Below are 115,343 nucleotides of genomic sequence, written 5' to 3'. Positions count from 1 at the left end.
GGGCCGACGATCACGTCGACGTGGTCCTCGTTGATCAGCTTGCGAATGTTGCGCACGGCGTTGCCGGGGTCGGAGGCGTCGTCGAGGAAGATGTAATCGGCTTTCTGGCCCGCGATCGTCTGCGGCCACATCAGCATCGCGTTCTTGCTCGTGATGCCGATCACGGCGGCCGGACCGGTGCTCGACAGATCGATGCCGACTTTCAGGTCGGCGTGCGCGGCGCTGGCGACGAGCAGCGCGCCGATGGCGGCCGTGAGGGCGCGCCGCGTGTTTCGTACCTTATTGTTATGCGACTTCATCAGAAGGTCTCCGTGGCGAGAAGCGGTTCGGATGCGTTTCAAAGTTCGTAGATTTCGTGTTCACCCTTCAGCGCCTGCTCGATCAGCTTGCGGTTCAGGCTCGGCGAGAGCAGCTCGACGAGCGTGTACACGTAGCTGCGCAGATACGCGCCCTGTTTCAGCGCGACGCGCGTCACGTTGCTGCCGAACAGATGGCCGACCGGCATCGCGCGCAAATGGCGGTCGCGCTCGCCGTTGAACGCGATGTCGGCCATGATGCCGACGCCGAGGCCCAGTTCGACGTAGGTCTTGATGACGTCCGCATCGATCGCCTCGAGCACGATGTCCGGGTGCAGGCCGCGCAGGCGGAACGCCTCGTTGATCTTGGTGCGGCCGGCGAACGCATTGTCGTAGGTGATCAGCGGGTACAGGGTCAGGTCGTCCAGCGACAGCAGCTTGCGCTCGAGCAGCGGATGGTCCGGCTGCATCACCGCAACGTGGTGCCACTGAAAGCAGGGCAGCGACACCAGATCCTTGTAGGTGGAGATCGCTTCGGTCGCGATCGCGAGGTCGGCCTGGTCGTGCAGCACCATTTCGGCGACCTGGGTCGGACTGCCTTGCAGAATCGAAAGGTGGACCTTCGGGAAGCGCTTCTTGAACTCGGCGATCGCGCCCGGCAGCGAGTAGCGCGCCTGCGTGTGGGTCGCGGCGATCGTCAGGTTGCCCTGATCCTGCGCCGCGTAGTCTTTGCCGACCCGCTTCAGGCTTTCCACTTCCTGCAGGATTTTTTCGATCGATTGCAATATGATGCGGCCCGGCTCGGTCAGCGAGCGCACGCGCTTGCCGTGGCGGGTGAAGATTTCGACGCCGAGTTCGTCCTCCAGCTCGATGATCGCCTTCGAGACACCAGGCTGGCTTGTATACAGTGCCTTGGCGGCTTCGGTGAGGTTGAAATTCTGACGCACAGCCTCGCGGACGAAGCGAAATTGGTGCAGGTTCATATATAACCTCGCCGCATATAAAAAGAATTTTTTAGTCGTTTGAAATATAAGGCGAGTTTATTACGATCTGTCCATCTTTTTCAATATGGATATCTGTATTTGTTATAAGCAAATGAGCGATGGGTCTAAACGCTCGCTTGCCATAGCTGACAAACACGGATACTCGAGCCGCGGCGCAAACCGGGACGCCGGACCGCCGCGAGTCACGCGAAGTTTCGAATAATTGGGGCCCCCGAATGTACCAATACGATCAGTACGACCAGACCATCGTCGATGAACGGGTCGCGCAATACGCCGATCAGGTTCGCCGCCGCTTGTCGGGCGAATTGAGCGAAGAGGAATTCCGTCCGCTGCGTCTGCAGAACGGCCTGTACTACCAGCGCCACGCATACATGCACCGCATCGCGATTCCGTACGGCAACCTGCGCAGTGACCAGATGCGCGTGCTCGCGCAGATCGCGCGCGAACACGACCGCGGCTACGGCCATTTCTCGACCCGCTCGAACATCCAGTACAACTGGATCAAGCTCGAGGAAACGCCGGAAATCCTGCGCAAGCTCGCCGCCGTGCAGATGCACGGCATTCAGACCTCGGGCAACTGCATCCGCAACATCACGGCAGACCAATTCGCCGGCGTCGCACCCGACGAAGTGGTCGATCCGCGCCCGTGGGCCGAGATCCTGCGTCAATGGTCGACGTTCCATCCTGAATTCGCTTGGCTGCCGCGCAAGTTCAAGATCGCCGTGTCGGGTTCGAAGGAAGATCGCGCGGCGGTGCAGATCCACGACATGGGCGTGTATCTGAGGAAGGACGCGCAGGGCGAACTGGTGGTCGACATTCTGGCGGGCGGCGGTCTGGGACGCACGCCGATCGTCGGCGCGATCATCCGCCGCGATCTGCCGTGGCAGCATCTGCTGACCTACTGCGAAGCCGTGCTGCGCGTGTACAACCGCTACGGCCGCCGCGACAACATGTACAAGGCGCGTATCAAGATCCTCGTGAAGGCGCTCTCGCCGGAGAAGTTCTCCGCGCAGGTCGAGGAAGAGTGGCAACACCTCAAGGACGGTCCGTCGACGCTGACGCAGGCCGAAGTGGATCGCGTGACGCAGTTTTTCGCGCCGCCCGCTTACGAGAAGCTGCCGGACACCGATACGTCGTTCGAAAAGCATCTGCTGGAAAATCGCGCGTTCGCGCGCTGGGTCGAGCGTAACGTGCGTCCGCACAAGGTCGCGGGCTATGCGTCGGTCACGCTGTCGCTGAAGCCGGCCACGGTCGCGCCGGGCGACGCGACCGACGTGCAGATGGACGCCGTCGCCGACTGGGCCGACGAATACTCGTTCGGCAAGATCCGCGTGTCGCACGAACAGAACCTGATTCTCGCCGACGTGAAGAAGCGCGACCTGTTCGCACTGTGGGAAAAGGCCAAAGCGCAAGGCTTCGCGACGCCGAACGTTGGTCTTCTGACCGACATCATCTCGTGCCCGGGCGGTGACTTCTGCTCGCTCGCGAATGCCAAGTCGATTCCGATCGCGCTCGCGATCCAGGAACGCTTCAACGATCTCGATTACGTGCACGACCTGGGCGACGTGTCGCTGAACATCTCGGGCTGCATCAACGCGTGCGGTCACCATCACGTCGGCAACATCGGCATTCTGGGCGTCGACAAGGACGGCTCCGAGTGGTACCAGGTGACGCTCGGCGGCGAGCAGGGCTCGGGCGCGACCGGCGCTCACCTTGGCCGCGTAATCGGCCCGTCGTTCTCAGCCGAGGAAATGCCGGACGTCATGACGAAAGTGATCGACACCTTCGTGGAAAACCGCCAGGAAGGCGAGCGTTTCATCGATACGTACAACCGCATCGGCATCACGCCGTTCAAGGAGCGCGTGTACGCCGCGCGTCAACCGGCTCACGCGTAACCGCGAAAGGATACTGAACAGATGGCTTCTATCATCAAGAACCGCGCGATCGTCAACGACGACTGGAGCGTCGTGCGCCCCGCGGAAGACGGCGCTTTGCCTGCGGTGAGCGAATTGCCGGCCGGCAAGGTGATCGTGCCGCTGGCGCTGTGGCAAGCCGGGCGCGATGCGCTCGTCGCTTCGCGTAGCGCCGCCGAGATCGGCGTGTGGCTCGCGCCGGATAGCGAACCGGCGGATATCGCCGGCGACTTCGACAAGCTCGCGTTGATCGCCGTGGACTTCCCGGTGTTCCGCGACGGCCGCGGCTACAGCATCGGCCGTTTGCTGCGCGAGCGCTATGGCTACAAGGGCGAGCTGCGCGCGATCGGCGATGTGCTGCGCGATCAGATCACCTTCATGTTCCGCTGCGGCTTCGACGCATACGCGCTGCGCGCGGACAAGGACATCAACGACGCGCTGAAGGCGTTCGACGAGTTCAGCGTGCAGTACCAGGGCGCCGTCGATAACCCGTCGCCGCTGTTTCGCCGCCGCGCGGCGCAGGCTGGCGCCGACAAGGCTGCGGCATGAGCACCGCGCAATCATTGAGCCGGGAGCTTGCGGCGAAGGTCGAGCGTCTCGATGCGCTGCTCGATTCGATCGCTGCGCGTCACGCGCGCGTGAAGCTCGCGAGCAGCCTCGCGGCCGAAGACATGCTGCTCACGCATGCGATCCTCTCGCGCGGCGTGAAGATCGGCATCTTTTCGCTGAACACGGGCCGTTTGCATGCTGAAACGCTCGGCATGCTCGATCGCGTGAAAGAGCGCTACGGCTATGACATCGAGCAGTTTCATCCGCAGCCGGCCGCGGTCGAGCAGTATGTGAGCGAGCACGGTCTGAACGCGTTCTATGAAAGCGTCGAGCTGCGCAAGCGCTGCTGCGAGATCCGCAAGGTCGAGCCGCTCAATCGCGCGCTCGCCGACGTCAGCGCCTGGGTGACGGGGCAACGTCGCGAGCAGTCGGTCACGCGTGCCGAGCTGCACGAGGAAGAGCACGACGGCGCGCGCGACATTGCCAAGTTCAACCCGCTCGCGGACTGGACCGAAGCCGAAGTCTGGGATTATCTCAAGACCTTCGACGTGCCGGTCAATCCGCTGCATGCGCGCGGTTATCCGAGCATCGGCTGCGAGCCGTGTACGCGTGCGATCCGTCCCGGCGAGGACAGCCGGGCAGGGCGCTGGTGGTGGGAGTCGCGCGATACGAAGGAGTGCGGCTTGCATATCACGGCGATCACCCCAATTGCGGTCGAGCACAACGAAAATGCGTCGGCGTGAGGGCCGGGCACCGAGTTCGCGGTTGACCGCCGCCGATACCGATCAGAACACTTCCGCCCGCGCGCCAGCAGTTGCCGGGCGAATCAACGAAGGACCCGATATGAGCACCACGCTCGATTCCGCTGTCAACGCTCCGCTGGCCAACACGGTCAACCGGATGGATCACCTCGATTGGCTCGAAGCCGAGTCGATTCACATCCTGCGCGAACTGGTCGCCGAATGCAGCAAGCCGGCGTTGCTGTTTTCGGGCGGCAAGGATTCCGTCGTGGTGCTCGCACTCGCACTGAAGGCGTTCGGCCTCGGCGCGAACCGCAAGACGCAGCTGCCGTTCCCGCTCGTGCATATCGACACCGGCCATAACTACGACGAAGTGATCGACTTCCGCGATCGTCGCGCGCAAGAGATCGGCGCGGAACTGGTGGTCGGGCATGTCGAGGATTCGATCAAGCGCGGCACGGTGCGTCTGCGTCGCGAGACGGATTCGCGCAATGCCGCGCAAGCGGTCACGCTGCTGGAGACGATCGAGCAATACGGCTACACGGCCATGATCGGCGGCGCGCGCCGCGACGAAGAAAAGGCTCGCGCGAAAGAGCGCATCTTTTCGTTCCGCGACGAGTTCGGCCAGTGGGACCCGAAGGCGCAGCGCCCGGAACTGTGGAGCCTCTATAACGCGCGTCTGCACAATGGCGAACACATGCGCGTGTTCCCGATCTCGAACTGGACCGAACTCGACGTGTGGCAGTACATCGCGCGTGAACAGCTCGAACTGCCGTCGATCTACTACGCGCACCAGCGCGAGATCGTGCGCCGCAACGGCCTGCTCGTGCCGGTCACGCCGCTCACGCCGATGCGCGAGGGCGAGACCAGCGAACACGCGCTCGTACGGTTCCGCACGGTCGGCGACATCAGCTGCACGTGCCCGGTCGAAAGCGACGCGGACGACATCGAGAAGATCATCGCCGAGACGGCCGTCACCGAAATCACGGAACGCGGTGCGACGCGGATGGACGATCAGGTGTCGGAAGCGGCGATGGAACAGCGCAAGAAGCAGGGTTATTTCTAAGCACACGGCGAGGCTAATGCAATCATGAGCAGTATTCATCAACCAGAAGACCTCGGCGTGCTGCGTTTCATCACCGCGGGCAGCGTCGACGACGGCAAGAGCACGCTGATCGGCCGCCTGCTGTACGACAGCAAGGCCGTGTTGAGCGATCAGCTCTCGGCGCTGTCGCGCGCGAAGAACAAGCGCACCGTCGGCGACGAAATCGATCTGTCGCTGCTGACCGACGGCCTCGAAGCCGAGCGCGAGCAAGGCATCACGATCGACGTCGCATACCGCTATTTCGCCACGGCCAAGCGCAAGTTCATCATCGCCGACACGCCCGGCCACGAACAGTACACGCGCAACATGGTGACCGGCGCGTCGACCGCGCATGCGGCGATCATTCTCGTCGACGCGACGCGCGTGACGTTCGACAACGGCGTCGCGCGACTGCTGCCGCAAACCAAGCGTCATAGCGCGATCGTCAAGCTGCTCGGTCTGCAGCATGTGATCGTCGCAATCAACAAGATGGACCTCGTCGAATACAGCGAAGCACGCTTCAACGAGATCCGCGACGCGTATGTCGCGCTCGCGCGCCACCTCGGCCTGCAGGACGTGCGCTTCGTACCGGTCTCGGCGCTGAAGGGCGACAACATCGTCACGGCCAGCGAGCGCATGCCGTGGTACGCGGGTCAGCCGCTGCTCGACGTGCTCGAAGCGCTGCCGGTCGATACCGCGAGCGGCGAGGCGCTGCGCTTCCCGGTGCAGTGGGTCGCGCGCCAGGACGGCAGCCAGGCCGACGATTTCCGCGGCTACATGGGCCGTGTGGAATCGGGCGAAGTGAAGCTCGGCGACACGATCGTCGTGCTGCCCGCCAATCGCGAGGCGACCGTCGCCGAGATCATCGCGCCGGTGGTCGGCGGCACCGCCCAGGTGGACCGCGCGTTCGCGGGCCAGACGGTGACGATCCGTCTCGCGGAAGACGTCGACGTGTCGCGTGGCGATACCTTCGTGCTGCGTGAAGCGGCGCCGCAGCCGGCGAAGAAGCTCGAAGCGGATCTGTGCTGGTTCGACGACACGCCGCTGTCGACGCAGCGCAAGTATCTGCTGAAGCAGACCACCAACACGGTGTTCGCGAAGATCGGCGCGATCAAGGAAGTGCTCGACGTGTATACGCTGTCGCAGGCGACCGATCGCAAGGAACTGGCGATGAACGACATCGGCCGTGTCGCGCTGACGTTGCAGAAGCCGCTCGTGTGCGACGCGTACGACGCGCATCAGGGCACCGGCGCGTTCGTGCTGATCGACGAGGCGACGAACCACACCGTCGCGGCCGGCATGATCCGGGCATTTTCCGCCTGAACAAGGCAACAGGTTGATGCAAATGGGTAAGGTCTATCTGATCGGCGCGGGACCGGGTGCTGCGGACCTGATTACGGTACGCGGCGCGCGGCTGCTCGGCGCCGCCGATGTCGTGCTGCACGACGCGCTGGTCGAGCCGGCGATGCTCGACTACGCGCCCGCGCGCGCGAAGCGCATTGCGGTCGGCAAGCGCTGCGGCCAGTTGTCGACCGCGCAGCAGTTCATCAACAAGCAGATCGTCGATGCGGCTTTGGAGCACGGCGTGGTCGTGCGTTTGAAGGGCGGCGATCCGATGCTGTTCGGCCGCGCCGACGAAGAGATGCGCGCGCTCGAAGCCGCTGGCATCGAGTATGAAGTCGTGCCGGGCATCACCGCCGCGCTGGCGAGCGCGGCCACGCTGAAGCGCTCGCTGACGCTGCGCGGCGTGTCGCGCAGCGTCGCGCTTGCGACGTTCAGCCGCGCGCCGGGCTCCGACGAGATCCGCGAACAGGTCAACGCCGATTCACTGGTGTTCTACATGGGCCGCGATAGCGGCGTCGAGATCGCGCGGCAACTGATCGATGCAGGCAAGCCCGCGAGCACGCCCGTTGCGATCGTCGAGGCTTGCAGCACGCCGCGCGAACGCATGCTGACGCTGACGCTCGACGAACTCGCGGCGGGCGCGGCGCAGCGCTGGGTCGATGCGTCGCAGCCGAGTCTGCTGATGATCGGTGAGGCGTTCGCGGCGCGGCAAGCCGAGGCTGAACGCCCGGCGAACGGGATGCGGGTCGCGGCCTGAGAGGCCTGAGAGCGGCGCACCCGGGCAAGGAAACGACAAAAATCAGACTTGCCGCAAGCAATACTGCGCGAGCGCATCCAGCACCGATTCATCTTCACCCGCCGCCACCGCGCAGCGCATCTCGACGCCGGGATGGGCTGCGCGGCATTGATCGATGATCTCCGGCAAATCCTTGCGGACATGTCCGCCTTGCCCGAAGAATACCGGCACCACGGTGATCGCATCGCAGCCCTGCGTGACGAGTTGCGCGACGGCCGTCGGCAGGTCGGGCTCCATCAGTTCGAGAAACGCGAGCGAGACCGCCTGAGCGTCGCCTGTCGCCGCGCGCGCGGCGCGCAGCTTGTCGGCGAGCCGCTCGAACGGCTCGCGCCAGCGCGCATCGCGAGCGCCGTGGCCAAATAGAATCAGTCCGTGCATAGCCATCGCGTCAGCTCCTGACGATGCGCCCACCGCCGCTTTAGTGCCGGTCGACCCACTTCAATCCGACGAGTCCCAGCACCAGGTACACGAGCCCCGGCGTCGCCGCCGTCAACGGCGCGGGCCACGTATTGAGCGTGCCGATATGCGAGAACAGCGTGTTGAACAGCTGGAAGCTCATGCCGAGCATGATGCCGCCGAACACCTTCATGCCGACCACGCCCGCGCGCGTATGCAGATACGCAAACGGCAGTGACAGCACCAGCATCACGAACACCGCGAACGGATAGAGCAACTTGCGCCACAGCGCGATTTCATAGCGCTGCGTGTCCTGATGGTTCTCGGTCAGATGCTGGATATAGCGGAACAGGTTGAACATCGACATCCGGTCGGGCGACACCAGCAGCACTGAAAGGATCTGCGGCGTCAGCTCGGAGCGCAGCGAGTACTCGGGCAGCGTGACCTGCTTCGCGCGGTACACGGGATTGAGCGCATCGGCCGGCGTGCCCGGAGCGGGGGGCACGTCGATCAGTTGCGTATCCGTCACGCCGGTCAGCAGCCAGTGGCCCGGCGGCTGATAGCGGCCGCTCTGCGCGATGCGCACGTTCGAGAGGCGGAACTTCGAATCGAACTCGTAGATGCGCACGTTGCTGATCGTCGCGTCGGGTCTCAGTTCGCCGACGTTGACGAAGCGCGTGACCTGCTCGCCATCGGCGCGCTCGGTGAGCGTGTCCTTGACCCACACGCCCGACTGGAAGTTGGTCGACACCGACGAGCCGAGCGCCTCGAGCCGTACGCGCTCGGACAGCTGATCCGTGTATGGGCCGACCACTTCGCCGATCAGATACGTGACGATCACGAGCGGGATGCCGATCTTCAGCAGCGAGCGCAGCGACTGGTTCGTCGCGAGGCCTGACACGCGGAAGATCGTGTATTCGGAGTTCGCCGCCATCTGTGCGAACACGTAGATCGCGCTGATCAGCGCCGCCACCGGAATGATTTCGTAGAAACGCGACGGCGTTTGCAGCGCGACGCGCAGCACCGCGTACTGGAACTTGTAGTTGCCGTGACCGACCGTGTTCAGCTCGTTGATCAGGTCGAAAAAGAAGAACAGACCTGAAAACGCAAACAGGATGAAAACGAACGTGAGATAAATCTGACGCGCGAAATATCTTTCATAAATGCGCATCGGTCAGGCTCCCTGCGAACGGCTGAACATGGCACGCGTAAATAGCGGCCGGTTGCGCACGCGCATCCAGAAGATGAACGCGACGATCCCGAGCACGATCACGTGCAGGATCACGAGCCCGACGCCGAACGACATCTTGCCCTGCTCGATCCATGACTGCACGACGTTCAGCAGATTCGAATAGGTGAGGTAGATCAGCACGGCCATCACGAGGTTGATGGTGCGGCCGCGCCGCGGATTCTGATGCGCGAGCGGAATCGCGAGCAGCATGAGGTTGATCGCGATCAGCGGAAGGCCGGCACGCCACGCGAATTCGGCGAGGTTCTCGTTGGTCGGATTGCGCAGCAGCGTGAGCGTCGGCAAGCCGGTGGTGGTCGGCGTATTGACGACCGGCTGGCTCTGGATCTTCACGCCGTAGCGCTCGAACTCCATGATCCGGAAATCGGGGTGGCCCGGCTCGCCGTCGTAGCGGCGGCCGTTTTCCAGCACGACGAAGCGGTCGCCGTTCTTGTGGGTCTCGACGTGGCCGTTCCTCGACACGACGACGTTGACCTTGCCGCCCTCGGTGCTCGTCACGAACACGTTCTCGACACGCCCCTGGTCGGGCGACATCTTCTCGATGAAGAACACGCGATGGGTGGTCGGCGATTCACGGAACTGCCCCGGCGCGAGCAGCGAGACTTCATCGCGCTGCTGGAAGCGCGCGCGGATCAGCTTGCTTTGCTGGTTCGACCACGGCCAGCCGACGAACACGAAGAACATGATCAGAATGATGATCGGCGTGGCGAAAATGCCGATCGGCTTGATGAATTGCGTAAGGCTCACGCCCGAGGACAGCCACACGACCATCTCGGAGTCCTTGTACCAGCGCGTGAGCACGAACAGGATCGACACGAACAGCGTCGCGACGAGCATGATGGCCAGATAGCCGATCACGGTGAGGCCGATCAGGACCAGCACGTCGCGCGGATCGACCTCACCCGACGCCGCGAAGCCGACGATGCGGATCATCATCGTCGTCAGCACGAGCGTGAGGAGAACCATGAACACGGCGCCAGCCGTGTACGCGAGTTCGCGCTGGAGGGAGCGTTCGAAGATCATTATTGATGACGAGAGGGGGCGCTCACGATGACGCGCGGGTTCGGTCCCGTCACGCCTCCGGTGCAGCCGCCGCGGGAAAAATAGCGGATAATTGCGGCTTTCATCCTAAGCCCAGATTTTATCCGAGGACAAGCGCGATGGACTTTAGCATAAAAGCCTGTGATTGGACCAAAGGCTCGACGAACGGTTTCCTGACGGGGAAATCCGATTGCATCGTGATTGGCGTGTTCGAGTCGCAAACGCTCTCGGGCGCCGCACTGGAGATCGACGGGGCCACCAAGGGCCTGCTCACGCGCGTCATCAAGGCAGGCGACATGGACGGCAAAGCCGGTACCACGCTGTTCCTGCATGAAGTCCAGGGCATCGGCGCATCCCGCGTGCTGCTGGTTGGCCTCGGCAAACAGGACGCTTTCAACCAGAAAGCTTACGGCGAGGCGGTCCGCGCCGCATGGCGCGCGCTGCTCGGCACGAAGGTCGTGCAGGTCACGTTCACGCTCGCACAGCTGCCGGTGCTCGAGCGCACGGCCGATTGGTGCGTACGCGCCGCGATCCTCGCGCTGCGCGAGCTGACGTACCGCTTCACGCAGATGAAGAGCAAGCCGGACAACACGCCGCGGGCGCTCAAGCGCGTCGTGTTCAGCGTCAACAGCGGCGACGAGAAGGCCGCCAAGCTCGCCGTGAAGCAGGGTGCCGCGCTTGCGAACGGCATGGACCTGACGCGCGAGCTCGGCAACCTGCCGAGCAACGTTTGCACGCCGACCTATCTCGCGAACACTGCGAAGAAGCTCGCGAAAGACTGGAAGCTGAAGGTCGAGGTGCTCGGCGAGAAGCAGTGCGAAGCGCTGAAGATGGGCTCGTTTCTGTCGGTCACCGCGGGCGCGGTCGAGCCGGCGCAGTTCATCGTCCTGCAGTACCAGGGCGGCGCCGCGAAGGCCGCGCCGGTCGTGCTGGTCGGCAAGGGCGTCACGTTCGACACGGGCGGCATCTCGCTGAAGCCGGGCGAGAGCATGGACGAGATGAAGTACGACATGTGCGGCGCGGGCTCGGTGCTCGGCACGTTGCGCGCGGTCGCCGAGATGGGCCTGAAGATCAACGTGGTCGGCATCATTCCGGCCGTCGAAAACATGCCGTCGGGCACGGCCACGAAGCCGGGCGACATCGTCACCAGCATGAAGGGGCTCACGATCGAAGTGCTGAACACCGACGCCGAGGGCCGCCTCATTCTGTGCGACGCTTTGACCTACGCCGAGCGCTTCAAGCCGGCCGCGGTGATCGACATCGCGACGCTGACGGGCGCCTGCATCATCGCGCTCGGCCACCACAACAGCGGCCTGTTCTCGAAGGACGACGCGCTCGCGGGCGAGCTGCTCGACGCGTCGCGTGAAGCGGCCGACCCGGCATGGCGTCTGCCGCTCGACGACGAATACCAGGACCAGCTGAAGTCGAACTTCGCGGACCTCGCGAACATCGGCGGACGTCCGGCGGGCAGCGTGACGGCCGCGTGCTTCCTGTCGCGCTTCACGGACTCGTACCCGTGGGCGCATCTCGACATTGCGGGTACCGCGTGGAAGAGCGGCGCGGCGAAGGGCGCGACCGGCCGTCCGGTGCCGCTGCTCACGCAGTTCCTGATCGATCGCGCCGGGCAATGACGCAGTGCAGTAAGCGTGCGCGCCGCGCGTGGCGCGCAGGGCGGAGCGGCCGATGACGAGAATCGACTTTCATTCGAACGTCGGCGATTCGCTGTTGTACGCATGCCGTCTCGCGCGCAAGGCGTATCTGGCGGGCCAGCCGCTCGTGGTGCTGGCCGAGCCCGCGCGTCTGCGCGCCTTCGACGAAATGCTGTGGACCTTCGCGCCGCTCGAGTTCGTGCCGCACTGCATGGCGGGCACGCCGCTTGCCGCCGACACGCCCGTCGTGCTGACCACGAATCTCGACGACGTGCCGCACCATCAGGTGTTGCTCAATCTCGGCGCGGCGGTGCCGGCGCAGTTCGCGCGCTTCGAGCGATTGCTCGAAGTAGTCGGTAACGCCCAGGAGGAACTCGCTGCGGGCCGCGAGCGCTATCGCTTCTACCGCGATCGCGGCTATGCTTTGAACAACTACAAGCAGGGCGGCTAGCTTCGTTGCGCGGCGCGTCGGGGCCGGCGACGGCCGACGTCGTTCGGGGAACGCCGCATGCAGACCGCCTGCTTTTGCTTCGACTCAAACACGGAGAGCGCACGTGTCCGATCCCCACGATGATTCAATTCCGGTCCTGAACGAGATCCTCGTGCCGGGCCGCGCGCGCGAGGCATCGGGCGATGCCACCGCGCCCGCCCGCCAGCCGGGCTCCGAGCCCGCAAGCGCAGGCGCGGCGCCGCGCGAGCCTGCGTTCCATACGGAGCCCGCGGTCGCGCCGCCGCCCGCTCACCAGACCGAACCGACCTTGACGCCTGAGCCGGTGCATGCGCCGCAGCCGCGGCCAACGCATGAACCTGCGCCGGCGGCCGAGCATGCGCCTGTCGCCCAGGCCGGGCTTTATCGGCCGCACGTGGCCGATCACACGCACGCGAGAAGGTACGCGCGTCCGCATCAGGGCATTCACGCGCGACATGCGCATGACGGCGTGCATGAGGAGATGGAAGTCTCGCCCGGCGTGTTCGATCGTATCGAGCCCTTCATTCCGCTCGAAGCCGGCGCGACCGTGCCGCCGGATCTCGCTCAGGAAGTCACGCACGAAGCCGCTCCCGCGCAGCCCGCACTCGATGCCGACGCGATCGCCCAACGTCTGCACGGACGCTTCCAGCGTTTTCTGACGGGCGAAGGGCGCGGCATCATCGAGGCGCGCTGCCGCGATGCAGTGCAGCAACACACGGGTCTGCTCGTGAGTCAGATCACGCGGGAAGTCGCGCAAACGCTCGAAGCCGAAATGACCGAGTGGGTGCGTGACGCGGTGGAAGAAGAGCTCGCGCGGCGCTCACGTTGATGACGCGAGTTGCCGGCCGCTATCGCGCGAGGCGCGGCCGTCATCGCCGACACAAGATGTTCGTTATTTGAGCGTCAACACCCAGGCCGCCAGCGTGGCCGCCTGATCGGGCGTGAGTTGGGTGTTCGCGGGCATCGGCACGGTGCCCCACACGCCGGTACCGCCTTCGAGAATCTTGCGCTTCAGATAGGTCGCGGCGCCGTCGCGCCCCGCATAGCGGGCAGCGACATCGTGCAGCGCGGGTCCCATGATCGGGCGGTTGACGGAGTGGCAGCTCATGCAGTTCTTCTGCTGGGCAAGCGCGAGGCCGGCTGCTTCGGCATGGGCTGCGGGACTGGCGACGCTCAATGCGGCGGCGAGCGCAACAATGGCTGCTACGGCTGCGTACGACATCGATTTCATTTTGGTCTCCGCCAGTGCAGATGCCCGGCTCGTGGTGCACGCATTATAAGAGCAAAGGGGCGCACGGTTTCCCGGGCGCCCCTTTGGCGTTTTTGCGCAGCGCAGAGGCGGGCTGGCCGCTGAGACCGAGATCAGCCCGTCACCGCTCCCCGGTTCGCCGGCTGGGCGAGCGTGAAATACTTCGCCATCACGCCGCGTGTGTAGCGCGGCTTCGGAGCCTGCCACGCGGCGCGGCGGCGCCGTAGCTCGGCATCGTCGACATTCAGTTGCAGCAGCAGCTGGTGCGCGTCGATCGTGATCGAATCGCCTTCCTGCACGAGCGCGATCGTGCCGCCGACGAACGCTTCCGGCGCGACGTGCCCGACCACCATGCCCCATGTGCCGCCCGAGAAGCGGCCGTCGGTGATGAGCCCGACCGATTCGCCGAGCCCCTTGCCGATGATCGCCGAGGTCGGCGCGAGCATCTCCGGCATGCCGGGGCCGCCCTTCGGGCCCAGGTAGCGCAGCACGACGACGTCGCCGGCGACGATCCTGTCGGCGAGGATCGCGTCGAGCGCGCTCTGCTCGTCGTCGAACACGCGCGCCGGACCCGTGATGACCGGGTTCTTCAGCCCCGTGATCTTGGCGACTGCGCCGTCTTCGGCGAGATTGCCCTTCAGGATCGCGAGATGGCCTTCGGCGTAGAGCGCCCGGTCGATGGGGAAGATCACCTGCTGATCGCCGCGGGGTTTGCTGGGCATGTCCTTCAGCTCCTCGGCGATCGTCCTGCCCGTGATCGTCATGCAATCGCCGTGCAGAAGCCCAGCGTCGAGCAGGATCTTCAGCACCTGCGGGATGCCGCCCGCCTTGTGCAGATCGGTTGCCACATACTGGCCCGACGGCTTCAGGTTGCAGATCACCGGCACCTTCTTGCGCATGCGCTCGAAGTCCTCGATCGTCCATTCGACCTCGGCCGCGTGTGCGATCGCCAGATAGTGCAGCACCGCGTTGGTCGAGCCGCCGGTCGCCATGATCAAGGCGACCGCGTTTTCGATCGACCGCTTCGTGATGATGTCGCGCGGCTTCAGATCCTTCTTGACCGCCTCGACGAGCACGCGCGCCGACTCCGCGGCCGAGTCGACCTTCTCCTCGTCGGGGTTCGCCATGGTCGACGAATACATGAGGGACATGCCGAGCGCCTCGAACGACGAGCTCATCGTGTTGGCGGTGTACATGCCGCCGCACGAACCGGTCGACGGACACGCGTTCTTCTCGATGCCCTCGAAATCTTCCTGCGACATGCGGCCGGCCGTGAATTCGCCGACCGCTTCGAACGACGACACGATCGTCAGATCGGTGCCCTTCCAGTTGCCGGGACGGATCGTGCCGCCGTACACGTAGATGCCCGGCACGTTCATGCGCGCGAGGCCGATCATGCCGCCTGGCATGTTTTTGTCGCAGCCGCCGATCACGACCACGCCGTCCATCCATTGGCCCTGCACGCAGGTCTCGATGCAGTCGGCGATCACTTCGCGCGACACGAGCGAGTACTTCATGCCCTCGGTGCCCATCGACATGCCGTCCGAGATCGTGGGAGTGCCAAAGGTCTGCGGGTTCGCGTCGGCGCGCCTGATCGCCGTGACGGCCGCGTCGGCGAGACGCTGCAGACCGGCGTTGCACGGCGTGATCGTCGAGTGGCCGTTGGCGACGCCGATCATCGGTTTGTCGAAATCTTCCTTCTGGTAGCCGAGCGCGTAGTACATCGAGCGATTCGGTGAACGCGCGATGCCTTGCGTGATGTTCTTCGAACGACGGTTGTAGGCCATGGGGAGCTCCCGGTCTGGCGGTTCTGACGGACGCGCGCCGTGGCTTTGCGCGCGCATTCGTTCAGTGTAGTTCCGTCGCGCTTCGCGAGAAGGCGGTTTTGCCCGGTGCGGGTCGTGTGTATTATTCGCCGCTGTTCAAGTCGTAAAATGTATTAATCATGCTGCCGACGATCCCCGACCTGCGCCAGTTGCGCTACTTCGTCACCGTCGCCGAGGAAAAGCACTTCGGGCGCGCGGCCGCGCGTCTGTCGATGACGCAGCCGCCGCTGTCGCAGGCCATTCGCGCGCTCGAGGAGACGCTTGGCGTCGAGCTGTTCGCGCGCACCAAGCGCTCGGTCGAGCTGACGGCGGTCGGCGCCGATTTGCTGCCCGAGGTGCAGAGGCTGCTCGCCGCCGCCGAAGGGCTGAAGCCGCTTGCGCAGAGCCTGGCGCGCGGCGAGGCGGGCGTGCTGTCGCTGGCCTTCGTGTCGACCGCGGATTACGGCCTGCTGCCGCCCCTGCTGCGTGATTTCGGCGCGCGGCATCCGCGCGTGCGGCTCGAACTGACCGAGGCGACCAGCGACGTGCAGATCGAGGAACTGGTGGCCGGTCGTATCGACGCGGGTCTCGTGATCGCGCCTGTGCCGCCGCGGCACGCGGCGCAACTGTCGTGGCTGCCGATCGCGCGCGAGCCGCTCGTGATCGCCATGTCGACGGAAATGGCTCAGCGGGTGCAGGCCGGCTTGAACGCCAGCGCCAACGGCAAGGGTAAAGGCACGGGCAAGGGCAAGCGCAGCGGCGACGAAAACGCTCACGCCGAGTGGCTCGACACCCCCGTCAGCCTGCGCGATCTCGCCGACGCGCCGCTCGTGGTATTCCCAAGACGTCTCGCGCCAGGCTTTTATGACATCATTATGGATTGCTACGGCGTCGCTGGCCTCGCGCCTCGGATCGGCCAGGAGGCGATCCAGATGCAGACCATCGTCAGTCTCGTGTCGGCCGGCATGGGCGTCGCACTGGTGCCGCAATCGTTACGCAACCTGCGCCGCACGGGTGTCGTGTACCGGCCGCTGTCGGAGTCGGTGCCCGCGATCGAGACCGGTCTCGTGTGGCGTACCGACGAAGTCACTCCGGTGCTGGCGGGCTTTATCGATATCGTGCGCGCGCATGCGGCGAGCGTCGCGTCGCGTGAGTAGATCGCGCTTCTGATTCCCTGTAAGAACTGCTTCCGAACTTGAACTGCCCATAATTACACGATGCTCATTCACCCCAATTTCGACCCCGTCGCCATTCATCTGGGGCCGCTCGCCGTGCGCTGGTATGGCCTGATGTACCTCGTGGCGTTCGTCGCGGCGATCGTCGTCGCCCGGCTGCGGCTGCGGCTGCCGTATGTCGCCGCGCAAGGCTGGACCGCGAAGGATATCGACGACATGCTGTTCTACGGCGTGCTGGGCACGATCCTCGGCGGACGGCTCGGCTACGTGCTGTTCTACAAGGCGAGTTTCTATTTCGCGCATCCGCTCGACATCTTCAAGGTGTGGGAGGGCGGCATGTCGTTTCACGGCGGCTTTCTCGGCGTGACGCTCGCGATGGTCCTGTTCGCGTATCAGCGCAAGCGCTCCTGGCTGCAAGTCACCGACTTCGTCGCGCCGATGGTCCCCACAGGCCTCGCGGCCGGGCGCCTCGGCAACTTCATCAACGGCGAGCTGTGGGGCCGCGTGACGGATCCGGCCGCGCCGTGGGCGATGCTGTTCCCGGGCGCCGCGCCCGACGACGCCGCATGGCTCGCCGCGCATCCGCAACTGGCCGCGCAATGGCATCTGAACGAAGTGTTCGCGCAATATCACATGCTGCCGCGGCATCCTTCGGAGCTGTATGAAATCGCGCTCGAAGGCGTGGCGCTGTTCTTCGTGATGATCTTCTTCTCGCGCAAGCCGAAGCCGCTCGGCGCGATTTCCGCGATGTTCCTGATCGGCTACGGCCTCGCGCGCTTCACGGTCGAATTCGCGCGCGAGCCGGACGATTTCCTCGGCCTGCTGGCGATGGGGCTATCAATGGGCCAGTGGCTGTCGCTGCCGATGATCCTCGCGGGCATCGGCCTGATGGTGTGGGCGTATCGCCGGGGCCGTCGCGAGCCGGCGCAGGCGATTGGCGCGAATTGAGCCACGCACGACCCGGTAGCGCAGCAAGCGCTGCATAAAAAAACGCCACGGCATCGAGGGATGCGGTGGCGTTTCCATTTGCGCTTGCGTATTACTTCATCTGCACCGACCCCGACACATTGATCGTCACGGTCGACGTGCCGCCTTCGAGTGGCAGCGGCGCGCCCTTGGCGTCGGCTCCCATCGCGCGCGCGCTCATCATCATCGGACGAGGCATCACGCCGCTGTGACTCACGTTGACCTCGCGAATCGAATAGCCGCTAAAGCCGAACGCCTGGGCGGACGACGCAGCCTGCTCGCGGAACGACCTGATCGCTTCGCCGCTGAGCCTTTGCTCCGCCGCGCGCTGCGCTTCAGGTGACAGCGAGAAGCGCACGTTGCCGACCTGCATGATCGATGCCATTTGCCCGGCGAGCTTCGATGCCGCCGCGAAGTCGCGCGATTGGAGCACGACTTCCGTACGGCCGCGCCACGCCGAGATGCGTCCGTCGCGGTCTGTTGACGGGAAGATCGCGAACGCGCCCGAGCGTGCCGTCACGCCGGCGACGCCGCGCGCTTTCTGCAACGCCGCATCGGCGCGTTCGTTCAGCGTCGACGTCAGGGACGACGGCTCGCTCGCTTCCTGCTCGTAGAACAGCGTGATTTCGACTTCGTCCTGCGGGACTTCCGCGCTCGCCTGCGCATTCAGCGACAGCACGCCCGAAGGCTGCTGCATCATGCTCTGCGCGCGAGCGAGAGGCGGGTTCAGTGCAAGTGCGGCAGGCGCGCCAAAGGCGAGCGCGAGTGCCAGGGCCCGTGCGGTTCTTTTCGTCATGGCTGGACTCCTTGTTTGAACAGATAGTGCACGTTCGACGCGAGCGCCGCGCGCCGACGCGAGGTTTGACGGATGCGCTGGCAATAGGGTTTGGATGCCGTCGAGCAGTTGATCGAGCAATCGGATTGCGGCAACCGATTAGGCGCGCAGGACGGAGGCTTGGTTCCCCAATTAGCGCCTTGCCGCCACACCGGAAATGATGAACTGCGCACGCTCGCAACATGTGCCGCGCCGTGCGTTCGCCGTTAAACCAGCTGTTTAGTGATGAAGCGCCATTCGGCTTCGGTCACCGGCGTGATCGATAGTCGGTTGCCTTTGGCGAGCACGCGCATATTCTGCAACTCGGCATGCTCACGCAATGCGGCAAGCGGAATCAGCGGAATCTTCTTTTTGAACACGACGTCGACGAGCACCCAGCGCGGCGTTTCCTGCGACGACTTCGCATCGTAGTACGGGCTCTTTTTATCGAACTGGGTGGGGTCCGGATAAGCGCTCGACGACACTTCCGCGATGCCCGCAATGCCGGGCTCCGGACAGCTCGAATGATAGAAGAGCACGCCGTCGCCGATCTGCATCACGTCGCGCATGAAGTTGCGGGCCTGATAGTTGCGTACGCCGGTCCACGGCAAGGTGCGATGCGGTGCGTTGGCGAGATCGTCGATGCTTGCCTCGTCCGGTTCGGACTTCATCAGCCAGTAGCGCATGAATCAGAGTGAGCGTGTGAGGTTGAACGAGGCACGGCGACGGCAGGCGCGTGCAGAAAAGCCCCTGAAAAAGGCACTCGAACGAAGAACGACCGACAAAGAAAAACGGCACCGAACCGAAGTCCGGTGCCGTTCCAGATAAGGTCCCCGCCTTAGCCGCTAGGCCGGCATCCTGAACCGAGGGTTCAGAATTGGTCGCAGTTAGCAACACTTCGGGTACATCAGACAGAGTGACGCGCACACCCGTGCTACAAATTTCCGCAACCGTGCACATGGCATTGGTTCAAGGAATATATGACCTTGGCGAACCAGGCAGGGAAGCAAACCACTAAAGCTACGACACACCAACCGTTGAACACGCGACCGGTCCGACACCGGCCTGCTACTGCTTACTGCAAGCTGTACTGTTGAATCACAGTACCTAGCTGTTCGTTCATTTGCTGCATTGTACGCCGGATTTCTTCAGCGGGAAATGCTTCTCCGTGTCGCACGCTGTTTTGCAGCTTGAGCAGTTCCGATGCCAGTGACAGCGCAGCCATCACTGCAATGCGATCGATGCCGCGCATGTTGCTGCTGCTGCGAATCTTCTTCATCTCGGCGTCGACGCGCGCGACCGCTTCGAGCAGTGCGCCTTCCGTTTCCGGTGAGCAGGCGAGACGGTAAGGTACGTCGAGGATCGAGACTTCGATCTGCTTGGTGGTCATGCGTTTTCTCCGTGGCGGCTCACGTCGCTGTCCGCTTCCTCGTGTTCGGGCTGCGCGGACTCGAGCAGATCGAGCTGGTTATCCGGTTCGCTGCTCGCGCGTGCGCGCGGCAATTTCTCGAGAATCGCATTGAGGCGCACTTGAGCATCGTCGATCTTGGCGGACAGCGCGTCGCGTTCCGCCTGCAGCGCATCGCGCTCTTCGCGCACTTGCGCGAGCTCCGCATGTGTGGCTTCGACTTCTGCACGCGTTTGGGCGAGTTGCTCTTCGAGCGCGAGCCGCGCTTCGTGGTGGCGCTGGCTGATCGCAATCAGCTTGCCGATATTCTGTGAGAGTGATTCGAGTTCGGTGAGCATGTGCTGCGTCCTCTAAAGACATCGCATTTTAGCGCGGAATATTACAGGTTCCGACGATTGTCTCGTTTCGAGACGTAACAGCATCGCTTCGTGCGCGTTCGCTCCATCTTATGTCGTCGACCATACGATGAAAAACCAGGCGTCCATCGGACAATAACCCGCATTCAACAGAACGGGTTGCGCGCCGATCGGGCTTTCTTGACGCCCCGCGAGGCCGCTCCTACACTTCCCGCACTCTGGTGCCCGCGACGCTTGTCGGTGCGGCAGTTGAACGGGAAGCTGGGCGCGCACGGTACCAACCGGATGCGCGAACCCGCGCTGCCCCTGCAACGGTAAGCGAGCGCAAGTGCTCATGCAGGTCGCTCCTGGTCGCAAGTTCGAAGTTCAACTTGCGAGTGTGCCACTGCGCGTCACGCGTGGGAAGGCGGGATCGACGTGTCGTAGCGCAGATACCGGCCCGACAACAGAGACGTCCCCCACGAAAACGTTAAACAAGGGGACGCCTCGTGACGCGTCGGCCTGCGAAGAAGCAGGCCGCGCACGTTATCCAAAGGAATGTCGTCCCATGCTGTCCCCCGTCGCGATCGAGACGCCGAGCCCGATGAACGCGAAACGCGCCGCGGCCATCTGGCTCGTGCTCGCGCTCGCCGCCATTGCGGTGCTCGGTGCGTCGCTCGTGCTCGGCAGCGTGCCGCTCGCGCCATCGCGCGTGCTGGGGGCGCTCGTGCCCGCGCACACGTTTGGCGGCGCGGGCAGCGACGATCTCGCCGGTCAGATCGTGCGTACGTTGCGTTTGCCGCGCGCGCTCGCGGGCTTCGCATGTGGCGCTTTGCTCGCGCTGGCCGGCGCGCTGTTGCAGGTGCTGCTGCGCAATCCGCTGGCCGAGCCGTATGTGCTTGGCGTGTCGGGCGGCGCGGCAAGCTTTGCGCTCGTCGCGATGATCGCGGGCGGCGCATGGTGGATCGTCGATGCGAGCGCGTTCGCGGGCGCGCTCATGTCGATCCTGCTGGTGCTCGGTCTTGCGCGTCGCGAACTGTGGCGCGGCGAGCCGCAGGACACGTCGCCGCGTTTGCTGTTGACGGGTGTGGTGATCGCGGCGGGGTGGGGCGCGTTGATCACGCTGCTGCTCAATCTCGCGCCCGACAGCCGTCTGCGCGGCATGCTGTTCTGGCTCACCGGCGACCTCAACGGCGGGGCACTGCCGTGGACCGCGCTGAGCGCGCTCGCGCTCGTATTGCTAGCGATCGTGCCGGCTGCGCCGCGTCTGAACGTGCTGCTGCGCGGCGACGCGGCCGCGCAGGCGTTGGGCGTCGCGGTGATGCCGCTGCGTTTGCGCGTGTATCTGGTCGCGTCGCTCGCTGCGGCCGCGGCGGTGACGACCGCGGGCACGATCGGCTTCGTCGGTCTCGTCGTGCCGCACATGCTACGGCTCGCGTTCGGCAACGATCAGCGCATGCTGCTGCCTGCGGCCGCGCTCGGCGGCGGTGTTGCGGTGATGGGCGCGGATCTGATCGCGCGCACCGTGATCGCACCTGCGCAATTGCCGGTCGGCGTGATTACGTCGCTGGTCGGCGTGCCGGTCTTTCTATGGATGCTGCTCAGGCGCCGCCGATGACTCGATCCCACGACAGCGCCACCTCTTCCGTGCTGAGCGCGCAACGCCTGACGTTGCGCGCCGGCGCGCGCACCTTGCTCGACACGTTCACGCACACGTTCTACGCGGGCGAAATCTGGTGCATCGCCGGGCCGAACGGCGCGGGCAAGACGACTCTGCTGTCGACGCTGGCGGGTTTGTTGCAGCCGGCTTCGGGCCATGTCGAACTCGACGGCGCGCGCGTGGCCGACTGGCAACCGCTACCGCTTGCAAGGCGCCGCGCGCTGATGCCGCAGGGCGCGGCCGACGCATTCAGCGCGAGCGTGCTCGACATCGTGCTGCTGAACTGCTTCCCGCATCTGGGAGGCTGGGGCTGGGAGCGTGACGAGGATCGCGCGGCCGCGCAAGCGGCGCTCGAACGACTCGGTCTCGCGGACTTCGCCGCGCGCGACGTGCTCTCGCTATCGGGGGGCGAGCGTCAGCGCGTCGCGCTCGCGGCCGTGCTGTGCCAGGACGCGCCGCTGCTGTTGCTCGACGAACCGTTGTCCCATCTCGACCTGCATCATCAGGTCGATTGCCTCGAAGCACTCACGGCATGGACGCGCGAACCGCGCCGCAGTGTGCTGTTCTCATGTCACGATCTGAACCTCGCGCGTCGCTTCGCAACGCACGCATTGCTGCTCGACGGCGCGGGCGGCGCGTATGCGGGTCCGGCGCGCGACGTGCTGACGCCCGAGTTGACGAGCCGCGCGTTCGGCTATCCGCTGGTCCTGATTCGCGACGGCGAGCACGAGGCGCTGATTCCAGCGCTGCGCCCGCCTCACAAATTACCTGCCGGTCATGACGCACAGTCAGGCTGATTATTGACTCCTATTTCCTGCTTCGTTCACTCCTATGACTCGTTTCCCACTCCCGGCCGGTTTGCCCAAGGTCGCCCCGCTCGATCAAACTCTGCGAGCCGAACTGCAACGGATCATCGATACGCGCACCAAACCGCCCGGCAGCCTCGGCCGGCTCGAAACGCTCGCGCGGCAGATGGGTTTGATCCAGCACACCACGCGTCCTACCGTACAGCGTCCCGCGATGATCGTTTTCGCGGGCGATCACGGCATCGCCGCCGAAGGCGTGAGCCCGTATCCGCAAGCCGTGACCGCGCAGATGGTCGCGAACTTCCTTGCAGGCGGCGCGGCGATCAACGCGCTGAGCCGCGTCGCGGGTCTCGAACTCGAAGTGGTCAACGCCGGCATCGCGACGCCACTGCCTTCGACGGACGGACTCGTCGACATTCCGCTCGGGCGCGGCACGCGCAACTTCGCGTACGAAGCCGCGATGACGCATGCCGAAGCGCTCGCCGCCATGCAGGCGGGCGCTGCGCGCGTGCGGCATCACGCGGCGCTCGGCACGAACGCGATCGGTTTTGGCGAGATGGGCATTGCGAACACGTCGGCGGCCGCGTGCCTGATGAGCCGCCTGTGCGGCGTGCCGATCGACGACTGCGTCGGCCGCGGCACCGGTCTCGACGACGCCGGGCTCGCGAGGAAGCGCAACGTGCTCGCGTCGGCGCTCGCACGCCATGCCGACGCACGCGAGCCGCTCGACGTACTCGCGACCTTCGGCGGGTTCGAGATCGCGATGATGGCGGGCGCTTTTCTGGCGGCCGCCGAGGCGCGCATGACGATCCTCGTCGATGGCTTCATCGCGACGTCCGCGCTGCTGGTCGCCGATGCGTTCTCGCCCGAGGTGCGCGAGTACTGCGTGTTCGCGCATGCATCGAACGAGGCGGGGCATCGGCGCATGCTCGATCATTTCGGTGCGCAGCCGCTGCTGTCGCTCGACATGCGGCTCGGCGAGGGTACGGGCGCCGCGCTCGCGGTGCCGCTGCTGCGCGCGGCGGCGGCTTTCGTCAACGAGATGGCGAGCTTCGATTCGGCGGGCGTCACGGATCGCGAAGCGTGATGCACATGAGCACGTGCATCGCGAGAACGCGAACCCCGGCCCGTATCGCCGTGAACACGCAGCCGCTCCGTCCATGAACCCGCTCGCCGAACTGCGCTATTTCTTCACTGCGCTCGGTTACTTCACGCGCGTGCCGGTGCCGCGCTGGGTCGGCTTCGAGCCGCATTATCTGAACGCGGCGGCGCGCTATTTTCCGCTCGTCGGCGTGTTGGTGGGCGGCTTCAGCGCGCTCGTCTATCTGATCGCGCTGCGCGTGTTTCCGCCGGGTGTCGCGGTGTTGCTGTCGATGAGCGCGTCGCTCGTCGTGACGGGCGCATTTCACGAGGACGGTCTTGCCGATTGCATCGATGCGTTCGGTGGCGCCTATTCGCGAGACGATGCGCTGCGCATCATGCACGACTCGCGCATCGGTGCCTTCGGCGCCATCGCGCTCATGGTCGCCCTGGCGATCAAGTGGCAAACGCTCGTGGCGTTGCCGCCGCTCTGCGCCGCAAGCCTGATGATTGCGGCGCATGGCGCGAGCCGCGCGTGCGCGATCAGCTACCTGGCCACGCTCGACTACGTGCGCGCGGCAGGCAAGGCGAGGCCCGTCGCGCAGCGTCTGAGCGGGCCGGCGCTGCTGTGCGCCGCGCTGTTCGGGCTGCCGTGGCTGCTGTGGCCCAACGGCCCCGGCGCGCCCGACTGGCGTTTCGCCGCAATCACGTGTGTCGTGCTATTGGCGCTGCGCTTCGCGATCGGCCGTTATCTCGTCAGACGCATCGGCGGCTATACCGGCGACTGTCTCGGCTTCGCGCAGCAGATCTTCGAATTGAGCATCTATCTGGTGGGGCTTGCATGGATATCGTCCTGATTCGACATCCCGCTGTCGCGCTCGATGCGGGTGTCTGTTACGGCCATAGTGATGTCGCGTTGGCGGAAAGCGCCGAGGTATCGTCGAACGCGTTGGCGGTGAAGTTCGCGAACTTGCAGGTGCCGGCGCCGCGTGTGCTGATCACCAGTCCGCTTACGCGCTGCGCCGCGCTCGCGGCCGAGATCGCGAACGACTTCGGCTGCGTGGTCAGCCACGACGAGCGTCTGAAGGAGATGGACTTCGGTGCCTGGGAAGCGCAGCGCTGGGATGCGATCGATCGCGCGTTGCTCGACGACTGGGCCGCCAATTTCGAGCATGCGCGCGCGCATGGCGGCGAGAGCGTCGCGCAATTCGTCGCGCGCGTGCGAGCGTGGTTCGATGCGTTCGCGCAGACGCGCGAGCTGTCGCCCGCCTACGTGGTCACGCACGCGGGCGTGATGCGCGCAATCGCGTCATGGGTGCTGGACGTGCCGCTCGCGCGTTGCCTGCAGTGGTCGCTCGATATGACGGGGATCGTCTGGTTGCGGCGTAACGACGAGACATTGCAGTGGTCACTCGTGCGATGGAATGCGTGACCCGCGAGATCATACGGACAACTGATGGTTTCCTCGCGCGCGAGACCCCTGGTGTTACTGCGCGGGCTGCTTTCTGCGCGAACGCGCGAGTTCGAGGTCTTCGCACAGTTGCCGTGCGCCTTGTGCGATGCGCGGCGCGGGGCGGTTGATCAGATCGCCGTCGATCGCGAACAGGTTGTCATTCGCGACGGCCGCGAGACCCGGCCACGCGCGCCACGCATCGAGTTGCGGCAGCGTGGTGTCGGGCCGCGTCGCGCCGGGCGCGGCGGTGACGATCGCCTCCGGATTCGCGGCGAGCACCGCTTCGGTCGAGACCGTCGGCACGAGCGGCAGCAGGCCCGCGAACACGTTGCGGCCGCCGCATAGCGCGATCACGTCGCTGATCATGTGCTGGCCGTTGAGCGTCATCAGCGGCCGGTCCCAGACCTGGTAAAACACGCTGACGGATGGACGATTCGCGTACCGCGCGCGCAGACGGGCGATGTCGTCGCGATAGGCGGCCGCCGCCGCGTCCGCGCTCGCCGACGTGCCGAGCAGCCGGCCGAGCCGCGTCAGCGACACGGCGACGTCGTCGAGACGGCGCGGCTCGCTGAAAAAGAGCGGCACGTGAAGCTCGCGCAAGCGATCGAGTTGGCGCTGCGCATTGCCATGCCGCCACACCACGATCAGATCGGGTTTCAGTGCAACGATGCGTTCGAGGTCGAGCGACTTGTTGTCGCCGACCCGCGGGAGCTGCTTCGCTTCGGGCGGATAGTCGCTGTACGAGACCGCGCCGACGAGCTTCGGGCCGCCGCCGGCCGCGTACAGCAATTCGGTCACGTGCGGCGCGAGGCTGATCACGCGTTGCGCGGGCGCGGCGAGCGTGACGGTTGCGCCGCTGTCGTCGGTGACGGCGATGGTGGCGAAGCCGCTCAGCGCATGCGCAGCGAGCGATGCGGCGCCGAACCAGTGGATGAAGCGGCGCGCGGGCGTGGCAAAGCGGTTCATCGGGCGAGGGCGGGTCGGGAAGCGTTGAGTGGACTGCGTGTAGAAGAACGCCGCGCTAGCGCGTGCGCGCGGCGTCGAGCGCGCGAACCGCCTCATGCAGCAGTTGTTCGAAGCGGACCCACTCGGCTTCGTCACCCGGCAGCCCGAAGCGTACGCTGGCTGAAGGCACATCGAGCGATGCCGGAAAGAGCCGGCTCCACACGCCGCGCTGCGCGAGCGCTTCGTGCAACGCGGCGGCGCGCGCGTCGTCGGTCCATGCGAACAGCGGCGTGCCGCATGTCGCAAAACCGTGCGCCTGCAATAGCGCGGCAAGCCGCGCGCTCTCGCCGATGAGCCTCGCACGCATCCGCGTTTGCCACGCGGCATCGGCGAGCGCGGCGCTCACTGCATGACGCGCGGGACCACTGACCGTCCACGCGCCCAACCTGTCGCGCAGCGCGGCGAGCAACGCCGGCGCGCCCAGCACGAAACCCGCGCGCACACCCGCAAGCCCGAAGAACTTGCCCGGCGAGCGCAACACGACGAGTCCGTCCAGCTGCGTATGCGGCGCCAGCGACGCGGCCCGCGCGGCCGGCAGCGTATCGGCGAACGCTTCGTCGACGAGCAGGGTGCCGCCGCGCTCACGCAGTTGCGCATGCCAGTGCAGCAGCCTGGCGGCGTCGATATGCGCGGCGGTCGGATTGTTGGGATTGACGATCGCGATGTGCGTGAGCGTGGCGGGCAGCGTGTCGAGTCGCACGTCGAGCGGCGCGACCTCGTGTCCGGCACGCGCGAACGCGGGCGCGTACTCACCGTAGGTAAGCGGTGCGATGCCGACCGTCGCGCGCGGCAGTAGCGCGGGCAGCGCGCGAATCGCCGCCTGGCTGCCGGCGACCGGCAGCACGTGCGCGGCGTCGGGCGCGCCGTAGTAGCGCGCGGCGCGTTCGGCGAATCCGTCGCCTTCATCGGGCAGGCGGCGCCAGACGTCGGCGGGGAGCGGCGGCACCGGATAGCCGTGCGGATTGATGCCGGTCGACAGATCGAGCCACTGCGCGTACGGAATGCCATAGCGTGTCGCCGCTTCGTGCAGGTTGCCGCCGTGCGCGATCGGTCCGCTTGCGGGGTTATCGCGCGCCGGTATGCGGTCGGTCATACGCTCCCCACGCACGTCGTTGCGCTCAGCCATGATGCGGCACGCTCAACAATGCCAGCACGATCAGCACGGCCAGCCAGAGAATCATCGTGCGTTCGACCAGCATCAACGCGGCGCCCACATGCCGCGCCTCGGCGGGATGCCCGAAGCCCAGTGTCGGCCGCTGCTCGAGCGAGCCGTGATACAGCGCCGGTCCGCCGATCAGCACGTTCAGGCTGCCGGCGCCGGCCGCCATCACCGGGCCCGCGTTCGGGCTGTCCCAGCTCGGCGCCTGCTCGCGCCAGCAGCGCCACGCGGTCAGGGTGTCGCCGAGCAGCGCATAGCTCGTGGCGGTCAGGCGGGCGGGAATCCAGTTCAGCAGGTCGTCGATGCGCGCGGCTGCCCAGCCGAAGCGCAGGTAGCGCGGCGTGCGATAACCCCACATCGCGTCGAGCGTGTTGGCGAGGCGAAAGCCTAGCGCGCCCGGTCCGCCTGCGAGCGCGAACCAGAACAGCGCGCCGAAGATCGCATCGTTGCCGTTTTCGAGGGCCGATTCGACCGCTGCGCGCGCGAGCGCGGCTTCATCGGACTGCGCGGTGTCGCGCGAGACGATCCGCGCGGTCAACTCACGCGCGGTGGCGAGATCGTGTTGGCCGAGTGCCCGCGCGATCGGCGCGATGTGATCGCGCAGGCTGCGCGCGCCGAGCGCGAACCACAGCAGCGCGGCGTGCAGCGCGCAGGCCGCGAAAAACGGCAGCACGGCGACGAGCCACCATGCGATCAACACCGGCGGCAACACCGCGAGCGCCCACGCGAACAGCCCTTTGAGCCGTAGACGCCGGTCGTGGTTGAAGCGCGCCTCGATGCGCGCGGCCCAGTTGCCGAAGCCAACGAGCGGATGCGCGCGGTTCGGCTCACCGAACCAGCGATCGACGGCGACGCCCGCGGTCGCGAGCGTAGCGATCAGCGGCATCGTCAGCGGCGGCATTACACGCGGCTCGCGCTTTTCAGCGCGAGGGGCAGACCCGCGACCATCAGCGTGGCCTCGCGGCTCAAAGCGGCGACGCGCTGGTTGAGGCGCCCGAGTTCGTCGACGTAAAGTCGCGTGGCTTCGCCGAGCGGCACGACGCCGAGGCCGATCTCGTTGCTGACGACGATGATCTTGCCGCGCGCGCCGGCGAGCGCCGCTTCGAGCGCCGCGGCCTGCGCGTGGTAGTGCGGCAGCGGCGGTGCCGCGCCCTCGGCGGGGCACAGCAGGTTCGCGAGCCACAGCGTCAGGCAGTCGATCAGCAGACACTGACCGGGCGCGTCGTGCCGCGCGAGCGCGCCCGCGAGATCGTCGTGCGCTTCGACAAGTCCCCAATGCGCGGGCCGCCGTTCGCGGTGATGCGCAATGCGCGCGTTGAATTCGGCGTCGTCGGTGAGGCGGGCGGTGGCGATGTAAGTGACGGGAAGGGCGCTGTCGCTGGCGAGCCGCTCGGCGTGCGCGCTCTTGCCCGAGCGGGCGCCGCCGAGGATGAAGGTGAGGTCGCGGGGAGTCATCGTGTGATTGTACCGGCGCGGTGGGATAATGCCGCTCGATTGCGCCGCCGCCAGGCGCGAGCCGCAAGTGCCGCGCACCCGGCTTTCAGATATCGCCGCTTTCTCCTATCCGAGCGCCTTGCCGTGACCCGAACACCGACTCTCCCCGACACCTTGCCCATGCCGCGCGGCACGCTGATGATCCAGGGCACCACGTCCGATGCGGGCAAGAGCACGCTGGTCGCGGGCCTGTGCCGTCTCGCGCGGCGCGCGGGCGCGCGGGTCGCGCCGTTCAAGCCGCAGAACATGGCATTGAACAGCGCGGTGACGGTCGACGGCGGCGAGATCGGCCGCGCCCAGGCATTGCAGGCGATAGCAGCGGGCATCGACGCCCACACCGATCTGAACCCGGTGCTGCTGAAGCCGACGAGCGATCGCGGCGCGCAGGTGATCATTCACGGCAAGGCGCGCATGAATCTCGACGCGCGCGCGTATCACGACTACAAACCCGTCGCGTTCGAGGCGGTGCTGGAGTCCTACGCGCGGCTGCGCGCGGCGTACGACACGATTTTCGTCGAAGGCGCGGGCAGTCCGGCCGAGATCAATCTGCGCGAGCGCGACATCGCGAACATGGGTTTCGCGGAGGCGGTCGATTGCCCGGTGGTGCTGGTCGCCGACATCGATCGCGGCGGTGTGTTCGCGCACCTGACGGGCACCCTCGCGTGCTTGTCCGACAGCGAGCAGGCGCGGGTGCGCGGCTTCATCATCAACCGCTTTCGCGGCGACCTCAGCCTGCTGCAGCCTGGGCTCGACTGGCTCGAAGCGAAGACCGGCAAGCCGGTGCTCGGCGTCGTGCCCTATCTGCATGGCCTGACACTCGACGCCGAGGACATGCTGCCGCCCGAACTGCGCTCGGCGGCGAGCGGCGCGGCCCGCCGTCTGCTGCGCGTGGTCGTGCCGGCGTTGCCGCACATCAGCAATCACACGGATTTCGACGCATTGCGCGCGCATCCGCAGGTCGATTTTCACTATGTGCGCGCGGGTACCCCGCCACCGGCCGCCGACCTGATCATTCTGCCGGGTTCGAAGAACGTGCCGGGCGACCTCGCCTTTCTGCGCGCGCAGGGCTGGGGCGACGTGCTCGCTCGGCATCTGCGCTACGGCGGCCGCGTGATTGGCATATGCGGCGGCATGCAGATGCTCGGGCGCGAGATTGCGGATCCACATGGCGTCGAGGGCGCGCCGGGCACCTTCGCGGGTTTCGGCTGGCTCGACTATGCGACGGTGCTCACGCGCGACAAGACGCTGAAGAACGTGACCGGGCGCCTCGCGCTGCCCGGCGCGCCGGACGTCGCCGGCTACGAGATCCACATGGGCGAGACGCGCGGGCCGGCACTGGACTCCCCGGCGCTGCGCCTCGACCGCGCCGGAGGGGGCGACGGGGGGGCGGACTGTGGGCGTCCCGATGGCGCGTTGTCCGCCGATGGCCAGATTCTCGCGACCTACGTGCATGGCCTGTTCGACACGCCGGCCGCCTGCGCGGCGCTGCTCGCTTGGGCGGGCTTGAGCGATGCCGAGGCGGTCGACTATCCGGCGTTGCGCGAGGCGTCGCTGGAGCGACTGGCCGATACGCTCGCCGCGCACGTCGATACAGGCAGGCTGTTCGCGGCGGTGGGGTGATGCTTTGCGGCGGTCTTGCTCATCGGGTTGGATGCCATTGCGCCGTGGGCGGTGCGCTTAGTACAACACCATCTGTGTGCAGCGGAACAGTGCAATGGTCTTGCCGTCCGGATCGGTGACCGTCGCATCCCAGACCTGCGTGCTGCGCCCGAGGTGCGCAGCCTTCGCGACCGCGCGTATCGTGCCCTCGGTCGCCGTGCCGAGGAAGTTGCTCTTCAGCTCGACCGTCGTGAAGTTGCGCGCGTTTTCCGGCAGATGTGCAATGCACGCATAGCCGCAGGCGGTGTCGGCGAGGCCGATGACGGTGGCCGCATGCAGGAAGCCGTTCGGCGCGAGCAGTTCCTCGCGCACGGTCAATTCGGCGGTTAGCATGCCTTGGTCCACGCTCAGCACGCGCAGGCCCAGCAGGTCCGGCAGCTTGCCCTTCTGGCGCTCCTGCAAGCGTTCGACGGTGTATTGCGGGCGCAGTTTGCTCATGTGATTCAGGTCCTTGTGGAAGAAAACGGCGGGTTGCAGCGGCCGATTCGAGATGCGGGGGCTTCGGCCGCGCTGAATTTGTCGATATTATCAACGGCTGGACCGGTGGGGGTACCTGGAACCCGACTTCGAACGACAGCGATTGAAGCCCCCCGCCGGCGCCGGTCACAGCGGATCGGCGGGAGCGAAGCAACAGCGCGGCAAACCGGCTGGCGGTGTCCAGCCTTCTTTCCGGGAGATTTCATGTCGGTAATCGTGGTGGCGAATCCGAAGGGCGGCGTGGGCAAGAGCACGCTATCGACCAATCTGGCGGGCTATTTCGCCGCGGCGGGCGAGTGGGTTGCGCTGGCCGACCTCGACAAGCAGCACTCCGCGCACGCGTGGCTCGAATTGCGGCCCGCCACGCTACCGCTCATCGAAACCTGGGAGGTCGATCCCGACACGCCGGGCAAGCCGCCGAGGGGGCTCGAGCACGCGGTCATCGACACGCCGGCCGGCCTGCACGGCAATCGCATGAGCATCGCGCTCGATCTCGCCGACAAGGTGATCGTGCCGCTGCAGCCGTCGATGTTCGATATTCTCGCGACCCAGGATTTTCTCGAGCGGCTCGCGAAGGAAAAGGCGGTGAGGAAGGGCGCGATCGAAATCGGCGTGGTCGGCATGCGCGTCGATGCGCGCACCCGCTCGGCCGAGCAGCTGCATCGCTTCGTCGAAGGGCTGAAGCTGCCGGTGCTCGGCTTTCTGCGCGACACGCAGAACTACGTGCAACTCGCGGCGCACGGCCTGACGCTGTGGGACGTCGCGAAAAGCCGGGTGGAAAAGGATCTCGAGCAGTGGCAGCCGATCGTCGAGTGGACGAACGGCGTGGCAGGCAAGAGCTGAGTCGGGGCAGGCTGCCCGCCGTCAATCAGGGGCCAGCGTAGCCGCGCTCAGCTCCAGGCCTGAGTGGGCACGTGGTCGCGGCTGCCCTTGATCTTGTTGTTTTCGTCGACGAACACGAGGTCCGGCTTCCAGCCCGCTTTCAGCTCCGCCTCGTCGACCATCGCGAACGCCGCGATGATGACCAGATCGCCAAGCTGCGCGCGCCGCGCGGCCGAGCCGTTCAGCGAAATCATCCCGCTGCCGCGCTCACCCTTGATCGCGTAGGTCGAGAAGCGCTCGCCGTTGTTGATGTTCCAGATGTCGATACGCTCGTTTTCAACGATGTTCGCTGCTTCGAGCAGGTCTTCGTCGATCGCGCACGAGCCCTCGTAGTGGAGCTCGCAGTGCGTGACCGCGACGCGGTGAATCTTCGACTTCAGCATGTTGCGTTGCATGACCAATCCTGTGTGACGACGTTGGCGCCGAAGGTCGCGGCGTCAGATTTCGAGGTTGTCGATGAGCCGGGTCGCGCCGAGCTTCGCGGCGGCCAGCACGACGAGCGGTGCGTTGGCGTCCTGCGGGGGCGGAGCGATCAGGTTCGAGCGCTTGCGGATCGCGATGTAATCGGGATTCCAGCCGCGCGCCGCGAGCGTCGCTTTGGCCGCCTGTTCGAGCTTCGCAAAGTCGCGCTCGCCCGCGAGCACCGCATCGCGCACCCGATTGAGCTCGGCGGCCAGCATCGGCGCCTCGGCGCGCTCGGCGTCCGAAAGGTACCGATTGCGCGAGCTGAGCGCGAGGCCGTCGGTGTCGCGCACGGTCTCGGCGGCGACGATGTCGGTCTGCAAGGCGAACTGGTGGCACATCTGGCGCACGATCATCAGCTGCTGGTAATCCTTCTTGCCGAACACCGCGACGCGCGGCTGCACGCACGACATCAGCTTCATCACCACGGTGCAGACGCCGTGGAAGAAACCCGGACGGAACTCGCCCTCGAGAATGTCGCCGAGATCATGCGGCGGATGCACCCGGTATTCCTGCGGCTCCGGATACATATCCTTTTCGGTCGGCGCAAACAGCACGTAGACGCCTTCCTTTTGCAGTTTCTCGATGTCGGCTTCGAGCGTGCGTGGATATTTGTCGAAATCCTCGTTCGGACCGAACTGCAGCCGGTTGACGAAGATGCTCGCCACGACCGGGTCGCCGTGCTGGCGCGCAAGGCGCATCAGCGACAGATGGCCCTCGTGCAGGTTGCCCATCGTCGGCACAAAGGCCGTGCGATTCTGGCCGCGCAACTGGTCGCGCAATTCATGGATCGAGCTGATGACTTTCATGATCGGACAGGGAATGGCTCGCGCGGCGCGCGATCCGGTTGGCGCAAGACCAGGCGGAATCGCGCGGGCCGCTGCCTCACCGGCAATGACGGGTTCGGAGCGCGGATTGTAGTGGATTTGCGCAGCGGGTGCACCGAAACGCGGCCGCGCTCCGGGGCGGCGCACCGCGCACTCGCCGCGGATCCAGCGTTGACGTCCGCCAGGTCTCGCTGTGACGGTTTGCCATGAGTTTCCCGCAGAGCGGCCGCCGCGCGGACCTCGCGCGACGCTCGCTCAGGCCGGCAGATACGCCAGCCGCACGTAAATTGGCGCGAACGGCTCCGCCTGCGTGATTTCGACGAGCGATTCACGGCACAGTTCGAGCATGGCGATGAAGTTCACGACCACGACCGGCACGCCGCGGCTCGTGTCGAACAGGTCGGAGAACTCGATGAAGCGCGCGTTCTGCAACTGCCGCAGGATCAGGCTCATGTGCTCGCGCACCGACAGCTCTTCGCGTGAAATCTTGTGGTGCTGGACCAGCTTTGCGCGCTTGATCACGTCGGCCCAGGCGGCGCGCAGGTCTTCACTGTTCACGTCCGGGAAACGCGGCGTGATGCTCTGCTCGATGTAGACCTCGGCACGCAGGAAGTCGCGTCCAAGCTGGGGCAGCTGGTCAATGCGTTGCGCGGCGAGCTTCATCTGCTCGTATTCGAGCAGACGGCGCACCAGTTCGGCGCGCGGGTCTTCGGCTTCCTCGCCGGTGTCGGCCTTCTTGACCGGCAGCAGCATGCGCGATTTGATCTCGATCAGCATCGCGGCCATCAGCAGGTACTCGGACGCGAGTTCGAGATTGGTCTTGCGCAGTTGCTCGACGTAACCGAGATATTGCTCGGTGACATCCGCCATCGGGATGTCGAGCACGTTGAAGTTCTGCTTGCGGATCAGATACAGCAGCAGGTCGAGCGGCCCCTCGAAGGTCTCGAGGAACACCTCGAGCGCGTCCGGCGGGATGTACAGGTCGTTCGGCAGCTTGAACAGCGGCTCGCCGTACAGACGCGCGAAAGCGACGCCGTCGACCGTGTCGGGCGTCGAATCGGTGGCGGGAGTGGCGAGCGCGGCGTCGGCGGGCGCCGGCGCTGGGCCGTGGACCGGGCCGTGTGCCTCGTCAGCGTGACTCATCGTCGGCGTGAGTGGGGCGCTCAGAAGTTCTGGTAGTACGAGTAAGGCGTCTGCTCCACGCGCGAGGCTTTCTGCTCGGCGCGCTCTTCCAGATCGATCGGCTGTTTGTCCCAGAGCAGCGCACGGCCTTTGCGTTGCTCGGCCTCCAGATGGGGCTTCTGTTGTTTGAGCTGGTTCAGGAACTGGGTGATGTCCGATTGATACATGGCTCGACGTCCGTGGTGGGTAGGGTGGCGGCTTCCGGTCTGGCCGCTGCGCGGCGCCGCAAGGAGCGCGCCGTCGCCCGCAATTTTACCGCATGCGCCCGCGCGCGGTCTAAAAACACCGTGGGTCGCCTTTTTTTGAAAGGAAGCGCGGGGCTCGGCCGGCGGGCACGAGAGGGGCCGGCGAGGGGCGCGTTGTGGTCAAATAACATGCCTCGATCGCTCAGCGCGGCCGGGCACGGGAATTCAACCACTGAGGCCGGAGGTCCTGTTTGGCAGGAGGTACGATCGACAGGCCGCGTGCATGGCGCGGCCAGACCGGCCAGGCGAGCGGGCGCGCGCGTGAGCGCGCGGCGCTCGCGCGGCGCTGGCTGCGCGTGTCCTTCGCCTTCGTCCTCGTTCTTCTGATGCTGCTGGCCGCGGGCGAGACCCATGCGGCGCGCACGCCGCCGAGCTACAAGGTCGAGGTGGTCGCCGAGCCGCGCTCGCTGCGCCGGCTGCTCGAACAGCACCTCGATATTTCCCGTTTCGCGGAGCGCCCCGACGTCACGGACGACCAGTTCTCGTTCCTGATCACCGCGACGCCGCAACAGGTGCGCGATCTCGCCGCGACACAGGGCTATTTCTCCCCGCTCGTCAGCACCGACGTGCGCACCGTCAGCGACGTGCGGCAGGTCACCGTGCGTGTCGAGCCAGGCCCGCAGACCAAAGTCACCTCGGTGGATCTGTCATTTCGCGGCGCGGTGCTGACCGAGGATTCGTCGCGCGAAGACGCCACGCGCTTCGCGTTTTCGCTGCACGAGGGCCAGCCGTTCTCCCAGGGCGCCTGGGACGACGCGAAGAACGCGTCGCTGCGCGAGCTGCAATCGCGCCGCTACCTCGCCGCGAAGATCTACCACTCCGAGGCGCTGATCGATCCGCGCACGCACACGGCGCAGTTGTCGGTGATCTATGACAGCGGGCCGACCTTCACGATGGGCGAACTCGACGTGCAGGGCACGAGGCGCTATCCGGAGCGCATCGTCCATAACGTCAATCCGATCAAGCCGGGCGACATCTACGACACGCGCACCGTCGCCGAGCTGCAGCGGCAACTGCAGAACACGCCGTACTTCGCGAGCGTCGCGATCGACCTCGACAACGACCCGGCCAAACCGCTCGACACGCCCGTGCACGTAAAAGTGTCGGAGTTTCCATATCACAGCTTCCGCGGCGGCGTCGGCTATTCGACCGATAACGGCGCGCTCGTGCATGGCGGCTACACCTATCTGAACACCTTCGGCGCGGCGTGGCCGTTCACCGTCGAGGGACGCGCCGACCAGACCCAGCAATATGGGCAAATCCAGCTGTCTATGCCGCCGGGCCTGCACGGGTGGACCAATAGCGCGCTCGTCTCGTACACGACCACCGACGTCTCCGACACGCGCATCTACAGCCTGCGCGGCGGCGTGCAGCGCTCGCGCACGTCCCAGTTCCTCGACTACGGTTACTCGCTGCTGTTCTATGACGACAAGCTCGACCAGAACGCGGCGCCGCCGACCCGCGCGCATGCGCTAGTGCCGGCATGGTCGTGGACGCGGCGCGACACCGACGACCCGCTGTTCCCGCGCCGCGGCAACCTGGTCCACGTCGAGGCGGGCTTCGCGGTCAAGGGGCTGCTCGCCAACCAGTCGTTCATCCGCGGCTATGCGCGCGGCCAGCAGTATTTTCCGATCGGCGTCGACGACATCGTGCTGATCCGCGCTGAGCTCGGCGGCGTATTCACGAGCGGCAGCTCGAGCGGGATTCCGGCGTCGCTGCTGTTCCGCGCGGGCGGCTCGAACTCGGTGCGCGGCTACAGCTTCCAGAGCATCGGTAACGACGTGGCCGGTTCGACCCTGCCGACCAAGTACCTGGTGACGAGCGCGGTCGAATATCAGCACTGGTTCTCGCGCAGTTGGGGCGCGGCGGCGTTCTTCGACATCGGCACCGCCACGGATACCTGGGGCGAAAAAGTGTTCTTTCCGGGCGTTGGCGTCGGCGCGCGCTGGCGCAGCCCGGTCGGCCCGGTCAATCTCGATCTCGCTTACGGGATTCGCAATAACAGCGTGCGGCCGTATATCACGCTCGGCATCGCGTTCTGACGTTCTGACAACATTTCGCTACCTCACTCGCCACCTTATTCGCCACCGCATTCACGCATGACCACCGACGTCACCGACCCGCCCCCCGCGCAACCAGCCGGCCCCACGCCGCCTGAGCCGCCGGACGGGCAGCCGCCGCCCGACACGCCGCCGCCGAAGCGGCGTTGGGGCTGGCTGCTGCTGAAAGCGGTCGCGGGTACGGTGATCACGCTGGTGCTGCTCGCGGCGCTCGCGCTCGGGCTGCTGTACGGCGCGCTGACGACCGAGCGCGGCACCGCGTATGCGTGGCACGCGGCGGTGAGGCTGCTCGGAGGGCGACTCGACGGCACGCTCGACGGCGGCACGCTCGCGCGCGGCGTGCAACTGAGCGACGTGCGCTGGCGCAGCCTCGACGGCAGCGGCACCGACATCCGAATCGACCGCGTCGCGGGCAGTTGGGCGCTCGCGCGCGACCCGTGGCGTTTCACGATCGACTATCTGCACGTCGGCACGATCGAGGCGCGAATCGGCGCGTCGTCGACGAGCAGCAATGAGCCACTGAAGCTGCCGCAGGATCTGCAACTGCCGATGCAGTTGGAGATCCGCGACGTGCAGGTCGAGCGGCTGCTGCTGCACCAGGGCGGGTCGACGACGGAGCTGTCGCGTTTCGCATTCCATGGACGCAGCGACGGGCGTCATCACGAGGCGGCCGTCGATCGGCTCGATACGCCGTTCGGGGCGCTGACGGCAGCGGTGAAACTCGATGGCGTGCGGCCGTTTCCGCTCACCGGCGAGGTTGGTTATTCGGGCAAGGTCAACGATGAGGCGGTGCAGGTGGCCGGCCACCTGAGCGGCACGCTCGAACAGCTGGTCGCCGAACTCGATGCGAGCGGCATGAAGCTGGCCGGTCACGCGCGAATCGAGGCGGCGCCGTTCGCCGCGATGCCGCTGCAACGCGCCACACTGACCTTCGACCACGTGAATCCGCAGGCTTTCGCGCCCGGTGCGCCGCTGGCCGATCTGGCCGTGCGCGCGGAGTTGCAGCCGGTGGAGCAGGGTGCGGCGGCGGCTCCCGGCGCGAGCAGCGCGGCCGAACCCTTCGCCGCCGGTCACCCGCACCACGGCCTCGGCGCCCACCACGAGCCGGCCCGCCCCGCCGCGGGCTTTGCCGTCGCGGGCCACATCTCGATCGTCAACGCGAAACCCGGCGCGATCGACCAGAAACTGCTGCCGCTGATCGACGCGAACGCCGACGTGCGTCTTGACGCTCACGCGCAGAGCATCTCGAACCTGAACGTGCGGCTCGTGCGCAACGCGACGCTCACCGGCGGCGGGACGCTGAGCGGCCGGCACGGGCAGCTCGATCTGTCGGTCGCGCGGCTCGACCTGAACGCGCTTCAGGCCAGCGTGCGGCCGACGCAACTGTCCGGCCCGATCGCGGTCCGCCTGAACGACGACATCCAGACCGTGACGCTCGATCTCGCCGACCCCGCCGCCGCGCTGCGCGCGCAAGGCAAGATCACCTTCGACCCGGCGCGCACCAGCTTCAATGACGTGCGCGTCACGTCGGGCCGCGGCCGCATCGATCTGTCGGGCGCGCTGAAGCACGACGCGAACTCGACCTACAACCTGAAGGCGCAGCTGACCGATTTCGACCCGCTGTCGCTGACTTCGCAGCTGCCCGCGCGTGCGCCGCTCACCCCATCGGCCGCGTCCGCCGCGAGCGGCGCGCAGCGCGAGCGTCACGCGCGGACCGAAGCGCCCGGGCGCGGGACGCCACCGCCCGCGCATCGCGCGAGGCCAGCGGCGGCACCCGCGCGCAGGATCGAGGCGCGCGTGAACGCCACGCTCACGGCGGCCGGTGTGCTCGCGCCGGTCTTCACGACGCGCGCCGAATTCGCGCTCGGCCCGAGCGTCTACGACGACCTGCCCCTCACGGGCGGTGGCACGATCCAGCTGGCCGGCTCGCGAATCCTGCCGAGCCACGCCAATCTCTCAGTGGCGGGCAACCAGGTGAATTTGCAAGGCAGCTTCGGTGCGGCCGGCGACCGGCTGCGCTTTGGGATCGACGCCCCGCAGCTCGATCGGCTCGGCTTCGGCCTGGCCGGGGCGGTCTCCGCCGACGGCGACGTCACCGGCTCGTTCGCGCATCCGAATGTCACGCTGAACTACAAGGCGGACAGCGTCGTGTTCGCGAGCAACCGCATCGGTCACGCACAAGGCCATGCCGAGTTGCGCGACGGCGCGAACGGCGCGCTCGCGTTCACGACCGACGCGCGCGATGTCAGCGCGGGCGGCGTCGATCTGAGCACGCTGAGCGCCCACCTGTCCGGCACGCGCGCGCACCATACGCTCGAAGCCGCCGCGACCGGCAAGATGCGCGACCGTCCGCTCGATCTGACGCTCGCGGCGAACGGCAAGCTGAGCGACACGCGTGACGGCACGCGCTGGGACGGCACCGTCACGCGTCTGCAGAATCGCGGTACGCCGACGCTCAATCTCGAATCGCCGCTCGCGGTCAGCGCCGGGACAGGGCACCTGACGCTCGGCGCGACGCGCCTGACGATCGAAGGCTCGGTGCTGACCCTGAAGTCGTTCGCGTTCGATCGCGGTCGCATCCAGTCGGCCGGCAGCCTCACCGACGTGTCGCTCGCGCACTTGCAGGAGCTGCGGCAACAGATCACCGGCGAGTCGCCTGCCGTGCGCACCGACCTGGTATTCGACGGCGACTGGGACTTTTCGCTCGGCGCAACCGCGAGCGGCCATGTCGAGCTGCGGCGGCGCAGCGGTGACGTGACGGTCGAGATCGGCCGCGGGCTCGCGTCGATGGGAATTGGCGCCATCCGCGCGCGCGCCGAATTCTCCGGCGGCAACCGGCTCGACGTGACCGTGCACGCGCAGGCGAGCCGCGTCGGCGTGATCGATGCCGATGCCCACACGCCGCTCGTGATGCGCGACGGCATGCTGAGCTTCGATCCGCAAAGCGCGCTGTCGGGCAACGTGAACGCGAACGTGCCGTCGCTGCGCACGACGGGCGGCCTGCTCGGCCCGGGCTATCTGCTCGAAGGGCATCTCGCGCTGAAGCTCGCGCTCGGCGGCACGGTCGCGAAGCCGAACGTGACCGGATCGCTGACCGGCGACGACCTGTCCGCGACGGTCGTGAGTCAGGGCGTGCAACTGAAGGACGGCGTCGTGCGCATCGCGCTGTCGCAGAACATGGTGGACTTCCAGCAGGTCGAGTTCCACGGCGCGAGCGGCACGCTGCGCGCAACCGGGCGGGTGCGCCTCGACAGTGCGGAGCCCGATCTGAGCGCGAGCATCGTCGCGGACAAGCTCGATGTGTTCGCGTCGCCCGATCGCCATCTGTCGCTGTCGGGCAGCGCGAACGTCGCGAATGGGGGGGTGGGGCAGGGCCCCGTGATCGAGGGCAAGTTCGTGGTCGACAGCGCGCTGTTCGATATGCCCGAGCAGGCCGCGCCGAGCCTCGGCGACGATGTCGTGATCATCCGCCCGGACGGCACGCGCTCGGGCGGCCGGCCGCGCCCGACCGAAGGCGAACAGCGGCCGGCGAGCCCGTTCGCGCCGCGCGCCAACGTCGAAATCAGCCTTGGCAACAACTTCCGCTTCCGTGGGCAGGGCGCCGATCTTGGCCTCGCTGGCACGATCACCGCGACGAGCGCGCCGAACACACCGCTGCGCGCGGTCGGCAACGTGCGCGTCACGCCGGGTTCGACCTACACCGCGTTCGGCCGCAAGCTGACGATCGAGAACGGCTTCTTCACGTTCAACGGTCCGGTCACGAATCCGGGCATCAACATTCTGGCGATGCGCCGCAACCAGCAGGTCGAGGCCGGCGTGCAGGTGACGGGCACGCTGCAGACGCCGGTCGCCCGCCTCGTGTCGGAACCGAGCGTACCGGACAACGAAAAGCTGTCCTGGCTGCTGTTCGGCCACGGCACCGACCAGGGCAATAACCTCGGCCAGCAGAGCACGATGACGACGGCTCTCGCGCTGCTCGGCAGCGCGACGGGCAAGCGGATCGCGCAGACCGTCGGGCTCGACGAGTTTTCGATCGGCCGCAGCGACGTCGGCCTGACTGATCCGCAAGTCGTGATGGTGTCGAAGGCGATCAACGAGTGGCTCGTGATCGGCTACGAACAGGGGCTGCAGTCGGCGAGCAACGCGATCAAGGCGACGATCAATCTGTCCCGGTACTGGTCGCTGGTCGTGTATGGCGGCACGTTCTATGGCGCCGACGTGCTCTATACGCGGCGCTTCGATCGCATCGCGTGGTAATGCGGGCGCCGTAAAAAAAAACGGCACGCTTCGGCAAGCGTGACGGCACGCTTCGGCAAGCGTGCCGTCCGTTTCATGCCTGCTTCCGGCGAGGCGGGGTGGGGCGCCCGCCGGCGCCGCGCGTCACTTCACGCGCATGCCGGGCTTCGCGCCGCTGTGCGGCTCGAGCACGTAGAGGCCCGGTTCGGCCTTCTCGTCGGCAGCCGATGCGGCCAGCACCATCCCTTCGGACATGCCGAACTTCATCTTGCGCGGTGCGAGGTTCGCGACCATCACGGTGAGCTTGCCGATCAGTTGCTCCGGCTGATACGCGGACTTGATGCCCGAAAACACGTTGCGCGTTTTTTCTTCGCCAACGTCGAGCGTGAGTTGAAGAAGCTTGTCCGAGCCTTCCACCGCCTTGCAGTCGACGATCTTCGCAACGCGCAGATCGACCTTCGCGAAGTCGTCGATCGAGATGATGTCGGGCTCCTCTTCCTTCGCGGCGGCCGCCTTGGCGTTAGCCTTCGAGCTGGCCTTCGCGTCGGCCGGCGCCGCCTCCGGCGTGGCCTGCAGGGAGTCGCGATTGGCCGCGAGCAGCGCCTCGATCTGCTTGGGATCGACGCGCGTCATCAGGTGCTTGTACGCGTTGATCGGGCGCGCCGAGCTGAGCGGCACGGCGGCGTCGGCCCAAACGAGCGGCTCGATGCCGAGGAATGCCTCGACCGCTTCGGCGAGCTTCGGCAGCACCGGCTTCAGTGCCAGCGACAGCAGGCGGAACGCCTCGATGCTGACGCTGCAGGTCTCGTGCAGCGCAACCGCGTTGGCGGGGTCTTTCGCCTGATCCCACGGCTTCGCGGTATCGACGTAGGCGTTGACCGAGTCGGCGAGCTCCATGGTTTGACGCAGCGCGCGGCTGTACTCGCGTGCCTCGTAGTGCGCGGCGATCTGCGGCAGCGCCGCGCGCAGCGAGCCGAGCAGCGGATGATGCATCGCGCTGTCCTGCACGCGGCCGTCGAAGCGCTTGATCAGGAAGCCGGCCGCGCGGCTCGCGATGTTCACGTATTTGCCGACCAGATCGCTGTTCACGCGCGCCTGGAAGTCGTCGAGGTTCAGGTCGAGGTCCTCCATCGTGCTGTTCAGCTTGGCTGCGAAGTAGTAGCGCAGCCATTCCGGGTTCAGGCCGGTGTCGATCACGCTTTGCGCGGTGATGAAGGTACCGCGCGACTTCGACATCTTCGCGCCGTCGACGGTCAGAAAGCCGTGCGCGAACACGTTGGTCGGCGTGCGATGGCCGGAGAATTCGAGCATCGCGGGCCAGAACAGCGTGTGGAAATACAGGATGTCCTTGCCGATGAAGTGGTACTGCTCGGCCGTGGAGCCCTTGCGGACCCACGCGTCGAAGTCGAGGCCGCGTTTTTCGGCGAGATTCCGGAAGCTCGCGTAATAGCCGACCGGCGCGTCGAGCCAGACGTAGAAATACTTGCCGGGCGCGCCCGGGATCTCGAAACCGAAGTACGGCGCGTCGCGTGAGATGTCCCAGTCGGCGAGTTTCGCTTCGCCGGCGTCGCCGAGCCACTCGCGCATCTTGTTGGTGGCTTCCGGCTGCGCGAGGCCGCCGACCCATGAGCGCAGGAAGTTCTCACAGCGCGGATCGGACAGGCGGAAGAAGTAGTGCGTCGAGGTCTTGCGAATCGGGGTCGCGCCCGAGAGGACCGAGTACGGATTGATGAGCTCGGTGGGCTGGTAGGTCGAGCCACAGACTTCGCAGCTGTCGCCGTATTGATCTTTCGCGCCGCATTTCGGGCACTCGCCCTTGATGAAGCGGTCCGGCAGGAACATTTCCTTGACCGGGTCATACGCCTGTTCGATCTCGCGCGCGTCGATCAGCCCCGCCTCCTTCAGCGCGAGGTAGACGTTTTCGCTGAGTACACGGTTTTCGTCGGAATCGGTCGAGTAGTAGTTGTCGAACGAAATGCCGAAGCTGTCGAAGTCGCGCTTGTGTTCCAGCCACACGCGATCGATCAGCTGTTTCGGCGTCAGGCCTTCTTTTTCCGCGCGCAGCATGACCGGCGTGCCGTGCGTGTCGTCGGCGCCGACGTAATAGACCTCGTGGCCGTGCATTCGCAGCGCCCGGACCCAGATGTCCGTCTGGATATATTCGACCAGATGGCCGATATGAATCTGCCCATTTGCATACGGTAGGGCCGACGTGACGAGAATCTGGCGGCGGCCGGACGGCGCGCCTGCTGGGAGATCGGTGGCGGGTGCTGACATATGGATCGAGGAGTGCCTGCGGTGGGACGAAACGATGATTCTAGCAGGGCGCACGCCTCACGCGGGCTGGGCGCGGCGGGCTGGACGGGCGGCGCGAGGGCGGGCCGGAGAGAGGCCGCGGGTAGGGAAGAGCGGCGCTAGGCGAAGCCGCGTGCAAACCGTGCGGGCAAAAAAAACCGGGGTTGATAAACCCCGGAGCAACAACGACAAGAGGAGAATGGTGACGTGACGGCTTCGCCAGCCACGTACCGTAAAGAGAGACAGCGGATTTTCCGCGGAGTTCGAAATTTTTTTCGTCCCGCCGGCAATCCGGTCCGACGGCCCGTCTGGCCGGCCATCCGGGCTCGTGCGGCTGAATAGCCGGCCCGGCCCGGCGGCGCCGTCTCCTCGGGACTTGCCTTTATTGCGTCGCGTGCTGGGCGGTGGCGCGCAGGTAAATTTCGACGCGACGGTTCGCCGCGCGGCCGGCTTCGGTGTTGTTGTCGGCGATCGGCTGGTTCGGGCCCATGCCAGTGGCCGACAGGCGCTGCGGCGCGATGCCGCGTTGCGCCAGATAACCGGTCACGCTCTCCGCACGATTGACCGACAGCGTCTGGTTGTATTGCAGCGAGCCGGTGCTGTCCGTATGACCGACGACGGACACGACGATCTCCGGATTCTGCTGCAACGTTTGCGCGAGCTGATCGAGCACCGGCGCGAACGACGGCTTGATTGCATAGCTGCTGGTATCGAACGTGACCGAACTCGGGATGTTCATCTTGAGCGAGCCGTCCGGCTGCTCGGTGATCTGCGTGCCGGTGCCCTGGGTCGCGCCCGACATGCGGTTGCGAATTTTTTCCCAGTTGTAGCCGGTGATACCGCCGACGGCGGCGCCGGTGGCCGCACCGATTGCCGCGCCCTTGCCGCCGCCGAAGATCGCGCCGATTGCGGCGCCGGTGCCGGCGCCCACGCCGGTGCCGACCGCGGTGTTCGTGCCCTGTTGGGTCTCGCAGCCTGCCAGCAGAGAGCCGGCAACGGCGAACACGGCCATTCGAGTCATGATTTTTGCGTTCATCTTCGTTTCCTTTCGAGTCCGAATAAATCAGCGGGTAGCGATCAGTCTATGCAGCGAACGTTACGGCAGTGCAACGACCATTCTGATTGCCCGGAGAGCACTCCTGCGCCTTGCTCCGCGCGGTCCTACAGCGAAGAAGGGTCTTCGGGCACCGTCTGCCTTCAGACACTACAATAATGCCTGAAACACGCAGGCATGCGACCTACGGCTTCCCGCGTGCCCCGAAGGGTGCCCGGCATGTCCGGTTTGCGCAATCCTGCATAACAATTTTTTGCAATTCCGCCGCGTGGCCGATCCGTCCATCGCACCGCGCCGCACCTCTTCCCCACGGAGTATCAATGAGTATCGATCGGGCATTGGTCGACGCCGCCATCGCGGCCGTCACTGACCCTAACACCGGCGCGCCGTACGCGGCCGCGAAGAGCATCCGCAACGTGGTTGTGGAGGGCGACGCGGTCAGTCTGCAGGTGACGCTCGGCTACCCGGCGAAAAGCCAGTTCGACGCGGTCCGCCAGCAGTTCGCCGACGCGCTGCGCACCGTGCCCGGCGTCGGGAACGTCCGAGTCGAGGTATCCCAGCAGATCGCTGCCCACACCGTGCAACGCGGCGTGAAGCTGCTGCCCGGCGTGAAGAACATCGTCGCCGTTGCCTCGGGCAAGGGCGGTGTCGGCAAGAGCACGACCGCGGTGAATCTCGCGCTGGCGCTGGCGAGCGAGGGCGCGTCGGTCGGCATTCTCGACGCCGACATTTACGGCCCGTCGTTGCCGACCATGCTCGGCATCGAGGGCCGCCCCGAATCGCCCGACGACAAATCGATGAACCCGCTGACCGGCCACGGCGTGCAGGCCAACTCGATCGGCTTCCTGATCGAGGCGGACAATCCGATGGTGTGGCGCGGCCCGATGGCGACCTCGGCGCTCGAACAGCTGCTGCGCCAGACCAACTGGCACGAGCTCGACTACCTGATCGTCGACATGCCGCCCGGCACCGGCGACATCCAGCTGACCCTCGCCCAGCGCGTGCCGGTCACGGGCGCGGTGATCGTCACGACGCCGCAGGACATCGCGCTGCTCGACGCGAAGAAGGGCCTCAAGATGTTCGAGAAGGTCGGCATTCCGATTCTCGGCATCGTCGAGAACATGGGCCTGCATATCTGCTCGAACTGCGGTCACGAGGAGCACATCTTCGGCGCCGGCGGCGGCGAGCGCATGGGCAAGGAATATGGCGTCGACGTGCTGGGCAGCCTGCCGCTCGACATCACGATCCGTGAGCAGGCCGATTCGGGCAACCCGACGGTCGTGGCGGACCCGAACGGGCGGATCGCGGAGATCTATCGCTCGATCGCGCGCAAGGTCGCGGTGCATATCGCCGAGCGCGCGCGCGACATGAGCTCGAAGTTTCCGAACATCGTCGTGCAAAACACCTGAGCGCCCGCTCGGGCAAGGGATTAGAGGGGATATCGGCCCTATTTTCAATTGCTCTCGCGGTATCATGTCGACTTCACGAGTTCGGCTCGGCGGCCGCAGGGGCGGCCGCCAGGCCGGCAAGAGGATCGCATGGGAAAACGAATCGACGCTCACGTGGTGCATGCGTTCATCGTCCTGACTGCCGGCTGTGTGCTGTTGAGCGGCTGCGGCGTATTCCTGAGACCACAGGAAAAGCGCGCCGACGCGCAATTGCTGCCCACCATGGGCAATCAGGCGCACGGCCTCGTGACCTTTATCGAGCGCTCGGACGGCGTGCAGGTCACCTACAATCTCACGGGCTTGACGCCTAATAGTGATCACGCGCTGCAGGTGCACGAGCGCGGCGACTGCAACGCCGCCGACGGCTCGAGCGCCGGTCCGGTGTTTTCGCCGGCCGCCGAGCGGCTCAAGGCAGGCGCGCGCGTCGAGGGCGATCTCGGCAACATCCATGCAGACGCGAACGGCGTGGCAACCGGCTTCATCGTCGCGCCGGACGTGTCGCTCGACGGCATCCGCTCGGTGCTGCAGCGCGCGGTGCTGCTGCACCGCGACGCGACCGACCCGTACGCGTACCCCCAGCATGGCGCGGGCACGGCAATCGCCTGCGGCGTGATTCGTCAGCAGTGAGCGGCGGGAGCGCCGCGCCACGGCGTCGCGCCAGTCGGCGCACACCCCTCTTCGGGCGCGTTTCGTACCATTGGCGGCAGCATTTCCGTGATCGCGTAAAATAAGCGACCTTCGCCGGCGCCCAGCCGGCCGCCCGTTTTCATCTATCTTTCGTCACACCTGATATTCACGTCGAGCAGCTCTCACCTATGACCATCAAATCTGACAAGTGGATCCGGCGCATGGCCGAGTCGCACAAGATGATCGAGCCGTTTGCGCCCGATCAGGTTCGCGTCTCCGAAGACGGCCGGAAGATTGTCAGCTACGGCACCTCGAGCTACGGCTACGACATCCGCTGCGCCGACGAATTCAAGATCTTCACCAACATCAACTCGACGATCGTCGATCCAAAGAACTTCGACGAGAAGTCGTTTGTCGATTTCAAGGGCGACGTCTGCATCATCCCGCCGAACTCATTCGCGCTCGCGCGCACCGTCGAATACTTTCGTATTCCGCGCAGCGTGCTGACCGTGTGTCTCGGTAAATCGACGTACGCGCGCTGCGGGATCATCGTCAACGTGACGCCGTTCGAGCCGGAATGGGAAGGGCACGTCACGCTCGAGTTCTCGAATACGACACCTTTGCCTGCGAAAATTTACGCGAACGAAGGCGTCGCCCAGGTGCTGTTTTTCGAAAGCGACGAGATTTGTGAAACGTCGTACGCGGATCGCGGCGGCAAGTATCAAGGTCAGCACGGCGTCACGTTGCCGAAAACGTGACGCTGGCAGCGTCTTGACCCACCAGTTATTCGGGTGACCGCTGCGCTTTTCAGGTAACGCAGCGGTCGTTTTCTTTTTGGAGAATCGCCCATGAAGTTCCGTTTTCCCGTCGTCATCATCGACGAAGATTTCCGCTCCGAGAACATCTCGGGTTCCGGCATCCGGGCGTTGGCCGAAGCCATCGAGAAAGAAGGCGCGGAAGTGCTCGGGTTGACGAGCTACGGCGATCTGACCTCGTTCGCGCAGCAGTCGAGCCGCGCGTCGTGCTTCATCCTGTCGATCGACGACGACGAACTGCTGCCGTACGTCGAGAACGTGGTGGTCGAAGGCGAGACGCCCGAGCTCGCCGCCGCGATCGTCGCGCTGCGCGCGTTCGTGACCGAAGTGCGCCGCCGCAACGCCGACATTCCGATCTTCCTGTACGGTGAGACGCGCACCTCGCGCCACCTGCCCAACGACATCCTGCGCGAGCTGCACGGCTTCATCCACATGTTCGAGGACACGCCGGAGTTCGTCGCGCGCCATATCATCCGCGAGGCGAAGGTGTATCTCGACTCGCTGGCGCCGCCGTTCTTCAAGGAGCTCGTGCAGTACGCGGAAGAGGGTTCGTACTCGTGGCACTGCCCGGGTCACTCCGGCGGCGTCGCGTTCCTGAAGAGTCCGCTCGGCCAGATGTTCCATCAGTTCTTCGGCGAGAACATGCTGCGCGCCGACGTCTGCAACGCGGTCGACGAACTCGGCCAGCTGCTCGATCACACGGGCCCGGTCGCGGCCTCGGAGCGCAACGCCGCGCGCATCTTCAGCGCCGACCACGTGTTCTTCGTGACCAACGGCACGTCGACGTCGAACAAAATCGTCTGGCACGGCACGGTCGCTCCCGGCGACATCGTGCTGGTCGACCGCAACTGCCACAAGTCGATCCTGCATGCGATCACGATGACCGGCTCGATTCCGGTGTTCCTCACGCCGACCCGCAACAACTTCGGCATCATCGGCCCGATTCCGCGCAGCGAGTTCGAGCCGGAAAACATCCGCAAGAAGATCGAGGCCAACCCGTTCGCCCGCGAAGCGCTCGCGAAGAACCCGAACCTGAAGCCGCGCATCCTGACGATCACGCAAAGCACGTACGACGGCGTCATCTACAACGTCGAGATGATCAAGGAGATGCTGGGCGAGTGGCTCGACACGCTGCACTTCGACGAAGCGTGGCTGCCGCACGCCGAATTCCACGAGTTCTATCAGGACATGCACGCGATCGGCGCGGGCCGTCCGCGCATCGGCGCGATGGTCTACGCGACGCACTCCACGCACAAGCTGCTCGCCGGCATCTCGCAGGCCTCGCAGATCGTCGTGCAGGATTCGAAGAACAGCCGCTTCGACAAGCATCGCTTCAACGAAGCGTATCTGATGCATACGTCGACGAGCCCGCAGTACGCGATCATCGCCTCGTGCGACGTGGCCGCGGCGATGATGGAAGCGCCGGGCGGCACCGCGCTCGTCGAGGAGTCGATCGCTGAAGCGCTCGACTTCCGCCGTGCGATGACCAAGGTCGACACCGAATACGGCGACGACTGGTTTTTCAAGGTGTGGGGCCCCGATCAATTCGCCGAGGAAGGCATCGGCTCGCGCGAGGACTGGATGCTGCGCCCTGACGACGCGTGGCACGGCTTCGGCCCGCTCGCCGAAGGCTTCAACATGCTCGACCCGATCAAGGCGACGATCGTCACGCCGGGTCTCGACATGGACGGCGGCTTCGGCGAAACCGGCATTCCGGCCGCGATCGTCACGAAGTACCTGGCCGAGCACGGCATCATCGTCGAGAAGACGGGGCTGTACTCGTTCTTCATCATGTTCACGATCGGCATCACGAAGGGCCGCTGGAACTCGATGGTGACCGAATTGCAGCAGTTCAAGGACGACTACGACAACAACCAGCCGCTGTGGCGCGTGCTGCCGGAGTTCGTGTCGCATCATCCGATGTACGAGCGGGTCGGGTTGCGCGATCTGTGCCAGCAGATCCACAGCGTCTATCGCGCGAACGACATCGCGCGTCTGACGACCGAGATGTACCTGTCGAGCATGGAGCCGGCGATGAAACCGTCCGACGCATTTGCGAAGCTCGCGCACCGTGAAATCGACCGGGTACCGATCGACGAGCTCGAAGGGCGCGTCACGTCGATCCTGTTGACCCCGTATCCGCCGGGCATTCCGCTGCTGATTCCGGGCGAGCGTTTCAACAGGACCATCGTCAACTATCTGCGCTTCGCGCGCGAGTTCAACGAGCGCTTCCCGGGCTTCCATACGGACATCCACGGGCTCGTCGGCGAAATGGTCAACGGGCGCATCGAATACTTCGTCGATTGCGTGCGTATTTGACGATGAGGTGGGTGAAGTTCCTGGCGAGCCTGCCAGCGATCGGGCCTTGGCGGCGTGAGGCCGGCGCGCTGGCCTTCGCGCTGACGGCGGCCGTGCTGATGCTTGGCGGCATCGCGAGTCCGGCCGCGCATGCCGAGGTGGCCGCCGCCGATCCGATCGACGCGGGGATGCGCGCGTGTCTCGCGCGCGCCGACATGTCGACGACGACGGGGCAGGTGCAGTGCATGGACAATGCGCGCATCGGCTGGATGGCCGCGGTCGATAGCGCGTACCAGCAGTTGCTCGCAAAGCTGCCGCCGGCGCGGCGCAGGCTGTGGGAAAAGAGCCAGTCGAGCTGGCTCGCGTCGCGCGATGCCGAGAAGCAGTTGCTCGCCGCGGTGTTCGCGACGACCCAAGGCTCGATGTACGTGCTCGCCGAGGCCGACATGCAGTTGCAGCCGGTGCGTGACCGCGCGCTGGCACTGCGCGCGGCGCTCGCCAATGCGAGCGACCCGGCGCCGCGACCGCCGCGCGCGTGTAACGCCGATGCGCGCTGCGAACACGCGATGTTCGACCTGAACCGTTACTATCGCGTGCTCGATGCGAAAATGCCGGCGGCGTCGCGACCCACGCTCGTGCACGCGCAACGCGCATGGAAAGCGTATCTGACGGCGTCGACGCCGCTCATCGACGAGCGTGGCCGCATCGACATCATCGGCGCGCGTGTCGCGACCATCAAGCGGCTATCCGAAACGGTCGGCAATCACTGACGGCCGCCGACGGGCGCGCACCCGCGCCATCAATCCAGTTGATAACCATCGCCGCGCGGCGGCGGCGGCGCGAGCGCCGGCTCGCCGCGCAGATCCCGCATCGCATCCTCGATCATCGCGGACATCGTGTTGAGCGCGAGGTCGTTTTCGTCGGTGCCGAACGGTTCTTCGAGCTGCGACGCGATCGCTTCGTGCGCCATGAACGTGTACGCCACGAACACCGCGAAAACCGGCGTGAAAATGCCGATGCTATTGACGAGTCCGAACGGCAGCGACGCGCAGAAGAAGTACACGGTGCGGTGAATTAGCACCGAATACGCGAACGGCAGCGGCGTCGATGCGATGCGCTCGCAGCCGCCGATCACATCCGACAGTCCGCTCAGATTGCGGTCGAACGCGAGCACAGCAATCGGATCGAGCGCCCCCGCGCGTGCCGCGCGCTGCACCCATTCGCCGAGGCACAGCATCAGCGCGGCGGGCTTGTAGCGCGATGCCATCACCCGTTCGAACAGTGCGCCGGGCAGCCGCGCGGCAAGGTCGTCGCGCGGATCGCTCCGGCGCAACTGATGACGCAGCGCATGCGATAGCGCGCCCAGTACCGCCAGAAACGCGGCGGCATCTTCTTTGGGCAACTCGCGCGAGGGCAGCGTCAGCACCTGGCGCGTCAGCGAGCGCGACTCATTGAGCAACTGCCCCCACAGCTTGCGCGCTTCCCACCAGCGGTCGTAGCTCGCGTTGTTGCGAAAGCCGAGAAACACCGCGAGCGCGATGCCGACCAGCGAGAACGGCGCGATCGTGTTCAGGTTCAGGCTGACGGGCAGCAGATGATCGTGCGCGGCGAGCGCAATGAGCGAGATGAAGAAGATCAGCAAGAGGCGCGGCAGCAACTGCGGCAGCACCGAACCGCGCCACGCGAGCAGCATGCGGAACCAGTGGACATGCGGGCGGATGATCATGGGAGCGCGGTCCGGATCAGGCGATGGAGCGCCTATTATCGATCGCTTTTCGTTTCCCCAAAACAGAGAAACCCGCGGCGTGCGCATCGGGGACGATGCCCACGCCGCGGGTTCATACGCCGCAAGCGGATCGGGAGAGCCGCGAACCCAGCCTCAGTCGCGTGCCGACGAAGCCGCGCCGTGGCTCAGCCAGTCGAGTACGGCCGTGGCGTCGTCGTCGGCGCCTTCGCGCGCTTTCTCGACCGTCTCGGCGACTTCGTCGCTCGGCACCGCGCGGCGAATCGCCACGCCGACGGCGAGAATGTCGATCATCACGAGGTGCAGGATGCGCGAGATCATCGACAGCTGCGACTCGCGAATCTCGATGTGATCGGTTTCCAGCGCGACGGTCGCGCGTTTCGCGAGCGGCGTGTTGCTCGACGTGATCGCGATCACCTTTGCGCCGGCCTGCATCGCGACGTCGAGCACCCGCAGCAGCTCGGGCGCGCGCCCTGACTTCGACACCGCGACGATCACGTCGCCCTTGCCGAGCAGCGCCGCCGACGCCGCCTGCATGTACAGGTCGCCGTAGGCGATCGTCGGAATGCCGAAGCGGAAGAATTTGTAGTGCGCGTCCTGCGCGACGATGTTCGAATTGCCGAGCCCGTAGAACTCAATGCGCCGCGCGCCGTTCAGCAAGTCGATGGCGCGTTCCACGTGTTCGAAGTTCAGATGCTCGCGCAACTGCAGGATCGCCGACACGGTGTTGTCGAGCACCTTCGCGCCGAAGTCGGTCGCGGTGTCGCCGAGATGCACCTGGCTGTGACTGACCGGAATCGTGCCGGTCAAACCGGTGGCGAGCTTCAGCTTGAAATCCGACAGCCCCTGGCAGCCGAGCGAGCGGCAGAAGCGGATCACGGTCGGCTGACTGACGTCGGCCTTGCGCGCGATGTCGACGATCGGATCGTTGATGATCGAGCGCGGATGGTTCAAAGCGAGATCGGCGACGCGGCGCTCGGCCGGTGTCAGCGCGTCGCGCATCTGGCGAATCCGCTCGAACACCGCCGACGAACTGCCGCCCGCGCGGTTCGACAACTGCTCGGCGAGAATCGCCGAGACGCCGAGAAACGCCGGATATTCGGCGGTGATCACATAGGTCGGCACGTTCTGCAGATACGCCTCGAAGCGCCCCTTCGCTTCGAAGCGCTGGCGGAACGACGAGCGCGCGAAGAACTCGCCGAGGCGCGGCACGACGCCGCCGCCGATATAGATGCCGCCAAGCGCGCCGAGCGTCACCGCGATATTGCCGGCGAAGGTGCCGAGAATGCCGCAGAACACATCGACTGATTCTGCCGCGAGCGGTTCGCCATCGAGCGCACGCTTGACGACCTCGGCCGTGGCGACCGTGGCCGGCACGCGCTTCTTGTCGCGGCCCGCGAGCGCGCGATAGATCACCTCGATGCCCGGACCCGCGGCCACCCGTTCGAACGACACGTGCGACCACTTCTTGCGCGCGTAGTGCAGCACGATCTCCTCGCGCTCGTCGGCGGGTGCGAACGTGGCATGGCCGCCTTCGCTGCCGAGCGCGATCCAGCGGTCATCGGCGGGGATCAGGCCCGACACGCCCATGCCGGTGCCGGGGCCGAGCAGGCCGATCACGCTGTTAGGCCGGCGCTGGCCGCCGCCCACCTGCACGCGTTGCGCGTCGGTGAGACCGGGCAGCGCCATCGCGAGCGCGGTGAAGTCGTTGACGACGAGCAGCGTATCGAAACCGAGCGCGCGGCGCGTCGCTTCGATAGAAAAGGTCCAGTCGTGATTGGTCATGCTGACCTGGTCGCCGTCGACCGGGTTCGCAATGGCGATCGCCGCGTGATTGACGCGGCCGATCTTCGTGTCCTTCAGATACTTCTTGATGACGTCCGCGACGCCCGGGTACTCGGCGCAAGGATAGACCTTCACCGAGCCGATTTCGCCGGGGCCCGTCTCGAGCGCGAAGCGCGCATTGGTGCCGCCGATGTCGGCCAGCAGCCTCGGTCCGTCGGCATGCTGGCCCGCGCCCGGCACAGCGTTAGTTTGCACACCAGTAGACATCGAGTCTCACTCCCTTGTCGTTTGCCAACTGCGAAATGGCATTTTTTTGTAGCGCAGCGCACGCGCTATTGAGCACGTCCATCTTGCGCGGTCCTGCGATCAGCAGAAACAGGTGCTTCACGTCCTTCAGCGCGGACAACGACCAGCTCACCCGCGCGTGCGGCGCCGCGCCCGGATGCACGGCGACGAAGCGCTCGCTCGTGGTGATTGCGTGATCCCATTCGGGGGCGTCGGCGAAGATCGAAGCGGTGTGGCCGTCCTCACCCATGCCCAGCACGGCGACGTCGGGCGCCGCGGCAAAGCGCGCGTCGGCGTTCAGCGCGGCGACGTGCGAGTGCAGATCCTGCGAGGTGTCGACGAGCGGCCAGAAGGTCGCGTCTTGCGCGGCGTTCTGAAGCAACGTGGCGCGGGCGAGCTGGGCGTTGCTCGCGCTATCGGTCTCCGGCACCCAGCGGTCGTCGACCAGCGTGACCGCGATGCGAGGCCAGTCGAACTGTTGCGTCGACAGGGTTTGCAGGAATGGACGCGGGCTGCTGCCGCCGGACACGGCTAACAGAGCGGGGCGCGCGGGCGGGGTCGACGTGCCGGTGGCGGCCGCCGATGCGGCAAGCGACGCACGTAACGCGTCGCCCACCGCTTTCGCCAGCGCGTCGGATTGGGCGTGCTGGTCGTCGAAAACGTGAAGCTCGATCACTTCTCCTCCGTGCTGCTTTCTTGTTAGGTCTGCCGGCGCCGCCGCGCGCATCGTGCGCGGCGGCGCCCGTCAATTCATCAGATTCAATTCTCTTCTTCGAGCCAGCAGGTGCCATGCTGCGCGAGCATCGCGCTCGCCGCCGCCGGTCCCCACGTGCCCGCCGCGTACGGCTTGGGCGCCTTGGCCGAGGCCTTCCATTCGTTCAGGATGGGTTCGACCCAGCGCCATGCAGCTTCCTGTTCGTCGCGCCGCACGAACAGCGCGAGGCGCCCGTGGATCACGTCGAGCAGCAGCCGTTGATACGCCTCCATCTGTCCTTCGCGGAAGAACCGGTCGAACGCAAGATCGAGGTACACGCTCGCGAGATTCATGCCCTCGCCGGGCTGCTTCGCGAGACAGTACAGACGAATCGTCTCGTTCGGCTGCAGACGGATCACGAGGCGATTCGCACCCGCGCGCAGCGCCGATGCACCGAGCGCCGAATGCGGCACCGCACGAAAGTTCACGACGATCTCGGCGACGCGATCGGCGAGCCGCTTGCCCGTGCGCAGGAAAAACGGCACGCCGGCCCAGCGCCAGTTCTCGATCTCGACCTTCAGCGCGACGAAGGTTTCGGTCAAGCTATCCGGCTTCACGCCGTGCTCGGTCGCATAGGCCGGCACGGCGTTGCCACGGATTACGCCCGAATGGTACTGGCCGCGCACCGCGACCTTGCCGATTTCCTGCGGATCGATCGGCTTGAGCGCGCGCAGCACACGCAGCTTTTCGTCGCGCACCGAGTCGGAATCCATCGAGTGGGGCGGCTCCATCGCGACGATCGACAGCAACTGTAGCAGGTGGTTCTGCACCATGTCGCGCAACGCGCCGGTATTGTCGTAGAAATCGCCGCGCGCTTCGACACCGAGCTCCTCGGCGATCGTGATCTGGATGCTATCGACCCACTCGCGGCGCCACAACGGTTCGAACAGCGCATTGCCGAAACGCAGCGCGAGCAGGTTCTGCACCGGCTCCTTGCCGAGGTAATGGTCGATCCGGTAGATCTGCTCTTCCGCGAAGATCTCACCGACCGCGTCATTGATCGCATTCGACGACTTCAGGTCGTAGCCGAGCGGCTTCTCGAGCACGATGCGCGCGTTGTCGTTCAGTCCCACCGCGGCAAGCGCATGGCAGATCGGCACGAACAGCGACGGACCCGTCGCGAGATAGAACACGCGGATGCCAGGCATGTCCCGAATCGCATCGCGCAGTTGCGCGAAGTCGTCGGGATTGCCGAGGTCGATCTTCACGAACTCGATGCGCGCGAGAAAGCTCGTCCACGCGGCTTCTTCGACACCGTTCTTCGACACATGCGGCTTGACGTGCTCGTCGACCCACTGCAGGTATTCGCCGCGATCCGCGATATGCCGCGCCACCGCGACGATCTTGCCGCGCTCGGCGAGCATGCCGCCCGCGCGGTGCGCTTCGAACAGCGCGGGCAGGATCTTGCGCATCGACAGGTCGCCGGTTCCGCCGAAAAGAACGAAGGTGAAGCTTGAATCGGTTTGCATGGGTCTCCGCCGATATCCTTAAAGGCCGCCGCGCTGACCGGACACCGCACCCGCAGTGACCCGGAAAAGCGACCGTAGTCCGATAAAATATTTTTTGACACTGAATTGTAGTTTAACTACAATCCAAATCAAGAGGTAGCGTTAATTCGATGAAAAAAGCGCGCGCGGTGGAGGCTGAATGCGCGCTTGGCGAATCGGCGGACGTCCCCGGTATGTTGATGGAGAGCGTCTTCCGGTACGTGCCAGCAGGGTGCCGGCGAACCTGACGGAATGCCGGGGAGTCGACGGGCTCGCGGGGTCGTTGCCCGTGGCCGAGGTCAGGCTGGAGTCGGATTGGTGTACGAGGTGCCTCGAGTCTGCCGCGCGAAGCGGGCAGGCAAAAATCAAAAGAGGAGACAGTCAGTTGCATCCCGAACCACTCACCTCTTGAGCGTCCAGCGGCCGGACATCGGTCCGCCGGCACATGCCCTCGCGCATGCGCCCGACCGTGCTCGATCGCCGAATGTTTTTGCCTGTTTGAACCAACCACAGCACCCTGGCGACATCAGGGGCCATTCGTTTTTTTGTTCAGGTGTCTGGAGGAGATAAGCAATGAAATTTCGCGCGATCATGGGCGCCCTGTGCGCTGCGGGTCTGATGTGTGGCGTGTCGGCCGTGCAGGCCGCCGAGTCGATCGAAGTGCTCCACTGGTGGACTTCGGGCGGCGAATCCAAGGCAGTCGGCGTCCTCAAGGACGACATGACGAAGCAGGGTTACACGTGGAAGGACTTCGCAGTCGCGGGCGGCGCTGGCGCGGCTGCCATGACGGCACTGAAGACGCAGGTGATCTCGGGCAACGCACCGAGCGCCGCGCAGATCAAGGGTCCGCTGATCCAGGAGTGGGCTTCGCAGGGCGTGCTGGTGCCGATCGACTCGGTCGCGGGCGACTGGAAGAAGAACCTGCCGCCGCAAATCGACAAGCTCGTGCAAGCGGACGGCCACTACGTCGCCGCGCCCTTCTCGGTGCATCGCGTGAACTGGCTGTACATCAACAAGGCAGCGCTCGACAAGGCGGGCGGCAAGGTGCCGACCACGTGGCCTGAGTTCTTCGCGGTGGCCGACAAGATGAAGGCCGCGGGCATCCAGCCGATCGCGATGGGCGGCCAGCCGTGGCAAGACCTGACGCTGTGGGAAGACGTCGTGCTGTCGGAAGGCGCGGACTTCTACAAGAAGGCGCTCGTCGATCTCGACGAAAAGACGCTGACTTCGGACAAGATGGTTCAGGTGTTCGACACGGTGCGCAAGATCCAGGGTTACTTCGACACGGGCCGCACGGGCCGTGACTGGAACCTCGCCACGGCCATGGTCATCAACGGCAAGGCCGGCATGCAGTTCATGGGCGACTGGGCGAAGGGCGAGTTCACCAACGCCGGCAAGAAGTCGGGCACGGACTTCATCTGCGCGGTGGTGCCGCAAACGGACAAGGCCTACACGTATAACGTCGACTCGTTCGTGTTCTTCCAGCAGAAGGGCCAGAAGGCCGCGACGCCGGGCCAGCTCGCGCTTGCGAAAACCATCATGTCGCCGGAGTTCCAGGAGCAGTTCAGCCTGTACAAGGGCTCGATCCCGGTGCGTCTCGGCGTGCCGATGGACAAGTTCGACGACTGCGCGAAGAAGTCGTACGCGGATGAGCAGGTCGCCATCAAGGCCGGCGGTTATGTGCCGTCGCTCGCTCACGGCATGGCTCAGCCGGATGCCGCGGCAGGCGCCATCTCCGACGTCGTCACGAAGTTCATGAACTCGCAGGAAGATTCGAAGACCGCGGTTCAGGCTCTTGCGAAGGCAGCGAAGACCAAGTAAGCGTAAGAAAGAAGCGTTGCGCCCGGCGGCTTGCATCTGCGGCACCGGGCGTCTCCTTCGGGCCGTGTTGGGCCGGACCTCGAACTGCTCAGGTTCGCAGCGGTGTCCGGCGCCAGGCGGCTCACCCCGGTTTCATGGAGTCACACAGAGGCCGTCGCGGTCCCGCGCCACGCGCGCACAGCAGGCCCGACGGTACAGTTTCAGCAGGAGTCGAGTAGTGACTGCTTCCATCAGCGGAAACGGGAAAACGGCCACCGTCACCCGCCGCACGTCGCCCATGGCGGCCCTTGCCGATCGCTATATTCCGAAGCTGGTGCTCGCACCCAGCGTCGTCATCAGCCTGATCTTCGTGTATGGCTTCATCGCCATCACCGGTTATATGTCGCTGTCCACCTCGCGGCTGATGCCTCGATGGGAGTTCGCGGGTCTCGACCGCTATCGCGAGCTGTTCCAGAACGACGTATTCTGGACTTCGGCCGAGAATCTCGGCTGGTTCGGCATTCCATTCATCGGTATCTGTATCGGTCTGGGCCTGCTGCTTGCCATCCTGCTCGATCAGCAGATCCGCAACGAAGGCGCGCTGCGCGCCGTATTCCTGTATCCGATGGCGCTGTCGTTCATCGTGACCGGCACCGCGTGGCAATGGATCCTGTCGCCGGGCACCGGCATCGAGAAAGTGTTTCACGACTGGGGCTGGACGAGCTTCTCCTTCAACTGGCTCGGCGACCCGGACAAGGCGATCTTCACTATCGTGATCGCGGCGGTCTGGCAGTCCACCGGCTTCGTGATGGCGCTGTTCCTCGCCGGTTTGCGCGGCGTCGACAACGAAATCTTCAAGGCCGCGCAGATGGACGGCGCGAACCTGCCGACCATCTACCGCAAGATCGTGATTCCGAGCATGCGGCCGGTGTTCTTCTCCGTGCTGCTGATCCTTTGCCACATCACCATCAAGACGTTCGACCTGGTCGTCGCGCTGACCGCGGGCGGTCCAGGCACTTCGTCGTCGCTGCCGGCCATCTTCATGTACACGTTTTCGTTCAATCGCGGACAGCTCGGCGTCGGCGCCGCATCGTCGATCATGATGCTCGCCACCGTCGTGGCCGTGCTCGTGCCGCTGATGTATCTGGAATCGAGGAGCACCCGCAATGCAGCCTAAGATGACGATCAGCCGTGCCGTCATTTACGCGGCCCTGATTCTGTTCGCCTTGTATTTCCTGTTTCCGCTGTATGTGATGCTGTCGACGTCGTTCAAGGACATCGACCAGCTGCGCACCGGCAACCTGCTGACGCCGCCGACGAGCTGGAGCTTCGCGCCGTGGATCAAGGCGTGGAGCGGCGCGTGCACGGGCGTGCGCTGCGACGGCATGCAGCCGTTCTTCATGAACTCCGTGCGCATGGTGATTCCGGCCGTGCTGATCTCGTCGATCATCGGCGCCTTCAACGGCTACGTGCTCACGCACTGGCGTTTTCGCGGCGCCGATCCGATCTTCACGATGCTGCTGGTCGGCTGCTTCATCCCGTTCCAGGCGATCCTGCTGCCGATGGCCCGCCTCGAAGGCATCCTCGGCCTGTCGAACACGACGAGCGGCCTCGTGCTCGTGCACGTGATCTACGGTATCGCGTTCACGACGATGTTCTTCCGCAACTTCTACGTGAGCGTGCCGGCTGAACTCGTGAAGGCAGCGCGTATCGACGGCGCGGGTTTCTTCACGATCTTCACGAAGATCCTGCTGCCCGTGTCGCTGCCGATCTTCATGGTGTGCCTGATCTGGCAATTCACGCAGATCTGGAACGACTTCCTGTTCGGTATCGTGTTCTCAGGCGTCGATTCGATGCCGATCACCGTGGCGCTGAACAACCTCGTGAACACCTCGACCGGCGTGAAGGAATACAACGTGGACATGGCCGGCGCGATCATCGCGGCGCTGCCCACGCTGCTCGTCTACATCATCGCCGGACGTTACTTCGTGCGCGGCCTGACCGCGGGCGCGGTGAAGGGCTAACCCATCCGAGAGCGACGGCGGTTCACCGAGCTCGTGCCGCCGTCACCCGACAAGACGTTTTCAAGCAGTACCAGAGACTAGAGGATTCACAGCATGGCAAGCCTTTCCATCCGTGACGTGTACAAGACCTACCCGAACGGGGTGCCGGTTCTGAAGGGTGTCAACATCGACATCGAAGACGGCCAGTTCCTGATTCTGGTCGGCGGCTCGGGCTGCGGTAAGTCGACGCTGCTCAACATGATTGCCGGCCTCGAAACCGTGACCAAGGGCGAGATCCAGATCGACGGCAAGACCGTCAACAACCTGTCGCCGAAAGACCGCGACATCGCGATGGTGTTCCAGTCGTACGCGCTGTATCCGTCGATGACCGTGCGCGACAACATCTCGTTCGGCCTGAACATCCGCAAGGTGCCGAAGCAGGAGCAGACGCAGATCGTCGAGCGCGTGTCGAACACGCTGCAGATCAAGCATCTGCTCGACCGCAAACCGGGTCAGTTGTCGGGCGGCCAGCGTCAACGGGTCGCGATGGGCCGCGCGCTCGCGCGCGATCCGGTGATGTTCCTGTTCGACGAGCCGCTGTCGAACCTCGACGCGAAGCTGCGCATCGAGATGCGTTCGGAAATCAAGCTGCTGCATCAGCGCCTCGGCACGACGATCGTCTACGTGACGCACGACCAGATCGAAGCGATGACGCTCGGCGACCGCATCGCGGTGATGAAGGACGGCATCGTGCAGCAGTTCGGCGCGCCGCAGGAAATCTACGACTCGCCGTCGAACCTGTTCGTGGCGGGCTTCATCGGTGCGCCGCCGATGAACTTCATCGAAGGCAAGCTGGTCGAGCAGGGTTCGGGCGTCGGCATCGAGCTCGATACCGGCATTGCGCGCAAGGTGCTGGTGCTGCCGTTCGATTCGGCGAAGGTGCGCTCGCACGTCGGCAACAACGTGATTCTCGGCCTGCGTCCCGAGCGCATCACCGATGCGCGCAGCGCGCACGGCGACGACTCGAAGCTGCAGCCGATCGAAGTGAAGGTCGACGTGATCGAGCCGACCGGTCCGGACACGCTGGTGTTCGCGCAGGTCAACGGCAAGCGCATCGTGAGCCGCGTGCACCCGGCATCGAACCCGCAACCGGAGAAGAACACGACGCTGCTGTTCGATACGTCGAAGGCGGTGCTGTTCGATCCGGCGAATGAAGAACGGATTGCGTAAGCGCTAAAGCCGGCGCTTTCCGCAAAACCCCATGCGTTGAGTTGCGCATGGGGTTTTTGTTTTTGGAAGCCGTTACGCCGGCTCGGGCAAACGCAAATCCGGGTTGTTATGCGCGAGTTCGCTGACCCAGTCGATAAATGCGCGCAGCCGCGAGCTCAGATTGCGACGATGCGCATACAGGATCGACAGCGGCGTGCCCGGGCTCGTGTAGTTGCCGAGGATTTCAGTGAGCGCCCCTTGCTCGATCAGCTGCGCAACCATGAAACGCGACGGCTGGATGATGCCGTGTCCGAGCACGGCCGCGCCGATGTACACGGAGCCGTCGTTGACCGCGAGCGTGCTTTTCATCGCTACGCGCTCGATTTCGCCGTCCACCTCGTATTCGAAGGGGAACGTCCTGCCGGTGCGTGCGGACACGTAGTTGACGGCGCGATGATCGGCGAGTTCAGCGAGCGTGGTTGGCGTGCCGTATTTCTTCAGATACGCCGGCGACGCGCACGTCACGATGCGCGCAAGACCGATGCGCCTCGCGACGAGACTGGATTCCTCCGGCGTGCCCATCCGGATCACGCAATCGACGGCGTCCTGAATCAGATCGATGTTGCGATCCGCGAGACCGAGACGCACGTCGATCGCGGGGTATTGCGCGTAGAAGTCGTCGAGCGCGGGCAGCAGCAGTGAGCGTGCGAGCGTGCCGGAGGTGTCGACGCGTATCGTGCCGGCCGGATTCTCGCGCTTGTTCGATAGCGACGACTCCGCATCGGCGACGTCGGCGAGAATGCGCACGCAGCGATCGTAGAACGACGCGCCGTCTTCGGTGACGCTGACCTGGCGCGTCGAGCGGTTCAGGAGCCGCACGCCGACGTGTTCTTCGAGCGCCTGGATCGTGCGGCTGACCTTCGCGCGCGGCAGATCGAGCGACTCCGACACCTTGGTGAAGCTGTTTGCTTCGACTACGCGCGTGAAGATCTCCATCGCTTCGAAACGGTCCATGGTTTGCCTTATGGGTGGTGAGCCGGGAGAGGGGCGAGGCGGGCTTGCGACACGACAGGAAGTCTACAGCCAGCAAAACCGGTTGTCTGCCGGCGGCCGCGTGCGATCCGCCGCTCGCGGCTCAATCCCGATCCGGCGCACCGAGCGGGAACAACGGCCGATACGGCCGTGCCTCGTCGACCGCGCGCGCGAACGACGGCCGCGCGAGCAGCCTCTGCCGGTACGCGCGCACGTGCGCGAACGCGGGGTCGATGGGATGGGCCCAGTCGGCGTAGAAGAGGAACGGCGCGGCGCCGCAGTCGGCGAGGCTGAAGCTGTCGCCGGCGGCCCACTCGCGCTCGGCCATGTGCCGGTCGAGCCAGGCGTACGCGGTGTCGAGCATCGCACGCGCCTCGGCGACGCCGCGTGTGTCGCGCTCGGCTTCAGGGCGCAGGCAATCGAAGACGATCTTCTGCTGCGGCGTCGAAATGTAGTTGTCGAAGAAGCGGTCCATCGCGCGCACCTGGAGCGCGGCGCGCGGATCGGCCGGCAACAGCGCGACGGGTCCCGGATAGTGCAGGCCCAGATATTCGATGATGATGGTCGCCTCGGGCACCGTGCGCCCGCCGTCGACGAGCACGGGGAAGCGCTTGATTGGCCAGAGCGCGGCGAATTCGGCCATGATCTGCGGGTCGTCGTACGCTAGCAGACGCATCTCGAACGGCGTGCCGTTTTCGTACAGCGCGGTCAGGGCCTTCTGGCAGTATGACGAAAACGGGTGGGCATAGAGCTTCAGGGGCATCGCGATCACCTTTGACGGTTGTACAGCACGGATACGCCGTGGCAACCATCGCCACCGCGCGACGGCCAGGCTGGCCGTTTACCCGACGACGAACGACACCCGCGAAAATCGACCTCAGGCCTTCGCGTTCACCCCATGCGCGGGCGACGCTCCTGGCTGCAACAGCACGACCACTGCACCGGCGCCGCCGTCATGCGGGCGCGCCTGACAGAACGCGATGACCTCGGATTTCTGCACGAGCCAGGCACGCACCTTGCCCTTCAGCACCGGCTCCTTGCCAATCGATCCCAGACCCTTGCCGTGAATCACGCGCAGACAGCGCAGCCCGCGCTTGACCGATTCGCGGATGAATTCCGCGAGCGCCTCGCGCGCTTGCTCGCGCCGCATGCCGTGCAGGTCGATCTGCGTCTGCACGATCCAGTCGCCGCGCCGCAGCTTGCGCACGACGTCGCGGCTCACGCCGGGGCGGCAATACGACAGCGTCTCGTCGGTTTCGAGCAGCACCTCGGGGTCGAACTCGTCGGAGATCGCTTCGTGCAATACCGCTTCCTCGTCGAGCAGCGTCTGCATCGGCAGCGGCGGCGGGGGAGTGCGCGTGAGCGTGGCGCGCGGCGCACTTGCGAGCGGCGCGACCTCCCCGATCTCGCGGCGGAACAGATCGGCGTCGGCGGCCGCTTCGCGCTGCGCCGCTCTCGCCGCCGCCTGTTCGCGCTCGCGCCGCTCGGCGTCGCCCTTTAACGCGTCACGCAACGCACCGAGGCCGGCGAGCCCCGACGCGCGCTCGAGCTTAGGCGCGACGGCCGGCGCAGCCGCTAAGGGCGCGGGACGCACGGCGGCTTGCGGACGCTTTGGTTCGTTCGGATGGGGCTGATTCTTCGGCATATCGGCAATACAGGCGGAGAAGTCGATGGATCGTGCTGGCAATGCGCCCAACACACATTGCCAAGGCGGCAAAAACGAAAAAGGCCGCCGGCATTCGAGCCGCGGCCTTCGTGAGCAGATGACGGCCGCGCTGCGCGCTACCGTCATTTTACTGTCGCGCCCGTTGTCGCGACTTCGCGTCGCCATACGGCGACGCGCCGCCGATCAGCGCTCCGCTTCCGCGCTCATCACATGCTCGCCGGCGATCTCGTTGATGGTCTCGAGATAGCGCTGCGCGTCGAGCGCTGCCATACAGCCGGTGCCCGCACTCGTGATTGCCTGGCGATAGACGTGGTCCTGCACGTCGCCGGCGGCGAACACGCCCGGCACGCTGGTCGCGGTCGCGAAACCGTCCAGGCCGCCCTTCGTGATGATGTAGCCGTTCTTCATCTCGAGCTGGCCTGCGAAGATGTCCGTGTTCGGCTTGTGGCCGATCGCGACGAACAAGCCTTGCAACGCGATGTCGGTGGTTTCGCCAGTCTGCGTGTGCTTGATGCGCAGGCCGGTCACGCCGGATGCGTCGCCGGTCGCTTCGTCGAGCACGTGGTTCCACTTGATCTCGACGACGCCTTCCTTCTCCTTGGCGAGCAGACGGTCGATCAGGATCGGCTCGGCGCGGAACTTGTCGCGGCGATGAATCACGGTCACCTTCTTCGCGATGCCGGCGAGGTACAGCGCCTCTTCGACCGCCGTGTTGCCGCCGCCGATCACGGCGACATGCTGCTGACGGTAGAAGAAGCCGTCGCAGGTCGCGCAGGCCGACACGCCCTTGCCCATGAACGCCTCTTCCGACGGCAGGCCGAGATACTGCGCCGACGCGCCGGTCGAGATGATCAGCGAGTCGCACGTGTATTCGCCCGAATCGCCGATCAGTCGAATCGGCTTCTCGCGGAGCTTCGCGGTGTGGATGTGGTCGAAAATGATTTCGGTGTTGAAGCGCTCGGCGTGTTCGAGGAAGCGCGCCATCAGTTCCGGGCCTTGCACGCCGTTCGCGTCGGCGGGCCAGTTTTCGACGTCGGTCGTGGTCATCAGCTGGCCGCCTTGCGCGAGACCGGTGATGAGCACCGGCGCCAGGTTGGCGCGCGCCGCGTAAACCGCCGCCGTGTAGCCGGCGGGACCGGAGCCGAGAATCAGAACCTTGGCGTGTTTCGTTGCAGTTGCGGGCATGATCGAATCCTTGTACGGCGCGCGGCTCGCCGCTGCGTAGCCGTGCGTATTTGAGCTGAAACTTTAGATGGGTATCAGTCCGGCATTATAAAGGGCGGGGCGCGCGGCCGCGCCATCAAGCTTTCCGATCGCCGCGATAGGGTGGCGGTGCGCCGGGACAGCGCAAGTGCGCGGCGCAATGCGACGAATTTCGCGCGCCTCGCCAGTGCATCTGTGGCCAAACCGCCAAGTTACCGTCATTTACAGCCTCGCGCGGGGCGCAGCGCTTACAATAGGCCGGATCGAAGTTTCCGGTAGCCGGGATCGGGCCCGCGGCCGCGCGCGGCGAGGCTCGGGCCGCGTTCCCGGCGACAGTTTCAGCCTGAACGGGCTACCCCAGGCAAACAGGATCAATGGCAAAAGCTCCTTATTCCGCGAGCGCGCAGGCGTTGCCGCACCGCATGTCGCGCCTCTTCACCGAAATCCGCTGGATTCTGCAGGTGGCGCTCGGCGTGTTCCTGCTGATGTCGCTCGTCAGCTACAGCAGGCACGACCCGAGCTGGACCCACGCCGCCCAGGTCGACCGTATCCACAATTGGGCGGGCCGGGTGGGCGCGTGGACTTCGGACATTCTGCTGCTGCTGTTCGGACTGTCCGCTTATTGGTGGATCGTGCTGCTCGGCCGCCACATCTCCGCGAACTACCGGCGCATCACGCGCAACGAAGAGCTATACGACGAAGCGCCGCACGGCGTGAGCTGGCTCGCGGACGCGTTCGCGTTCATGCTCGTGCTGCTGTCGTGCAACGGCCTCGAGGCGCTGCGCATGTGGTCGTTGAAAGTGCAGTTGCCGCGCGCGCCGGGTGGGGTGATCGGCGAGGCGGTCGCGCGCGGCGTATCGCATGCGCTCGGTTTCACCGGCGGCACGCTCGCGCTGCTGCTCGGTCTCGCGATCGGGCTGTCGCTGTACTTCCGTTTTTCGTGGCTGTCGGTCGCCGAGAAGGTCGGCGATTCGATCATTTCCGCGGTGACGTTCGCCAAGCTGCGTCGCGAGGCCGGGCGTGATCGCAAGCTCGGCGAAGCGGCCGCGGTCAAGCGCGAGGGCAAGGTCGAGAAGGGCCGCGTGCGCATCGAGGAGCACGAGCCCGTGGTGATCGTGCCGCCCCTCGCCACGCCGGCGAAGTCGGAGCGCGTCGAGAAGGAGCGCCAGGTGCCGCTCTTCACCGATCTGCCTGGCGACTCCACACTGCCGCCCATCTCGCTGCTCGATCCCGCGCCCGCCGCGCAGGAAACCATCTCCGCGGACACGCTCGAATTCACCTCGCGGCTGATCGAGAAGAAGCTCAAGGACTTCGGTGTCGAAGTCAGCGTGGTCGCCGCGTATCCGGGACCTGTCGTCACGCGCTATGAAATCGAGCCGGCCACCGGCGTGAAGGGCAGCCAGATCGTCAATCTCGCCAAGGATCTCGCGCGTTCGCTGTCGCTCGTGTCGATTCGCGTCGTCGAAACGATTCCGGGCAAGAACTACATGGCGTTGGAGCTGCCGAACCAGCGCCGTCAAACCGTGAGCCTGTCCGAAATTCTCGGCTCGGCCGTGTATGCGGATGCCGCGTCGCCGCTCACGATGGGTCTCGGCAAGGACATCGGCGGCAAGCCGGTGTGCGCGGACCTCGCGAAGATGCCGCACCTGCTCGTCGCCGGCACGACCGGGTCGGGCAAGTCGGTCGGTATCAACGCGATGATCCTGTCGCTGCTGTACAAGGCGAGCGCCGAGCAGGTGCGCATGATCCTGATCGATCCGAAGATGCTCGAAATGAGCGTCTACGAAGGCATTCCGCATCTGCTGTGTCCGGTGGTCACCGACATGCGTCAGGCGGGCCACGCGCTGAACTGGGCGGTCGCCGAAATGGAGCGCCGCTACAAGCTGATGAGCAAGGTCGGTGTGCGCAACCTCGCCGGCTACAACAACAAGATCGACGAAGCGGCGAAGCGCGAAGAGAAGCTGCCGAATCCGTTCAGTCTCACGCCGGACGATCCGGAACCGCTGACACGTTTGCCGAACATCGTGATCGTCATCGACGAGCTGGCCGACCTGATGATGGTCGTCGGCAAGAAGGTCGAAGAGCTGATCGCGCGGATCGCGCAGAAGGCGCGCGCGGCTGGTATCCACCTGATTCTCGCCACGCAGCGTCCGTCGGTCGACGTGATCACCGGCCTGATCAAGGCCAACGTGCCGACGCGTATGGCGTTCCAGGTGTCGTCGAAGATCGACTCGCGCACGATTCTCGACCAGCAGGGCGCCGAGTCGCTGCTCGGTATGGGCGACATGCTGTATCTGCCGCCGGGCACCGGTTTGCCGGTGCGCGTGCATGGCGCGTTCGTGTCGGACGACGAAGTGCATCGTGTCGTCGAAAAGCTCAAGGAGCAGGGCGAGCCGAACTATATCGAGGGCATCCTCGAAGGCGGCGTGAGCGGCGAGGGCGACGAAGGTTCAGCGGGAGCCGCGTCCACCGAAGGCGAGTCGGACCCGTTATACGATCAGGCGGTCGACGTCGTGCTGAAGAACCGACGCGCGTCGATCTCGCTCGTGCAGCGGCACCTGCGCATCGGCTACAACCGGGCGGCGCGTCTGCTCGAGCAGATGGAGAATTCGGGCGTCGTGTCGGCGATGTCCTCGAACGGCAATCGCGAGATCCTCGCGCCGGCGCGCGAAACGGAATAGCCGCAGCCGTTTGCCGCCATTGCAGGCGCCGCCGCGCGCACCGTGGTGTGCACCGCTATGGCTCGACACCGGGCCACTCGCTTTGTGCTCGGCGAGTCCATCGACCCGACGCAGCCCGTCACCGCATTCAATCAAGGGAGAAAGATCTATGCAAGCAATCGCGCAGCAGGACGCCAGAGAGCGTCGAGCGGGCCGCCTCGGCGGACTCGCGCGCAAGATCGCGCGCGCTGCGGGCAGTGTCGCGATCGGTGCGTCGCTTCTGGCCGCCTCGCACGCGTTCGCGAGCGGCACCGAGCAGCTGAAGGCGTTCGTCTCGCAGGTCCATTCGGCGCGTGGCACCTTCGTGCAGCAGGAAGTGCGCGCGCCGAGCAAGGCGCAGGGCGCGAGCGATGCGCTGTCCACCGCGAATCCGGGCAAGCCGACCACGTCGAGCGGCACGTTCATGTTCGCGCGCCCCGGCAAGTTCATCTGGCAATACGAGAAGCCCTACGCGCAACTGCTGCAGGCGGATGGCGAAAAGCTCTACGTCTATGACAAGGATTTGAACCAGGTCACGGTGCGCACGCTCGGCAATGCGCTCGGCGCGAGTCCGGCGGCGATCCTGTTCGGCAGCAACGATCTGAACAAGAATTTCACGCTGCGCGACGCGGGCGTGAAGGCCGGCATCGACTGGCTCGAACTGACGCCGAAGGCGAAGGACACGCAGTTCGAGCGCGTCGGTATCGGCTTCAAGGACGGCAATCTCGAAGCAATGGAATTGCACGATGTATTTGGCAACGTGACACTGCTGACTTTCTCGAACATCGAGAAAAATCCGCAACTCCCGGCCGACGCATTCAAATTCACGGTGCCGAAGGGTGCCGATGTGATCAACGGATAAACGCGATGGTCAGCGTCGACGGGGGGCGCCAAAAGGAACGGCCGCAAAACCGCGCTCGCGGAGCGCGGCTTGTTGCTGCGTGCGGCGTATGACGTCTGGAGGGCCCGGGAATGTGCGCTCCGGCGATTTAACAATTTCTTGCTGCAATGCAACAAAATAACGCCTAAACTGGTCGGAGCGGGTTATCGCTTCGAATGGTTGGAAAGGTGAGGCATGTCATGAATTTGTCTTCGTCACACGATTTGCGCTTGTCCCCGTCCCTCCATGTATTCGAACAGGAGGGCGGGTGGCATTGGGGGATCACGGTACCGCGGCCGGCCGGCAGTGGGTTCAAGGTGATTGCTTACAGCGAAAAAACCTTTATCAATGAGGCCGAAGCACAGCGGGAAGGCAATCGCGCACTGGCCCATTTTGCCAATATGCCAACGGCGCCGCCTGATCGGCCATAATGCCGTTAAATCTCGATGCCGATAAAAGGTCAGTACTTAAGTTTCATTGCTTCAAGCGCAACGATTACCGGTCGGTATTTTATTCAATATGCAACGAATCGCATATTTCTTTGACTTCGGAAAATCGCAGCGATAATGTCTCTTTTTTGAGACATCGCGTTCACCTTGACTTTTGCGGAATATGAAACCAGTCACGCGCTGAGCGTGGAACTGGACGGCGTGAACTATGCCGGTACCTATCGCGTGATGACGGGCAACGTCATCGTCCATTTCGAGAACGAAAGCAGATTCGCGCCGTACGCGCCGAACCGGCCGGAGACCGTCGCCCGTTGGCTGCTTACCGATCTGTGCCGCAAAGTCGAATCGCATCGGCGCAAAGCAGCGAAAAAATAGGCTGCGACGCAAGCGGCGAGCGGTGCTCACGCATACGCGGTTTTGCGCGCCGACACGAACACGTAGTAGCACACCGCGCCGATCGCGAGCGACGGCAGCGTCGCGCCGAGATTCGGCAGCCATTGATTGATCACCTGGTACGAGGCAATGCCGATTGCCCACGCGACGAACGCGCTCACATGCCAGCCACCCGAGAAGCCGTAGCGGCCGCGCACGTGGGCGAGCACTGCGGCGTCGATGCGACGCTTGCGCACGATGAAGTGATCCATCAGCACGACGCCGAACAGCGGCGCGAACACTGAGCCAATCAGCAGCAGGAAGTTCTGGTATTTCGCCATCGGCACGAGCAGCGCGATCAGCGTGCACAGCGCGCCGAACGCCGCCGACAGCAGCGGCACGCGCGTACCCGTCCAGAACGTCCCGGTCGACACCGCGGCCGAGTGGATATCGGCGAACGCGTTGTCGATTTCGTCGATCAGGATCAGCAGCAGCGCAAAGCCGCCGCCCGCTTGCGCGAGCGCGCCGGTGAGCAGTGCGTCGCCGCCGCCGGCCGCGAGGCCATAGATCGCGCCGAGCGCATAGAACCAGATGTTCGCAATGCCATAGCCGTACAGCGTGCCGCGAAACGTTTCGCCGGCGCGGCGGCCGAAGCGCGTGTAGTCGGCGATCAGCGGCAGCCACGACAGCGGCATCGCGACCACGAGGTCGACCGCGCCGCCGAACGACATCTCTCCGGTGCCTGGACGATGCATCAGGTCCGCGAGGTCGTGGTGCGCGAGCAGGTTCCACGTGAGCCACGCGGCGCCCGCGAGCAGCAGCCAGATTCCCCACTTGCGCAGAAAGCGCCGCACGAACGACAACGGGCCGCTGATCGCAAGCAGCGTCGCGAGCAGGCCGAAGATCATGGTCCACACGAGCGGCATCGACAGGGCGAAGGCCTGTTTCGCGAGCGCATCGGCTGAATCGCGCATCACGATCACTTCGAACGAGCCCCAGCCGACCAGTTGCACCATGTTCAGCACGGCCGGCACCGACGCGCCGCGCACGCCGAGCGTCGGACGCAGCGAGGACATCGCCGCAAGCCCGGTGTCGGTGCCGATCACGCCCGCGAGCGCGAGCAGCACGACGCCGATCGAGCTGCCGAGCACGATCGCGACGAGCGCGTGAGGCAGCGACAGTCCCGGCACCAGCAGTGCGCCCGCCTGGGCGACCAGCAGGCCGATGCCGAGCGAAAACCACAGTGCGAACGCGTCGCCGGTACGGAACGCGCGGCGCGCTTCGGGTACCGGCGTGAGCGGCGCGTAGGTGGAGCCGGCGCCGCCGGCGACAGAGTCTTGAGCCATCTGATGTTTGTTCCTGTTGGTGGTGCTGTGAATCTTTGCGTTGCCGGCGGGCCGGCTCGCCCATCGCATGGCCGCCGTCACTGTCATAATGCAGGACGTTGCCCGCGGTCGTGTCTCTGTTTGCTGCCGTGCGCGGGCTTTGCGCTCGTCCCGCGAGGTATGGCTCCGCTGCGGCGCGAGCCCGGAATGCCGAGATTATCCCCAAAACGTCATGTTTGAAGAAACCCGTGCCAATGTTCCGCTCGCCGAACGCCTGCGGCCACGCAATATCGACGAAGTGATCGGCCAGGCGCATCTGCTCGGTCCGAACAAGCCGCTCAGGGTCGCGTTCGAATCCGGCGAAGCCCATTCGATGATCCTATGGGGGCCGCCCGGTGTCGGCAAGACCACGCTCGCACGGTTGATGGCCGACGCGTTCGATGCGCAATTCATCGCGCTGTCGGCGGTGCTCTCGGGCGTGAAGGATATTCGCGAGGCGGTCGAGACCGCGCAGATCCATCGCGCGAACGGCCATCAGACGCTGGTGTTCGTCGACGAAGTGCATCGCTTCAACAAGAGCCAGCAAGACGCGTTCTTGCCGCACGTCGAGTCGGGCCTGTTCGTGTTCGTCGGCGCGACGACCGAGAATCCGTCGTTCGAGGTCAATAGCGCGTTGCTCTCGCGCGCCGCGGTCTACGTGCTGAAGAGCCTGACCGACGACGAACAGATCGAGCTGCTCGATCGCGCGCAAAAGGAGCTCGGCGGCCTCACCTTCACTGACGAAGCGCGTGCCGCGCTGATCGGTTCGGCCGACGGCGACGGCCGCAAGCTGCTGAACAACCTCGAGATCGTCGCGCGCGCGGCCGCGCGGCAGAAGACCACCGAGATCGACGGCGCGTTGCTCGGCAGCGCGCTCGCGGAAAACCTGCGCCGCTTCGACAAGGGCGGCGACGCGTTCTACGATCAGATCAGCGCGCTGCATAAATCGGTGCGCGGCAGCAACCCGGACGGCGCGCTGTACTGGTTCTGCCGCATGCTCGACGGCGGCGCGGACCCGCGCTACCTCGCGCGGCGGATCGTGCGCATGGCGTGGGAAGACATCGGCCTCGCGGATCCGCGCGCCGCGCGCATCACGCTCGACGCCGCCGAAACTTATGAACGTCTAGGCTCGCCCGAAGGAGAACTCGCGCTCGCGCAGGCGATCATCTATCTGGCGGTCGCGCCGAAGTCGAACGCCGGGTACAACGCGTATAACGAGGCGCGGCGCTTCGTCGGCAAGGACCAGTCGCGCGCGGTGCCGGTGCATCTGCGCAACGCCCCGACGAAACTGATGCAGGAACTCGGCTACGGTCACGACTACCGTTACGCGCACGACGAACCCGATGCGTACGCGGCCGGCGAGACCTATCTCCCGGACGGCATGCGTGAGCCGCATTGGTACGAGCCGACGCCGCGTGGCCTCGAAGGCAAGATCGGCGAGAAGCTCGCGCGCCTCGCCGAGCTCGACGCGCGGTGGCGCGCGGAGAACAAGCCGAAGAAGGCTTGAGGCGTTTCGCGCTTGCCGGTGCGCTAAAATTGCATTTTCATCCAACGAACATCCGCCCCATCCCATGCTCGACATCCAGTTGCTGCGCAAAGACCTCGACGGCGTCGCGAAGCGCCTCGCCGACCGCGGCTATATCCTCGACGTCGCGGCCTTCACCGCGCTCGAAGCGGAACGCCGCGATACCCAGACCCGTACCGAAGAACTGCAGGCGCGCCGCAACAGCCTGTCCAAGCAGATCGGCGCGATGAAGGGGCGCGGCGAAGATACGTCGGCGGTGATGGCCGAGGTCGGCGGCATCGGCGACGAGATGAAGGCGTCGGCGGTCAAGCTCGAAGACATCCAGAAACGTCTGTCGGATCTGCTGCTCGGCGTGCCGAATCTGGCGCACGAGAGCGTGCCGCTCGGCAATGACGAGACCGCCAACGTGGAAGTGCGCCGCTGGGGCACGCCGCGTCAGTTCGACTTCGAGGTGAAGGATCACGTCGACGTCGGCACGCCGCTCGGCCTCGACTTCGAGACCGGCGCGAAGCTGTCGGGCGCGCGCTTCACGATGCTGCGCGGGCAGATAGCGCGGCTGCACCGCGCGCTCGCGCAGTTCATGATCGACACGCACACGCAGCAGCATGGCTATACGGAGATCTACACGCCGTACATCGTGAATCCGGACATCCTGTACGGCACCGGCCAACTGCCGAAGTTCGCGGACGAGATGTTCCGCGTCGAGAAGGGCGGCAGCGAAAACACGGTCACGCAGTACCTGATCTCGACCTCGGAAATTTCGCTGACGAACACGGTGCGTGAGAGCATCGTCGAAGCGGACGCGCTGCCGATCAAGCTGACCGCACACTCGCCGTGCTTCCGCTCGGAAGCGGGCTCGTACGGCCGTGATACGCGCGGCATGATCCGTCAGCATCAGTTCGACAAGGTCGAGATGGTGCAGGTCGTCGCGCCGGATGCGTCGTACGAGGCGCTCGAGCAGATGGTCGGCCATGCCGAGGCGATTCTGCAGAAGCTCGAGTTGCCGTATCGCGTGATCACGCTGTGCACCGGCGACATGGGCTTCTCGGCCGCGAAGACCTACGACCTCGAAGTGTGGCTGCCCGCGCAGAACACGTATCGCGAGATTTCGAGTTGCTCCAATACCGAGTCCTTCCAGGCGCGACGCATGCAAGCGCGTTTCCGCAATGCGCAGGGCAAGCCCGAACTCGTGCATACGCTGAACGGCTCGGGTCTCGCGGTGGGCCGCACGCTCGTGGCGGTGCTCGAAAACTTCCAGAACGCCGATGGCTCGGTGACGGTGCCCGCTGCGCTGCGGCCTTACCTTGGCGGCGTCGAACGACTGGAAGTGCCGGCGGCCTGAACGTCGCTGGCGGTGTCCCAGCCCCTCGAAATTTTTTAGAAGTTTTTTCGCCGAGGGGCTTGGAAAACTGATTCGAGCTGTTTTATAATCTTTTTCTCCCAAGCAACGACCCGCTTGGATCCGACGAAGCACCAGCAAGTTGGAATACCCGGAAAGGTGGCAGAGTGGTCGAATGTACCTGACTCGAAATCAGGCGTACGGTTTCCCCGTACCGTGGGTTCGAATCCCACCCTTTCCGCCAAATCCTGAAAGCCCCTTGATCTCGTCGAGATCAAGGGGCTTTTGCTTTCGGTTATCGAATTGCTTTGAAACTCCATTCGAATCACCGACCGCGTTATTTCGATTTGCAACGTTCCTTCCATTCATATTTTTTGATTTGGCTATTCGCCGGGTTGCCGTGCCTTGTGTGGCGATGGAAGGAACTGTAATCCTCATCCCTATGGCTGTCGCGAGCTAAACAGGGTCGAAGTCCGAAAGTTCGCGTGTGTTCCGTTCCCTGATCGTACGAATCTTCGCATTACGCTGAGTTATTAGAAATATTCGCCCTTTTCGCAAATTATTACTGTTTTTTGCTGGGCGCAGTCATAACGTCAGGGTACGATTTCCGCCGACTGCAGCTTTTACGGGAATAATTTTCCTGTAAGCCAGTCTTTAGTGCTGCAATCGGTAAGAAAGCGCGCGGAGCAGGTAACCGCGCACACCCACGCACCCGCCTTGTCAATCTGAGCCACCGCGAGAAAACGCTTTCGCGCATCGGTTTAATCGGACATCAGAACGTGCGTTTTAAGCACTTCAGGACAACTGCATCATCAGCACTGCGAACTACTCGCAGCGGCTGCTTGCGCATTGTCCGTCCGCATCTCAGCAAATCCATTCCTCGGTCTTTTTATCGGGAATTTTCCCGACATTTGGAATTACTCCGCATGATAAAACGACGTCAATTTCTCAGCGGCCTGACTGCTCTCAGCGCAAGTTATCTTTTACCCGCATGTGGCGGCGGCGGATCCGGAAACGCGAGCAATAAGGCTTCCGGCGCCGCGGATGCTTCCGGTGCTTCCGGTACCGCGGCTGCCTCGGGTGCTTCCGGTTCCTCGGCTACTGCATCCAGCACCAAGGACACTACAACGCCGGTCGCCAACGACGCGAACGGCACCTCGCCCGACGGCACCACGCTGCCCGCTTCGCCATACATCATCGACAAGACCGGCGCGAAGTGGACGCTTTCCAATGGCGTCATCTATTGCAACGGCGCGACGGTCGGCGACACGTACAACGTGTCGCTCGTGCTGTGGTACGGCGGCAAGATCTGGCACTGCGGCACGGGCGGCCAGTACTATGTCATTGCGGGCGTCGCGAACCGGTGGCTGCCTTGCAACGACCCGCGCATCGCGATCACACCGCCTGCCGGCATGTTCTATGGCATGAACGGCCACTACGACTACACGTACACCCCCCAACAGATCGTTTCGATCCTGAAGGCAATGGGCTGCACGAGCTATCGTATCGGCGTCACCGACAATTCGACGCAGTTGAATGCAGCGATTGGCCTCGCGCAGGCTTTTCAGGCGGCGGGCATGACGTTGGTCGTGCTGATCGACCAGGGCGTGACCGACTCAAACGGCAACCTGTGGAACGGCGAGTCGGCCGCTTATACCGAGGGGTACGTGGTAGCCCAGGCGGTTGCCAACGCACTGAAGCCGTATGGCGTGACCATCTACGAATGCGGCAACGAGCTGACGCGGCAGAACGCCACCGTGCTCGACTTCACCACTGCGGGCACCTCGGCGGCGGACTTCAACAACGCAAACTGGCCGGTGATGCGCGGCCTGATGCGCGGAATGATCGACGGCGTGAAATCGGTGCAGGCGAACGCGAAGTGCGGCATCAATTTCTGCGTGAACGATATTGGCGCGGCCGACGCGTTGTGGGACGGTATGCAGCCGGACGGCAGCGGCGGCTACCCGACCGTGCGCTGGGACATCACCACGTGGCACAACTACGAGGTGTACGGCGATGTGTTCTCTCTTGGCGTGGACGGCGCGATGCCGGGCTTCGATCTGCCGACCTATTGCAAGGCCCGGTATGGCGTGCCGTTCATCATCACCGAGTGGAACACCGGACCGGAACAAACGGAGACCTACCGTGCGAGCTACATCACGTCGAAGCTCGGCGAGTTCTATCGGAACCGCAAGACGCACAATATCCAGGCGGTCATGTATTACGTCCTGGATAGCGGCAACGGCACCTACGGCATCATGATCGACGGTGCGCCGTGCAATCCGTCGTATAGCTCGTTTGCGAGCTTTACGGCTGCCAATCCGGACAACTGATCCGCAGACATCGACGTAAGCGGCGCCCAACCCTTCCTTCGGAGTCGGGAGGCGAGGCAAGGGCGCCTGATCCCGCCCGAAACTCCTCCATCACATTTAGTTCGGAAAACTGAGCGATTCGGCTGTCCGGCTCGACGAACCGCCGAACCTTTTCGCCGTGAATCAGGTGCGCTGCGCCACGAGCTTAAATAGCGCCAGCGCCGCTTTCCGCGCACCGCTTCAGCCGGTTTGCGCGGGGTCCCTCCACGATCCTCTGTACAATTGCCCGAAATCGCCCGAGCGAGCGGCGGTTGCGGGCCGCCGGGCTTTCGGGCGCGGCGGATCATCTCGCGCTTGACCCGCGACTTACATCGACTGAATTCATGGCCATTACCTACAAGACCCCCGACGATCTCGCGAGGCTGCGCATCGCCGGCCGCCTCGCAGCCGATGTGCTGGCAATGATCGGCGAGCACGTCAAGGCAGGCGTCTCCACCGACGACCTCGACGCGCTGTGCAACGACTACATCGTCAACATCCAGAAAGCGATTCCGGCCAACGTCGGCTATCTGGGCTTTCCGAAGACCGTCTGCACGTCAGTCAACCATGTCGTGTGTCACGGCATCCCGAATCGCAACGAGATTCTGAAAGACGGCGACATCGTCAATATCGACGTCGCTGTCATCAAGGACGGCTATTTCGGCGACACGAGCCGCATGTACTGCGTCGGTCAGCCGAGCACGGTCGCGCGTGCGCTGATCGACACGACTTACGAGGCGATGGTCGCGGGCATCCGCGAGGTGAAGCCGGGCGCGACGCTCGGCGACGTCGGCCACGCGATCCAGAAGATCGCGCAGCGCGAAGGCTTCTCGATCGTGCGCGACTACTGCGGGCACGGCATCGGCAAGGTCTATCACGAGGACCCGCAGGTGCTGCACTACGGTCAGCCGGGGCAGGGCGTGCGTCTGAAGCCGGGCATGGTCTTCACGATCGAGCCGATGATCAACGCGGGCCGCGCCGGCACGTCGGTGCAGCGCGACGGCTGGACCGTAATCACGAAAGACCGCTCGCTCTCGGCACAATGGGAGCACATGGTCGCCGTGACCGACGACGGCTATGAACTGCTGACGCCGTGGCCGGACGGCACCGGCCGCTACGAGGCGCCTTGACCCCGTCCGCCCAATCTGGTCAATAAAGAATTGACTCGCGGGCCGGTTCGGTTAAAGCTATGCGTTAGGGTTTCAAGGGGTTTTCGTCTGCATGAGTCCGTCATTGACCGTTCGCCGCATCACTGCTGATCAGGGCGCCGTTTTTCGGGAGCTCCGTACTGCATCGCTGCGGGAGGCGCCGTATGCCTTCGGCGCGACACTCGAGGAGGCGTTATCGGCCGACGCCGCCAGTTTCGACGCGACCGCGGCGGATCATGCGGTTTCGCAGACCATCGGTACTTTCATCCTGTACACCGAGGGTCATCCGGCCGGCCTGATCGAGGCGCATTTCGACGACACCCCTGAGCGCCGCGCGTTCGTCTGCGAGTTGTGGGTGGCGCCGGCCGTGCGTCATCTGCGCGGCGGCGAACTGCTCGTCGACACGGCGAGCAACTGGCTCGCCAATGCGGGCGCGGCGGAAATCTACGCGTGGGTCACCGACACGAACCGCAACGCGATGCGTTTCTACGAGGCGCTCGGCTTTGGCTCGACCGGCGAGCACCGGCGCGTCGAGCGCGCGCCCGAGCAGGTCGAAAGTCTGCTGGTGCGGCACGTTCCGACCACCTCGCAGGTGTTTCAACAGTGATCCCGCAAGCGGCGCGCCGCGCGCGCCGCTCGTCTTCGCCGTCCCTTCATCACGGTTTTCCCGCGAGCATTTCTTTCGCACCGTCGCGCGTCGATCGCACGGACGACACGCGTTGCGCCCGCAGGCGCTTGCACCAATTCTCCCGGTAAAAATAGTGGCCGCGCGCGTGTACGCCTGTAAAATACGCAAAATTTTTTGCCGAACGCTATGTCGCCCAAGAAATCGCCCTTTTTCGAACTGCGCAGCGGCTCTGTCGACACGCTGATGTTCGTGGTCAAAACGACCGACCTCGATGCGATGCGTGCCGAACTGACGCGGCGCTTCGAGGCGACCCCCGAATTCTTCGCCAACGACGTCGTCGCGATCGACGTGCGGCGACTCGCCGGCGACGAACGCGTGCCGCTTGACGAGATCGCGCAACTGCTCGACAGCGTGCGCATGCATCCCGTCGGCGTGGTCGCAAACGCGGAGCAGGCGTGGGCGGGGCAGTCGCGCTTGCCATTGCTCGAAGCGCGCGACCGCCGCGGTGCGACGGCGAAGCAGGCCGATGAGGGCGGCGCCGCGGCCGATACGGCAACGAACGCGGCAGCACCAGCCACCGCATCCACGACAACCAGTGCGGACGAGAACACGGCCGCCCCCACCGCCGTGCAACCCACCCCCGCCGCCGAACCGGTACGCCTCGCCACCTCGCCGCAAACGATGGTGGTCGACAAGCCGCTGCGCTCCGGCCAGCGCATTTACGCAAAAGGCGATCTGGTCGTGCTCGGTCTCGTCAGCTATGGCGCCGAGGTGATCGCGGAAGGCAACATCCATATTTACGCGCCGTTGCGCGGCCGGGCATTGGCCGGCGTGCAGGGCAATCACGACGCGCGCATTTTCTGCACGTGTCTCGAACCGGAACTGATCTCCATCGCGGGCATCTATCGAACCACGGAAAACCCACTGCCGGCCGACGTGCTCGGCAAGCCGGTACAGATCTGGCTCGAAGACGAAAAACTGATGATCGAACCGCTGCGGCTCACGTAAAGCGCCGCGAGCCGCGCACCAATTGACGCATTTGACGAACACAAGGTAAGGGTAATGGCAAAAATCATTGTGGTGACTTCGGGCAAGGGTGGCGTGGGCAAGACGACCACGAGCGCGAGCTTTGCGTCGGCCCTCGCGTTGCGCGGCAGCAAGACCGCCGTGATCGACTTCGACGTCGGCCTGCGTAACCTCGACCTCATCATGGGCTGTGAGCGCCGCGTCGTGTACGACCTGATCAACGTGATCCAGGGCGAAGCGAATCTGAACCAGGCGCTGATCAAAGACAAAAAATGCGAGAACCTGTTCATCCTGCCGGCGTCGCAAACGCGTGATAAGGACGCGCTGACGATGGAAGGCGTCGAGAAGGTCATCAACGATCTGATCGCGATGGACTTCGAGTACATCGTCTGCGATTCGCCGGCCGGTATCGAGTCGGGCGCGCTGCTTGCCATGCACTTCGCCGACGAGGCGCTGATCGTGACGAACCCGGAAGTGTCGTCGGTGCGCGACTCCGACCGCATTCTCGGCATCCTGTCGTCGAAGACCAAGCGCGCGATCGAAGGCAAGGAGCCGATCAAGGAGCACCTGCTGATCACCCGCTACAACCCGAAGCGCGTCAGCGAAGGCGAAATGCTGTCGCTCACCGACATCCAGGAAATTCTGCGCATCGACCTGATCGGCGTGATTCCTGAATCGGAAGCGGTGCTGCACGCGTCGAACCAGGGTCTGCCGGCCGTGCATCTGGACGGCACCGATGTGGCCGAAGCCTATAAGGACGTCGTGTCGCGTTTCCTCGGCGAGCAGAAATCGCTTCGCTTTGTCGATTACCAGAAGCCCGGGCTGCTGCAGCGCCTCTTCGGCACCAAGTAAGGGGGGCGCACGTAATGTCGATTCTTTCGTTTTTGCTGGGCGAGAAAAAGAAATCCGCGTCGGTAGCGAAGGAACGCCTGCAGTTGATCATCGCGCACGAGCGCGCCGGCGGCCATGCGCCCGCCGATTATCTGCCTGCGTTGCAACGCGAACTGGTGGCCGTGATCTCGAAGTACGTGAAGATCTCCGACGACGACATTCGCGTGAGTCTCGAGCGTCAGGACGATCTCGAGGTGCTCGAAGTCAAGATCGAAATACCGCAGGCCTGAGCTTCGGATGGACCGCCGGCTCTGCGGTCCCGCCTGCGCGGTCCCCATCGCATCACATTCAGGACATCGCCTCGCCCTCGCGCGCGCCGCGCGTGGTCATCTACTGACGCGGTGAACCGGACGCATCCGTCGCGTCGTCCTCGGCGGCGTTGTCGATGGATGGCTCGCCGTCGTTGCTGCCGGCCTCAGCCCGCGGCGCCTCGACCTCGGGCACTTCCGGCACCGGCGCGGGCGCCGGATGCGGCAGCGGCGCCATGTAGCGTTCGGCGAGCGACTCATAGAGTGGCGGGGTGAACAGGCGCGACACGCGACTGGCAATCAACGCAGTGGCCATCAGCGAAATCACGAGCGCGTGGCCGTCGATCATCTCCATCACGATCACGAAGGACGTGATCGGCGACTGAGTGACGGCGGCCAGATAGCCGACCATCGCGAGCGCGATCAGCATCGGCAATTGCATCGAATCGAACACCATGTGCAGCACATTGCCGAAGCCCGCGCCGATCGACAGCGACGGCGCGAAGATGCCGCCCGGAATACCGGGCAGGTACGAGCCGATCATCGCGATCATCTTCAGCACCGGATAGAACACCGACAACTGCTCGTGTCCTTCGAGCAGGCCGCGCGCCTCCGTATAGCCGCTGCCGAACGTTGCGCCGCCCGAGACCACGCCGACCACCGCGATCGCGAAGCCGCACAGCGCGGCAAACACGACCGGCCGCTCGCCATGAAGCTGGCGCAGCGGCGCCGGAATCCAGCGCGCGGTGTTCAGCAGCAGCCAGCCGAATATGCCGCCCGCGACCCCCGTGAGGATCGCCGTGACCAGCACCGCGACGGCGAGCAGGTCGGGGAAATGCGCGCCGATCTGGATCGTGCCGAAATAGGTGTAGTTGCCGTTCAGGCCCAGCGCGACCACGCCCGCGATGATGATCGCCGTGATCAGCACGCCGCTCGTGCGCGCCTCGAAGCTGCGCGTCAATTCCTCGATCGCGAACACGACGCCCGCCAGCGGCGTATTGAACGCCGCCGACAAACCCGCGGCCGCGCCCGCCAGCGCGAGCTGCCGTTCGATGTGCGCATTCGAGCGCGGATAGAGCCGGCGCATGTTGAACATCAGCGCGGCGCCGACCTGTACGGTCGGTCCTTCGCGGCCGATCGTGAAGCCGCCGAGAATCGCGAGAAACGAGACGCCGATCTTGCCGGCCAGGATCCGCAGCGACAGCAGCCGTGTGCCGTACGCTCGCGGCTTGCTGTGCAGCGTCGCGATCACCTGCGGAATGCCGCTGCCCTCGGCGCCGCGAAAGAACGTGCGCGTGAGCCATACCGAGAGTGCGCCGACCGCGGGAGTGATCACGAGCGGCGCCCAAACGTGTTGCCGCAGCACGCCGAGAAACTCGGCGTAGCCCCAATCGATCAGACGCGCATAGAACACGGCGACGAGACCGACGGCGATTGCGCCGAGCCAGAACACACCGTATTGCCGCCACAGGCGTTTCGCGCGACGCATGAGGGGAGAACGGGAGAGAAAGGGCTGGGACATGAGTCAGGTGGGGTGCAAAGGGCCAAGTATAAGGCGTGCGGGCCGGCCGGCATGCGCGAAGGGGTTTTGGAACGATGCGGGCGAATGCTCGGATGTATTCGGCTCTTCGCTGTAACGGGCCGTATTGAGACCCAGACGCATGCGATGCCCATTTGGCTCGGATCGCTAAAAATCGTCAGCTAAAATAAGTTCAATTTCGAACAAAGAACAGGCCCTCAATGAAGCGAATCCTTATCGTCAAGGTCACTTCACTAGGCGATATCGTGCAGGCGTTGCCAGTGGTCGCCGATATCAAACGCGCGTTTCCTGGCGTTCAGGTGGATTGGGCGGCGGACGAATCATTTGCCGAGCTCCTGCGCTGGAGCAAGGGTGTCGATCGCGTGCTGTGCGCGCCGCTGCGCCGCTTCAAGAAGGCGCGCCGCTGGAGTGATCTGAAGGCGATCCTGGCATCGATCTCCGAACTGCGCGCGTATCGCTACGACTACATCATCGACATTCACGGCGTCTACAAGAGCGCAATCATCGCCTTCCTCGCGCGCTCTTCACGGCGCATCGGGTATCAATCCCAGGATCTGGGCGAGCGCGGCGCCGCGTTCGCGTACACCGGGCGTTTCGGCCCACGTCCGCAATGCAACGCGTGGCACGGCATGCGTATCAGCGCCGGCGAGGCGCTCGGCTACGAAGTAGAAGGGCCGCCCATCTACGACCTGCAGTTGCCAGAGGCCGTCACGCAGCTGTTCGCGGCGCAGGAAGCACCGGTCGCGGCGTTCTTTCACGCGACTTCGAAAGACGACAAGAAATGGCCGCTCGCGCACTGGGCGGCGGTGGGGCTCGCGCTGCGTGAGCGCGGTTTTCAGGTCGTGCTGCCGTGGGGCTCGGCCGGCGAGCGGGCAGAAGCCGAGACGATCGCCGAGCAGGTGCCAGGCGCAACCGTGCTGCCGCAAATGAGCGTGACCGAAATCGCGCAGATGATCGACAACTGCGCACTCGTGGTCGGTGCGGACACCGGCTTCGTGCACCTCGCGCATGCGCTGCAGAGGCGCACCGTGATGATCTTCGTCTCGACGTCGCCGTCGCATTGCGGCGTCGAGGCGCCGTATCGCTCGACCTCGATCGGCGACGGGCGCTCGGTACCGCCCGTCAGCGCCGTGCTCGAAGCGATCGACTACGTGCAAGCGTCAGAGCCGCCGCTTGCGGTACCGCACGGGTCGGCCGCCGCCTGAGCCCGTCCGCGCGATTCAGCAATCGTTTGCCTCAAAGAAAAAAGGCGCGCCGCGTAGTTCGCGCTCGCGGGCGGAGACTGCGCTGTCGCGCCTCACATATCGCCCGCGTCGGGGTACAGCGGGTGAAGAGGAATCGATTACACGTCTGTTAAAACTGTCGCTTTTCGTTGAGCGTTGAAGCGTCCGATGCGCGGGTGGCAAGGGCGTCGCGTTGGCGTGTCGCGGCGGGTTGCTGCCCGTCCCGCGCGCCTGAAGCCGCTCCTTTGCGCCGACGCCTATGTGGCCAGCAAGGCTTCTATCGCGACAGGATGCTGAACGGAGTGTAGGCGGTGCTTCCCGCCATGTTGGCGCGCTCCGGCGGGAGCACTGCGTGTCGCTCGAACGCGTCGATCCGGTACGTCGCTCGTGTAACAGCTCAGTGATCTTCACTTACAAATGGCAACGTTAGGCGCACGGCGCATCGTGTTCAATCGGGTCATTCGGGGTTTGCGCTCGAATCAATCTGACTCGATGGAGAACAACATGAAACGCCTGATCCTGGCTCTCGTGGCCTGCACCCTGCTCGCATCGGTACTCGGCGGCTGCGTCGTCGTGCCGGCGCCGGGCTACTACTACGGCGGCGGCTACTATCATCACGGCTACTACCGTTAAGCTGCGCGCCGCGCGTGGCTCGGACCACCGGGCCTCAGGCAAGGAGCATTTCGAAGGCGACCACCGCGGCAATCGCCGCGGCGTTCGCGGCCAGCGCCTCGGCGACGACGCCTTTCCATGTCGCCGGACGGAAGCGCAGCGCGAGCAGCAGCGAGCCGAGCAAGGCCAGCGCGAGGATTATCACGATATCGGCATTGTGAAGATGAACGCTCACGCGAGCCTCCCTGCCCGTTATGGGGTTACGTCGGGGAGTATAGGCACGCCAAAAAGAGGCGCAAGGCGGGAGATCTATCGAGGTCGGCGCGGCAATGGCGCGGAAACAACGCCCGCTGCCCGCCACCGCCGACAAGCAAAACCGCATGGGAGCCGCTGTTCAGGCATCGCAAAACGCGCATCGGCGCAAGCACTGCTGCGCCGATGCGTTGCATCACTTCATCAGACTGTCATTGCGCGTTTCGCGCATGCACAGCACACCGAACAGGCTCACGGCCGCCGCGACCGATACGTACGCGCCAACCCACGGCAGGCCGCCGTGAGCGGCGAGCACCTGGGCGATGTATGGCGCGACCGATGCACCGAGGATCCCGCCAAGGTTGTACGCGACACCGGCGCCCGTGTAGCGCACGTTGGTCGGGAACAGCTCCGGCAGCAGCGCGCCCATCGGCGCGAACGTCACGCCCATCAGGAACAACTGGATCACGAGGAACAGCAGCACGAGCGACGGCTCGCCGCTGCCGAGCAGCGGCGCCATCGTGAAGCCGGACAGGATCGCCGCGACAATGCCGGCGATCAGCACCGGCTTGCGCCCGAAGCGGTCGCTTGCGCGGGCCGACAGCGGCGTCGCGAGCGCCATGAACACGACGGCGATGCACAGCAGGCCAAGGAACGTCTGCCGCGGAATATGCAGCGACCCGACGCCGTACGACAGCGAGAACGTCGTCGCGTTATAGAACAGCGTGTAGCAGACCACCATCGCGAGCGCGCCGAGCACAGTCGGCACCCAGTGCTGCGAGAACAGCGTCGCGATCGGCACGCGCACACGTTCCTTGCGCTCGATCGCTGCCTGGAACGCGGGCGTCTCGGCAATTTTCAGCCGCACGTACAGGCCGAGCACGACCAGCACCGAGCTGACGATGAACGGCACACGCCAGCCCCAGCTCCGGAACTGCTCGTCGGAGAGCGACAGCGAGAGCGCGAAGAACAGGCCATTCGAGGCGAGGAAGCCGATCGACGGGCCAAGCTGCGGGAACATGCCGAACCAGCCGCGTTTGCCGGCCGGCGCGTTTTCGGTAGCGAGCAGCGCGGCGCCGCCCCATTCGCCGCCGAGACCGATACCCTGGCCGAAACGCAGTACGCACAGCAGGATCGGCGCGAGGCTGCCGATTGCGTCGTAGCCCGGCACGAAGCCTATCAACGTAGTCGACAGACCCATCACGAGCAGTGAGGCGACCAACGTCGATTTACGGCCGATGCGATCGCCGAAGTGGCCGAACAGGAATGAGCCGATTGGCCGCGCGACGAACGCGATGCCGAATGTGACGAACGCCGACAGCGCCTGCGCGGTGGCCGAGCCATGCGGGAAGAATACCGGTCCGATCACGAGCGCGGCGGCGGTCGCGTAGACATAGAAGTCATAGAACTCGATCGCGGTGCCGATGAAGCTCGCAAAGATGATCCGCGCGCTACTGTTTTGCCCGGCTGCGGGCTGGACCGCGGAAATCGGCGAAGTGGACATGCAGGGGTCTCCATTTCTCGTGAGGCCGCGCGACGCTGTGCCGTGCTTCGCAGACAGGCGGCGCACGCGGGGGCGGCATCCTCGTTGTGATGTGGGTTTGGGTGCCGCGCGCGGATACCGCCGCGGCACTGTAGTCGGCTCATGCGCCGCGCCGGCGGATAGGCGGACGGCGTGAGCCATGCCGGAAGGTTCCGGCGCGGGGAGTCGGAAAATTATAGCGAGCGCGCTCGTTGCGCAGCAATGGCCACGTAAGCGGGCGCGGCAACGAAGGGTGCGCCATGCGCGATGGCCTGGCGCGCTCGCGCGCGCTCAGTTCAACGATTCCGCCTGCGGCGCCGCCAGTTCGCGCAGCTGGAATTTGCCGTTGTCGTTGAACAGCCAGTCTTCGAATAGCTCGAGCTGGCCGCGGCCGTTCAGCAGTTTGCCGGGCGGTTGCGGCAGCGGCGCCGAGCGGCGCAGAGTCGCGAGCGCGGTGCTTTCGGCTTCGTCGTCGCCGTTCGTGCGATACACCTTCGACTCGACGATATGTCCATCGCGATCGACCGTGAACGAGACCACCACGAGCGAGCGCAGCATCGCCTGCGGCTTGCCCTGCAGCACATAGGACGGATTGCGCTCGACGATCCGTCGTGCGACCGCGTCGCGGTATTGATCGAGCGTCGCGCTGTTGATTGCGGCCACTGGTGTGCTGACGGTTTCGTGCGGCATCAGCGGCGTGATCGTGCAACCGGCCACGGCGGCAATGCCAAGCACGGCGAGCAACAGCCGATGTACGGGCGATGAACTCGCGTGCGCTGCCATGAGGAAGAATGGGACCGTACGACGAAGGCGAAGGGGAGGTGTGCGAGAGAACATCGTCGACGGACTTCGAAGAGAGCCTGATTGAATGGTAGTCAAAAACCAGGAGGATTCAACTAGCGTTCGCCCGATGGATGCCGGGCGCCATGCTGGCTCATCGATCGATGCGCGTCGATGCAAGGACCGGAAAGATGCGCGAATGGGCCGGCGAGCGAAACGCGCCTGCAAAAAAGGCGAACCCGTCAAACAGGTTCGCCTTTGGGGTATCGATTCAACGAACAACGCCGCAAGTATAGGCTGACGGCGCTGCCGAACCGTCGCTCACTTCAGCGCCGCGCGCGCCGCCTTCGCCGCGGCCAGCACCTGCTCGGGCGCGGTGCCACCCGGATGATTGCGGCTCGCCACCGAGCCTTCCAGCGTCAGATACGAGAACACGTCGTCGCCGATCAGATGCGCGACGTTCGGCAGCTCGCTGCGCATTTCGTCGAGCGTCAGGTCCGCGAGATCGCAGCCGCGATCGGCGCACACGCGCACCGCGAGCGCGACCGCTTCGTGCGCGTCGCGAAACGGCAGGCCGCGCTTGACGAGATAGTCGGCGAGGTCCGTTGCGGTCGAGAAGCCTTGCAACGCGGCGTCGCGCATCGCCTGCGGTTTGACCGTGATGCCGGCGACCATTTCGGCAAAGATGCGCAGCGTGTCGGCGACCGTATCGACGGTGTCGAACAGCGGCTCCTTGTCTTCCTGATTGTCCTTGTTGTAGGCGAGCGGTTGGCCCTTCATCAGCGTGAGCAGGGCCATCAGATGGCCGTTCACGCGGCCGGTCTTGCCGCGCGCAAGCTCAGGCACGTCCGGGTTCTTCTTTTGCGGCATGATCGACGAGCCGGTGCAGAAACGGTCGGCCAGATCGATGAAGCCCACGCGCGGGCTCATCCACAGCACCAGTTCTTCGGAGAAGCGCGACACGTGCGTCATCACGAGCGCGCAAGCAGCCGTGAATTCGATCGCGAAGTCGCGGTCGGAGACCGCATCGAGCGAATTCGCGCAGATGCCGTCGAAGCCGAGCGTCTTCGCCACGGCGTGACGGTCGATCGGATAGCTGGTGCCGGCGAGCGCCGCCGCGCCGAGCGGCAGACGGTTCACGCGCTTGCGGCAGTCGAGCATGCGCTCGGCGTCGCGGGAGAACATCTCGACGTACGCGAGCAGATGGTGGCCGAACGTGACCGGCTGCGCGACCTGCAGGTGCGTGAAGCCCGGCATGATGGTCGCGGCGTTCTTCTCCGCGATGTCGATGAGCGCCACGCGCAGCTCGGTGAGCAGCCCGCCGATGCGGTCGATCTCGCCGCGCAGCCACAGGCGGATGTCGGTCGCGACCTGGTCGTTGCGCGAGCGGCCGGTGTGCAGGCGCTTGCCGGCGTCGCCGATCAGCGCGGTCAGGCGCGCTTCGATGTTCAGGTGCACGTCTTCGAGATCGAGTTGCCATTCGAATTCGCCGCGCTCGATTTCACCCTTGATCTGTGCCATGCCGCGCTGGATCGCGGCGAGGTCGTCGGCGGAGATGATTTTCTGCGCGGCGAGCATCGACGCGTGCGCGAGCGACCCCTCGATGTCGACGAACGCCAGACGCTTGTCGAAGAAAACCGACGACGTGTAGCGTTTGACGAGCTCCGACATCGGCTCCGAGAAGCGAGCCGACCAGGCTTCGCCTTTTTTGTGCAGTTGGGACGTCATGGTGTTGGGCGGTTAAAAGCGAGCGGTGAAGAGGCTGACAACGCGCGTGCACATGCCGTGCAAAAGCGCCGCCGCAGCGAAGAAAGACTGCGATTTTAACACCCGGCGAGGGCGTTCAAGGCGCGCTGGACTATCGCCAGACTATTCGCGCACCAGCACGACCAGCTTCAGATCTTCGCGATGCGCGGGCTTGAACGTGATCTGGTCATAGACGATGCGCCCGTCGCGCGGATGATTGAACTCGCGCCTGCCGCCCTCGCGTCCGCCGACGTCCTGCGAGGCCCAGTAGCGCGCGAACTCGTCGCTCGCGGCCGACAGCGAATCGATCAGCCCGCGCGTCGGCGCATCGCTCAGATGGCGGATCGAGTCGGCGCGGAATTCAGCGGCAAGCCGCCGCGCGCGCGTTTCCCAATCGACGATCAACGCGCGCGCGGCCGGCTCGGTGAACGTGTAGCGCAGCAGGTTGCGGTCGTGCGCGCCATCGAGCCAGCCGATGAACAGGTCGGCCGCGCGCTCGTTCCATGCGAGCGCATTCCATTGCCGGTCGAGCACGTAGGCCGGCGTGTCGACGAGCTGCACGGTCTGCAGCAGCGTGGCGGGGGCATCGGCGGCGGCCGGGTCGGGCTCGGCCGGGTCGCGCTGCGCGGCCAGTTCGAACAGATACGCGCGCTCGGCGCGCGACAGCTGCAAAGCGACGGCGATGCGTGCGAGCGCCTCGGCCGAAGCGGACACCGGCCGGCCCTGCTCGATCCACGTGTACCAGGTGGGGCTGACGCCGCACAGTTGCGCGACTTCCTCGCGCCGCAGACCGGGCGTGCGGCGGCGCGGCCCCGGCGGCAGACCGACCGCCTGCGGCGACAGCCGCTCGCGATGGGCGCGGATGAAGTCGCCGAGCGCGCGGGCCGGCGTGGCGTCGAGCGGTGGCGGGTGATCGGCGGAGGACGGCGTCGTCATGCTATCGGCTGCGCGTGCAAGGGGGTAGTCGAGATACCAGAATAATTGCGTAGCTTGTACTGGTACATGGCGGACTCTATTGTAGCGGCAGAAATTGCACAATGAGAAAAAGAGAAGCCGGGTGTGACCTGCGTCGGCCACACCCGGCTTCCGTCCGCTTCAGCGGCAACTCGAGCTCAACCGGTATTGCGCAACCCCGCCGCGATTCCGTTGATGCACAGATGAATGCCGCGCCGCACGCGCTCGTTCGTGTCGCCCGCGCGATAGCGTTTGAGCAGCTCGACTTGCAGGTGATTGAGCGGATCGAGATACGGGAAGCGGTTCTTGATCGAACGCGCGAGCAGCGGATTCTCGGCGAGCCGCTCGCTTTTGCCCGTGATCTCCGACAGCACCTTCGAGGTACGCTCCCATTCCGCGACGATCCGCTCGAACACGTGCTTGCGCAGCTTCTTGTCGGTGACGAGCGCGGCATAACGCGAGGCGACCGCGAGGTCGGTCTTCGCAATGACCATGTCCATGTTCGACAGCAGGTTCGCAAAGAACGGCCAGCTCTTGTGCATCTTCTTCAGCAGCGCGAGACGGCGCGCGCGCTCCGCGTCGGACGGCGCGCTGTCCAGATGCTCGGTGACCGCGCTGCCGAAGCCATACCAGCCTGTCAGCAGCAGCCGGCATTGTCCCCACGAGAAGCCCCAGGGAATCGCGCGCAGATCCTCGATCTTGCGCTGCTTCGGATCCTGCAGCTTGCGCGACGCTGGCCGGCTGCCGATGTTCAGCTCGGCGATCTCGGCGATCGGCGTCGACTCGAAGAAATACTCCTTGAAGCCCGGGGTTTCGTAGACGAGCGAGCGATACGTGGCCATCGCCGTGTCGGACAACTGCTGCATCGTTTGCTCGAACACGGGCAGTTCCGCCAACGTGTGGTCGTGCGGCAGCAGCGAGGCTTCGAGCGTCGCGGCCACGACGGTCTCCAGGTTGCGCCGGCCGATTTCCGGGTTCGCGAACTTGCTCGCGATCACTTCACCCTGCTCGGTCAAGCGGATCTGACCGTCGACGGTGCCAGGCGGCTGCGACAGGATTGCCTGATAGGTCGGGCCGCCGCCGCGGCCGACGGTGCCGCCGCGCCCGTGGAACAGACGCAGCGTCACGCCGCGTTCGTTGAACAGCGACACGAGCGCGAGCTCGGCGCGATACAGCTCCCAGTTCGACGTGAGGAAACCGCCGTCCTTGTTGCTGTCCGAGTAGCCGAGCATCACTTCCTGCTCGTTGCCCTGATGTTCGATCAGTGTGCTGATACCGGGCAGAGCGATCAGATCGCGCATGATGTGCGGCGCGTTACGCAGATCGGGGATCGTCTCGAACAGCGGGATCACCATCAGGTCAGCGCGCGCGGGGTCGCGCTCGTCGCCGAGACGTCCGCGCAACAGACCGGTTTCCTTTTGCAGCAGCATCACCTCGACCAGATCGCTGACGGTCTCCGTGTGGGAAATGATGTAGTTGCGCACCGCGCGCGCGCCGAATCTCTCGCGCGTGATGCGTGCCTGTTCGAGCACGGCAAGCTCGCTCTTCACGAGCTCGGAGTACTCGGCGTAGTGCACGCGCAGCGCGCGCGGCTGCGCGAGCTCGGCGAGCAGCACGTTCAGCTTGTCCGCTTCGGACAGCGCCGCGTAATCGTCCTCGACACCGGCGCGCTCGAGCAGCTCGGCGATCACCGCTTCGTGGATGTCGGAGCTTTGCCGCAGATCGATGCTCGCGAGGTGGAAGCCGAACACTTCGGCCGCGCGCGCGAGCGGCGCGAGTCGCGGCGCGGCGAGCGGCGCGCCGTGATGCTCGGCGAGCGAATCCATCAGCACGTGCAGGTCGCGCACGAAGTCGGCGGAGTCGTTGTAGGGAATCGCCCGGATCGGCCCCGCGCCGCGGCCGGCGCTGCGCAGCGGCACGGCGCCTTCGCCGAGGCGCACGCGCGCGCTTGCCGCGAGCCGCGTGTACATGCCGATCAGCGCGCGACGGTACGGTTCGTCGATGCGATGCGGCGAGTGGTCGGGCGAGGTGGCCGCGAGTTCATTCAGTGCATCGCTGGCCCCGACGAGCAGGTTCGACATCGACAGCTCCGCGCCGAGCTTGTGCACCTGCTCCAGGTAGTGCTCGAAGATCACCTCGGCCTGACGCGTGATCGCGTTTTCGAGCGTTGCGGCGGTGACGTTCGGATTGCCGTCGCGATCGCCGCCGATCCAGCTGCCCATCTGGAAGAACGGCGGCAGACGCGCTTCGAGGCCGTGCTCCTTCAGCGCCTCCTCGATGTCCGCATATAGCGCCGGCAGCTCTTCGAGGAAAGTGCTGCGGTAGTACGAGAGCGCGTTTTCGATTTCGTCGGCGACTGTCAGACGCGAGTCGCGCAGCATCCGCGTTTGCCACAGCGACGTGACGCGCGCGCGCAGCATCGCTTCGTTGTGCGCGCGCTCGCGGTTCGTCAGCGGCAGGTCGCGCTCGGCGAGCAGGCGCGCGATGTCGTGCTGGGCGTCGAGAATGCTCTTGCGCTGCACTTCGGTCGGGTGCGCGGTCAGCACCGGCATGATCAGCGCGTGGTCGAAAAACCGCTGCAACACCGGCGTGGCGGCGGCGCCGGCCGCGACGAGCCGTTCGAGCGCATAGGCGATCGTGCCCGGTTGCGATGTCGAGGCCGCTAGCGCGTGAATCCGATGACGGCGGTTGCGGTGACGGTCCTCGGCGATGTTCGCCAGGTGCGAAAAGTAGCTGAACGCGCGCACGACGCTGACGGTTTGCGCCGGCGTCAGCGTGCGCAGCTTCTTGTCGAGCGTCTGCAGGGCGGCGCTGTCGTCTTCGCGACGGAAACGCACGGCGTTCTGCCGGATCGTCTCGACGACGTCGAACACCGCGTCGCCTTCCTGCTCGCGCAGCACGTCGCCGAGCAGGCGTCCGAGATAGCGGATGTCCTGAAACAGCGGGTGGTCCTTGTCCTCGCGCGTACGGGCGCCGCTCTTCACGGTGGGCGCGGCGGCGGACGCAGCCTTGGCCGGCTTGCGCGTGGTGGCCGCTGTCGTAGCCTGTTCGGCCTTGGCGGTCTTCACCGCTTTGTCCTGCTTGACGGGCGCGGAGGCTTGCTCAGCCTGCGGGGTATGGGCGGCTTGCGCCGCGGCGCCGGCCGGGCGAGCGGTGGGCGAGGCAGTGTTGCGGCGAGCGGGGCGCGCCGGTCCGGAAGACGTCACGATGGGTTTCCTCAGGGAAGCCAGGGTTTGTTGATTGATGAACTGCGACTGCGGAACTGCAACCAGCAACTACAACGTGAACTGCGTGCAACAGGCAATGCAATGCGGACTGCCGCAGCGACTGCGCGAGCGAACTGCAGGACGGCCCGGCGAGGCTTGGAACGCAAGGGCGCGCGCGAGAGCGCGTGCTAACATTGATTGTTATTCCATCCCGAGATCAAGCAGCAGGCTAATGAACACCGAGACGTTTTCCACGCCACCCCACACGCTTGTGATTGCGTCGCGAGAGAGCCGGCTTGCCATGTGGCAGGCAGAGCATGTGCGATGTGCGCTGCACAAATTATATCCATCTTGTGAAGTAAAAATCCTCGGAATGACGACACGTGGTGATCAGATTCTCGATCGCACGCTGTCGAAGGTCGGCGGCAAAGGGCTATTCGTGAAGGAGCTCGAAGCCGCGCTTGCAGATGGCCGTGCCGACCTCGCGGTGCATTCGCTGAAAGACGTGCCGATGGAACTGCCCGCGGGTTTCGCGCTGTCCGCGATCATGGAACGCGAGGACCCGCGCGATGCACTCGTGTCCAACCAGTATGACTCGCTTGCCGCGCTGCCGGCCGGTGCCGTGGTCGGCACCTCGAGCCTGCGCCGCGAAGCGATGCTGCGCATGCGCTATCCGCATCTCGAGGTGCGGCCGTTGCGCGGCAATCTCGATACGCGGCTCGCCAAGCTCGATCGCGGCGACTACGCGGCGATCATTCTGGCCGCGGCCGGTCTGAAACGGCTGGGTCTGGCCGATCGCATCCGCGCGCTGCTCGATCCCGAGGACAGCTTGCCCGCGGCTGGCCAAGGCGCGCTCGGCATCGAGATTCGCGCCGATCGTGCGGACCTCGCCGCATGGCTCGCGCCGCTGCACCATCAGCACACGGCCGCGGCCGTCGAAGCGGAGCGCATGGTGTCGCGCGCGCTCGGCGGCAGCTGCGAGGTGCCGCTTGCCGCCTACGCGACCTGGGGCGATGGCGCGCTGCATCTGCGCGGCATCGTCGCGACGCCGGACGGGCAGCGCGTGCTGAGCGCGCACGCGTCGGCACCCGCGCCCACTTTGGAACGCGCGCTCGCGCTCGGCGAGGAAGTGGCGCACTCGCTGGCGCAACAGGGCGCGCTCGACATCGTCCGCGCGCTCAGTACGGCGAGCGGCTCCGCGGCCGCGCCCAGCGCGGCGGCCAGTGAGTGATGGCCGCCGTCACGCCCGAGAAGGCGCCTTTCACGGCCGTGATCACACGGCCGGCCGGCCAGTCCAGCGAACTCGTCGAACAGCTCGAAGCAGCCGGCCTCGCGACGCTCGACTTTCCGCTCATCGACATCGCGCCCGTCATCGACGACGCGCCGTTGTGCGAAGCGCTCGCGTCGCTCGAACGCTATGCGCTCGTCGTGTTCGTGTCGCCGAACGCGGTCGATCACGCGTTCGCGCGCCACGACGACATCTGGCCGCATGCGCTGCCGGTCGGCGTGGTCGGCCCCGGTAGCGTGCATGCGCTCGCACGCCACGGCGTCAGCGCGCCCGAGCACCGTGTCATCAGCCCCGCGGCGGGCGCCGACGACGAATCGACGAACTTCGACTCCGAGGGCCTCTATGCCGCGATCGAGGCGCAACTCGGTGCCGCGAGCCTCGAAGGCAAGCGCGTCCTGATCGTGCGCGGCGACGGCGGCCGCGAGTGGCTCGCCGAGCGCTTGCGCGAAGCGGGCGCCGAAGTCGACACGGTCGCCGCGTACCGGCGCATCGTGCCGGAGCCGTCGATCGGCGCGTGGGCGCGCGTGCATGAACTGCTCGCGGGCGCGCCGCACGCATGGCTTCTGACCAGCTCCGAAGGCGTGCGCAATCTGCACGAACTTGCGCAGGAACACCTGACCGCCGGCGAGATCGGGCAGCTCAAACACGCGCTGCTCGTCACGCCGCATCCCCGAATCGCGCAGACCGCGCGGGCATTGGGTTTTGATAGGATTACGGTGTCCGGCGCGGGCGACGAGCGCATAGTCCGCGCCCTCGTTGCCGCGGCCGCCGTGCCTCCCGCCCTCCAACCGGAATCGTCCAACCCGGCTCAATCACGCATGACTGAAACGAAAGCATCCACGAACGCCTCGCCCCAGCCGCCGGCAAGCAGCGCCTTGCCGCCGAATCAATCCTTCACGCCGTACGAAGCGCAAAAGCGCCGCAGCACGAGCGGACCGCTGCTGTGGATCGTCGTCGTGGTCATCGCATGCGCGGCGGCGGTGGGCGGCTTCGCGATGAACCGCAAGCTCGTGCGCACCGAGCAGCAGCTCGCGCAGCGTCAGCAGGCCATCGACGCACAGAACAACGAACTGCGTATCAAGATCGATCAGGCGCTCGCCACCGTGCATCAATCGGACGCGCAGGTCGCGCAGCTCGAAGGCAAGCTCGCCGATGCGCGGGCGGCGCAGCAGGCACTGCAGCAACAATACTCGGATCTCGCGCGCAACCGCGACGACTGGACCTTCGCCGAAGTCGGACAAATGCTGTCGGCGGCGAGCCAGCAGTTGCAACTGACCGGCAATACGCAGCTCGCGCTGTTCGCGCTGCAAAGCGCCGACACGCGCCTCGCCGCGTCGGATAGCCCGCAGGCGGCCGCGGTCCGCAAGGCGATCGCGCAGGACATCGACAAGCTGAAGGCCGCGCCGTCCACCGACCTCACCGGCCTAGCGATCAAGCTCGACGACGCGATCGACCACGTCGACAATCTGCCGCTGTCGGGCGAAGCACCAATTCCGCATGCCGCGCCGCATGCGGCCACCCGAGCCGACACCGCGAAGCTGGCCGCGGCCACCGGCAAGCCGCGCTGGGAAGTATGGATCGACGAGGTGGTGCACGGCATTGGCGAGCAGCTGACGAGCCTCGTGCAGGTGCGCCGTATCGATCACGCCGACGCGATGCTGGTCACGCCGGACCAAGGCTACTTCGTGCGCGAGAACCTGAAGCTGCGCCTGCTTTCGGCGCGCCTCGCGCTGCTGTCGCGCAACCAGACCACGCTGAAATCCGACCTGCAGGCGGCGCAGTCCGCGTTGACGCGTTACTTCGACGCGTCGTCGAAAGACACGCAGACGGTCATCGATCTGGTGAAGCAGGTGGACGCCGGTTCGGCCGCAGTCGAGCTGCCGAACCTCGATACGAGCCTGCAGGCCGTCAATCAATACCGGAACCGGGGTTAATCATGGCGATCCGGGGACTTCTATGGCTCGCGGCGCTGTTCGCCGTCGCGGTCCTGCTCGCGGTGGGCGGGCGCTTCGACGCGGGACAGGTGCTGCTGATCTATCCGCCGTACCGCGTCGACATGTCGTTGAACCTGTTCGTCGTCGCGGTAGTGGTGCTGTTCATCCTCTTCTACGCGTTGTTGCGCATCATCCGCAATATCTGGCGCATGCCGCAGCGCGTCGCCGCGTATCGCGCGCGCTCGCGTGTCGCGAAGGCGCATGCGGCGCTGCGCGACGCGATCGGCAACCTGTACGCGGGGCGTTTCTCGCGCGCGGAAAAGGCCGCCAGGGATGCGCTCGCGAACGGCGACAACAAGGGCGCGGCCGGCCTGATCGCGGCGACCGCCGCGCATCGCATGCATGAATACGCGCGGCGCGACGAATGGCTCGCGCAGATCGACGAAGCCGACTGGCAGGACGCACGCCTGATGGCCACGGCCGATATGCGTGCCGACGGCCGCGACGCCGACGGCGCGCTCAATGCGCTGACCGAGATGCAATCGCAGGGCGCGCGGCGCATCCACGCGCAGCAGATCATGCTTCGGGCGCAGCAGCAGCTGAAGAACTGGGGCGAAGTGCTGAAGCTCGTGAAGACGCTGGAGAAGCGCGAGGCGATCCATCCGGCGGTCGCGGTGCGGCTGCGTCAACTGGCGGCGGAGAATCTGCTGCGCGATCGCCGTCACAATGCGGACGCGCTGCTCGAACTGTGGAGTTCGCTGTCGGCGACCGAGCGTCATTCGCCGCGCCTCGCCGATACCGCCGCCGAACTGCTGGTCGCGCTGAACCGTCCGCAGGAGGCGCGCAAGATCGTCGAAGATGCGCTCGCGCAGAACTGGGATGCGCGTTTGCTGCGCCGCTATCCGGACACGGCCGGTGACGATGCGCTGCCGCTGATCCAGAAAGCCGAGGCATGGCAGAAAGATCGCCCGGAAGATGCGGACCTGCTGTTCGCGCTGGGGCGTCTGTGCTTGCGTCAGCAGTTGTGGGGCAAGGCGCAGTCGTTCCTCGAACGCGCCCTGAAGCTCGCCGACAACGAAACGCTGAAGATCCGCTCGCATCGCGCGCTCGCGCGTCTGCACGAGCAGCTAGGAGATGCGGAGAAGGCGAGCCAGCATTACCGCGAGAGTGCGTTGGCGATGAACGTGACGTGAGTTGGACGTTTTCGGCTGCGCGTTGAACCGCGCGAGCCTTTGACACCGCTCCTCGATGGCCGCAGCCTCGCGCTGCGGCCGTTTGTTTTTCCCGACGCCCAATGCACGCGCCTGTGTCGTTCAAGATCCGCCAACCACTCATACCATGAGGGGCGAACCCGTCTTCGTCTCGGATCGGCGCGCATCGACTAGGGGCAAATGCTCCCGGCCCGCCTTGATCGATCTGGACTATCCTAGGAATGACAGTACCGCCCACGGTTCGTGTTGCGGCGTCCTCGACTGAGAACAATCCACAGATGGAAGCGGACAGGCCAGTTCCCCACGAGGAACAGACTGCGAAAAGCGCGCCCCGTTGGATGCGCTGGCTGCCGGGACTGACGGTGCTCAAGACGTACCAGCTGAGCTGGCTGCCGAACGATCTGACCGCGGGACTGGTATTGACCACGATGCTGGTGCCCGTCGGGATCGCCTATGCGGCGGCATCCGGCGTCCCAGGGGTGTACGGCCTCTACGCCACGATCGTTCCGCTGCTGGCGTATGCACTGTTCGGACCGAGCCGGATTCTCGTGCTAGGCCCCGACTCCGCGCTCGCGGCTCCGATTCTGGCGGTGGTCGTGCAAATCGCGGCGGGCGACCCGTCGCGCGCGATCGCGGTAGCCAGCATGATGGCGATCGTGTCCGGGCTGTTCTGTATCGTGATGGGCCTGCTGCGGCTCGGATTCATCACGGAGCTGCTGTCGAAGCCCATCCGGTACGGCTACATGAACGGCATCGCGTTTGCCGTTCTGATCAGCCAGTTACCCAAACTGTTTGCGATTTCGATCGAAGAGCGCGGGCCATTGCGCGACATCTGGAGCCTCATACGCGCAATCGCCGATGGCCAATCCAACTGGTACAGCTTTGCGGTGGGCGCGGGAAGCCTCGTACTGATCCTGTTTCTCAAGCGCTTCGAGAAACTGCCGGGCATCCTGATCGCGGTGATCGTCGCGACGCTGTGCGTGACCGTCTTGCACCTCGATAGCGTCGGCGTGAAGGTGCTCGGCAAGATTCCTCAAGGCCTGCCGACATTCGCGCTACCCTGGGTCGCCGACGCCGACCTGGTCAAGATCCTGCTCGGCGGCTGTGCGGTCGCGCTCATCGCGTTCGCCGATACCAGCGTGCTGTCGCGAACTTTCGCGGCACGCTTTCGTAGCCGTGTCGACCCCAATCAGGAAATGGTCGGGCTCGGCGCGGCCAATCTGGCGGCCGGACTGTTCCAGGGCTTTCCGATCAGCAGCAGTTCGTCGCGCACACCGGTCGCCGAGGCGGCGGGGGCGAAGACGCAACTGACGGGCGTCGTAGGGGCGGTGGCGGTCGCCGCGCTGCTGATGGCCGCGCCCAATCTGATGCGCTATCTGCCCAACAGTGCGCTCGCCGCGGTCGTGATTGCGGCCGCGCTTGGTCTCTTCGAGATCGCGGACCTGAAGCGGATATTCCGGATCCAGCAATGGGAGTTCTGGCTGTCGATGGCCTGCTTTGCCGGCGTCGCGGTGTTCGGTGCGATTCCCGGAATCGGCTTCGCGGTGGTGATCGCGGTTATCGAATTTCTGTGGGACGGCTGGCGGCCGCACTATGCGGTGCTTGGTCGCGTCGAGGGCTTGCGCGGCTATCACGACATCGAGCGCTACCCGGACGCCGAGCGAATCCCGGGGCTCGTGCTGTTTCGCTGGGATGCACCGCTATTTTTCGCGAACGCCGAGCAGTTTCAGGAGCGGCTGCTCGAAGCCGTCGCCGCATCGCCTACACCGGTGCGGCGCGTGGTGGTGGCGGCCGAACCGGTGACGAGCGTTGACGTGACCTCCGCCGACATGCTGCGAGATTTGACGCGCACGCTCGGCGAGCGCGGGATTGCGCTGCATTTCGCGGAGATGAAGGATCCGGTTCGCGACAAGCTGAGGCGCTTCGAGTTGACCGACCTGATTGGGGACGCGTGCTTTCATCCGACTGTGGGTAGTGCGGTTGATAGTTATGTCGAGGGGGTGGGGAAGGGTTAGCGCCTGCGGTTCAAGGCCGGCTCTATTCACGGCGTTGTCGTTTGAACGCGGAATAGTCACGACTGAGCAAAACGTCCATCAGGAGGGGTGTTTTGGGTTCGTCCGGCGCGGGATTCTTCGGGTCGGGGTCGCCGAAAGCAAATTCGACGTCCACCGGAAACCGACTCGTTGACAGATTCGAAGCACGATAGCGATAGCTATGCAGCAGAAGCTGTGGCGGCGCTGTTCCCATGTCATTGCCGGGCCGTCGCTCGCCGTTGCCGTCGATCCAGTAGCCGATATCGAGATGGAGGAGATCTTCGAGCGTCGAGCGGCTAATGTCTGCCAGTAGCGGATTGAACCGGATCGTGAAGTCCAGCATGATCTGCTTGACCTTCGTGCGGTCGGCGGAGGGGTCGAGCGGATCGGGTATCACAACTACGGTGATTTCCGTCCGCGGGAACGCTGGATTCTCAAAGGAATACTCCGTAACACCTATCACACCGCGCTCAGTCCGCGCCGCACGAATGCGGCCGAATATTGTATGCGCGGGATCAAAGGGTTGGTCGTCCCGCAGGATCGCGATCGCCGTGGTCAATATCCTCAAGGCCATGTCGCGCTGGGCATCGGTCACGGTGGATCTCATCTCAACTCCGGGCCCCGATGGATCTGAGAGCATCGACGTACTGAGCCGTGCATGTGCTGGGATTGCGAACGAGAGGATTACCAGGATTGCACCAGTAAGCCTGAACCACTTCCGCGCAGGCGTAGGCGTCTTCTTCATGAAATTGGCTCCTATAGCCGGTTTCGAATTGCGCCATTTTTTGAGCCGTTTCAGCGGAGACGTTCAGGAGGTCGCACACCTTCTTTTCAGCGCTTGGGAGATCTCGTCTGACATACTCCCAGCCCGGCTTGTCCTGCATGCTGGAGATCAGCCAGTAGTAGTGGAATACAAGCAACCTATGTAGACCGATGTGAACGCGATGATCGTCGGGTAGCGGCGTGTTTCCAGCCGCTGTATAGGCTTTCTTCAGCATCGTCGACCAATATACCGAGTGGACGTTCGGCAAATCCTTATAGTCGTCTGGAAAGTGCTGAAGCAAAGAAAACATCCAGAAGTACTGCTGGCAGTGGCGACACTCGTGATACAGCGTGTCGGCAAATGCCCTGAGACGGTTATCCAGCGAGGTGGACTGGTCCCTGAGTTCGACGATGCGCGCAATCTCGCTCTCGTTGACGGCGATAAGCCAGTACTTCCCGATGAATGCGGCGCTGACATCCTGTCGTAAGGCGTACTCCGTTGCCCGCTGTGAATTGACAATCACAAGCTTCGGCATGGCGCCGTCATTTTCTGGGTTGATGGCGTCGCGTCGTGGCAATCCAAAGATTCCAGCGCCGAGCGCGATTTCCAATTGTGGCGTGACAGTGCTTTGAATCGTCTCTATCGAATCGGAAGTCAACGGCCACGCAACTGCGCCCCAATCGATTCCCTTCAACGCAGTTTTAATCGCAGCCGCATAAGCCTTGGTCACCGGGTACTCAACATCCTTGCGCATCGACATACCGGCCGGCGCATCAGCCAGAGTCGCACCATTGATGAAGTGATGAAAGCGCAGCCCGAAGTTCATCGGATCGCAGGAAACGAATTCGGGCGGTTTGTATTCAGTTGTCGCGCCTTGATTGGGTGAGGCCACGCTCTTGCCTGCGACCCTCGCGCTGCGCTTCTCAGGGTTGGGTACTGTGCCCGTAAATGGTTCGTCCACGTCTCTGATCACCGCGCCTTTGCTCACCGCAATAACCTTGTCACGCTCACTCGCGGCGAACAGTTCGATCGTCGCGAACGCAAGCACGTTGCTGGTGACGAGGCTCATCTCTCCAAGCGCATTGGTGACGCCCTGAATCACCTGCCCATCATCGAGCGTGATCCGGTACGGCTGGTTCGGCAGTGCAAAGCCGGTATCGTGTTCGATCAGAACATGATGCGCGGCCAGCTTGCCCGGCTTCTCTGGCGTTACGGGCACACTGACAGGCCGCGCCGCTGGCCCCTCAGTCTGATGACTCCCCGCATGGACCCGGTGCTCCCCGCCTGTATAGACCCTGTACCCTTCCGAATTGATGACCACCTTCGTGCTTCCCGCATGGAGCACGATCTCTTTGCTGGCCATCAGATTGATCGAGTCGGTTCTACTGATGATGCTGACGACCCGCTGCGCGAGGACCTCGACATCATCGCTTTGCGCTTCGATCCGCACCTTGCCTGACGCGGCCTTGAGCCTGATGCCGAGTTTCTTCGCGAACACCCGCACGCCGTTGACCGCGGACGCCAGCAGCGATTTCGCCGCCGCCATGCTGACATGTCCGCCCGCTGTGAGCGCGATGTGTTCGACACTCGCCAAGTGCGTGCTCTGCGCTGCCGTGAGACCGACCCCCGCCGCGCTGGCCAGCACCATGTCGGGCTCGGTCATCTGCGGGAAAGGAAGGTCCGCACGCACCGCGACGCCACGTATCGCGTCGTTCTGCGCCTTGATGGCCCGCGACACCTCGCTTTGAGAGGTCTGCGGTTCCTGTGCCTCATACTGCCGCGCGAGGCCCGCGAGGTTCTCGTGGATGTCGCGCGCCTGCGTAAGACGCGCCACGGTCTCGCCGAGATCCTTTGCCGGCGCGCTCGCGCCGCGACGCGCCTCGGTGGTGATCAGCATGCCCCTGTTGGCGCGCGCCACACCCCATGCATCGGTGGCCAGTTCCCAGCCTTCACCGCGTGCTTGCTGTCGGCCGGCCTCGCGCATGACACGCGTGTTGTAGCCCAGCACGAGGCGCGAGTTCGCGTGATCGCTGGCGAGCTGCGCCTGGAGCTGGCCGGGCGTGTCATCGAGGACGACGTGATTGGTCTGGCCGTCGCAGCTATCTTTGAGCTCATGGCTCAAGATGCCTGAAAGTGCCTGGTTATCCGGCAACTTCCAGGGCGGCTGATTCCAGCCGTTGATCATTCGGCCCGATACGTACGGCTTGTCCGGATCCTCTTCGTGGTAGCCGACTACGACCTCCTCGCCGACGCGCGGCGGATAGATCGCGCCGAAGCCATTGCCTTGCCACGGCGACGACACGCGCACCCAACAACTGGCTTTGTTGTCTTTCGGGGCAAGCCGGTCCCACACGAAACGCACCTTTGCGCGCGCGTATCCATCGACCCAGATCGGCTGGTGCTCGGGCCCAACCACGACGGCCGTTTCCGCCGCGCAGCGCGGCTTTTTCTTCGGGCGGTTTCTGAAGAAGGTATTGGCAGGCTGAAGCACGAAGCGGGTCAGGTACTGGCGCGGCGCATCGTTCGTGTCGTTACTGGGCGACTGTGTGTTCTGCGCCGCATTGCGAATGTCGAGCGTGGTCGATACCACCAGGTACTCGGCGTTGACTTCGTGTTGCGGATGATTGTCGAGCCAGAAAGTTCTTCCGGTTCTCAGGCCGCGCAGATTCCCTTGGCCCTTCAGACGCAGCCGGTGGCAGCGCATCGCATCGACGCGCACGCTCGCGAGGTGCTCGGCTTCGTTGCGGAAGTCGTTTCGCGCGCCTGACAATCCCGTCGCGCCGGCGAGCGGCTGCGAGTAGTCGCCCCAGCCGTGTTGCTCGATGTTGTCGCAGGCTCGTTCGCTGAAGCTCTTGTACTCGCTCTCGAAGTGCACGCCGGGGCGCGTATAGTCGTAGTCGATCAGACTGACCTTGCCCGTCGTGATCTGACGCGAGACCTCGAGCCTGTGAATGTGCTCTTCCTCGACGTGCCGGCTGTCAGGCGCGTGATAGCGGATCGTGTGGTACGCGTCGCCGTGCTGTTTGTGCGAGCCGGGTGAATCGCACAGTACCAGCGTCATTCCGTCGAACAGATAGTAGATTCCCCATTCTCTCCAGATGCGCGTGAGGAACTCGAAGTCGGATTCCCACATCTGCCGGACGTAGTCGCGCTTTGGGTAGCCGCTGCGCAATCCGGGCGCGCCCAATTCCATCACGACCGGAAAGTGATAACGCTCCTTGAGTATCCGGTCAATGATGTCCACGACGCTCGCGTCCTGAAAGATCCTGCTTTCGCAGTTCTTCGTGGCCAGCCACAGCCAGGGGCGCACGACGAAGCTGTAATGGGCGCGCCGATTCTCGATGCCGGTCTGTTTCATGCCTGTGATGAGGCCCGAAATCGTGCGGCGGTTCGGGCCAATGTGTGCCACGTCGCCGCGTTCCAACTGGTGTTGACCGAACAATCCGTTCCCGTCGAAAGCGATCGAAATATCGATGACCTTGCCAATAAGCTTATCGGGTACGACCAGTTCCTGTGCTTGCCACAATCCGAGCGTCGGACTTTCGATCGTCGCCACGTCGAGCGTGTATCGATAGAGCTTGCCGAGAGACTCGGTGCCGCGCAGGCGGAGCGGAGCCAGCAAAGGCTCATTGTTCCATGTGGGGAGCGCGTCACTGGATAGACCTAGCGTGCGGTCCTGTGCGGGGTTGAACATGCGTGTACGGAGCACGGTGTGTCCTGGGAATCAGGAAGCGCTCAGCATCGCACCGCAGCCTGTCCTGTCACCGGCAAGGCTGACCCGTTTGCCGTTGTATGTTGCCTTGTCCGCGAGCCGGATCATCGGCTGGCCGTTGCCGTTCTTCATCGCTTCTCCCTTGTTATGTGCGAACGCCAGTATCGGGAGTGGGACGACAGGGGGCTATCAGAATTGGACGAATTTTTAGCCTGTATAGGCAATTCTTTAAATTGTCAGCGAACGGACTGCCGCCGCCTTCAGAGTGAAGCATCCTCGATGCACCGGAGCGGCCACCACGCCGTCCGGCTGCATCCTCGGCGCGCGTCGTCGGTAGACGACGCGCCACCGCTTAGAAGAATCCGAGCGCCTCCGCCTGGTAGCTCACCAGCAGACACTTCGTTTGCTGATAGTTCGACAAGGCCATCTTGTGCGTTTCGCGCCCGATCCCCGACTGCTTGTAACCACCGAACGCCGCATGTGCCGGATACAGGTGATAGCAGTTGGTCCACACGCGTCCCGCCTCGATCTCGCGTCCCATCCTGTAAGCGCGAGTGCCGTCGCGCGTCCACACGCCGGCGCCGAGGCCGTAGTACGTGTCGTTCGCGATCTCGATCGCCTGCTGTTCGTCCTTGAACGTCATCACCGAAGCGACCGGCCCGAAAATCTCCTCCTGGAACACGCGCATATCGTTTTTGCCGAACAGCATGGTCGGCTTCACATAGAAGCCCTCGCCGAGGCCGGCGCCGGGCGTGGTGCGCTCGCCGCCGACGAGGCACTGCGCTCCTTCATTGCGGCCAATGTCGATATACGACAGGATCTTGTCGAGCTGCTGCTGCGACGCCTGCGCGCCGATCATCGTTTCCAGATTCAGCGGGTGGCCGGCCTTGATGCGCTCCACCCGGGCAATCGCTTTCTCGATGAAACGCTCGTAAACGGACTCCTGAACCAGCACGCGCGACGGGCACGTACACACTTCACCCTGGTTCAGCGCGAACATCGCGAGACCTTCGAGCGCCTTGTCGAGGAACGCGTCTTCGCGATCGAGCACGTCGGCGAAGAAGATGTTCGGGCTCTTGCCGCCGAGTTCGACCGTCGACGGAATCAGGTTCTCCGCCGCCGCGTGCAGGATGCGCTTGCCGACCGGCGTCGAGCCGGTGAAGGCGATCTTCGCGATGCGCTTGCTGGTGGCGAGCGCTTCGCCCGCTTCCTTGCCGAAGCCGCTGACGATGTTGACGACCCCTGCCGGGAACAGGTCGCCGATCAGCTCGATCAGCACGAGTATCGAAGCCGGCGTTTGTTCGGCGGGCTTCATCACGACGCAGCAGCCGGCCGCGAGTGCGGGCGCCAGCTTCCACGCGGCCATCAGCAGCGGGAAATTCCACGGAATGATCTGACCGACGACTCCGACCGGCTCGTGAAAGTGATAAGCGACCGTGTTGTCGTCGATCTCCGAGATACTGCCTTCCTGGGCGCGGATGCAGCCCGCGAAATAGCGGAAATGATCGACGGCGAGCGGCAGGTCCGCGGCCATCGTTTCGCGCAGCGGCTTGCCGTTGTCGATCGTCTCGGCGACGGCGAGCAGCTTCAGGTTCTTCTCCATCCGCTCGGCTACGGCGAGCAGCAGGTTCGCGCGCTCCGTGACGGACGTCTTCCCCCATTTGCGGCGCGCCGCGTGCGCGGCGTCGATGGCGAGGTCGATGTCGGCGGCGTTCGAGCGCGGCACGCGACAGAACGGTTGCCCGTTGATCGGCGACACGTTGTCGAAGTAGTCGCCGCCGACCGGCGGCACCCACTTGCCGCCGATGTAGTTTTCGTAGCGCTGCCGATAGGGATACTCGATGTCGATGCCGAGCGCTTGAAGGTCAAATGGATTCATCACTTGTCTCCGTTTTGTGATGGTGATCGGGTCACTGCGCGGACGACCTCAGGCAGGAACCGTACCAATGCATCGAAGTGCGAAGTTTCACGGATTGCGGTGGGCCCTATAGGTGGAAGTGTTCCGTTTCTGAACACTGGCGCCGGCTGCCGGTGTTCAGAAACGCCGCAAACGGGCCGAAGCTGACACAGATCAATGGCGCGCGCCCGCGCGGCTCGCCGAGGGCGGCCGTCGCGGTGGCAAAGGGAGTATCCTGTCCACGCATCGAAGCGTCCGGCACGACCCGGACGCATTCAGGAGGAGACAATGCGCCACGACGTTCATCCGCCCGGCCATGCCGCTGCCAACCGCGTCAACGGCTGTCCCGCGCCGGTCATCCAGAAAGCCCACGAACGCTCCGAGACATTCGGCCTGAGCGCATCGATCCGGCCGGATTACGACATCCTCTCCGACACGGGCCTCGCGCTGAAACGCGAACAGAACCAAACGCTGTGCGCGCATGCGATGCCGGTCATGGAGACGCTGCGCGAGCAGATCGTCAACACCCAAAGCATGATCGTGCTGACCAACGCCGAAGGCTTGATCCTGCATTCGATCGGCGATGACGACTTCCTGCATCGCGCGGAAAAGGTGGCGCTGCGGCCCGGCGCGAACTGGGCCGAGGATCGCCAGGGCACCAACGCGATCGGCACCGCGCTGGCCGAGGGCTGCGCGATGGTCGTTCATGGCGACCAGCACTATCTGGCGGCGAACCGTTTCCTGACCTGTTCGAGTGTGCCGATTCTCGATCCGTACGGCGATCTGATCGGCGTGCTCGACGTGACCGGCGACCACCGCAGCTATCACCAGCACACGATGGCGCTGGCGAAGATGTCGGTGCAAATGATCGAAAACCATCTGTTCTCGACCGCGTTCCGTGACGTGCTGCAAGTGTCTTTCCACGGACGGCCCGAGTTCCTCGGCACGCTGATGGAAGGGATCATTGCGTTCACGGACGATGGCCGCTTTCTGTCTGCGAACCGAAGCGCGCAGTTTCAGCTCGGCCTGTCCCTTGCCGCGCTGCGCGCGCATACGCTGTCGTCGCTGTTCCAGATCTCGTATGCGCAACTGATGGACCGCTTGACGCATGGCGTCGCGCCGCATTTGACGCTGAATCTGTACAACGGTGCGGTGGTTTGCGCGCGTGCGCAGTTCAGGCGGCCGTCGTTGGGGCAGGGGCGTGGAGCGGTCGATGTGCAGAGCGTCGCCGCCGTGCAGCCGGTGCGTGCGAATGCGCGTCAGCCGGCTGCGGGACTGTCGCGGCTCAGCGATCTCGACACCGGCGACGCGCGCGTCTCCGCGCTGATCGCCAAGGTTCGCAAGGTGCTCGGCAAGGACATTCCGATTCTGATCACCGGCGAGACAGGCACGGGCAAGGAGTTGCTCGCGCAGGCGATCCACAACGATTCGCCGCGCCGCGACGGCCCCTTCGTCGCGGTCAATTGCGCGTCGATTCCGGAGTCGCTGATCGAATCCGAGCTGTTCGGTTACGAAGAAGGTGCGTTCACCGGCGCGCGGCGCAAAGGGGCGACCGGCAAGCTGATGCAGGCGAATGGCGGCACGCTGTTTCTCGACGAGATCGGGGATATGCCGTATTCGTTGCAGGTGCGGCTGCTGCGCGTGTTGCAGGAGCGGCTCGTGACGCCGCTTGGAGCCGCGAGAGCGGTTCCCGTCGATGTGTCCATCATCTGCGCGACACACCGTAACTTGCGCGAAATGATCGCGCAGAACCAGTTCCGTGAGGATCTTTACTATCGGATCAACGGGCTTGCGGTTCGCTTGCCGTCGTTGCGCGAGCGTGGCGATCTCGCGGTGGTGGTGGAGAAGATGTTGCAGCGGGAATCAGTTGAAAGCGGAGGGCGGCGGACGCTCAGCGTTGCGCCGGACGTGATGGCCGTGTTCGGGCGGCATGCGTGGCCGGGCAACTGCCGGCAACTGGCTAACCTGCTGCGCACTGCGGCGGCAATGGTGGAGGAGGATGCGGAGATCCGGTGGGAGCATCTGCCGGATGATTTTCTGGATGACGTTCGTGGCGCGGATCGTGATGGCGGCAGTGGCGATGTTTCGGCGCATGACGGTGCGCGGCTGGAGGATGTCGCCACGTCGGTGGTCGCCATGACGCTGGCGCGATATGGCGGCAACGTTTCGGCCGCGGCGCGTGCGCTCGGGGTGTCGCGCAATACCATCTATCGCAGGATGCCGGCGGCGGAGCGGGGCAGGGCAACGGAAGATGACTGAAGTCGCGGCTTTCGGAGGCCGCCGTTTTTCAGTGAACCAGCAGGACCGTGCTTGCGGAACTACGCGGCTAGTGTCGTGAGTTAAAAATTCATTGAATGATGCCGATCGCGTACTAAAGTGTTCTGTGTGGCACTTGATGCGAGGAGGCAAGGATGAGCGGACGGCCCAAAGGGGAATTGGTGCTGAGCGAATCGGAGCGCGAAGAACTGCAAGCGCTGACAATGCGACGCAAGACCGCACAAGCTCTCGCATTGCGGGCGCGCATCGTGTTGGCCTGTGCCGATGGCTTGGACAACAAGAGCGTTGCGGCGAAACAGCGGGTCACTCAGCAAACGGTATCGAAGTGGCGGGCGCGGTTCGTAATGCATCGTCTGGACGGACTGCTCGATGCGCCTCGGCCCGGCGCGCCGAGGACGATTGATGACGCTCGCGTCGATGCGGTCATCGCAAAGACGCTTGAGTCCGTACCTGTCGGCTCGACTCACTGGAGCACGCGCACGATGGCTCGTGAGATGAAATTGTCGCAAACGGCGGTCACACGGATCTGGCGTGCTTTTGGTCTGCAGCCGCATCGGCAGGAAACGTTCAAACTCTCCAGTGATCCGATGTTCGTCGACAAGGTGCGAGATATCGTCGGGCTTTACCTGGATCCGCCGCTTAAGGCCATGGTGTTGTGCGTGGACGAGAAGAGCCAGATTCAGGCGCTCGATCGCACGCAACCCATGCTGCCGTTGGCACCCGGCATCCCGGAACGACGCACCCACGATTACATGCGCCACGGCACGACTACGCTGTTCGCGGCGCTGGACATCGCTACTGGCGAGGTGATCGGCGAGGTACATCGGCGCCACCGCAGCAGCGAATTCGTGCGCTTTCTGCGCACCATCGAAGCCAGTGTGCCATCGCACCTGGATGTGCATCTGGTGATGGACAACTATGGCACGCACAAAACGCCCTCGATCAAAGCCTGGTTTGCTCGACATCCTCGCTTCCATGTTCACTTCACGCCCACCTCGGCGTCGTGGCTTAATCAGGTCGAACGTTGGTTCGCCTCGCTCACTGAAAAATACCTTCGACGCGGTACGCATCGCTCGACACGTCAACTCGAAGACGCGATCCGTCAATACCTGGACATCTACAACGCCAATCCAACACCGTTTTCCTGGAGCAAGTCGGCTGGTGAAATTCTGGCCAGTCTCGAACGGTTTTGTATGCGGGTTCGGACGGCCGCGGGCGAAGCATCATGAACATCAACACCGACGCAATTGATGAAGTCGCCCTGGCACTTCTCTACCTGACCCTGCATGACCGATACCGCGCATGGAAGGGTTTCGACTGGGATGTGCTGAACCGACTCTACGAACGGGGCTTCATCGAAGACCCGGTCAACAAGACGAAGTCCGTGATCTTTACCGAAGAAGGACTGCGCGAGTCCGAGCGGCTCTTTAATCAACATTTCGCCATTCCAGAACGACCGGGAAATTGATTCAACGAACTTCTAACTCACGACACTAGGTTCCAGCGAACAGGAAAAGATCAAGATGATTTCGCATGTATTCGTTGGAGTTAATGACTTTGATCGAGCCTTCAGATTCTATTCGGCCGTCATGCGTGAGTTGGGACACAAACTGAAGTTTTGTGAGCCGGATAAACCGTGGGCGGGTTGGATGGCAGAGGGTATGCCGCGTCCGCTCTTCCTGATCGGCAGGCCATACGACGGCAACCCGGCGGAACACGGAAACGGGCAAATGGTGGCGTTGCTCGCGGCCGATCGTCGCTCGGTCGACAACGCCTACGCGAGCGCGCTGGCCAATTCAGGTTCCTGCGAAGGCCCTCCGGGCTTGCGGCCACACTACCGCCCGGACTATTACGGGGCGTACTTCCGGGACCCGGAGGGAAACAAGATTTGCGTTTGCTGTCACGCTCCCGTGACGCAGTAGCAGTCGCGGCGGCGGCTGCTATGCGCGTTCAGTGTCGCGAGGCCGCGCGTTGGGCGCATGATGGACGGGCATCTGTCAGCCGGCGAGAGCGTGCCGTAGGACGATCCACGCGGACCAGGCGATCAACGCGACGCCGAGCGGCGTGCCGATGGACCGGCCCCAGCGGAAATTCTTCTCGGCCGCCATGATCGCGCCGAGCGCCAGCATCCAGCCGACGCTTCCGGTGCCGACCGCGAACATCAGCAACATCAGCGCCCAGCAGCAGCCGATGCAGAAGGCGCCATGACTGATGCCGAGCAGAAAGCTCTCGCGGCGTGCGCTCCTGCCGCGCCAATGCTCGGTGATGAACATGAGCGGCGAGCGGCACTTGTCGAGACATCGATGCTTGAGGCCGCTGAACTGATAGGCGCCCGCGAGCGCGAGGATCGCAGCGCCGATCAGCCAGCCGTCTCCGAGCAGCGTCGGCGATTGGTCTGCAACGCGATGGAGCGCCTCGTCGAAGCCGTGCGCGGCGATGCCGAATAGTGCCCAGGCCGTCGCGTAACCGGCGATCAACAACGCTACCAGCGTGCCCTGGTTTTCGCGACCGTTCGTCATTCGCCTGAAGGCATCGAAGAGCGGAAAGGCGGTCGGCAGCATCATCGCCGCGATCATCAGGAGCCATGCGACGCTGTGCAGCAACGCCGAAAGCGCGAGACTCGCGCCGGGCACCTCGCGGCATATCGCGCCGACGAGGGGCAGTTCGGCCCAGCTCGCATGACGCAGATAGCGCGCATACGGGCCTGCGTCCCACATCCATAACGCGATCCACGCGCTGGTCGTCAATACGACGAAGAGCGGCGCGAACAGCCGCGAGCGCTGGAGCATCTTCACGACGCGAAGCTGAACGATCCCTGAATCGCGTTATGTCCCGTCAATGCGAGATCCAGATTGAGCTTTTCGTGGCGCAGTCGAAATGAGTTCGCTTTGCCGACGAACGCAGGAGATCCCGGTATCGTCGAGAAGATGCTTTCGACGAGCTTGGTCGGCTCGCCGGTCGGGCCACGATACGGTTCCATTTCGGCCGCGATCACTTCGCCGACTTTCATCTTGCCCTTGCCGTCGACGACCGTGTATTCGATCGATGCGCGCTCGACGGACACGACTTCGCCGATCAACTTCACGAGATCCGCGAGCGGTCCGCCGCGCTCGCCGTTATGCACGCTCACCAAGGCGTCGAATTGCGCATCGCTCGCGCGCTCGTCGACGAACATCGCGACGCGCCAGCCGCCTTTCAGCACGTTGCCCGGAATGAATGCCGCGAACGCGACCGTCAAGCCTGACACATCGACGCCGTCGATCGTGCCTTTCTCGTAGTGGTAAGCAAGTGCGCTGCGGCAAGTGCCGTTGTCGGGGTCTTCTCCGATCCAGCACGGACACAGCACTTTGCACTCACATACCTCGAGGATGCTGCCCATTAGTTGATAGCTCATTTACGCCTCCACTGCCGTTTTTATCCGGCCGGGAAGAACATTGCCGGACATCCCTTGTTGTAGGCGTTAAGCGGGCAGGAATCAAAGCGTGCGGAGCTGCGAATGATTGAAGCGGCTTATTCAGTGAGTGCTTGGCGCCGGGAGCGATGAGCGTTGTCTGGAATTCACTTCGTTCCAACGCAAAGCCCTGGCGGTTGCGCACCGCCAAGGCCCCATGTCAGTCACCTCACTTATTGACCATCCTCGCCAGCACACTGATCGCTAGCAGGCCGCCGAGCACCATGAAGGCCGCGAGCATAGACATGCCGGAGTCGTTCGCGGCAGTGACCTGCTTCAGCCACCCCACAGCATAAGGACACAGGGAGCCAGCAAGGTTGCCGATCGAGTCGATCATTGCGATCCCGGCAGCGGCGCCGGTGCCCGCGAGATCCAGATATGCGACGATGTAGCAGAGCATCAACAGCGGCGCGAGCCGCCATGTGACCTTGCGGTAGGTCGCCTCTTCGAACGTGGAAGGCGGCGCGCCTGCGCCGGGGTGGTGGAGCGGATCTGCGGGACCGGCCATGACTGTGTCTCCTCCTTTTTATGGAAATGAACTACGGGCGCAGCCCTTCACCCACTGCCTTCACTCGCCGCTATACGCAGCGCCCTCCATCCACTTCGAGGCATACGCCGGTAATGAACTCCGCTTCGTCGGAAGCCAGATACAGCGCCGCATTCGCAACATCCTGGGGCGTCGAAAACCGTCCGAGCGGAATGCCCGCGAGAAACTTCTGCCGATTCTGCGGCGTATCCTCGACGCCCATGAACTCGGACAGCAGCGCGGTCTCGCCAATCACCGGATTCACGCAGTTCACGCGAATGCGCTCCGGCCCGAGCTCGACCGCGAGCGACTTGCTCGCGACGATCACCGCGCCCTTGCTGCCGTTGTACCAGACGAGTCCCGGGCGCGGCCGCACGCCCGCCGTCGACGCGATATTGATGAAGCTGCCGCCGCCTCGCTCGCGGAAATACGGCACGAACTCCTGCACGCTCCAGTAGATGCTTTTCACGTTGACCGCATAGACGCGGTCGAACTCGGCCTCGGTCACTTCGAGCACCGGCTTGTTGCGATGCGTGGTGCCCGCGTTGTTGACCACGATCTGCACGCTCCCGAAATCGCCCAAAGCGGCCTCGCGCAACGTGCGCCAGTCGTCGCGTTGCGCGACGTTGCCGGGCACCGCGATCGCCTTGCCGCCCGCAATCGCGATCTCGCTCGCGACCCGTTCGGCGGCCGGCCCGTTGAGGTCGTTGACCACGACGTTCGCGCCTTCGCGCGCAAAGGTCTTCGCGATGCCTTCGCCGAATCCCGAACCGCCGCCCGTGACGATGGCCGTTTTACCTGTCAGCCGCATGATGTCTCCGTTGTTTGTGATGGGTAGAGCGATGCGTCGTGGTGCGTTGCGCGATGGTCTAGCCGTGCCGGATCGCGATCGTCTTCAGCACCGTAAAGCCATACAGCGCCTCGAAGCCTTTCTCGCGACCATGCCCCGAATGCTTGACGCCACCGAAGGGCAACTCGACACCGCCGCCCGCGCCATAGTTGTTGATGAACACCTGGCCCGAGCGCACGCGTCGCGCCAGCCGCATCTGGCGCGCGCCATCGCGTGTCCAGATACCGGTGACGAGCCCGTACTGCGTGCCGTTCGCGAGTGCGAGCGCTTCGTCTTCGTCGCGGAACGACATCGCGCAGAGCACCGGGCCGAACACTTCGTCGCGCGCGAGCCGGTGGCTTGCGGGCACGTCGCGCAGCAAGGTCGGAGCCTGATAGAAGCCGCCTTGGGGTGCTTCGGGAATCACTTCGCCGTGCGCGGCCATCGCGATGCCGTCGTGTTGCGCGTCCGAGAGAAAGTCCCATACGCGCTGCTGCTGTTTCGCGCTGATCAGCGGTCCGCAGTCGAGATCGGCAGTCGATGGCCCGACGCGCAGCGCCGTGAATGCACTGCCGAGCCTGTCGAGCAGCGGCTCGTAAATCGCCTGATCGATCAGCACGCGGCTGCCCGCCGAGCAGGTTTGCCCGGCGTTCTGCACGATCGCGGAGATCAGCACCGGCAGCGCGGCGTCGAGATCGGCGTCGGCGAATACGATTTGCGGCGACTTGCCGCCGAGTTCCAGCGTGACCGGCACGTGGTTCTCGGCGGCCATCTGCGTGACGAGCTTGCCGGTATCGGGCGAACCCGTGAACGATATGTGATCGATGCCCGGATGGCGCGCGAGCGCGGCGCCCGCTTCGTGTCCGTAGCCCGTGACGATGTTTAGCGCCCCCGGCGGCAGGCCGGCTTCGGCGGCGAGTTCGGCTACGCGCAGCACCGAGAGACACGCGTCCTCGGCCGGCTTGACGACGCATGCGTTGCCGGTCGCGAGCGCCGCGCCGACGCTGCGCCCGAAAATCTGCATCGGATAATTCCACGGCACGATATGGCCGGTTACGCCGTGCGGCTCACGGATGGTCAGCACCGTGTAGCCGGACTGGTAGGGCAGGGTTTCGCCGTGCAGCTTGTCGGCCGCGCCGGCATAGAACTCGAAATAGCGGATGAGGGCGGCGGCGTCGGCGCGCGCCTGCCTGAGCGGCTTGCCGGTGTCGCGCGCTTCGAGCCGCGCGAGGTCTTCCTGGCGCGCGGCCACCAGCAGCGACAGCCGGTACAGCACGCGCCCGCGCTCGGCGGCGCTCAGCGCGCCCCACGCGCCTTCGAACGCGCGGCGCGCCGCGTGCACGGCGGTGTCGATATCGACCTCGGTGCCGCGCGCGATGCCCGTGAACGGCTGACCGTCCGACGGATCGAGCACGGCGATCGATTCGCCGCCGCGGGAGGCGCACCACTCGCCGCCGATGAAATGCCGGGCTTCTTCCATGCATGCTCCTTGAAGATGACGCGCGGCCGTTGTGCGGCGGCGCGGGTTCGAAGGGAGACACAAAACGGTGGAGACGCAAAGCGTGAGTCGCCAGACGATTATCGCGCCTAACCTGGCGCGGATGCCATCTGCCGATTGGCTATAATGGCGCATTCCGCACGGTCCGGCGCGCGGCGCCGCGCCGTTCTGCGCAATCCGCTTCCATTCCCTTCAGAGAGCGCTCATGAGCTTCAATCACGTTCCCGCAGGCAAAGACCTTCCGCACGATTTCAACGTCATCATCGAAATCCCGGCGCAAAGCGATCCGGTGAAGTACGAAGCCGACAAGGATCTGGGCCTGCTCGTCGTCGACCGTTTCATCGGCACCGGCATGCGCTATCCGGCCAACTATGGCTTCATTCCGCAGACGCTGTCGGGCGACGGCGACCCGGTCGACGTGCTGGTGATCACGCCGTTCCCGCTGCTGGCTGGCTCGGTCGTGCGTGCCCGCGCGCTCGGCATGCTGCAGATGACCGACGAATCGGGCGTCGACGCAAAGCTGATCGCCGTCCCGCATGACAAGATCTGCCCGATGACGGCAGACCTCAAGTCGGTCGACGATGTGCCGGCTTATCTGAAGGACCAGATCAAGCACTTCTTCGAGCAGTACAAGGCGCTCGAGAAGGGCAAGTGGGTGAAGGTCGAAGGCTGGGCGGGGCTCGACGCCGCGCACAAGGAAATCAGCGAAGGCGTGGCGAACTACAAGAAGTAAGCGCGCCGCGGTTCATCCGCGCGCTGCATGCAGTCCAGGAACCGCGCGAGTCCGCAAGGACCGCGCGGTTTTTTCACGCCCTTCGCGCAGCGTTCGAACTACCGCGCGAAGCGCGTCGCAACTTGCGTCTCGCGCACTTCGTCGCGCGCGCATAACCTGAATGCATTGCCCCGATGAACGGATCGCATTTTTATGTTTAGGTATAAACCCTTATCATTCGCCGCACGACCTCGACGCGTGCGAACCGACTTCGGCACCCCGCGCGTTTCCATCGATTAAACAAGACCTCCTGTCCGGATGATGAACCGCAGCAAGTCCCACTCGACATCGCCACGCCGGTCGACCCGGCTGCATTCGGTCGTCACCGCGATCTACCGCAAGCGGCCGGTCTGGATGGTGTCGTTCGCGGCGAGCGAGGCGAGTCTGTCGGAGGGCTTGCGAGCGGCGTGCGCATCGACGGCGATGCTCGCGCTCGGCGACGTACTGCACGATCCGGTGTTCGCGTGGGCTGCGATCGGCGCGTTCTGGACCTGCCTCGCCGATGCGGCCGGCTCGAACCGCGCGCGCTTCATGTCGATGATGGGCTTCGCGCTGCTCTCGACGCTGTGCGGCGGCGCCACCGCGTTCGCGTCCGCCGCGGGCACGGCGTTCGCTACGCTCGCGGTGCTCGCGTTCACGACGCTCGGCGCATTCGGCCGCATCTGGGGCGCGGCCACCTCGCAGGTGACGATCCTTGCGGCGACGGCCTGCGTCGTGATGGCCGACCGGCCGATGCACGACGCGCGCGGTGGGCTTGCGTTTCTCGGTGTCTATCTGGCCGGCTGTCTGTTCGCGATCGTGCTGAGTCTGACGGTGTGGCGCATTCATCCGTTCGGCGCGAGCCGGGCGTCGTTGCGCGCGGTGTATCAGCGTCTCGCCGACGTCGCATTCGATAGTGCGCGTCTCGTCGGCGAGCGAGCCGCGCCGCGCGAATGGGCCACGCATGCGGCACGGTTTCGCGCCGATGCGCGCGCGTCGCTCGAACGCTCGCGCGATGCGCTCGCGAGCGTGCCTGTTTGGAAGGCGGCCGGCGCGGCCGTCTACGACACGCTGCTTGGCCTCCTGACCGACGGCGAAGCGTTGTTCGCCTATCTGATCGCGGTGTCGGGCGCAGGCGAGAAAGTGCCCGACGATGCGCGCCGCACGCGACGCGCGGCGCGCTTGCTCAATGCGATCGGCGAAGTGCTCAGCGACATCGGCAGCGCGACCGGCGACGCCCGTTGGGAGCGTCTCGCCGAGCCGCAGGCGCGTCTGCGGCGTCTCGCGCATCGGCTCGAAAGCGCGTTGCCCGAACCGGTCAAGCTGCAATCCGGTTTCGAACTCGTCGATTTTGCGCCGCGTGAAGTGTACGCCGAGACGTGGAGCGCGTGCGTCGCGCGTTATGCGGCGGGCGCGTGGTCGACGCTGAAGGCGAATCTGTCATGGCAGTCGGTCGGCTTGCGTCATGCGGCGCGGGTCGGCGTGACGACGACGGCAGGCTTCGTCGTGATTCGCGCGCTCGGTCTGCCGTTCGGCTACTGGGCGACGATGGCGACGCTGCTGATTCTGCAGCCATCGATCGCCGCGACCTGGCCGCGCAGCATCGAGCGCGCGGCGGGCAGCATCGTCGGCGGCGTGCTCGCGGCGGCGATCGGCTATGCGATTCATTCGCCGCTCGCCATCTCGCTCGTGGTGTTCCCGCTCGTCATGGCGACGATGGCGCTGCGCCCCGTCAGCTACAGCCTGTTCGTGCTGTTCCTGACGCCGGCCTTCGTGCTCGTCGCCGACTTCGCGACGCCCGGCGCCAACGAGTTGGCGTTCGCGCTGACGCGGCTCGGCAACAACGTGCTCGGCTGCGTGCTCGCGCTCCTCGCGACCTTCCTTTTGTGGCCGACGCGCGAGAAGCTCGACGTGCACGTCTTTCTCGGCGACGCGGTGCGCGCG

The 115,343-nt window shown here is 64.9% G+C and carries 97 protein-coding genes, 1 tRNA gene, 1 other RNA gene, 1 pseudogene and 1 riboswitch (2 of these 101 cut by a window edge); of the genes and pseudogenes, 53 read left to right on the top strand and 47 right to left on the bottom strand.

The genetic code is table 11. The features are described 5' to 3' along the window. Together LJ655_RS04505 and LJ655_RS04500 are read right to left on the bottom strand one after the other, a co-directional pair. Positions 1-299, bottom strand: partial view of an ABC transporter substrate-binding protein gene (locus tag LJ655_RS04505; protein ID WP_230560056.1) — the 5' end (the start) only. The gene continues 877 nt to the left of window position 1, outside the view; the window shows 299 of its 1,176 coding nt (coding positions 1-299); the start codon lies at positions 297-299; its stop codon lies beyond the left edge, outside the window. A gap of 38 nt (positions 300-337) precedes the next feature. Continuing rightward, positions 338-1,279, bottom strand: a complete 942-nt coding sequence (locus LJ655_RS04500) for a CysB family HTH-type transcriptional regulator (RefSeq protein WP_230560055.1) — start codon at positions 1,277-1,279, stop codon at positions 338-340. Positions 1,280-1,515: 236 nt separating this feature from the next. Here LJ655_RS04500 and LJ655_RS04495 point away from each other — a divergent pair, with 236 nt between their 5' ends. The 6 genes from LJ655_RS04495 (at position 1,516) to cobA (ending at position 7,687) form a co-directional block, all read left to right on the top strand. Then, positions 1,516-3,195 (top strand): nitrite/sulfite reductase, encoded by a 1,680-nt coding sequence (locus LJ655_RS04495; RefSeq protein WP_230560054.1) that lies wholly within the window; start codon positions 1,516-1,518, stop codon positions 3,193-3,195. Positions 3,196-3,216: 21 nt separating this feature from the next. Then, complete coding sequence (locus LJ655_RS04490) at positions 3,217-3,762, top strand: DUF934 domain-containing protein (protein ID WP_230560053.1); 546 nt, start codon at positions 3,217-3,219, stop codon at positions 3,760-3,762. After that, positions 3,759-4,505, top strand: coding sequence for a phosphoadenylyl-sulfate reductase (locus LJ655_RS04485; RefSeq protein ID WP_230560052.1), 747 nt, complete (start codon positions 3,759-3,761; stop codon positions 4,503-4,505). The genes LJ655_RS04490 and LJ655_RS04485 overlap by 4 nt, the downstream gene beginning before the upstream one ends. Before the next feature lie 100 nt (positions 4,506-4,605). After that, positions 4,606-5,568 carry a sulfate adenylyltransferase subunit CysD gene (cysD, locus tag LJ655_RS04480; RefSeq protein WP_230560051.1) on the top strand — a complete coding sequence of 321 codons (963 nt, stop codon included), beginning with the start codon at positions 4,606-4,608 and terminating at the stop codon, positions 5,566-5,568. 24 nt (positions 5,569-5,592) lie between these two features. After that, the gene (locus tag LJ655_RS04475) at positions 5,593-6,909 is read left to right on the top strand and encodes a sulfate adenylyltransferase subunit 1 (protein ID WP_230560050.1); all 1,317 of its coding nucleotides are present in this window, start codon (positions 5,593-5,595) and stop codon (positions 6,907-6,909) included. 22 nt (positions 6,910-6,931) lie between these two features. Then, entirely contained in the window at positions 6,932-7,687 is a 756-nt protein-coding gene (cobA, locus tag LJ655_RS04470; protein ID WP_230560268.1) for a uroporphyrinogen-III C-methyltransferase, read from the top strand. A 42-nt stretch (positions 7,688-7,729) separates the two neighbouring features. On the opposite strand, the gene LJ655_RS04465 is transcribed toward cobA, so the two are convergent. From LJ655_RS04465 to lptF, 3 genes are read right to left on the bottom strand one after another with little or no spacing between them, the layout of a single operon-like run. Further along, positions 7,730-8,110, bottom strand: coding sequence for a sirohydrochlorin chelatase (locus tag LJ655_RS04465; protein WP_230560049.1), 381 nt, complete (start codon positions 8,108-8,110; stop codon positions 7,730-7,732). A gap of 34 nt (positions 8,111-8,144) precedes the next feature. Beyond that, the gene (gene lptG / locus LJ655_RS04460; RefSeq protein WP_230560048.1) at positions 8,145-9,293 is read right to left on the bottom strand and encodes an LPS export ABC transporter permease LptG; all 1,149 of its coding nucleotides are present in this window, start codon (positions 9,291-9,293) and stop codon (positions 8,145-8,147) included. A 3-nt stretch (positions 9,294-9,296) separates the two neighbouring features. Further along, entirely contained in the window at positions 9,297-10,394 is a 1,098-nt protein-coding gene (gene lptF, locus LJ655_RS04455) for an LPS export ABC transporter permease LptF (RefSeq protein WP_230560047.1), read from the bottom strand. 137 nt (positions 10,395-10,531) lie between these two features. Between lptF and LJ655_RS04450 the strand changes: the two genes are divergently transcribed. The 3 genes from LJ655_RS04450 to LJ655_RS04440 all read left to right on the top strand — a co-directional run bounded on the left by LJ655_RS04450 (position 10,532) and on the right by LJ655_RS04440 (position 13,359). Then, a complete protein-coding gene (locus LJ655_RS04450) occupies positions 10,532-12,043 on the top strand; it encodes a leucyl aminopeptidase (protein WP_230560046.1) in 1,512 nt (503 codons plus the stop codon). A 52-nt stretch (positions 12,044-12,095) separates the two neighbouring features. After that, on the top strand, positions 12,096-12,512 hold the full coding sequence (locus LJ655_RS04445; RefSeq protein WP_230560045.1) for a DNA polymerase III subunit chi: 417 nt from the start codon (positions 12,096-12,098) through the stop codon (positions 12,510-12,512). A 103-nt stretch (positions 12,513-12,615) separates the two neighbouring features. Next, positions 12,616-13,359 carry a DUF2486 family protein gene (locus LJ655_RS04440; protein ID WP_230560044.1) on the top strand — a complete coding sequence of 248 codons (744 nt, stop codon included), beginning with the start codon at positions 12,616-12,618 and terminating at the stop codon, positions 13,357-13,359. Positions 13,360-13,422: 63 nt separating this feature from the next. Here the strand turns inward: LJ655_RS04440 and LJ655_RS04435 are convergent, their stop codons facing one another. Both LJ655_RS04435 and ilvD read right to left on the bottom strand, forming a co-directional pair. Then, complete coding sequence (locus LJ655_RS04435) at positions 13,423-13,761, bottom strand: c-type cytochrome (RefSeq protein WP_230560043.1); 339 nt, start codon at positions 13,759-13,761, stop codon at positions 13,423-13,425. 131 nt (positions 13,762-13,892) lie between these two features. Further along, the gene (ilvD, locus tag LJ655_RS04430) at positions 13,893-15,566 is read right to left on the bottom strand and encodes a dihydroxy-acid dehydratase (protein WP_230560042.1); all 1,674 of its coding nucleotides are present in this window, start codon (positions 15,564-15,566) and stop codon (positions 13,893-13,895) included. Between the two features lie 158 nt (positions 15,567-15,724). Between ilvD and LJ655_RS04425 the strand changes: the two genes are divergently transcribed. Continuing rightward, positions 15,725-16,741 (top strand): LysR family transcriptional regulator, encoded by a 1,017-nt coding sequence (locus LJ655_RS04425; protein WP_230560041.1) that lies wholly within the window; start codon positions 15,725-15,727, stop codon positions 16,739-16,741. A gap of 60 nt (positions 16,742-16,801) precedes the next feature. Beyond that, entirely contained in the window at positions 16,802-17,707 is a 906-nt protein-coding gene (lgt, locus tag LJ655_RS04420) for a prolipoprotein diacylglyceryl transferase (RefSeq protein WP_230560040.1), read from the top strand. 91 nt (positions 17,708-17,798) lie between these two features. Here the strand turns inward: lgt and LJ655_RS04415 are convergent, their stop codons facing one another. The 5 genes from LJ655_RS04415 to LJ655_RS04395 all read right to left on the bottom strand — a co-directional run bounded on the left by LJ655_RS04415 (position 17,799) and on the right by LJ655_RS04395 (position 20,285). Further along, positions 17,799-18,521, bottom strand: a complete 723-nt coding sequence (locus LJ655_RS04415) for an SIMPL domain-containing protein (RefSeq protein ID WP_230560039.1) — start codon at positions 18,519-18,521, stop codon at positions 17,799-17,801. A 245-nt stretch (positions 18,522-18,766) separates the two neighbouring features. Continuing rightward, positions 18,767-19,225, bottom strand: a complete 459-nt coding sequence (locus LJ655_RS04410; protein WP_230560038.1) for an EVE domain-containing protein — start codon at positions 19,223-19,225, stop codon at positions 18,767-18,769. Between the two features lie 140 nt (positions 19,226-19,365). Further along, a non-coding RNA gene (gene ssrS / locus LJ655_RS04405) (6S RNA) lies at positions 19,366-19,547 on the bottom strand. A 67-nt stretch (positions 19,548-19,614) separates the two neighbouring features. Then, on the bottom strand, positions 19,615-19,929 hold the full coding sequence (locus tag LJ655_RS04400; protein WP_230560037.1) for a cell division protein ZapA: 315 nt from the start codon (positions 19,927-19,929) through the stop codon (positions 19,615-19,617). Next, the gene (locus tag LJ655_RS04395) at positions 19,926-20,285 is read right to left on the bottom strand and encodes an ATPase (RefSeq protein WP_230560036.1); all 360 of its coding nucleotides are present in this window, start codon (positions 20,283-20,285) and stop codon (positions 19,926-19,928) included. Before LJ655_RS04395 ends, LJ655_RS04400 begins: the two co-directional genes overlap by 4 nt. A 220-nt stretch (positions 20,286-20,505) precedes the next feature. Next, a riboswitch (cobalamin riboswitch) is annotated at positions 20,506-20,760 on the top strand. Between the two features lie 90 nt (positions 20,761-20,850). On the opposite strand from LJ655_RS04395, the gene LJ655_RS04390 reads away from it, so the two are divergent. From LJ655_RS04390 to cobC, 5 genes are all read left to right on the top strand, one after another. Continuing rightward, a complete protein-coding gene (locus LJ655_RS04390) occupies positions 20,851-21,900 on the top strand; it encodes a FecCD family ABC transporter permease (protein WP_230560035.1) in 1,050 nt (349 codons plus the stop codon). After that, entirely contained in the window at positions 21,897-22,739 is an 843-nt protein-coding gene (locus LJ655_RS04385) for an ABC transporter ATP-binding protein (RefSeq protein ID WP_230560034.1), read from the top strand. The genes LJ655_RS04390 and LJ655_RS04385 overlap by 4 nt, the downstream gene beginning before the upstream one ends. A 34-nt stretch (positions 22,740-22,773) precedes the next feature. Next, complete coding sequence (gene cobT / locus LJ655_RS04380; protein ID WP_230560033.1) at positions 22,774-23,835, top strand: nicotinate-nucleotide--dimethylbenzimidazole phosphoribosyltransferase; 1,062 nt, start codon at positions 22,774-22,776, stop codon at positions 23,833-23,835. Positions 23,836-23,908: 73 nt separating this feature from the next. Next, positions 23,909-24,685 (top strand): adenosylcobinamide-GDP ribazoletransferase, encoded by a 777-nt coding sequence (locus LJ655_RS04375; RefSeq protein WP_230560032.1) that lies wholly within the window; start codon positions 23,909-23,911, stop codon positions 24,683-24,685. Continuing rightward, positions 24,670-25,260, top strand: coding sequence for an alpha-ribazole phosphatase (gene cobC, locus LJ655_RS04370; RefSeq protein ID WP_230560031.1), 591 nt, complete (start codon positions 24,670-24,672; stop codon positions 25,258-25,260). Before LJ655_RS04375 ends, cobC begins: the two co-directional genes overlap by 16 nt. Before the next feature lie 54 nt (positions 25,261-25,314). On the opposite strand, the gene LJ655_RS04365 is transcribed toward cobC, so the two are convergent. The 4 genes from LJ655_RS04365 to cobU are packed head-to-tail and all read right to left on the bottom strand — an operon-like array spanning position 25,315 to position 28,900. After that, positions 25,315-26,247, bottom strand: coding sequence for a cobalamin-binding protein (locus LJ655_RS04365; protein ID WP_230560030.1), 933 nt, complete (start codon positions 26,245-26,247; stop codon positions 25,315-25,317). Positions 26,248-26,302: 55 nt separating this feature from the next. Further along, positions 26,303-27,379 carry a threonine-phosphate decarboxylase CobD gene (gene cobD, locus LJ655_RS04360; RefSeq protein ID WP_230560267.1) on the bottom strand — a complete coding sequence of 359 codons (1,077 nt, stop codon included), beginning with the start codon at positions 27,377-27,379 and terminating at the stop codon, positions 26,303-26,305. Positions 27,380-27,404: 25 nt separating this feature from the next. After that, on the bottom strand, positions 27,405-28,346 hold the full coding sequence (gene cbiB, locus LJ655_RS04355; RefSeq protein WP_230560029.1) for an adenosylcobinamide-phosphate synthase CbiB: 942 nt from the start codon (positions 28,344-28,346) through the stop codon (positions 27,405-27,407). Further along, entirely contained in the window at positions 28,346-28,900 is a 555-nt protein-coding gene (gene cobU / locus LJ655_RS04350) for a bifunctional adenosylcobinamide kinase/adenosylcobinamide-phosphate guanylyltransferase (protein WP_230560028.1), read from the bottom strand. Before cobU ends, cbiB begins: the two co-directional genes overlap by 1 nt. A gap of 159 nt (positions 28,901-29,059) precedes the next feature. On the opposite strand from cobU, the gene LJ655_RS04345 reads away from it, so the two are divergent. Continuing rightward, a complete protein-coding gene (locus LJ655_RS04345; RefSeq protein ID WP_230560266.1) occupies positions 29,060-30,559 on the top strand; it encodes a cobyric acid synthase in 1,500 nt (499 codons plus the stop codon). A 57-nt stretch (positions 30,560-30,616) separates the two neighbouring features. Here the strand turns inward: LJ655_RS04345 and LJ655_RS04340 are convergent, their stop codons facing one another. Next, positions 30,617-31,036, bottom strand: a complete 420-nt coding sequence (locus LJ655_RS04340) for a PaaI family thioesterase (protein ID WP_230560027.1) — start codon at positions 31,034-31,036, stop codon at positions 30,617-30,619. Positions 31,037-31,279: 243 nt separating this feature from the next. Between LJ655_RS04340 and LJ655_RS04335 the strand changes: the two genes are divergently transcribed. Beyond that, on the top strand, positions 31,280-31,918 hold the full coding sequence (locus LJ655_RS04335; protein ID WP_230560026.1) for a ParA family protein: 639 nt from the start codon (positions 31,280-31,282) through the stop codon (positions 31,916-31,918). A gap of 47 nt (positions 31,919-31,965) precedes the next feature. Here LJ655_RS04335 and panD read toward each other — a convergent pair whose 3' ends face one another. The 4 genes from panD to LJ655_RS04315 all read right to left on the bottom strand — a co-directional run bounded on the left by panD (position 31,966) and on the right by LJ655_RS04315 (position 34,595). Continuing rightward, positions 31,966-32,352, bottom strand: coding sequence for an aspartate 1-decarboxylase (gene panD, locus LJ655_RS04330; protein WP_230560025.1), 387 nt, complete (start codon positions 32,350-32,352; stop codon positions 31,966-31,968). Between the two features lie 42 nt (positions 32,353-32,394). Further along, the gene (panC, locus tag LJ655_RS04325; protein WP_230560024.1) at positions 32,395-33,228 is read right to left on the bottom strand and encodes a pantoate--beta-alanine ligase; all 834 of its coding nucleotides are present in this window, start codon (positions 33,226-33,228) and stop codon (positions 32,395-32,397) included. A 273-nt stretch (positions 33,229-33,501) separates the two neighbouring features. After that, a complete protein-coding gene (locus tag LJ655_RS04320) occupies positions 33,502-34,389 on the bottom strand; it encodes a segregation and condensation protein A (RefSeq protein WP_230560023.1) in 888 nt (295 codons plus the stop codon). Positions 34,390-34,409: 20 nt separating this feature from the next. Continuing rightward, positions 34,410-34,595, bottom strand: a complete 186-nt coding sequence (locus tag LJ655_RS04315) for a DUF3460 family protein (protein ID WP_230560022.1) — start codon at positions 34,593-34,595, stop codon at positions 34,410-34,412. Positions 34,596-34,864: 269 nt separating this feature from the next. Here LJ655_RS04315 and LJ655_RS04310 point away from each other — a divergent pair, with 269 nt between their 5' ends. Together LJ655_RS04310 and LJ655_RS04305 are read left to right on the top strand one after the other, a co-directional pair. Beyond that, positions 34,865-36,715 carry an autotransporter assembly complex protein TamA gene (locus tag LJ655_RS04310; RefSeq protein WP_230560021.1) on the top strand — a complete coding sequence of 617 codons (1,851 nt, stop codon included), beginning with the start codon at positions 34,865-34,867 and terminating at the stop codon, positions 36,713-36,715. A gap of 57 nt (positions 36,716-36,772) precedes the next feature. Beyond that, a complete protein-coding gene (locus LJ655_RS04305) occupies positions 36,773-40,990 on the top strand; it encodes a translocation/assembly module TamB domain-containing protein (protein ID WP_230560020.1) in 4,218 nt (1,405 codons plus the stop codon). A 123-nt stretch (positions 40,991-41,113) separates the two neighbouring features. Here the strand turns inward: LJ655_RS04305 and metG are convergent, their stop codons facing one another. Both metG and LJ655_RS04295 read right to left on the bottom strand, forming a co-directional pair. Then, positions 41,114-43,246 (bottom strand): methionine--tRNA ligase, encoded by a 2,133-nt coding sequence (gene metG / locus LJ655_RS04300; protein ID WP_230560019.1) that lies wholly within the window; start codon positions 43,244-43,246, stop codon positions 41,114-41,116. Between the two features lie 400 nt (positions 43,247-43,646). Further along, complete coding sequence (locus tag LJ655_RS04295) at positions 43,647-44,300, bottom strand: YiaD family glycine zipper/OmpA-like lipoprotein (RefSeq protein ID WP_230560018.1); 654 nt, start codon at positions 44,298-44,300, stop codon at positions 43,647-43,649. A gap of 338 nt (positions 44,301-44,638) precedes the next feature. Between LJ655_RS04295 and apbC the strand changes: the two genes are divergently transcribed. The 5 genes from apbC (at position 44,639) to LJ655_RS04270 (ending at position 50,276) form a co-directional block, all read left to right on the top strand. Next, positions 44,639-45,727: an iron-sulfur cluster carrier protein ApbC gene (gene apbC, locus LJ655_RS04290; protein WP_230560017.1), complete on the top strand. Its 1,089-nt coding sequence runs from the start codon at positions 44,639-44,641 to the stop codon at positions 45,725-45,727. 129 nt (positions 45,728-45,856) lie between these two features. Next, positions 45,857-46,393 carry a superoxide dismutase family protein gene (locus tag LJ655_RS04285; RefSeq protein ID WP_230560016.1) on the top strand — a complete coding sequence of 179 codons (537 nt, stop codon included), beginning with the start codon at positions 45,857-45,859 and terminating at the stop codon, positions 46,391-46,393. Between the two features lie 188 nt (positions 46,394-46,581). Then, complete coding sequence (gene dcd, locus LJ655_RS04280; protein ID WP_008924193.1) at positions 46,582-47,151, top strand: dCTP deaminase; 570 nt, start codon at positions 46,582-46,584, stop codon at positions 47,149-47,151. A 90-nt stretch (positions 47,152-47,241) separates the two neighbouring features. Beyond that, positions 47,242-49,527, top strand: coding sequence for an arginine/lysine/ornithine decarboxylase (locus tag LJ655_RS04275; protein ID WP_230560015.1), 2,286 nt, complete (start codon positions 47,242-47,244; stop codon positions 49,525-49,527). Positions 49,528-49,529: 2 nt separating this feature from the next. After that, on the top strand, positions 49,530-50,276 hold the full coding sequence (locus tag LJ655_RS04270) for a lysozyme inhibitor LprI family protein (RefSeq protein WP_230560265.1): 747 nt from the start codon (positions 49,530-49,532) through the stop codon (positions 50,274-50,276). A 29-nt stretch (positions 50,277-50,305) separates the two neighbouring features. On the opposite strand, the gene LJ655_RS04265 is transcribed toward LJ655_RS04270, so the two are convergent. The 4 genes from LJ655_RS04265 to zwf all read right to left on the bottom strand — a co-directional run bounded on the left by LJ655_RS04265 (position 50,306) and on the right by zwf (position 55,543). Beyond that, positions 50,306-51,232: a bestrophin family protein gene (locus LJ655_RS04265; protein ID WP_230560014.1), complete on the bottom strand. Its 927-nt coding sequence runs from the start codon at positions 51,230-51,232 to the stop codon at positions 50,306-50,308. A 153-nt stretch (positions 51,233-51,385) separates the two neighbouring features. Then, entirely contained in the window at positions 51,386-53,302 is a 1,917-nt protein-coding gene (locus LJ655_RS04260) for a bifunctional transcriptional regulator/glucokinase (RefSeq protein ID WP_230560013.1), read from the bottom strand. Then, positions 53,280-53,996, bottom strand: a complete 717-nt coding sequence (gene pgl, locus LJ655_RS04255) for a 6-phosphogluconolactonase (RefSeq protein ID WP_230560012.1) — start codon at positions 53,994-53,996, stop codon at positions 53,280-53,282. The genes LJ655_RS04260 and pgl overlap by 23 nt, the downstream gene beginning before the upstream one ends. Before the next feature lie 83 nt (positions 53,997-54,079). Further along, complete coding sequence (zwf, locus tag LJ655_RS04250; RefSeq protein ID WP_230560011.1) at positions 54,080-55,543, bottom strand: glucose-6-phosphate dehydrogenase; 1,464 nt, start codon at positions 55,541-55,543, stop codon at positions 54,080-54,082. Positions 55,544-56,134: 591 nt separating this feature from the next. Between zwf and LJ655_RS04245 the strand changes: the two genes are divergently transcribed. The 4 genes from LJ655_RS04245 to LJ655_RS04230 all read left to right on the top strand — a co-directional run bounded on the left by LJ655_RS04245 (position 56,135) and on the right by LJ655_RS04230 (position 60,594). Then, positions 56,135-57,382 carry an ABC transporter substrate-binding protein gene (locus LJ655_RS04245; protein WP_230560010.1) on the top strand — a complete coding sequence of 416 codons (1,248 nt, stop codon included), beginning with the start codon at positions 56,135-56,137 and terminating at the stop codon, positions 57,380-57,382. A 217-nt stretch (positions 57,383-57,599) separates the two neighbouring features. After that, entirely contained in the window at positions 57,600-58,538 is a 939-nt protein-coding gene (locus LJ655_RS04240; RefSeq protein WP_230560009.1) for a carbohydrate ABC transporter permease, read from the top strand. Then, positions 58,528-59,385 carry a carbohydrate ABC transporter permease gene (locus LJ655_RS04235; protein WP_230560008.1) on the top strand — a complete coding sequence of 286 codons (858 nt, stop codon included), beginning with the start codon at positions 58,528-58,530 and terminating at the stop codon, positions 59,383-59,385. Before LJ655_RS04240 ends, LJ655_RS04235 begins: the two co-directional genes overlap by 11 nt. Before the next feature lie 93 nt (positions 59,386-59,478). Next, a complete protein-coding gene (locus tag LJ655_RS04230) occupies positions 59,479-60,594 on the top strand; it encodes an ABC transporter ATP-binding protein (RefSeq protein WP_230560007.1) in 1,116 nt (371 codons plus the stop codon). A gap of 72 nt (positions 60,595-60,666) precedes the next feature. Here the strand turns inward: LJ655_RS04230 and LJ655_RS04225 are convergent, their stop codons facing one another. From LJ655_RS04225 to trxB, 4 genes are all read right to left on the bottom strand, one after another. Beyond that, positions 60,667-61,587 carry a LysR family transcriptional regulator gene (locus LJ655_RS04225; protein ID WP_230560006.1) on the bottom strand — a complete coding sequence of 307 codons (921 nt, stop codon included), beginning with the start codon at positions 61,585-61,587 and terminating at the stop codon, positions 60,667-60,669. A 121-nt stretch (positions 61,588-61,708) separates the two neighbouring features. Further along, positions 61,709-62,368, bottom strand: coding sequence for a glutathione S-transferase family protein (locus LJ655_RS04220; RefSeq protein WP_230560005.1), 660 nt, complete (start codon positions 62,366-62,368; stop codon positions 61,709-61,711). A 114-nt stretch (positions 62,369-62,482) separates the two neighbouring features. Then, positions 62,483-63,250 (bottom strand): Smr/MutS family protein, encoded by a 768-nt coding sequence (locus tag LJ655_RS04215; protein ID WP_230560004.1) that lies wholly within the window; start codon positions 63,248-63,250, stop codon positions 62,483-62,485. Positions 63,251-63,454: 204 nt separating this feature from the next. Next, entirely contained in the window at positions 63,455-64,456 is a 1,002-nt protein-coding gene (trxB, locus tag LJ655_RS04210) for a thioredoxin-disulfide reductase (RefSeq protein WP_230560003.1), read from the bottom strand. Positions 64,457-64,848: 392 nt separating this feature from the next. Between trxB and LJ655_RS04205 the strand changes: the two genes are divergently transcribed. The 3 genes from LJ655_RS04205 to LJ655_RS04190 all read left to right on the top strand — a co-directional run bounded on the left by LJ655_RS04205 (position 64,849) and on the right by LJ655_RS04190 (position 68,877). Beyond that, positions 64,849-67,155 (top strand): DNA translocase FtsK, encoded by a 2,307-nt coding sequence (locus LJ655_RS04205; protein ID WP_230560002.1) that lies wholly within the window; start codon positions 64,849-64,851, stop codon positions 67,153-67,155. A gap of 148 nt (positions 67,156-67,303) precedes the next feature. After that, on the top strand, positions 67,304-68,035 hold the full coding sequence (lolA, locus tag LJ655_RS04200; protein ID WP_230560001.1) for an outer membrane lipoprotein chaperone LolA: 732 nt from the start codon (positions 67,304-67,306) through the stop codon (positions 68,033-68,035). A 614-nt stretch (positions 68,036-68,649) separates the two neighbouring features. After that, a complete protein-coding gene (locus tag LJ655_RS04190; RefSeq protein WP_230559999.1) occupies positions 68,650-68,877 on the top strand; it encodes a hypothetical protein in 228 nt (75 codons plus the stop codon). Between the two features lie 26 nt (positions 68,878-68,903). Here LJ655_RS04190 and cytX read toward each other — a convergent pair whose 3' ends face one another. Beyond that, complete coding sequence (cytX, locus tag LJ655_RS04185) at positions 68,904-70,220, bottom strand: putative hydroxymethylpyrimidine transporter CytX (RefSeq protein WP_230559998.1); 1,317 nt, start codon at positions 70,218-70,220, stop codon at positions 68,904-68,906. Positions 70,221-70,431: 211 nt separating this feature from the next. Here cytX and LJ655_RS04180 point away from each other — a divergent pair, with 211 nt between their 5' ends. The 9 genes from LJ655_RS04180 to minE all read left to right on the top strand — a co-directional run bounded on the left by LJ655_RS04180 (position 70,432) and on the right by minE (position 79,376). After that, positions 70,432-71,745, top strand: coding sequence for a replication-associated recombination protein A (locus LJ655_RS04180; RefSeq protein ID WP_230559997.1), 1,314 nt, complete (start codon positions 70,432-70,434; stop codon positions 71,743-71,745). Between the two features lie 64 nt (positions 71,746-71,809). Beyond that, positions 71,810-73,105: a serine--tRNA ligase gene (serS, locus tag LJ655_RS04175; protein WP_230559996.1), complete on the top strand. Its 1,296-nt coding sequence runs from the start codon at positions 71,810-71,812 to the stop codon at positions 73,103-73,105. 150 nt (positions 73,106-73,255) lie between these two features. After that, positions 73,256-73,346 (top strand) — tRNA-Ser (locus tag LJ655_RS04170). A 682-nt stretch (positions 73,347-74,028) separates the two neighbouring features. Further along, positions 74,029-75,435, top strand: coding sequence for a hypothetical protein (locus tag LJ655_RS04165; RefSeq protein ID WP_230559995.1), 1,407 nt, complete (start codon positions 74,029-74,031; stop codon positions 75,433-75,435). Between the two features lie 362 nt (positions 75,436-75,797). After that, positions 75,798-76,583 carry a type I methionyl aminopeptidase gene (gene map / locus LJ655_RS04160; RefSeq protein ID WP_230559994.1) on the top strand — a complete coding sequence of 262 codons (786 nt, stop codon included), beginning with the start codon at positions 75,798-75,800 and terminating at the stop codon, positions 76,581-76,583. A 91-nt stretch (positions 76,584-76,674) separates the two neighbouring features. Further along, on the top strand, positions 76,675-77,208 hold the full coding sequence (locus LJ655_RS04155; RefSeq protein WP_230559993.1) for a GNAT family N-acetyltransferase: 534 nt from the start codon (positions 76,675-76,677) through the stop codon (positions 77,206-77,208). Between the two features lie 207 nt (positions 77,209-77,415). Continuing rightward, positions 77,416-78,237 carry a septum site-determining protein MinC gene (gene minC, locus LJ655_RS04150; RefSeq protein ID WP_230559992.1) on the top strand — a complete coding sequence of 274 codons (822 nt, stop codon included), beginning with the start codon at positions 77,416-77,418 and terminating at the stop codon, positions 78,235-78,237. 54 nt (positions 78,238-78,291) lie between these two features. Next, a complete protein-coding gene (gene minD / locus LJ655_RS04145; RefSeq protein ID WP_013088749.1) occupies positions 78,292-79,107 on the top strand; it encodes a septum site-determining protein MinD in 816 nt (271 codons plus the stop codon). 14 nt (positions 79,108-79,121) lie between these two features. Further along, entirely contained in the window at positions 79,122-79,376 is a 255-nt protein-coding gene (gene minE, locus LJ655_RS04140) for a cell division topological specificity factor MinE (protein WP_008922443.1), read from the top strand. Positions 79,377-79,476: 100 nt separating this feature from the next. On the opposite strand, the gene LJ655_RS04135 is transcribed toward minE, so the two are convergent. After that, on the bottom strand, positions 79,477-80,916 hold the full coding sequence (locus tag LJ655_RS04135; RefSeq protein ID WP_230559991.1) for a chloride channel protein: 1,440 nt from the start codon (positions 80,914-80,916) through the stop codon (positions 79,477-79,479). Between the two features lie 218 nt (positions 80,917-81,134). Between LJ655_RS04135 and waaC the strand changes: the two genes are divergently transcribed. Then, positions 81,135-82,139 (top strand): lipopolysaccharide heptosyltransferase I, encoded by a 1,005-nt coding sequence (gene waaC / locus LJ655_RS04130; RefSeq protein WP_230559990.1) that lies wholly within the window; start codon positions 81,135-81,137, stop codon positions 82,137-82,139. A gap of 522 nt (positions 82,140-82,661) precedes the next feature. Continuing rightward, positions 82,662-82,790, top strand: a complete 129-nt coding sequence (locus LJ655_RS30050) for a hypothetical protein (RefSeq protein WP_268991323.1) — start codon at positions 82,662-82,664, stop codon at positions 82,788-82,790. Positions 82,791-82,824: 34 nt separating this feature from the next. Here the strand turns inward: LJ655_RS30050 and LJ655_RS04125 are convergent, their stop codons facing one another. From LJ655_RS04125 to ppc, 6 genes are all read right to left on the bottom strand, one after another. Then, positions 82,825-83,004 carry a hypothetical protein gene (locus LJ655_RS04125; protein WP_230559989.1) on the bottom strand — a complete coding sequence of 60 codons (180 nt, stop codon included), beginning with the start codon at positions 83,002-83,004 and terminating at the stop codon, positions 82,825-82,827. 213 nt (positions 83,005-83,217) lie between these two features. Beyond that, positions 83,218-84,525 (bottom strand): MFS transporter, encoded by a 1,308-nt coding sequence (locus LJ655_RS04120; protein WP_230559988.1) that lies wholly within the window; start codon positions 84,523-84,525, stop codon positions 83,218-83,220. A 309-nt stretch (positions 84,526-84,834) separates the two neighbouring features. Continuing rightward, complete coding sequence (locus LJ655_RS04115; protein ID WP_230559987.1) at positions 84,835-85,326, bottom strand: TonB family protein; 492 nt, start codon at positions 85,324-85,326, stop codon at positions 84,835-84,837. Between the two features lie 318 nt (positions 85,327-85,644). Further along, entirely contained in the window at positions 85,645-87,051 is a 1,407-nt protein-coding gene (gene argH / locus LJ655_RS04110) for an argininosuccinate lyase (protein WP_230559986.1), read from the bottom strand. Positions 87,052-87,192: 141 nt separating this feature from the next. Further along, complete coding sequence (locus tag LJ655_RS04105) at positions 87,193-88,005, bottom strand: helix-turn-helix transcriptional regulator (protein ID WP_230559985.1); 813 nt, start codon at positions 88,003-88,005, stop codon at positions 87,193-87,195. Between the two features lie 176 nt (positions 88,006-88,181). Continuing rightward, on the bottom strand, positions 88,182-91,229 hold the full coding sequence (gene ppc / locus LJ655_RS04100; protein ID WP_230559984.1) for a phosphoenolpyruvate carboxylase: 3,048 nt from the start codon (positions 91,227-91,229) through the stop codon (positions 88,182-88,184). Between the two features lie 232 nt (positions 91,230-91,461). Here ppc and hemC point away from each other — a divergent pair, with 232 nt between their 5' ends. The 4 genes from hemC (at position 91,462) to LJ655_RS04080 (ending at position 97,677) form a co-directional block, all read left to right on the top strand. Further along, positions 91,462-92,460 (top strand): hydroxymethylbilane synthase, encoded by a 999-nt coding sequence (gene hemC, locus LJ655_RS04095; protein ID WP_230559983.1) that lies wholly within the window; start codon positions 91,462-91,464, stop codon positions 92,458-92,460. Beyond that, positions 92,460-94,451: a fused uroporphyrinogen-III synthase HemD/membrane protein HemX gene (hemDX, locus tag LJ655_RS04090; protein WP_230560264.1), complete on the top strand. Its 1,992-nt coding sequence runs from the start codon at positions 92,460-92,462 to the stop codon at positions 94,449-94,451. Before hemC ends, hemDX begins: the two co-directional genes overlap by 1 nt. A 2-nt stretch (positions 94,452-94,453) precedes the next feature. Then, positions 94,454-95,644, top strand: coding sequence for a heme biosynthesis protein HemY (locus tag LJ655_RS04085; RefSeq protein WP_230559982.1), 1,191 nt, complete (start codon positions 94,454-94,456; stop codon positions 95,642-95,644). Positions 95,645-95,940: 296 nt separating this feature from the next. After that, on the top strand, positions 95,941-97,677 hold the full coding sequence (locus tag LJ655_RS04080; protein WP_230560263.1) for a SulP family inorganic anion transporter: 1,737 nt from the start codon (positions 95,941-95,943) through the stop codon (positions 97,675-97,677). Positions 97,678-97,699: 22 nt separating this feature from the next. Here LJ655_RS04080 and LJ655_RS04075 read toward each other — a convergent pair whose 3' ends face one another. The 3 genes from LJ655_RS04075 to exaC all read right to left on the bottom strand — a co-directional run bounded on the left by LJ655_RS04075 (position 97,700) and on the right by exaC (position 104,049). Next, on the bottom strand, positions 97,700-98,302 hold the full coding sequence (locus LJ655_RS04075; RefSeq protein WP_230559981.1) for a hypothetical protein: 603 nt from the start codon (positions 98,300-98,302) through the stop codon (positions 97,700-97,702). Position 98,303: 1 nt separating this feature from the next. Continuing rightward, on the bottom strand, positions 98,304-102,152 hold the full coding sequence (locus LJ655_RS04070) for a type VI secretion system Vgr family protein (RefSeq protein WP_230559980.1): 3,849 nt from the start codon (positions 102,150-102,152) through the stop codon (positions 98,304-98,306). Positions 102,153-102,522: 370 nt separating this feature from the next. Continuing rightward, positions 102,523-104,049, bottom strand: a complete 1,527-nt coding sequence (exaC, locus tag LJ655_RS04065; protein WP_230559979.1) for an acetaldehyde dehydrogenase ExaC — start codon at positions 104,047-104,049, stop codon at positions 102,523-102,525. A 306-nt stretch (positions 104,050-104,355) separates the two neighbouring features. On the opposite strand from exaC, the gene LJ655_RS04060 reads away from it, so the two are divergent. The 4 genes from LJ655_RS04060 to LJ655_RS04045 all read left to right on the top strand — a co-directional run bounded on the left by LJ655_RS04060 (position 104,356) and on the right by LJ655_RS04045 (position 108,266). Next, positions 104,356-106,326: a sigma-54-dependent Fis family transcriptional regulator gene (locus LJ655_RS04060; RefSeq protein ID WP_230559978.1), complete on the top strand. Its 1,971-nt coding sequence runs from the start codon at positions 104,356-104,358 to the stop codon at positions 106,324-106,326. 152 nt (positions 106,327-106,478) lie between these two features. Beyond that, positions 106,479-107,573, top strand: coding sequence for an IS630 family transposase (locus tag LJ655_RS04055; protein ID WP_230559977.1), 1,095 nt, complete (start codon positions 106,479-106,481; stop codon positions 107,571-107,573). Next, the gene (locus LJ655_RS04050; RefSeq protein ID WP_230559976.1) at positions 107,570-107,812 is read left to right on the top strand and encodes a DUF6429 family protein; all 243 of its coding nucleotides are present in this window, start codon (positions 107,570-107,572) and stop codon (positions 107,810-107,812) included. Before LJ655_RS04055 ends, LJ655_RS04050 begins: the two co-directional genes overlap by 4 nt. 55 nt (positions 107,813-107,867) lie before the next feature. Then, positions 107,868-108,266: a VOC family protein gene (locus LJ655_RS04045; RefSeq protein ID WP_230559975.1), complete on the top strand. Its 399-nt coding sequence runs from the start codon at positions 107,868-107,870 to the stop codon at positions 108,264-108,266. Positions 108,267-108,341: 75 nt separating this feature from the next. On the opposite strand, the gene LJ655_RS04040 is transcribed toward LJ655_RS04045, so the two are convergent. From LJ655_RS04040 to LJ655_RS04020, 5 genes and pseudogenes are all read right to left on the bottom strand, one after another. Beyond that, positions 108,342-109,133, bottom strand: coding sequence for a DUF2182 domain-containing protein (locus tag LJ655_RS04040; protein ID WP_230560262.1), 792 nt, complete (start codon positions 109,131-109,133; stop codon positions 108,342-108,344). A 2-nt stretch (positions 109,134-109,135) separates the two neighbouring features. Next, positions 109,136-109,738 carry a DUF1326 domain-containing protein gene (locus LJ655_RS04035; protein WP_230559974.1) on the bottom strand — a complete coding sequence of 201 codons (603 nt, stop codon included), beginning with the start codon at positions 109,736-109,738 and terminating at the stop codon, positions 109,136-109,138. A gap of 226 nt (positions 109,739-109,964) precedes the next feature. Continuing rightward, a pseudogene (locus LJ655_RS04030) lies at positions 109,965-110,165 on the bottom strand (MFS transporter); the annotation flags it as partial. 208 nt (positions 110,166-110,373) lie between these two features. After that, positions 110,374-111,132 carry an SDR family oxidoreductase gene (locus LJ655_RS04025; protein WP_230559973.1) on the bottom strand — a complete coding sequence of 253 codons (759 nt, stop codon included), beginning with the start codon at positions 111,130-111,132 and terminating at the stop codon, positions 110,374-110,376. Between the two features lie 58 nt (positions 111,133-111,190). After that, on the bottom strand, positions 111,191-112,630 hold the full coding sequence (locus tag LJ655_RS04020) for an aldehyde dehydrogenase family protein (RefSeq protein ID WP_230559972.1): 1,440 nt from the start codon (positions 112,628-112,630) through the stop codon (positions 111,191-111,193). Between the two features lie 223 nt (positions 112,631-112,853). Between LJ655_RS04020 and ppa the strand changes: the two genes are divergently transcribed. Together ppa and LJ655_RS04010 are read left to right on the top strand one after the other, a co-directional pair. Beyond that, positions 112,854-113,381, top strand: a complete 528-nt coding sequence (gene ppa / locus LJ655_RS04015) for an inorganic diphosphatase (protein ID WP_230559971.1) — start codon at positions 112,854-112,856, stop codon at positions 113,379-113,381. A 297-nt stretch (positions 113,382-113,678) separates the two neighbouring features. Beyond that, on the top strand, positions 113,679-115,343 hold the 5' portion of the coding sequence (locus LJ655_RS04010; RefSeq protein ID WP_230559970.1) for an FUSC family protein. The gene runs 432 nt beyond the window's last position; 1,665 of the gene's 2,097 nt are visible here — the first part of the coding sequence; it begins with the start codon at positions 113,679-113,681; its stop codon lies off the right edge, out of view.

It is taken from the genome of Paraburkholderia translucens (genome assembly GCF_020881035.1).
GTDB lineage: Bacteria > Pseudomonadota > Gammaproteobacteria > Burkholderiales > Burkholderiaceae > Paraburkholderia > Paraburkholderia translucens.
Note: the sequence above shows the minus strand (reverse complement) of the source record. Positions and strands in the feature narration are given on the sequence as shown.

Coding starts and splice junctions, on each gene's coding strand:
- LJ655_RS04500 (WP_230560055.1), bottom strand. CDS start 1,279: ATGAACCTGCACCAATTTCGCTTCGTCCGCGAGGCTGTGCGTCAGAAT.
- LJ655_RS04495 (WP_230560054.1), top strand. CDS start 1,516: ATGTACCAATACGATCAGTACGACCAGACCATCGTCGATGAACGGGTC.
- LJ655_RS04490 (WP_230560053.1), top strand. CDS start 3,217: ATGGCTTCTATCATCAAGAACCGCGCGATCGTCAACGACGACTGGAGC.
- LJ655_RS04485 (WP_230560052.1), top strand. CDS start 3,759: ATGAGCACCGCGCAATCATTGAGCCGGGAGCTTGCGGCGAAGGTCGAG.
- cysD (WP_230560051.1), top strand. CDS start 4,606: ATGAGCACCACGCTCGATTCCGCTGTCAACGCTCCGCTGGCCAACACG.
- LJ655_RS04475 (WP_230560050.1), top strand. CDS start 5,593: ATGAGCAGTATTCATCAACCAGAAGACCTCGGCGTGCTGCGTTTCATC.
- cobA (WP_230560268.1), top strand. CDS start 6,932: ATGGGTAAGGTCTATCTGATCGGCGCGGGACCGGGTGCTGCGGACCTG.
- LJ655_RS04465 (WP_230560049.1), bottom strand. CDS start 8,110: ATGGCTATGCACGGACTGATTCTATTTGGCCACGGCGCTCGCGATGCG.
- lptG (WP_230560048.1), bottom strand. CDS start 9,293: ATGCGCATTTATGAAAGATATTTCGCGCGTCAGATTTATCTCACGTTC.
- lptF (WP_230560047.1), bottom strand. CDS start 10,394: ATGATCTTCGAACGCTCCCTCCAGCGCGAACTCGCGTACACGGCTGGC.
- LJ655_RS04450 (WP_230560046.1), top strand. CDS start 10,532: ATGGACTTTAGCATAAAAGCCTGTGATTGGACCAAAGGCTCGACGAAC.
- LJ655_RS04445 (WP_230560045.1), top strand. CDS start 12,096: ATGACGAGAATCGACTTTCATTCGAACGTCGGCGATTCGCTGTTGTAC.
- LJ655_RS04435 (WP_230560043.1), bottom strand. CDS start 13,761: ATGAAATCGATGTCGTACGCAGCCGTAGCAGCCATTGTTGCGCTCGCC.
- ilvD (WP_230560042.1), bottom strand. CDS start 15,566: ATGGCCTACAACCGTCGTTCGAAGAACATCACGCAAGGCATCGCGCGT.
- LJ655_RS04425 (WP_230560041.1), top strand. CDS start 15,725: ATGCTGCCGACGATCCCCGACCTGCGCCAGTTGCGCTACTTCGTCACC.
- lgt (WP_230560040.1), top strand. CDS start 16,802: ATGCTCATTCACCCCAATTTCGACCCCGTCGCCATTCATCTGGGGCCG.
- LJ655_RS04415 (WP_230560039.1), bottom strand. CDS start 18,521: ATGACGAAAAGAACCGCACGGGCCCTGGCACTCGCGCTCGCCTTTGGC.
- LJ655_RS04410 (WP_230560038.1), bottom strand. CDS start 19,225: ATGCGCTACTGGCTGATGAAGTCCGAACCGGACGAGGCAAGCATCGAC.
- LJ655_RS04400 (WP_230560037.1), bottom strand. CDS start 19,929: ATGACCACCAAGCAGATCGAAGTCTCGATCCTCGACGTACCTTACCGT.
- LJ655_RS04395 (WP_230560036.1), bottom strand. CDS start 20,285: ATGCTCACCGAACTCGAATCACTCTCACAGAATATCGGCAAGCTGATT.
- LJ655_RS04390 (WP_230560035.1), top strand. CDS start 20,851: ATGCTGTCCCCCGTCGCGATCGAGACGCCGAGCCCGATGAACGCGAAA.
- LJ655_RS04385 (WP_230560034.1), top strand. CDS start 21,897: ATGACTCGATCCCACGACAGCGCCACCTCTTCCGTGCTGAGCGCGCAA.
- cobT (WP_230560033.1), top strand. CDS start 22,774: ATGACTCGTTTCCCACTCCCGGCCGGTTTGCCCAAGGTCGCCCCGCTC.
- LJ655_RS04375 (WP_230560032.1), top strand. CDS start 23,909: ATGAACCCGCTCGCCGAACTGCGCTATTTCTTCACTGCGCTCGGTTAC.
- cobC (WP_230560031.1), top strand. CDS start 24,670: ATGGATATCGTCCTGATTCGACATCCCGCTGTCGCGCTCGATGCGGGT.
- LJ655_RS04365 (WP_230560030.1), bottom strand. CDS start 26,247: ATGAACCGCTTTGCCACGCCCGCGCGCCGCTTCATCCACTGGTTCGGC.
- cobD (WP_230560267.1), bottom strand. CDS start 27,379: ATGACCGACCGCATACCGGCGCGCGATAACCCCGCAAGCGGACCGATC.
- cbiB (WP_230560029.1), bottom strand. CDS start 28,346: ATGCCGCCGCTGACGATGCCGCTGATCGCTACGCTCGCGACCGCGGGC.
- cobU (WP_230560028.1), bottom strand. CDS start 28,900: ATGACTCCCCGCGACCTCACCTTCATCCTCGGCGGCGCCCGCTCGGGC.
- LJ655_RS04345 (WP_230560266.1), top strand. CDS start 29,060: ATGCCGCGCGGCACGCTGATGATCCAGGGCACCACGTCCGATGCGGGC.
- LJ655_RS04340 (WP_230560027.1), bottom strand. CDS start 31,036: ATGAGCAAACTGCGCCCGCAATACACCGTCGAACGCTTGCAGGAGCGC.
- LJ655_RS04335 (WP_230560026.1), top strand. CDS start 31,280: ATGTCGGTAATCGTGGTGGCGAATCCGAAGGGCGGCGTGGGCAAGAGC.
- panD (WP_230560025.1), bottom strand. CDS start 32,352: ATGCAACGCAACATGCTGAAGTCGAAGATTCACCGCGTCGCGGTCACG.
- panC (WP_230560024.1), bottom strand. CDS start 33,228: ATGAAAGTCATCAGCTCGATCCATGAATTGCGCGACCAGTTGCGCGGC.
- LJ655_RS04320 (WP_230560023.1), bottom strand. CDS start 34,389: ATGAGTCACGCTGACGAGGCACACGGCCCGGTCCACGGCCCAGCGCCG.
- LJ655_RS04315 (WP_230560022.1), bottom strand. CDS start 34,595: ATGTATCAATCGGACATCACCCAGTTCCTGAACCAGCTCAAACAACAG.
- LJ655_RS04305 (WP_230560020.1), top strand. CDS start 36,773: ATGACCACCGACGTCACCGACCCGCCCCCCGCGCAACCAGCCGGCCCC.
- metG (WP_230560019.1), bottom strand. CDS start 43,246: ATGTCAGCACCCGCCACCGATCTCCCAGCAGGCGCGCCGTCCGGCCGC.
- LJ655_RS04295 (WP_230560018.1), bottom strand. CDS start 44,300: ATGAACGCAAAAATCATGACTCGAATGGCCGTGTTCGCCGTTGCCGGC.
- apbC (WP_230560017.1), top strand. CDS start 44,639: ATGAGTATCGATCGGGCATTGGTCGACGCCGCCATCGCGGCCGTCACT.
- LJ655_RS04285 (WP_230560016.1), top strand. CDS start 45,857: ATGGGAAAACGAATCGACGCTCACGTGGTGCATGCGTTCATCGTCCTG.
- dcd (WP_008924193.1), top strand. CDS start 46,582: ATGACCATCAAATCTGACAAGTGGATCCGGCGCATGGCCGAGTCGCAC.
- LJ655_RS04275 (WP_230560015.1), top strand. CDS start 47,242: ATGAAGTTCCGTTTTCCCGTCGTCATCATCGACGAAGATTTCCGCTCC.
- LJ655_RS04270 (WP_230560265.1), top strand. CDS start 49,530: ATGAGGTGGGTGAAGTTCCTGGCGAGCCTGCCAGCGATCGGGCCTTGG.
- LJ655_RS04265 (WP_230560014.1), bottom strand. CDS start 51,232: ATGATCATCCGCCCGCATGTCCACTGGTTCCGCATGCTGCTCGCGTGG.
- LJ655_RS04260 (WP_230560013.1), bottom strand. CDS start 53,302: ATGTCTACTGGTGTGCAAACTAACGCTGTGCCGGGCGCGGGCCAGCAT.
- zwf (WP_230560011.1), bottom strand. CDS start 55,543: ATGCAAACCGATTCAAGCTTCACCTTCGTTCTTTTCGGCGGAACCGGC.
- LJ655_RS04245 (WP_230560010.1), top strand. CDS start 56,135: ATGAAATTTCGCGCGATCATGGGCGCCCTGTGCGCTGCGGGTCTGATG.
- LJ655_RS04235 (WP_230560008.1), top strand. CDS start 58,528: ATGCAGCCTAAGATGACGATCAGCCGTGCCGTCATTTACGCGGCCCTG.
- LJ655_RS04230 (WP_230560007.1), top strand. CDS start 59,479: ATGGCAAGCCTTTCCATCCGTGACGTGTACAAGACCTACCCGAACGGG.
- LJ655_RS04225 (WP_230560006.1), bottom strand. CDS start 61,587: ATGGACCGTTTCGAAGCGATGGAGATCTTCACGCGCGTAGTCGAAGCA.
- LJ655_RS04220 (WP_230560005.1), bottom strand. CDS start 62,368: ATGCCCCTGAAGCTCTATGCCCACCCGTTTTCGTCATACTGCCAGAAG.
- LJ655_RS04215 (WP_230560004.1), bottom strand. CDS start 63,250: ATGCCGAAGAATCAGCCCCATCCGAACGAACCAAAGCGTCCGCAAGCC.
- trxB (WP_230560003.1), bottom strand. CDS start 64,456: ATGCCCGCAACTGCAACGAAACACGCCAAGGTTCTGATTCTCGGCTCC.
- LJ655_RS04205 (WP_230560002.1), top strand. CDS start 64,849: ATGGCAAAAGCTCCTTATTCCGCGAGCGCGCAGGCGTTGCCGCACCGC.
- lolA (WP_230560001.1), top strand. CDS start 67,304: ATGCAAGCAATCGCGCAGCAGGACGCCAGAGAGCGTCGAGCGGGCCGC.
- cytX (WP_230559998.1), bottom strand. CDS start 70,220: ATGGCTCAAGACTCTGTCGCCGGCGGCGCCGGCTCCACCTACGCGCCG.
- LJ655_RS04180 (WP_230559997.1), top strand. CDS start 70,432: ATGTTTGAAGAAACCCGTGCCAATGTTCCGCTCGCCGAACGCCTGCGG.
- serS (WP_230559996.1), top strand. CDS start 71,810: ATGCTCGACATCCAGTTGCTGCGCAAAGACCTCGACGGCGTCGCGAAG.
- LJ655_RS04165 (WP_230559995.1), top strand. CDS start 74,029: ATGATAAAACGACGTCAATTTCTCAGCGGCCTGACTGCTCTCAGCGCA.
- map (WP_230559994.1), top strand. CDS start 75,798: ATGGCCATTACCTACAAGACCCCCGACGATCTCGCGAGGCTGCGCATC.
- LJ655_RS04155 (WP_230559993.1), top strand. CDS start 76,675: ATGAGTCCGTCATTGACCGTTCGCCGCATCACTGCTGATCAGGGCGCC.
- minC (WP_230559992.1), top strand. CDS start 77,416: ATGTCGCCCAAGAAATCGCCCTTTTTCGAACTGCGCAGCGGCTCTGTC.
- minD (WP_013088749.1), top strand. CDS start 78,292: ATGGCAAAAATCATTGTGGTGACTTCGGGCAAGGGTGGCGTGGGCAAG.
- minE (WP_008922443.1), top strand. CDS start 79,122: ATGTCGATTCTTTCGTTTTTGCTGGGCGAGAAAAAGAAATCCGCGTCG.
- LJ655_RS04135 (WP_230559991.1), bottom strand. CDS start 80,916: ATGTCCCAGCCCTTTCTCTCCCGTTCTCCCCTCATGCGTCGCGCGAAA.
- waaC (WP_230559990.1), top strand. CDS start 81,135: ATGAAGCGAATCCTTATCGTCAAGGTCACTTCACTAGGCGATATCGTG.
- LJ655_RS30050 (WP_268991323.1), top strand. CDS start 82,662: ATGAAACGCCTGATCCTGGCTCTCGTGGCCTGCACCCTGCTCGCATCG.
- LJ655_RS04120 (WP_230559988.1), bottom strand. CDS start 84,525: ATGTCCACTTCGCCGATTTCCGCGGTCCAGCCCGCAGCCGGGCAAAAC.
- LJ655_RS04115 (WP_230559987.1), bottom strand. CDS start 85,326: ATGGCAGCGCACGCGAGTTCATCGCCCGTACATCGGCTGTTGCTCGCC.
- argH (WP_230559986.1), bottom strand. CDS start 87,051: ATGACGTCCCAACTGCACAAAAAAGGCGAAGCCTGGTCGGCTCGCTTC.
- LJ655_RS04105 (WP_230559985.1), bottom strand. CDS start 88,005: ATGACGACGCCGTCCTCCGCCGATCACCCGCCACCGCTCGACGCCACG.
- hemC (WP_230559983.1), top strand. CDS start 91,462: ATGAACACCGAGACGTTTTCCACGCCACCCCACACGCTTGTGATTGCG.
- hemDX (WP_230560264.1), top strand. CDS start 92,460: ATGGCCGCCGTCACGCCCGAGAAGGCGCCTTTCACGGCCGTGATCACA.
- LJ655_RS04085 (WP_230559982.1), top strand. CDS start 94,454: ATGGCGATCCGGGGACTTCTATGGCTCGCGGCGCTGTTCGCCGTCGCG.
- LJ655_RS04080 (WP_230560263.1), top strand. CDS start 95,941: ATGGAAGCGGACAGGCCAGTTCCCCACGAGGAACAGACTGCGAAAAGC.
- LJ655_RS04075 (WP_230559981.1), bottom strand. CDS start 98,302: ATGAGATCCACCGTGACCGATGCCCAGCGCGACATGGCCTTGAGGATA.
- LJ655_RS04070 (WP_230559980.1), bottom strand. CDS start 102,152: ATGTTCAACCCCGCACAGGACCGCACGCTAGGTCTATCCAGTGACGCG.
- exaC (WP_230559979.1), bottom strand. CDS start 104,049: ATGAATCCATTTGACCTTCAAGCGCTCGGCATCGACATCGAGTATCCC.
- LJ655_RS04060 (WP_230559978.1), top strand. CDS start 104,356: ATGCGCCACGACGTTCATCCGCCCGGCCATGCCGCTGCCAACCGCGTC.
- LJ655_RS04055 (WP_230559977.1), top strand. CDS start 106,479: ATGAGCGGACGGCCCAAAGGGGAATTGGTGCTGAGCGAATCGGAGCGC.
- LJ655_RS04050 (WP_230559976.1), top strand. CDS start 107,570: ATGAACATCAACACCGACGCAATTGATGAAGTCGCCCTGGCACTTCTC.
- LJ655_RS04045 (WP_230559975.1), top strand. CDS start 107,868: ATGATTTCGCATGTATTCGTTGGAGTTAATGACTTTGATCGAGCCTTC.
- LJ655_RS04040 (WP_230560262.1), bottom strand. CDS start 109,133: ATGCTCCAGCGCTCGCGGCTGTTCGCGCCGCTCTTCGTCGTATTGACG.
- LJ655_RS04035 (WP_230559974.1), bottom strand. CDS start 109,738: ATGAGCTATCAACTAATGGGCAGCATCCTCGAGGTATGTGAGTGCAAA.
- LJ655_RS04025 (WP_230559973.1), bottom strand. CDS start 111,132: ATGCGGCTGACAGGTAAAACGGCCATCGTCACGGGCGGCGGTTCGGGA.
- LJ655_RS04020 (WP_230559972.1), bottom strand. CDS start 112,630: ATGGAAGAAGCCCGGCATTTCATCGGCGGCGAGTGGTGCGCCTCCCGC.
- ppa (WP_230559971.1), top strand. CDS start 112,854: ATGAGCTTCAATCACGTTCCCGCAGGCAAAGACCTTCCGCACGATTTC.